Annotated in this window: 103 protein-coding genes and 2 tRNA genes; 20 read left to right on the top strand and 85 right to left on the bottom strand. The window is 37.1% G+C overall.

The features are described 5' to 3' along the window. Window positions 1-25: 25 nt before the first annotated feature. The 6 genes from pstA to thrS form a co-directional block, all read right to left on the bottom strand. Window positions 26-1,687, bottom strand: coding sequence for a phosphate ABC transporter permease PstA (gene pstA, locus OW492_RS06995; protein WP_290039377.1), 1,662 nt, complete (start codon window positions 1,685-1,687; stop codon window positions 26-28). A gap of 13 nt (window positions 1,688-1,700) precedes the next feature. Then, on the bottom strand, window positions 1,701-3,926 hold the full coding sequence (locus tag OW492_RS06990) for an ABC transporter permease subunit (RefSeq protein WP_290039213.1): 2,226 nt from the start codon (window positions 3,924-3,926) through the stop codon (window positions 1,701-1,703). Between the two features lie 362 nt (window positions 3,927-4,288). After that, entirely contained in the window at window positions 4,289-4,645 is a 357-nt protein-coding gene (rplT, locus tag OW492_RS06985; protein ID WP_028862951.1) for a 50S ribosomal protein L20, read from the bottom strand. Window positions 4,646-4,661: 16 nt separating this feature from the next. Continuing rightward, a complete protein-coding gene (gene rpmI / locus OW492_RS06980; protein ID WP_025564055.1) occupies window positions 4,662-4,859 on the bottom strand; it encodes a 50S ribosomal protein L35 in 198 nt (65 codons plus the stop codon). Between the two features lie 97 nt (window positions 4,860-4,956). Further along, entirely contained in the window at window positions 4,957-5,514 is a 558-nt protein-coding gene (gene infC / locus OW492_RS06975; protein WP_290039212.1) for a translation initiation factor IF-3, read from the bottom strand. A 10-nt stretch (window positions 5,515-5,524) separates the two neighbouring features. Next, entirely contained in the window at window positions 5,525-7,432 is a 1,908-nt protein-coding gene (gene thrS / locus OW492_RS06970; RefSeq protein ID WP_290039211.1) for a threonine--tRNA ligase, read from the bottom strand. 241 nt (window positions 7,433-7,673) lie between these two features. Between thrS and OW492_RS06965 the strand changes: the two genes are divergently transcribed. Then, the gene (locus tag OW492_RS06965; protein WP_290039210.1) at window positions 7,674-8,561 is read left to right on the top strand and encodes a glycosyltransferase family 2 protein; all 888 of its coding nucleotides are present in this window, start codon (window positions 7,674-7,676) and stop codon (window positions 8,559-8,561) included. A gap of 37 nt (window positions 8,562-8,598) precedes the next feature. Here OW492_RS06965 and OW492_RS06960 read toward each other — a convergent pair whose 3' ends face one another. Then, window positions 8,599-8,862 carry a YebG family protein gene (locus OW492_RS06960; protein WP_290039209.1) on the bottom strand — a complete coding sequence of 88 codons (264 nt, stop codon included), beginning with the start codon at window positions 8,860-8,862 and terminating at the stop codon, window positions 8,599-8,601. A 190-nt stretch (window positions 8,863-9,052) separates the two neighbouring features. On the opposite strand from OW492_RS06960, the gene OW492_RS06955 reads away from it, so the two are divergent. From OW492_RS06955 to rsmF, 4 genes are read left to right on the top strand one after another with little or no spacing between them, the layout of a single operon-like run. Continuing rightward, window positions 9,053-9,646, top strand: a complete 594-nt coding sequence (locus tag OW492_RS06955; protein ID WP_290039208.1) for a paraquat-inducible protein A — start codon at window positions 9,053-9,055, stop codon at window positions 9,644-9,646. Continuing rightward, window positions 9,639-10,271, top strand: coding sequence for a paraquat-inducible protein A (locus OW492_RS06950; RefSeq protein ID WP_290039207.1), 633 nt, complete (start codon window positions 9,639-9,641; stop codon window positions 10,269-10,271). The genes OW492_RS06955 and OW492_RS06950 overlap by 8 nt, the downstream gene beginning before the upstream one ends. After that, window positions 10,261-12,936, top strand: coding sequence for an MlaD family protein (locus OW492_RS06945; protein WP_290039206.1), 2,676 nt, complete (start codon window positions 10,261-10,263; stop codon window positions 12,934-12,936). Before OW492_RS06950 ends, OW492_RS06945 begins: the two co-directional genes overlap by 11 nt. A 55-nt stretch (window positions 12,937-12,991) precedes the next feature. Continuing rightward, complete coding sequence (gene rsmF / locus OW492_RS06940; protein ID WP_290039205.1) at window positions 12,992-14,437, top strand: 16S rRNA (cytosine(1407)-C(5))-methyltransferase RsmF; 1,446 nt, start codon at window positions 12,992-12,994, stop codon at window positions 14,435-14,437. A gap of 289 nt (window positions 14,438-14,726) precedes the next feature. Here the strand turns inward: rsmF and OW492_RS06935 are convergent, their stop codons facing one another. The 6 genes from OW492_RS06935 to OW492_RS06910 all read right to left on the bottom strand — a co-directional run bounded on the left by OW492_RS06935 (window position 14,727) and on the right by OW492_RS06910 (window position 21,174). After that, window positions 14,727-15,527 carry a hypothetical protein gene (locus tag OW492_RS06935; RefSeq protein ID WP_290039204.1) on the bottom strand — a complete coding sequence of 267 codons (801 nt, stop codon included), beginning with the start codon at window positions 15,525-15,527 and terminating at the stop codon, window positions 14,727-14,729. Between the two features lie 560 nt (window positions 15,528-16,087). Next, window positions 16,088-17,488 carry an undecaprenyl-phosphate glucose phosphotransferase gene (locus OW492_RS06930; RefSeq protein WP_290039203.1) on the bottom strand — a complete coding sequence of 467 codons (1,401 nt, stop codon included), beginning with the start codon at window positions 17,486-17,488 and terminating at the stop codon, window positions 16,088-16,090. Window positions 17,489-17,533: 45 nt separating this feature from the next. Then, entirely contained in the window at window positions 17,534-18,784 is a 1,251-nt protein-coding gene (gene wecC, locus OW492_RS06925; protein ID WP_290039202.1) for a UDP-N-acetyl-D-mannosamine dehydrogenase, read from the bottom strand. Window positions 18,785-18,786: 2 nt separating this feature from the next. After that, window positions 18,787-19,908: a UDP-N-acetylglucosamine 2-epimerase (non-hydrolyzing) gene (wecB, locus tag OW492_RS06920; RefSeq protein ID WP_290039201.1), complete on the bottom strand. Its 1,122-nt coding sequence runs from the start codon at window positions 19,906-19,908 to the stop codon at window positions 18,787-18,789. A gap of 271 nt (window positions 19,909-20,179) precedes the next feature. Next, a complete protein-coding gene (locus OW492_RS06915; protein ID WP_290039200.1) occupies window positions 20,180-20,404 on the bottom strand; it encodes a DUF2835 domain-containing protein in 225 nt (74 codons plus the stop codon). Beyond that, the gene (locus tag OW492_RS06910) at window positions 20,404-21,174 is read right to left on the bottom strand and encodes a methyltransferase domain-containing protein (RefSeq protein ID WP_290039199.1); all 771 of its coding nucleotides are present in this window, start codon (window positions 21,172-21,174) and stop codon (window positions 20,404-20,406) included. Before OW492_RS06910 ends, OW492_RS06915 begins: the two co-directional genes overlap by 1 nt. Window positions 21,175-21,451: 277 nt before the next feature. On the opposite strand from OW492_RS06910, the gene OW492_RS06905 reads away from it, so the two are divergent. Further along, window positions 21,452-22,255: an ElyC/SanA/YdcF family protein gene (locus tag OW492_RS06905; RefSeq protein ID WP_290039198.1), complete on the top strand. Its 804-nt coding sequence runs from the start codon at window positions 21,452-21,454 to the stop codon at window positions 22,253-22,255. Window positions 22,256-22,302: 47 nt separating this feature from the next. Here OW492_RS06905 and OW492_RS06900 read toward each other — a convergent pair whose 3' ends face one another. The 20 genes from OW492_RS06900 to OW492_RS06805 all read right to left on the bottom strand — a co-directional run bounded on the left by OW492_RS06900 (window position 22,303) and on the right by OW492_RS06805 (window position 45,998). After that, window positions 22,303-22,485, bottom strand: a complete 183-nt coding sequence (locus OW492_RS06900; RefSeq protein WP_220149623.1) for a DUF1737 domain-containing protein — start codon at window positions 22,483-22,485, stop codon at window positions 22,303-22,305. A 167-nt stretch (window positions 22,486-22,652) separates the two neighbouring features. Then, window positions 22,653-24,107 carry a tRNA uracil 4-sulfurtransferase ThiI gene (gene thiI / locus OW492_RS06895; RefSeq protein WP_290039197.1) on the bottom strand — a complete coding sequence of 485 codons (1,455 nt, stop codon included), beginning with the start codon at window positions 24,105-24,107 and terminating at the stop codon, window positions 22,653-22,655. Between the two features lie 91 nt (window positions 24,108-24,198). Then, a complete protein-coding gene (locus tag OW492_RS06890) occupies window positions 24,199-24,732 on the bottom strand; it encodes a YaeQ family protein (RefSeq protein WP_290039196.1) in 534 nt (177 codons plus the stop codon). Window positions 24,733-24,803: 71 nt separating this feature from the next. Next, on the bottom strand, window positions 24,804-25,907 hold the full coding sequence (leuB, locus tag OW492_RS06885; protein ID WP_290039195.1) for a 3-isopropylmalate dehydrogenase: 1,104 nt from the start codon (window positions 25,905-25,907) through the stop codon (window positions 24,804-24,806). 213 nt (window positions 25,908-26,120) lie between these two features. Beyond that, entirely contained in the window at window positions 26,121-27,110 is a 990-nt protein-coding gene (gene oppF, locus OW492_RS06880) for a murein tripeptide/oligopeptide ABC transporter ATP binding protein OppF (RefSeq protein ID WP_290039194.1), read from the bottom strand. Further along, window positions 27,110-28,075, bottom strand: coding sequence for an ABC transporter ATP-binding protein (locus OW492_RS06875; RefSeq protein ID WP_290039193.1), 966 nt, complete (start codon window positions 28,073-28,075; stop codon window positions 27,110-27,112). Before OW492_RS06875 ends, oppF begins: the two co-directional genes overlap by 1 nt. 19 nt (window positions 28,076-28,094) lie before the next feature. Continuing rightward, window positions 28,095-28,997, bottom strand: coding sequence for an oligopeptide ABC transporter permease OppC (gene oppC, locus OW492_RS06870; RefSeq protein ID WP_290039192.1), 903 nt, complete (start codon window positions 28,995-28,997; stop codon window positions 28,095-28,097). A gap of 11 nt (window positions 28,998-29,008) precedes the next feature. Further along, a complete protein-coding gene (oppB, locus tag OW492_RS06865) occupies window positions 29,009-29,929 on the bottom strand; it encodes an oligopeptide ABC transporter permease OppB (protein ID WP_113817703.1) in 921 nt (306 codons plus the stop codon). Window positions 29,930-30,054: 125 nt separating this feature from the next. Next, the gene (locus tag OW492_RS06860; protein WP_290039191.1) at window positions 30,055-31,686 is read right to left on the bottom strand and encodes an ABC transporter substrate-binding protein; all 1,632 of its coding nucleotides are present in this window, start codon (window positions 31,684-31,686) and stop codon (window positions 30,055-30,057) included. Between the two features lie 776 nt (window positions 31,687-32,462). Beyond that, a complete protein-coding gene (locus OW492_RS06855; RefSeq protein ID WP_290039190.1) occupies window positions 32,463-33,218 on the bottom strand; it encodes a Nif3-like dinuclear metal center hexameric protein in 756 nt (251 codons plus the stop codon). A gap of 58 nt (window positions 33,219-33,276) precedes the next feature. Then, on the bottom strand, window positions 33,277-35,034 hold the full coding sequence (locus OW492_RS06850; protein ID WP_290039189.1) for a NosD domain-containing protein: 1,758 nt from the start codon (window positions 35,032-35,034) through the stop codon (window positions 33,277-33,279). 4 nt (window positions 35,035-35,038) lie between these two features. Further along, the gene (locus OW492_RS06845; protein WP_290039188.1) at window positions 35,039-37,027 is read right to left on the bottom strand and encodes a DUF3488 and transglutaminase-like domain-containing protein; all 1,989 of its coding nucleotides are present in this window, start codon (window positions 37,025-37,027) and stop codon (window positions 35,039-35,041) included. A 1-nt stretch (window position 37,028) separates the two neighbouring features. Then, window positions 37,029-38,021, bottom strand: coding sequence for a DUF58 domain-containing protein (locus OW492_RS06840; protein WP_290039187.1), 993 nt, complete (start codon window positions 38,019-38,021; stop codon window positions 37,029-37,031). Further along, on the bottom strand, window positions 38,022-38,339 hold the full coding sequence (locus tag OW492_RS06835; protein ID WP_290039186.1) for a hypothetical protein: 318 nt from the start codon (window positions 38,337-38,339) through the stop codon (window positions 38,022-38,024). It abuts the gene before it with no gap. Then, window positions 38,290-38,934 carry an AAA family ATPase gene (locus OW492_RS06830; protein ID WP_290039185.1) on the bottom strand — a complete coding sequence of 215 codons (645 nt, stop codon included), beginning with the start codon at window positions 38,932-38,934 and terminating at the stop codon, window positions 38,290-38,292. Before OW492_RS06830 ends, OW492_RS06835 begins: the two co-directional genes overlap by 50 nt. Before the next feature lie 266 nt (window positions 38,935-39,200). Then, the gene (gene phoR / locus OW492_RS06825; RefSeq protein ID WP_290039184.1) at window positions 39,201-40,490 is read right to left on the bottom strand and encodes a phosphate regulon sensor histidine kinase PhoR; all 1,290 of its coding nucleotides are present in this window, start codon (window positions 40,488-40,490) and stop codon (window positions 39,201-39,203) included. A gap of 72 nt (window positions 40,491-40,562) precedes the next feature. Continuing rightward, entirely contained in the window at window positions 40,563-41,246 is a 684-nt protein-coding gene (gene phoB / locus OW492_RS06820; RefSeq protein ID WP_290039183.1) for a phosphate regulon transcriptional regulator PhoB, read from the bottom strand. Between the two features lie 129 nt (window positions 41,247-41,375). Further along, window positions 41,376-43,430 carry an EAL domain-containing protein gene (locus OW492_RS06815; protein ID WP_290039182.1) on the bottom strand — a complete coding sequence of 685 codons (2,055 nt, stop codon included), beginning with the start codon at window positions 43,428-43,430 and terminating at the stop codon, window positions 41,376-41,378. Continuing rightward, complete coding sequence (locus tag OW492_RS06810; protein WP_290039181.1) at window positions 43,427-43,903, bottom strand: YfiR family protein; 477 nt, start codon at window positions 43,901-43,903, stop codon at window positions 43,427-43,429. Before OW492_RS06810 ends, OW492_RS06815 begins: the two co-directional genes overlap by 4 nt. Before the next feature lie 79 nt (window positions 43,904-43,982). Next, window positions 43,983-45,998: a TonB-dependent receptor gene (locus tag OW492_RS06805; protein WP_290039180.1), complete on the bottom strand. Its 2,016-nt coding sequence runs from the start codon at window positions 45,996-45,998 to the stop codon at window positions 43,983-43,985. A gap of 365 nt (window positions 45,999-46,363) precedes the next feature. Here OW492_RS06805 and rdgC point away from each other — a divergent pair, with 365 nt between their 5' ends. The 3 genes from rdgC to OW492_RS06790 all read left to right on the top strand — a co-directional run bounded on the left by rdgC (window position 46,364) and on the right by OW492_RS06790 (window position 48,487). Further along, window positions 46,364-47,272, top strand: a complete 909-nt coding sequence (gene rdgC, locus OW492_RS06800; RefSeq protein WP_290039179.1) for a recombination-associated protein RdgC — start codon at window positions 46,364-46,366, stop codon at window positions 47,270-47,272. A gap of 323 nt (window positions 47,273-47,595) precedes the next feature. Continuing rightward, window positions 47,596-48,012, top strand: coding sequence for a SulA-like leucine-rich domain-containing protein (locus OW492_RS06795; RefSeq protein WP_290039178.1), 417 nt, complete (start codon window positions 47,596-47,598; stop codon window positions 48,010-48,012). Window positions 48,013-48,283: 271 nt separating this feature from the next. Next, window positions 48,284-48,487: a YaeP family protein gene (locus tag OW492_RS06790; RefSeq protein WP_290039177.1), complete on the top strand. Its 204-nt coding sequence runs from the start codon at window positions 48,284-48,286 to the stop codon at window positions 48,485-48,487. Window positions 48,488-48,591: 104 nt separating this feature from the next. Here the strand turns inward: OW492_RS06790 and serS are convergent, their stop codons facing one another. Genes serS through fadR form a run of 6 tightly spaced genes read right to left on the bottom strand, consistent with a single transcriptional unit; the run spans window position 48,592 to window position 55,562 of the window. Further along, window positions 48,592-49,878: a serine--tRNA ligase gene (gene serS / locus OW492_RS06785; RefSeq protein WP_290039176.1), complete on the bottom strand. Its 1,287-nt coding sequence runs from the start codon at window positions 49,876-49,878 to the stop codon at window positions 48,592-48,594. Between the two features lie 8 nt (window positions 49,879-49,886). Further along, window positions 49,887-50,273: a fluoride efflux transporter CrcB gene (crcB, locus tag OW492_RS06780; protein WP_113819150.1), complete on the bottom strand. Its 387-nt coding sequence runs from the start codon at window positions 50,271-50,273 to the stop codon at window positions 49,887-49,889. A gap of 41 nt (window positions 50,274-50,314) precedes the next feature. Continuing rightward, window positions 50,315-51,643: a replication-associated recombination protein A gene (locus OW492_RS06775; protein ID WP_290039175.1), complete on the bottom strand. Its 1,329-nt coding sequence runs from the start codon at window positions 51,641-51,643 to the stop codon at window positions 50,315-50,317. Continuing rightward, window positions 51,643-52,257 carry an outer membrane lipoprotein chaperone LolA gene (lolA, locus tag OW492_RS06770; RefSeq protein WP_290039174.1) on the bottom strand — a complete coding sequence of 205 codons (615 nt, stop codon included), beginning with the start codon at window positions 52,255-52,257 and terminating at the stop codon, window positions 51,643-51,645. Before lolA ends, OW492_RS06775 begins: the two co-directional genes overlap by 1 nt. A gap of 5 nt (window positions 52,258-52,262) precedes the next feature. Continuing rightward, the gene (locus tag OW492_RS06765; RefSeq protein ID WP_290039173.1) at window positions 52,263-54,794 is read right to left on the bottom strand and encodes a DNA translocase FtsK 4TM domain-containing protein; all 2,532 of its coding nucleotides are present in this window, start codon (window positions 54,792-54,794) and stop codon (window positions 52,263-52,265) included. Window positions 54,795-54,851: 57 nt separating this feature from the next. Further along, complete coding sequence (gene fadR, locus OW492_RS06760; protein ID WP_290039172.1) at window positions 54,852-55,562, bottom strand: fatty acid metabolism transcriptional regulator FadR; 711 nt, start codon at window positions 55,560-55,562, stop codon at window positions 54,852-54,854. Window positions 55,563-55,919: 357 nt separating this feature from the next. Between fadR and dsbB the strand changes: the two genes are divergently transcribed. Next, window positions 55,920-56,456: a disulfide bond formation protein DsbB gene (dsbB, locus tag OW492_RS06755; protein WP_290039171.1), complete on the top strand. Its 537-nt coding sequence runs from the start codon at window positions 55,920-55,922 to the stop codon at window positions 56,454-56,456. Between the two features lie 54 nt (window positions 56,457-56,510). Here dsbB and OW492_RS06750 read toward each other — a convergent pair whose 3' ends face one another. The 3 genes from OW492_RS06750 to zipA form a co-directional block, all read right to left on the bottom strand. Further along, window positions 56,511-56,771 carry a DUF5062 family protein gene (locus OW492_RS06750; RefSeq protein WP_290039170.1) on the bottom strand — a complete coding sequence of 87 codons (261 nt, stop codon included), beginning with the start codon at window positions 56,769-56,771 and terminating at the stop codon, window positions 56,511-56,513. 237 nt (window positions 56,772-57,008) lie between these two features. Further along, window positions 57,009-59,027 carry an NAD-dependent DNA ligase LigA gene (gene ligA, locus OW492_RS06745; RefSeq protein ID WP_290039169.1) on the bottom strand — a complete coding sequence of 673 codons (2,019 nt, stop codon included), beginning with the start codon at window positions 59,025-59,027 and terminating at the stop codon, window positions 57,009-57,011. A gap of 87 nt (window positions 59,028-59,114) precedes the next feature. Then, window positions 59,115-59,993, bottom strand: a complete 879-nt coding sequence (gene zipA, locus OW492_RS06740; RefSeq protein WP_290039168.1) for a cell division protein ZipA — start codon at window positions 59,991-59,993, stop codon at window positions 59,115-59,117. 190 nt (window positions 59,994-60,183) lie between these two features. Between zipA and cysZ the strand changes: the two genes are divergently transcribed. Further along, window positions 60,184-60,963: a sulfate transporter CysZ gene (gene cysZ / locus OW492_RS06735; RefSeq protein WP_290039167.1), complete on the top strand. Its 780-nt coding sequence runs from the start codon at window positions 60,184-60,186 to the stop codon at window positions 60,961-60,963. Between the two features lie 154 nt (window positions 60,964-61,117). On the opposite strand, the gene sodB is transcribed toward cysZ, so the two are convergent. Then, complete coding sequence (gene sodB, locus OW492_RS06730; protein ID WP_113819160.1) at window positions 61,118-61,702, bottom strand: superoxide dismutase [Fe]; 585 nt, start codon at window positions 61,700-61,702, stop codon at window positions 61,118-61,120. A gap of 205 nt (window positions 61,703-61,907) precedes the next feature. On the opposite strand from sodB, the gene grxD reads away from it, so the two are divergent. Continuing rightward, window positions 61,908-62,240, top strand: coding sequence for a Grx4 family monothiol glutaredoxin (grxD, locus tag OW492_RS06725; protein WP_290039166.1), 333 nt, complete (start codon window positions 61,908-61,910; stop codon window positions 62,238-62,240). Between the two features lie 74 nt (window positions 62,241-62,314). Here grxD and OW492_RS06720 read toward each other — a convergent pair whose 3' ends face one another. After that, window positions 62,315-62,683 carry a fibronectin type III domain-containing protein gene (locus tag OW492_RS06720; RefSeq protein ID WP_290039165.1) on the bottom strand — a complete coding sequence of 123 codons (369 nt, stop codon included), beginning with the start codon at window positions 62,681-62,683 and terminating at the stop codon, window positions 62,315-62,317. Window positions 62,684-63,171: 488 nt separating this feature from the next. After that, the gene (rnt, locus tag OW492_RS06715) at window positions 63,172-63,783 is read right to left on the bottom strand and encodes a ribonuclease T (protein ID WP_290039164.1); all 612 of its coding nucleotides are present in this window, start codon (window positions 63,781-63,783) and stop codon (window positions 63,172-63,174) included. 125 nt (window positions 63,784-63,908) lie between these two features. Between rnt and OW492_RS06710 the strand changes: the two genes are divergently transcribed. Then, on the top strand, window positions 63,909-64,784 hold the full coding sequence (locus OW492_RS06710; RefSeq protein WP_290039163.1) for an OmpA family protein: 876 nt from the start codon (window positions 63,909-63,911) through the stop codon (window positions 64,782-64,784). A gap of 79 nt (window positions 64,785-64,863) precedes the next feature. Here OW492_RS06710 and OW492_RS06705 read toward each other — a convergent pair whose 3' ends face one another. The 9 genes from OW492_RS06705 to OW492_RS06665 form a co-directional block, all read right to left on the bottom strand. Continuing rightward, window positions 64,864-65,634 (bottom strand): hypothetical protein, encoded by a 771-nt coding sequence (locus tag OW492_RS06705; RefSeq protein WP_290039162.1) that lies wholly within the window; start codon window positions 65,632-65,634, stop codon window positions 64,864-64,866. 38 nt (window positions 65,635-65,672) lie between these two features. Next, a complete protein-coding gene (locus OW492_RS06700) occupies window positions 65,673-65,918 on the bottom strand; it encodes a Rho-binding antiterminator (protein WP_290039161.1) in 246 nt (81 codons plus the stop codon). A gap of 10 nt (window positions 65,919-65,928) precedes the next feature. Further along, window positions 65,929-66,126, bottom strand: coding sequence for a hypothetical protein (locus tag OW492_RS06695; RefSeq protein ID WP_290039160.1), 198 nt, complete (start codon window positions 66,124-66,126; stop codon window positions 65,929-65,931). Window positions 66,127-66,210: 84 nt separating this feature from the next. Next, window positions 66,211-66,504 carry a hypothetical protein gene (locus OW492_RS06690; protein WP_290039159.1) on the bottom strand — a complete coding sequence of 98 codons (294 nt, stop codon included), beginning with the start codon at window positions 66,502-66,504 and terminating at the stop codon, window positions 66,211-66,213. Window positions 66,505-66,526: 22 nt separating this feature from the next. Continuing rightward, window positions 66,527-67,021, bottom strand: coding sequence for a GNAT family N-acetyltransferase (locus OW492_RS06685; protein WP_290039158.1), 495 nt, complete (start codon window positions 67,019-67,021; stop codon window positions 66,527-66,529). A gap of 18 nt (window positions 67,022-67,039) precedes the next feature. Then, window positions 67,040-67,441 (bottom strand): phosphate-starvation-inducible PsiE family protein, encoded by a 402-nt coding sequence (locus tag OW492_RS06680; RefSeq protein WP_290039157.1) that lies wholly within the window; start codon window positions 67,439-67,441, stop codon window positions 67,040-67,042. 182 nt (window positions 67,442-67,623) lie between these two features. Continuing rightward, window positions 67,624-68,118: a GNAT family N-acetyltransferase gene (locus OW492_RS06675; protein WP_290039156.1), complete on the bottom strand. Its 495-nt coding sequence runs from the start codon at window positions 68,116-68,118 to the stop codon at window positions 67,624-67,626. 63 nt (window positions 68,119-68,181) lie between these two features. Further along, window positions 68,182-68,721, bottom strand: a complete 540-nt coding sequence (locus OW492_RS06670; RefSeq protein ID WP_290039155.1) for a DUF924 family protein — start codon at window positions 68,719-68,721, stop codon at window positions 68,182-68,184. A 42-nt stretch (window positions 68,722-68,763) separates the two neighbouring features. After that, entirely contained in the window at window positions 68,764-69,183 is a 420-nt protein-coding gene (locus OW492_RS06665; protein ID WP_290039154.1) for a MarR family transcriptional regulator, read from the bottom strand. Between the two features lie 184 nt (window positions 69,184-69,367). Here OW492_RS06665 and OW492_RS06660 point away from each other — a divergent pair, with 184 nt between their 5' ends. After that, window positions 69,368-70,114 carry a siderophore-interacting protein gene (locus OW492_RS06660; protein ID WP_290039153.1) on the top strand — a complete coding sequence of 249 codons (747 nt, stop codon included), beginning with the start codon at window positions 69,368-69,370 and terminating at the stop codon, window positions 70,112-70,114. A 151-nt stretch (window positions 70,115-70,265) separates the two neighbouring features. Next, complete coding sequence (locus tag OW492_RS06655) at window positions 70,266-71,258, top strand: LLM class flavin-dependent oxidoreductase (RefSeq protein ID WP_290039152.1); 993 nt, start codon at window positions 70,266-70,268, stop codon at window positions 71,256-71,258. Between the two features lie 37 nt (window positions 71,259-71,295). Here OW492_RS06655 and OW492_RS06650 read toward each other — a convergent pair whose 3' ends face one another. The 6 genes from OW492_RS06650 to OW492_RS06625 form a co-directional block, all read right to left on the bottom strand. Next, window positions 71,296-71,880, bottom strand: a complete 585-nt coding sequence (locus OW492_RS06650) for a LysE family translocator (protein WP_290039376.1) — start codon at window positions 71,878-71,880, stop codon at window positions 71,296-71,298. 80 nt (window positions 71,881-71,960) lie between these two features. Next, window positions 71,961-72,626, bottom strand: a complete 666-nt coding sequence (locus OW492_RS06645; RefSeq protein WP_290039151.1) for a YoaK family protein — start codon at window positions 72,624-72,626, stop codon at window positions 71,961-71,963. 78 nt (window positions 72,627-72,704) lie between these two features. Next, a complete protein-coding gene (locus OW492_RS06640; RefSeq protein WP_290039150.1) occupies window positions 72,705-73,178 on the bottom strand; it encodes a Dps family protein in 474 nt (157 codons plus the stop codon). Window positions 73,179-73,385: 207 nt separating this feature from the next. Then, window positions 73,386-75,038: a bifunctional diguanylate cyclase/phosphodiesterase gene (locus OW492_RS06635; RefSeq protein WP_290039149.1), complete on the bottom strand. Its 1,653-nt coding sequence runs from the start codon at window positions 75,036-75,038 to the stop codon at window positions 73,386-73,388. Window positions 75,039-75,497: 459 nt separating this feature from the next. Next, complete coding sequence (serC, locus tag OW492_RS06630; RefSeq protein ID WP_290039148.1) at window positions 75,498-76,673, bottom strand: 3-phosphoserine/phosphohydroxythreonine transaminase; 1,176 nt, start codon at window positions 76,671-76,673, stop codon at window positions 75,498-75,500. A gap of 259 nt (window positions 76,674-76,932) precedes the next feature. Then, window positions 76,933-77,067, bottom strand: a complete 135-nt coding sequence (locus OW492_RS06625; RefSeq protein WP_290039147.1) for a hypothetical protein — start codon at window positions 77,065-77,067, stop codon at window positions 76,933-76,935. Between the two features lie 307 nt (window positions 77,068-77,374). Between OW492_RS06625 and OW492_RS06620 the strand changes: the two genes are divergently transcribed. Then, window positions 77,375-78,124: a DNA/RNA non-specific endonuclease gene (locus OW492_RS06620; protein ID WP_290039375.1), complete on the top strand. Its 750-nt coding sequence runs from the start codon at window positions 77,375-77,377 to the stop codon at window positions 78,122-78,124. 233 nt (window positions 78,125-78,357) lie between these two features. Here the strand turns inward: OW492_RS06620 and OW492_RS06615 are convergent, their stop codons facing one another. The 5 genes from OW492_RS06615 to OW492_RS06595 form a co-directional block, all read right to left on the bottom strand. Continuing rightward, window positions 78,358-79,878 (bottom strand): hypothetical protein, encoded by a 1,521-nt coding sequence (locus tag OW492_RS06615; protein ID WP_290039146.1) that lies wholly within the window; start codon window positions 79,876-79,878, stop codon window positions 78,358-78,360. Between the two features lie 691 nt (window positions 79,879-80,569). Beyond that, window positions 80,570-80,920, bottom strand: coding sequence for a hypothetical protein (locus OW492_RS06610; protein WP_290039145.1), 351 nt, complete (start codon window positions 80,918-80,920; stop codon window positions 80,570-80,572). 563 nt (window positions 80,921-81,483) lie between these two features. Then, window positions 81,484-81,574 (bottom strand) — tRNA-Ser (locus OW492_RS06605). Between the two features lie 288 nt (window positions 81,575-81,862). After that, window positions 81,863-83,446 carry a diguanylate cyclase gene (locus OW492_RS06600; RefSeq protein ID WP_290039144.1) on the bottom strand — a complete coding sequence of 528 codons (1,584 nt, stop codon included), beginning with the start codon at window positions 83,444-83,446 and terminating at the stop codon, window positions 81,863-81,865. A gap of 329 nt (window positions 83,447-83,775) precedes the next feature. Beyond that, window positions 83,776-83,866, bottom strand: a tRNA-Ser gene (locus OW492_RS06595). A 237-nt stretch (window positions 83,867-84,103) separates the two neighbouring features. On the opposite strand from OW492_RS06595, the gene OW492_RS06590 reads away from it, so the two are divergent. Together OW492_RS06590 and OW492_RS06585 are read left to right on the top strand one after the other, a co-directional pair. Continuing rightward, complete coding sequence (locus OW492_RS06590) at window positions 84,104-86,065, top strand: exoribonuclease II (protein WP_290039143.1); 1,962 nt, start codon at window positions 84,104-84,106, stop codon at window positions 86,063-86,065. Between the two features lie 249 nt (window positions 86,066-86,314). Continuing rightward, on the top strand, window positions 86,315-88,516 hold the full coding sequence (locus OW492_RS06585) for a YgiQ family radical SAM protein (RefSeq protein ID WP_290039374.1): 2,202 nt from the start codon (window positions 86,315-86,317) through the stop codon (window positions 88,514-88,516). Window positions 88,517-88,632: 116 nt separating this feature from the next. On the opposite strand, the gene OW492_RS06580 is transcribed toward OW492_RS06585, so the two are convergent. The 4 genes from OW492_RS06580 to apbC form a co-directional block, all read right to left on the bottom strand. Beyond that, a complete protein-coding gene (locus OW492_RS06580) occupies window positions 88,633-89,319 on the bottom strand; it encodes a hypothetical protein (RefSeq protein ID WP_290039142.1) in 687 nt (228 codons plus the stop codon). A gap of 34 nt (window positions 89,320-89,353) precedes the next feature. Continuing rightward, window positions 89,354-89,953, bottom strand: coding sequence for a recombination mediator RecR (gene recR / locus OW492_RS06575; protein WP_290039141.1), 600 nt, complete (start codon window positions 89,951-89,953; stop codon window positions 89,354-89,356). Between the two features lie 74 nt (window positions 89,954-90,027). Continuing rightward, on the bottom strand, window positions 90,028-90,129 hold the full coding sequence (locus OW492_RS17020; protein WP_354669226.1) for a DUF2164 family protein: 102 nt from the start codon (window positions 90,127-90,129) through the stop codon (window positions 90,028-90,030). Between the two features lie 158 nt (window positions 90,130-90,287). Further along, complete coding sequence (apbC, locus tag OW492_RS06570; protein WP_290039140.1) at window positions 90,288-91,373, bottom strand: iron-sulfur cluster carrier protein ApbC; 1,086 nt, start codon at window positions 91,371-91,373, stop codon at window positions 90,288-90,290. Window positions 91,374-91,642: 269 nt separating this feature from the next. Here apbC and metG point away from each other — a divergent pair, with 269 nt between their 5' ends. Beyond that, window positions 91,643-93,703, top strand: coding sequence for a methionine--tRNA ligase (gene metG / locus OW492_RS06565; RefSeq protein WP_290039139.1), 2,061 nt, complete (start codon window positions 91,643-91,645; stop codon window positions 93,701-93,703). A gap of 113 nt (window positions 93,704-93,816) precedes the next feature. Here the strand turns inward: metG and OW492_RS06560 are convergent, their stop codons facing one another. The 9 genes from OW492_RS06560 to nrdR all read right to left on the bottom strand — a co-directional run bounded on the left by OW492_RS06560 (window position 93,817) and on the right by nrdR (window position 102,446). Then, a complete protein-coding gene (locus OW492_RS06560; protein ID WP_290039138.1) occupies window positions 93,817-95,649 on the bottom strand; it encodes a chondroitinase-B domain-containing protein in 1,833 nt (610 codons plus the stop codon). Between the two features lie 407 nt (window positions 95,650-96,056). Further along, entirely contained in the window at window positions 96,057-96,971 is a 915-nt protein-coding gene (locus tag OW492_RS06555; protein ID WP_290039137.1) for a DMT family transporter, read from the bottom strand. A gap of 220 nt (window positions 96,972-97,191) precedes the next feature. After that, a complete protein-coding gene (locus OW492_RS06550; RefSeq protein ID WP_290039136.1) occupies window positions 97,192-97,911 on the bottom strand; it encodes a DUF445 family protein in 720 nt (239 codons plus the stop codon). 125 nt (window positions 97,912-98,036) lie between these two features. Further along, entirely contained in the window at window positions 98,037-98,465 is a 429-nt protein-coding gene (gene nusB / locus OW492_RS06545; RefSeq protein WP_290039135.1) for a transcription antitermination factor NusB, read from the bottom strand. A gap of 5 nt (window positions 98,466-98,470) precedes the next feature. Continuing rightward, on the bottom strand, window positions 98,471-98,938 hold the full coding sequence (gene ribE / locus OW492_RS06540; protein WP_290039134.1) for a 6,7-dimethyl-8-ribityllumazine synthase: 468 nt from the start codon (window positions 98,936-98,938) through the stop codon (window positions 98,471-98,473). Between the two features lie 62 nt (window positions 98,939-99,000). Beyond that, window positions 99,001-100,107 (bottom strand): bifunctional 3,4-dihydroxy-2-butanone-4-phosphate synthase/GTP cyclohydrolase II, encoded by a 1,107-nt coding sequence (gene ribBA / locus OW492_RS06535; RefSeq protein WP_290039133.1) that lies wholly within the window; start codon window positions 100,105-100,107, stop codon window positions 99,001-99,003. 46 nt (window positions 100,108-100,153) lie between these two features. Beyond that, a complete protein-coding gene (locus OW492_RS06530) occupies window positions 100,154-100,816 on the bottom strand; it encodes a riboflavin synthase (protein ID WP_290039132.1) in 663 nt (220 codons plus the stop codon). 1 nt (window position 100,817) lies between these two features. Continuing rightward, complete coding sequence (ribD, locus tag OW492_RS06525) at window positions 100,818-101,957, bottom strand: bifunctional diaminohydroxyphosphoribosylaminopyrimidine deaminase/5-amino-6-(5-phosphoribosylamino)uracil reductase RibD (RefSeq protein WP_290039131.1); 1,140 nt, start codon at window positions 101,955-101,957, stop codon at window positions 100,818-100,820. A gap of 30 nt (window positions 101,958-101,987) precedes the next feature. Continuing rightward, entirely contained in the window at window positions 101,988-102,446 is a 459-nt protein-coding gene (nrdR, locus tag OW492_RS06520) for a transcriptional regulator NrdR (RefSeq protein WP_290039130.1), read from the bottom strand. A 313-nt stretch (window positions 102,447-102,759) separates the two neighbouring features. Between nrdR and msrA the strand changes: the two genes are divergently transcribed. Then, on the top strand, window positions 102,760-103,296 hold the full coding sequence (gene msrA, locus OW492_RS06515) for a peptide-methionine (S)-S-oxide reductase MsrA (RefSeq protein WP_290039129.1): 537 nt from the start codon (window positions 102,760-102,762) through the stop codon (window positions 103,294-103,296). A 68-nt stretch (window positions 103,297-103,364) separates the two neighbouring features. On the opposite strand, the gene OW492_RS06510 is transcribed toward msrA, so the two are convergent. From OW492_RS06510 to OW492_RS06480, 7 genes are all read right to left on the bottom strand, one after another. Continuing rightward, window positions 103,365-105,305, bottom strand: coding sequence for an EAL domain-containing protein (locus OW492_RS06510; RefSeq protein WP_290039128.1), 1,941 nt, complete (start codon window positions 105,303-105,305; stop codon window positions 103,365-103,367). 7 nt (window positions 105,306-105,312) lie between these two features. Next, window positions 105,313-105,972 (bottom strand): transglutaminase-like cysteine peptidase, encoded by a 660-nt coding sequence (locus OW492_RS06505; RefSeq protein ID WP_354669227.1) that lies wholly within the window; start codon window positions 105,970-105,972, stop codon window positions 105,313-105,315. A 44-nt stretch (window positions 105,973-106,016) separates the two neighbouring features. Next, complete coding sequence (locus OW492_RS06500; RefSeq protein WP_290039126.1) at window positions 106,017-106,619, bottom strand: OmpA family protein; 603 nt, start codon at window positions 106,617-106,619, stop codon at window positions 106,017-106,019. Continuing rightward, window positions 106,606-108,012, bottom strand: coding sequence for a TolC family outer membrane protein (locus tag OW492_RS06495; RefSeq protein WP_290039125.1), 1,407 nt, complete (start codon window positions 108,010-108,012; stop codon window positions 106,606-106,608). The genes OW492_RS06500 and OW492_RS06495 overlap by 14 nt, the downstream gene beginning before the upstream one ends. A 25-nt stretch (window positions 108,013-108,037) precedes the next feature. After that, window positions 108,038-109,411 (bottom strand): HlyD family type I secretion periplasmic adaptor subunit, encoded by a 1,374-nt coding sequence (locus OW492_RS06490; protein WP_290039124.1) that lies wholly within the window; start codon window positions 109,409-109,411, stop codon window positions 108,038-108,040. Beyond that, the gene (locus tag OW492_RS06485) at window positions 109,411-111,591 is read right to left on the bottom strand and encodes a type I secretion system permease/ATPase (RefSeq protein ID WP_290039123.1); all 2,181 of its coding nucleotides are present in this window, start codon (window positions 111,589-111,591) and stop codon (window positions 109,411-109,413) included. The genes OW492_RS06490 and OW492_RS06485 overlap by 1 nt, the downstream gene beginning before the upstream one ends. Before the next feature lie 110 nt (window positions 111,592-111,701). Then, window positions 111,702-115,343: VCBS domain-containing protein (locus tag OW492_RS06480; protein WP_290039122.1), on the bottom strand; the 3,642-nt coding region annotated here is incomplete at its 5' end.

The raw sequence follows: 115,343 nt of genomic DNA, 5'->3' as shown, positions 1-115,343 counted from the left end.
TTAACTGTTTAATCACTTTTACCTATTAATGTTCTAATGCTCTGTATTTTTCACGTAAATTATTACGAATTGCGATAGCTGCTAAGTTTAGGCCGATAATCACTGTCACTAGTAAGAATGACGTTGCATAAACTAATGGACGTGCCGCTTCTACATTCGGGCTTTGGAAACCAACATCATAGATATGGAAACCAAGGTGCATGAATTTTCTTTCTAAGTGCAAGTATGGGAAGTTGCCATCAACGGGTAATGTCGGTGCAATTTTTACCACCCCTACCAGCATCAATGGTGCAACTTCACCGGCAGCACGTGCTACCGCTAAAATAAGACCTGTCATAATCGCAGGACTAGCCATTGGAATAACAATTCTCCATAGGGTTTCTGATTTTGTAGCACCTAGTGCTAATGAACCTTCACGTAATGTACTTGGAATGCGGCTTAAACCCTCTTCTGTTGATACAATCACAACAGGTAAAGTAAGTATAGCCAATGTTAACGCTGCCCATAACACACCCGGTGAACCAAAAGTCGGTGATGGTAACGCTTCTGGGTAAAGTAGCTGATCGATACTGCCACCCAAGATATAAACAAAGAAGCCTAAACCAAATACACCGTATACAATTGAAGGTACACCCGATAAATTAATTACCGCGATACGAATGAATTTAGTGATACTGTTTTTACCTGCATACTCATGTAAGTAGATAGCGGCAACTACACCAAATGGTGTCACAATGACCGCCATTAGCATCACCATGAATACCGTACCAAAGATAGCAGGAAAAACACCACCTTCTGTATTCGCTTCACGTGGGTCATCATGTACAAATTTGTAAACCTGGTGTAACCAATGGCCTATCTTTTGTAAGAAGCTCATATCGTTTGGTTGATAAAAATCTAATATATAAGATAACGGCATGCTCACCGAGCGCCCTGTCATGTCTTTTACAACGACAGTATCGCGTTTAGCTTGGTCACGGTAACCAAATAACTCATTCTCTAGGCCTAAGTATTCAGCACGTAATGCATCACTTTGTGCTTTAAACTCAGCAATTTTAGCCTCGGTTAATTCACCATCTAATTCAACTTTACGTTGCTCTAAACGAATATTCGCTAGGTCATTATTGATTCGGCCAATATCACCGGTTAATAAATCGTGCTCTTTATCACGAAACTCAAGTGCTCGGTCTAATCGAACATGTAGCTCATCAATTAACTGATCTTTAGTAAGTGGTAAGGTTTGTTCACCCTCTTTCAACGCCTCTAGATATCCGTAGAAATTACCATTTTTAGTACGTTCAAAGACCACAATATCATGTGCTACTTTTTTATCTTTAATATAAGTTTCTAGAATCCATTGGAAATCTAAATCAACATATTCACGATTACCAATTTTAAGTAAGAAGCGATCTAATGAATCAGCTTCATCTTCTAACCCAGTCACACCACCATCAATCAGTTGTTGCTTCAATACATGTTCAGTATCGTAAATTTCACCGATTAATACCGACTTTTCTGCCTGCTGATTTTCAATTGAAAACTCATACACAGTGGCAGGCCAGAAGAAACTTAACCCTCTCCAACCTATTAATAAAATTAACCCAATTACTGCGATTAAACTCAAACTTACAGCACCACCCGTCATCCAAATCCACGGTGTGCCTGATTTAAACCATTTACCCATAATAACTAACTCCTATTTATAGGCTTGAATATTTTTCACGCAGACGCTGACGAACAAACTCAGCGACCGTGTTGAAGAAGAAGGTGAAGATAAACAGCACAAATGCAGCGAGGAACAATACGCGGTAATGTGAACTACCTACTTCTGACTCTGGCATTTCTACGGCAATGTTAGCCGATAACGTACGCATACCTTCGAATATATTCCAATCCATAATAGGTGTGTTACCTGTTGCCATTAATACAATCATTGTTTCACCCACAGCACGTCCCATACCCATCATAACGGCAGAGAAAATACCTGGACTAGCAGTTAAAATAACCACTTTAGCCAATGTCTGCCAGCGCGTCGCACCTAATGCCAGTGAACCCATGGTTAAACTTTTAGGCACACTGAAAATGGCATCTTCAGCAATTGAGAATATAGTTGGAATAACCGCAAAGCCCATCGCAATACCTACGATTAATGAGTTACGTTGGTCAAAGTTGATGCCTAGGTCATTGGTTAAGAAGACACGTGTATCTCCGTTAAATAACCATAACTCCAAGGTTTCACTAAAGGCCATTGAGAAGTAACCAGTCGCCACTAAGATAGGAAGTAGTACCAGTGGTAAGACACCTTCACTTACTTTATCGCTCATTGATTTAGGTAAATTCGTCCAAATTATCGCAGCCACTAAAATACTGGCTGGTAAAGTAATTAATAGAAGAATAATACCCGGTAACTGATTTTCAACGATTGGTGCTAACCATAGCCCTGCTAAGAAACCTAGGATAACCGTTGGTAATGCTTCCATGATTTCAACGGTTGGTTTGATGTAAGAACGAATCCCCGGAGACATGAAGTATGCCGTGTAAATCGCCGCTGATATAGCAATAGGTACCGCAAATAACATGGCATAAAAAGCAGCTTTGATAGTACCGAATGAAATAGGCACTAAACTCATTTTTGCTTCAAAATCATCACTTGCAGAGGTTGACTGCCAGATATATTGTGGCTCTGGATAACCCTCATACCAAACTTCCTGCCATAGTGCTGACCATGTAATTTCAGGATGTTCATTATCAACAGAGTACAGTTTGATAACGTCTTTATCTGATACTAAAATTGCATTAGCACGTGGAGAGATAGCAATATTCAACGCACCCGCTTTAGAGATAGACTCAGTTAATAATTCAGTCTCACCTGTTGTATGGAAAATCGACAACTCACCTGCTTCAGTGGTTGTTAAGAATCCTTTACGGTAAAACTCAGGAACAATATGAGTCACTTTAGCTGGCGCTTTAAAATCACGAATAAAAGTAAATTCACGTTTATTTTCACCTAACACTTCGAACCACTGGCTAATCACACCATTTTCATTCGCTACTAATAATGAGCTTGCACCAGTAAGTAACTGAACATTATTAACGTTACTGCCTTTAGCATTCACTTTAAACGCCGACTCAATATGGATATCATCGGTATCACTAATGTCGTAGACCATTAGGTCATTAGCGCTACGTACAAATAATTTACGTAGATTAGGCGTTAACAATAACTGGTCAACCTTGTTTGGAAAACCGGGTAATGTAAATAACTCTTGAGACCATTCAACGTCACCCGTCATGAAGTTTTCTTCACCTGAGATGAGCATGTAGACACCTTCACCATCAGTATTTACCGCAGCAATACCCGCGTTCTCTTCGTTCATTTCAAAGGCTAAATGATGTAAAGGTTGTTGATTTTCTGAAACAACAAAAACATCTTCTCCCAATGGAAAATCCAATTCAGGTGTAATTAAACGTTTATCATTTGGGTAGGTAGTTCCGAAACTAGGTTTAACTATTTTCACTTCACCTTTCATATTAGTTAACGCAAAAATGCCTTTTGCAGGCATTGTTTTAGTTATCTCGTTAGTATCTTCAAAGGCTTGATATTGGAGTAAAGTCTGACCTAAATCATCATCTCTCAAGGAATAAAACCGCAATAAACCTTGCTCATCCATTTGGTAAGCAACTTCGTTTTGTTCATCTATACCCTGAGCATAAATAGGTGTCGCGTCTTTACGTTGAAAGGATTGGGTTTCTTCAATACTTACCGGCGCAAAAATAGGTAAAACCACGTATAAAAGGTACCCGAAAATTAGCAACAACGTGACCAGCACTAACGAGCCGCCTGTTGTTACCCCATATTTGACTAATTTATCCTTAACCACTCGCTTTTTATTCGCTTGTAGCGTGGTCGCTAAATCACGTTCCATTTACTATCTCCAACATAATTGATGGCGAAGATTATATTTCTCTTTTGTGACAGTTATATTACAGCTGTCATATTCCTGCTATTTAAAAGAGACAAACGAATAAGATAGGTTAAATTATATATAGGAGTGTTAAATTAAGAGGTTTGTTATTGTAATTATATTAAATCAGTGCGCTAGATTTTGCTCAGAAAAAATGGCTTACTTTAAAACATTTCGAAGATTGATTTTCTTCATCGCCTGTTGAACAATCGACGAAAAGATATTAGTTGCTGGGGTTGGTATTAATGAAGTGTAAAGGCAAATTTTAGACAAAAAAAAGGAGACATAAATGCCTCCCCTTCAATACAGTTAATCAATAATGATTAAGCTAGCGCTTTTTTAGCAACTTCTACTAAATGTGCAAATGTTGCTTTATCAAATACAGCAATATCAGCTAAGATCTTACGATCGATTTCAACAGAAGCCTTTTTAAGACCATTGATGAAACGGCTGTAAGATAATCCGCTTAAACGAGATGCAGCGTTAATACGTGCAATCCATAGTTGACGGAACTGACGTTTACGTTGACGACGGTCACGGTAAGCGTATTGACCAGCTTTAGTTACTGCTTGAACTGCTACGCGATAAACACGTGAGCGAGCTCCGTAATAACCTTTAGCTTGTTTTAAGACTTTTTTATGGCGTGCACGAGCTTGTACACCGCGTTTTACTCTTGGCATTTTATATATTCCTTACTTAAGCGAATGGTAACATTCTGTTAATACTAGGTACGTCTACTTTTGCTACCATGCTTTGAGCACGTAGGTGGCGTTTACGTTTAGTAGATTTCTTAGTAAGGATATGACGTAAGTGAGATTGCTTACGTTTAAAACCACCAGAAGCAGTCTTTTTAAAGCGCTTTGCAGCACCTTTGTTAGATTTCATTTTAGGCATTGCGAACTCCGCATTGTTAAAATATTTAAATTAAACCAGTAAGGCGAGTAAATAATGCGAATACTTTCATATTCGCACTTCAATACTTCTTTATGCCTTAGCTAGCACGTTTAGGGCCAAGTACCATCACCATTTGACGACCTTCCAACTTAGGGAAAGATTCGACAGTAGAGATTTCTACTAAATCGTTTTTAACGCGATTTAATAATTCCATCCCAAGTGATTGATGCGCCATTTCACGACCACGAAAACGTAGCGTTACTTTGGCTTTGTTACCCTCTTCAAGAAAGCGAACCAGGCTGCGTAGTTTTACCTGATAGTCGCCATCATCAGTCCCAGGACGGAATTTTATTTCCTTCAACTGAACCTGTTTCTGATTCTTCCGTTGTTCTTTAACGGATTTACTCTTTTCAAAGAGAAATTTGCCATAGTTCATGATGCGACAAACTGGCGGCTCAGCGTTTGGACTGATTTCAACTAAATCCAGATCTGCTTCAAATGCCATATCTTTAGCTTCTTCTAAAGAAACAATACCAACAGGTTTGCCTTCTGCGTCAGAAAGACGTACTTCAGTACCAGTTATTTCATCGTTTAAACGATGTTTGTTGCCCGTTTGCGGGGCTTTTTTTGCACCTTTTATAACAAATTCCTCCAAGTAATTAATGTTATGAGCGGGAGATGATTTCTTGTTTCACATGGTCGATGAAATTATCAACCTGCATTTTACCAAGGTCATCACCCTTACGTGTTCTTACTGCTACTTCGTTCGCTTCAACCTCTTGGTCGCCGATTACGAGTAAGTATGGAACACGCTTTAATGTATGCTCGCGGATTTTAAAGCCTATCTTCTCATTTCTCAAGTCCGAAATGGCTCTAATACCCATTTTTTTCATTTTATTGACTACTTCTGTAACAAAATCAGACTGTTTATCAGTAATATTCATTACAACCACCTGTTGAGGTGATAACCAAGTTGGATAAATACCCGCATACTCTTCTGTTAAAATACCGATGAAACGTTCTAAAGAACCTAAAATCGCTCGGTGAATCATAACAGGTGTATGACGTTCGTTATCTTCGCCCACATAAGTGGCGTCTAAACGACCTGGCATTGAGAAGTCTAACTGTATTGTACCACATTGCCACGCACGACCTAAACAATCATATAAAGTAAATTCGATTTTTGGACCATAGAAAGCACCCTCTCCTGGTAAATACTCGAATTTAACACCATTTTCATCTAGTGCATGTGCTAATGCTGCTTCAGATTTATCCCATGTTGCATCATCACCAACACGTTTTTCTGGGCGAGTAGATAACTTAACCACAATATCTTCAAATCCGAATGTTTTATAACATTCAAATACCATATTGATACAAGCAGATACTTCTTCAAGAATTTGTTCTTCTGTACAGAAGATATGTGCATCATCCTGTGTAAAACCACGAACACGCATTAATCCGTGTAAAGAACCCGACGGCTCGTTACGATGACATGAACCAAATTCAGATAAACGCAATGGTAAGTCACGGTATGACTTTAGACCTTGATTAAAGATTTGAACATGGCCAGGACAGTTCATAGGCTTGATTGCGTAATCACGGTTTTCACTACAAGTACAGAACATACCGTCTTTGTATTTATCCCAGTGACCAGACTTTTCCCATAATGAACGGTCTAAAATTTGTGGTGCTTTTACTTCTTGGTAACCAAAGGCAACGGTTTGTTCACGAATATAGCTTTCTAGCTCACGGAAAATAGTCCAACCGTTTGGATGCCAGAACACCATACCCGGTGCTTCTTCTTGCATATGGTAAAGGTCTAACTGCTTACCAATTTTGCGGTGATCACGTTTTGCAGCTTCTTCAAGACGTTTTAAGTAAGCATTTAGCTGTTTTTTATCCGCCCAAGCCGTTCCGTAAATACGCTGTAGCATTTTGTTGTCTGCATCGGCACGCCAGTATGCGCCTGACACTTTCATCAATTTAAACCATTGACTAAATTTCATCATTGGAACGTGTGGTCCACGACACATATCGATATATTCTTCGTGGTGGTATAAACCAGGACGATCATCTTTATCAATACCTTCAAGAATCTCTAATTTGTATGGTTCATTACGTTCTTTAAATACAGCGATAGCTTCATCAACGCTTACTTTCTTTTTCACAACGTTATAATTAGTTTTCACTAACTGTTGCATGCGTTTTTCAATTTTTGCTAACTCTTCATCATTAATGGTTACGTCTAGATCAACATCGTAGTAGAAACCGTTATCAATGGTAGGACCGATTGCCATTTTTGCTTCAGGGTACAATTGTTTAATTGCATGCCCCAATAAATGAGCACATGAATGACGTAATATTTCTAAACCTTCATCATCTTTACTGGTGATGATCGCCACTTCAGCATCGGTTTCAATAGGATCACAAGCGTCAACAAGTTGACCATTAACGCGACCAGCGATACAAGCTTTTGCTAAGCCTGGGCCGATATCTGCAGCGATTTCCATTATAGAAGTAGTGTTGTCGAATTGACGTTGATTTCCATCGGGAAGAGTAATAATTGGCATGCTAATTTCCTCACAGTGATGCTTCCAACCAAAAAGCATATGTATTTTAGTAATTTAAAACGAGCAGGCATTCTAGACAAATAATAAGCATATTAAAAGCCTGAATTAGCCTTATCGCAAAAGTTTAACCGCAGAAATAGTAAATAAATTAAGTCTTCGCTCTTATCTTATATTTTTGGTAGTATTGAGACTGATACATACTAATAATGTTTAATGTCCGAATAGTTTTTTATGGAAGGTCATGCACATGATAAATGTTTCTGTTTCTGCCGTTATTCCTGCGTACAACCGCCCAGACTATTTAGAAAGCGCGATTAAAAGCGTATTGAGCCAAACCTACCCTATTACAGAAATTATCATTGTTGATGATTGTTCAACCACTGATCTACTACCTGTTATTTCAGCTTTTGAAGACAAGCGAATTCATTATCATAAATCGACTAAAAACATGGGTAATGGTTATTCTAGGAACCAAGGTACTAAATTAGCCAAAGGTGAATGGATAGCTTATTTAGATGACGACGATATTTGGTTTAACAATAAAATAGAATTACAAATAAAAGCGATTGAAAAATATAAGTGTATCGCATGTTTATCTTCACTAGAGCATTTAGAGACAGGAAAAATACATCAACCGAATGTCGGTGAATTTGTAGAAGATAAACAGCTCCGACTAGGTAATCTATATTGTGGCACGTCAGGGCTGATTGTTTCTAAAGCAGCAATACTTCCTTTGCTCTTTGATGAAACGCTAAAGTGTGGAGTAGATTGGGATATCTATATACGACTTAATCAGGTCGGTAAAATTCACTATTTACATCAACCTTTATTTTATTATCGACAAGGTAACCACAGTGGAATAATAAGTAGCTTAACTAAACTTAATATTGAAAACTATGAGTCTAGACTAACAGCGATTAAGAAACATCGTCATTGGTTGGGTGAGCATAAATATAAAAAAAGACTCGCAAAGCAAATTTTATATTACGCATTTTCAAAACCTAAGCCTCAAGATTGGATTTATTACTCTATTAGAGAAGCGGGTCTATCTGCTACTTTAAATGTCATAGTCAAAAAGTGTTATGAAAAAATAAAAACAAAATTGGGCTTTACAAGTAAGCTTGTTTGATAAATCAGAGGTTGATATTTAACTCATCAAATACCGATTAATCTTCTGCTTCAGAAGCCTTTTCAGTACCAAAGTTATTGCCTTTGAATAGGCTTTGTACTATGTCTTTATTACTCGCTATGTATAGACCTAGCTCTTCCAGTTGCTGATCATCCAATGAGACTGGACTATCACTTAGAAATAATGCGATTTGATCAGCGCTATCTAGCATCTTATCGTATGCATCGGCTTCTTTCTTACTGGTAAAGGTCATTTTTTCAACACCCTTTCTTTCTACAATGTATTTAATGATGACTGCCACGGTGGCCTCTTTGTTATAACAATTAAAGATGGTTTATGCCCATACTCACTTTAATTCTGTAGTCAATATGGACACAGCAAAATAACATGGGTATACATACAGTACTACTTGTACTTTAAGAATGCAAATTTTGTCATCTTATATTTAGTTTGCTATCTTATTCAGTATCTCAAATTACTGATAAGTAAGTATGAATACAATTATTTGTAGGCACTGCGACCTAGTTTCAGAACGCCCTGTTTTAACAAAGGGTTATGTTGCCAAATGTGCTCGTTGTCAACACACTTTGTATAAAGCGAAAGCCGCTAATGCCAAGAAAATATTAGCCTTAGCACTCACGGCATTATTACTTGCTCCTCCCGCTTTTTCATTCTCTTTAGTTTCCGTGCATTTACTCGGAGTGACTGAACAAACTAACTTATTACAAGGGGCATTATTATTAATAGATTTTGCGCCTATTGTCGCTTTTGTAGTTATTTTTTGTGCCGTAGTCGCCCCTGTGCTACTTGCGGCTTGTATGTGTTTTAGCAGCGCTTGTATTGTATTAAATAAGCGCCCTCACTTATTAAGTCCAGTGCTTAAAATGACCAGTCTACTCATTCACTGGTCTATGTTAGAAGTCTACATCGTCAGCTTCATGGTCGCCCTGTTCAAACTAAATAGTTATGCAGATCTCTACTACGATAATGGACTATTCTTTTTAGTCGCTTTGTTAATTCTTAACATGAGTATGATATGTGAATACAGCAATGCTTATTATTGGGACTTCTTTACCAATGAATAAACCATTAAAAAGTGGCTTAAGTGCGATTCAGCAAGACACACAGCTATGTAAAGTGTGTGATCGAGCGTCATCCATTAGCCTAAATAAAACACACTGTCCGCATTGTGGCACCCCTATTTCAGTGAGAACGAAGCACAGTATCCAAAAAACCTGGGCATTATTATGCATTGCGTTTATTTTTATCTTTCCCGCTAACATTTATCCAATAACGTATTTACTCAAAAACAATGAAGCTTATCCAGACACCATTTTTTCTGGCATCATGACCTTAGTATCTACAGGAATGACTGGTATCGCGATTATAGTATTCGTCGCTTCAATGCTAGTGCCCGTACTAAAAATCATTGCTTTAGCTGTGATATCTTTAGCCGCTCATTTCAAATGGAAGATAAACCCTAAAACGCAACTTCTTGCCTATACTATTGTCGATTGGATAGGACGCTGGTCAATTCTCGATCTGTTTGTTATTTCAATTATGATGGCCGTATTTGATAAAGGTAACTTTTTATCTGTATACCCTGGAATTGCCGCAACCTCTTTTACTGTGGTAGTGATCACTACCTTATTCGCAGCACAAAGTTTCGATACTCGCTTAATATGGGACGCTAACCTCGATGCCAACTAATATAAACTCCAGCACTGACTCAACTTCACAGCCAGACATTGCTCCTTCAAGATCAATTTCACCGATTTGGTTTTTGCCGTTTATCGCAGCAGTATTAGCAATTTGGATCCTAATTCAAAACATTACCCATCGGAATGTTCAAATTAGTATTCATTTTACTAATGCTGGCGGGATCATTGTTGATAAAACCAAAGTTCGTTACAAAGGAGTTATTGTAGGTACCGTCAAAAAAGTCGAATTAGATGAAGTTGATGGGGTAAACGTGATCGCTGAAATTGAATCGCATGCGACCTTCCTTCTAAAAGAGAAAAGTAAATTATGGTTAGTATCACCTAAAGCCTCTTTAACCTCTATCACGGGGTTAGATACCTTATTCTCAGGTAGTTATATCAATATATTGCCCGGAGAAGGTGATGATGCCACAGAGTTTATGGCAACAGCAGAACAGCCAATCACTATTCCTGATAATGCATTATTATTAAATTTAAGTAGCACGAATGCGGATTCCATCACTATTGGCACACCTATATTTTTCAAGAAGATCCAAGTGGGTGAAATAGCACGTGTCAGATTGGATAAATCAGGCAAACGCGTCAATATCCAGGCATTTATAGAGAAAAAATACAGCAATTTAGTAAAACAAAAGAGTAAATTTTGGAATATTAGTGGTTTGAATGCCAATTTATCGCGTTCAGGAGTTGAGTTTAAACTAGATAGTTTAACCACCTTAATTGCCGGTGGTATTACGTTTAATAGCCCCGATGACTCGGAGCCTGCTGAAAAGAATCAAATATATCAATTGTTTGATAATATTGCAGACAGCAAACAAGGGCTGAGTATTACCTTACAGCTTAATAATACCAATAATTTACCTAAGAGAGCAGGCATTCTATTCAAAGGCCACGGCATTGGACGTATTGATAATATTCGTTACGACACCACCAGCCAGTTGTTTGTTGCAGAAGCGACCATCAATCCTGCCTTCAGTGAACTAGTCACTGAAAGTGCCGAGTTTTGGGTCGAGCAAGCCTCTCTGTCTTTTGCTAACATAAAGAACTTAAGCAATTTGATTACCGGTGATTACATCAGCTTTTCACATGGTGAGCATTATCTTGATGAAGCACAAAAAACACAATTTATGGTGCAATCACATCAACCTCAGTCACAAGATAACCTAAGCCTTACCTTAATAGCAGATAGTGCTGACGGGTTAAGTGAAAATGCCCCAGTAACATACAAAGGCTTAACCATTGGCCAGATTAATGCTTTAACCTTAACTAACGACAGTGAGCATGTACAAGTCACAATACAAATTAACCAAGCATTTAATTACCTTGTTAACTCACAAAGTAAGTTTCATTTATTAAGTGGCGTTAATGTTAAAGCGTCTTTGCAAGGTGTTGAAGTTAATAGCAAACCAATCCAAAATATCATTCAAGGCGGTGTTGCCTTATACAATGAAAAGCCAGTAGATAAACAAACAACAAGCACTATTGAACAAGGTCATAGCTTCTATTTGTATACTTCTAAAGAGATGGCGAAATTAGGAAAAGACGCATTTACCACACCACTACAAGTCAAATTATTAAGTAAAGAGTTACCTTCTGTCAGTATCGGTTCCCCTGTTTATTATCATAAACTCGCTATCGGTGAAGTCAGTGAGTTAACGTTGCATGATACGAGTTTGATGCAAACCACTATCAATATTAATCCTAAATTTAAACACTTAATCACTGATCAAACGATCTTTTGGAATGTCAGTGGCTTTGCCGTTGATGCCGGTTTATCAGGCATTAAAGTTAACGCTCAATCACTTTTATCCATCGCAACGGGCGGCATTGCGCTTGAATTACTACCAGATGCGGTAAATAATAAAACCCAAGATGGCACATACCGCCTTTATGATAATTACCAACATGCAACACAGCCCACAAAACAAGTCACCTTGTTCTATGACGATGCTTCTGACTTAAAAGTTGGCAATAAAGTTAAGTTAAAAGGCTTAGAAGTAGGCGAAATTAGCGCATTGACGCTAAATAAAAATAACCGAGTAGTCGTTACCTTAGATATTATGGATAATTATTTTGATAAGGTTGCAAAGCAAGGCAGTCGCTTCTGGGTTGTGCGTAGTGATATCTCATTATCCGGAGCCAAACACCTTTCAACACTGATCAGTGGCGTATTCATTAACGTAGCACCAGGGCAAGGCGCAGCAAAAAATCAATTTGAAGGCGAAACAACCGCCCCTCTACTAAATGCAGATAAAGTGGGACTATCACTCATTTTATATGCAGATAATGCTGGCTCTACTAACATTAGTAGCCCGATCTATCATCGCCAAATACAAATCGGAGAGGTCACAGATAAACGCTTAAATAGCAATGCATCAGGAGTAGAGATCATGATTAACATCTACCCTGAATTTGCACACCTTATTCGTGAAAATAGCATTTTTTGGCCTGCCTCTGGCTTTAACCTCGATATCGGCATAACCGGTGCCGCGCTCAAAGCCGCTTCATTAACTTCGCTATTAAAAGGTGGAATAAGCATGAGTACTACCGATGAAAAACCATTACAACCAGCAGCAACAAACTACTCAACCTTTAAACTAAAGTCTGGATTAGATGAAGATTGGTTAGATTGGAAACTTAACATTCCTAATTAAAATCAGATTATGGTATCTTGCGCGCATTAATCGTGCGCGTTTTGTAAGGATCCCAATGGATAACAATACTTTTATACCTCAAGCTTTTATCGATAAAATGATCGGTATTTTACCTGAACAGTTAAATATCGATGATTTGCTTAACGCATGTCGACGCCCTTTGCGTCGTGCTATTAGAGTTAACACACTTAAAATAAGTATTGAAGACTTCCAACTTATCGCAGACAAACACCATTGGTCATTAACACCAGTACCATGGTGTAAAGAAGGGTTTTGGATTGAGATAGAAGATGAATCAATTCCACTGGGCAATAGTGCAGAGCACTTAGCTGGTTTATTTTATATTCAAGAAGCCAGCTCCATGATGCCAGTATCTGCATTGCTTAGTCACTTCCAACCAAACCATCAGTCTACTTTGTTAGATGCCGCCGCTGCACCCGGCTCAAAAACAACGCAACTTGCTTCAGCGACTAATCACCAAGGTTTAGTGATTGCCAATGAATACTCATCAAGTCGTATCAAAATGTTACATGCCAATATACAACGATGTGGGATCCAAAACGTCGCGTTAACACACTTTGATGCGGCAGTGTTTGGTCAATGGTTACCTAATACATTCGATGCCATTTTATTAGATGCACCCTGCTCTGGTGAAGGAACCGTGCGTAAAGATAAACATGCAATGAAGAACTGGGAACAAAGTGCAATTGAATCAATTGCAGTGACCCAGAAATCACTAATACAAAGCGCTTTTCAAGCACTTAAAGCAGGCGGTGTGATGGTTTACTCAACTTGTACATTAAGCCTGGAAGAAAACCAAGAAGTCTGTCATTTACTTCAACAAACCTACCCTGAACAAGTTAAGTTTTTATCGCTTGAAAACTTATTCGAAGGCGCAGAGCAATCCTTGACCCAAGAAGGATTTCTACATATTTGGCCTCAAATATACGACACCGAAGGATTTTTTGTTGCAGCCATTCAAAAAACAGGATTAGTTGAAAGTGAACCAGCCAATAAACGCTTAGGAAAGTTTCCTTTTCAAGCTGCACCAACAAGCATTAAGAAAAATCTATTAGATTACTTTAATACTCAATTTGGAATTAATCAGTTCAGTGGTGTTCTCTACCAACGTGATGATGAATTTTGGATCTTCCCTGAGAATATAATCCCATTAATTACTGAATTACGCTTTTCTCGTTTAGGCATAAAAGTAGCTGAGCAGTTTGGTAAAGGCCGTAAATCAGGTTTCAGAGCAACCCATGAGTTTGCGACTTGTTATGGCCAACAAGCTTCAAATAACAAGGTATCTTTAACAGCTGAACAAGCAAAGCTTTATTATCAAGGTCGTGATATTCATGACATTGAAACAAAAAATAATAAAGGTGAAGTGTTATTAACCTATCAAGAGCATGTCATTGGTTTAGGTAAATCATTAGATAATCGTATTAAAAATAGCCGACCTAGAGACCTGATTATCGACCAAAACTTATTTGATTTTTAGCTGCTGAAAATACCTATCTCAAATCAGACCTAAAGTTTTCCGGCTACTAATAGCCGGCAAACTTTAAAATAACTAGCATCAAGCAGCCAAGTATTGTTTATTAACATTATTTAGATTGAGCTTTATTGAAGGCTTATAGGATGGTTTGTCTCACCTGAAAAGTGAGTTAGCAAACAATCTACTTTTGACCAACACTGCTTAGCAGAACCTGTAATATTTCTAATGTATAACACCGTCCTAATGGGGTTAACATGTGGAGTAAAAAACTAATCCTCTGTCTAAGTTTCATTTAAATACCTTTCTCAGGCTTTTTACTATGATTTAGTTCACTAATATAATTGAGAAATTCAAGCCCTAAACCATTCAAACTAGACTTAAACACAAATTTTTTATCAGGTAAGGTTGAAACTGGAATTTCTAACCCTATTGTCCCTGCATCTGTATTCGTAATAATGCCAGATCTAACTACATCACCAACATTAGGAAGAAGTAACTTAAATTCAAAATACAAATTGTGCTGTGAAAGATCCTGAACAATTTTTTTAACAAACAAACTTTCTCCCACTAAATCAGGCTTTAGTTTAAATAACTCCCTAGATAAATAGTAAGTATAACGAGACTCTGTTGTTTCCTTATCAACCCCCCAAATAATTCCATTCCGTAACATTTCAAGAATTTTAATATGCGATACAGTTAGTTCATCAATAAGGTTCATAAAGATAATTTTTTTGTCATAACTCAAAGTTGGTGTTGTAAGACTATTAACTACAGCATTACTAAAAAATTTAATTTTTTCGATCTGATGATGCTTTAAAACTAGCTGGTTAGCGGTTATTAACAAACTTTGAAATTCTTCATCAATTATCAGGTTTTCTATGTTGTCTACCTTTTCTGAGAGTATATTTAGAGAATCAATAACATCTGCAATCCACTTTTCTGCTCTTGCTTCAGCGGGAGGTTGCCATAACATGTTAAAAATTTCTAACAATGTTCCGCTACCTGCCGGACATAACCCTATTGCTGCACGAATAGCTCTATGTGTTTTGTCTTTTGTACCCTCTATGCTAGGCACGTATTCTTCGATATCCAAAACTACTCCTAGAAACCCAACGAGGCTGTGGAATTTCTCATTCTCAGCACGAATTTTAATTATAAAAACACAATATTTTATATTTACTTGAGATTCAAATAGATTATTAACTTTACAATAAATGATTGATTAAATTGAGCTGTAAGAGTGTTTACGAGGTTAATTACGTTGGATTATTGCGGTTTAAGGGCTTAGCACTTGGATTAATGTAAACTATTCCTTAACTTCTCAATATTATGAACAAGACAATGCATTAGCCATTGCGTACTCACTATAATATTACCGTTTTTTACTGTTGATAAGGTTAAAGCAGACTGTACGAGCTTAGGCATTAATCAGTACTTAATGCTATGTAGCGCTTTAGATAGAGATGCATTACCACGAAGGACCATGGGGACGAGGAAAAGTCAAAACAAGCAGGCTGAAGCCAGCGCCCCGAAAACCAAACATCAGGGGCTAAATACTAAGTTAAGATGTTGGTATAACGGCTTAACTGTTTAACTGCCTGAAAATAGTTCACTGCTTTAAGTGAGGTGTTTTATCTATCACCAATAATGTCTTTAATAAGCATTCTTATCCGTAAAGCCTCTAATGATAGTGAGAAAGATAATCTTAAGATCAAAACTAATTGACCAATTTCGAATATATTCTAAATCAAACTCAACACGTTTTTGCATTTTAACTAAGGTGTCGGTTTCTCCGCGCCAACCATTAATCTGCGCCCAACCTGTAATGCCTGGTTTAACTTTGTGGCGTAGCATGTAGTAATCAACTAACTTACGATATTGCTCATTATGCGCAACAGCATGCGGCCTAGGGCCCACTAGAGACATGCTACCAAACAGCACATTAATAAATTGTGGTAATTCATCGAGAGAGGTTTTACGTAAAATAGCCCCTAACTTGGTGACGCGCGCATCCCCCTGGACTGCTTGATTAACCACTTTTCCGTTATCCATGGAGCTCATAGAGCGGAACTTCCAGACTTTAATAGCACGACCATCTAAGCCATAACGTAATTGCTTAAATAGTATAGGCCCTGGCGAGTCTATTTTTATCAGGAGAGCTATTAACAGCATAGGCAATGAAATGAGGAATAAAATAAGCATTGATCCTAGAATATCTTCGAGGCGTTTTAATAATCTTGAGGGACCGGTCATTGGTGACTCATAAACACTAATGGTTTGAATAGCACCGAGGTGTGATAAACGCGCATTAAGCAGATTAAAGGTGAAAAAGTCAGGAACGATAAACACATCAATCGTAGTATCGCCTAATGATCTCAATACGCCTTCTATGCGTTTTTGAGCCGCTAATGGTAGAGCAATATAGATAACATCAATACCGCCTGCTTTAGCTAATTCGACTCCTTGATTGATACCACCGATAAGGTGCTCTTTATATTTATTGGGTGAACGTGGATCGGCTCTATCATCATAAAATCCAGCTAAAATATAGCCTGTTTCAGGCTTGTTAATAAACTGTTCCGCCAATAACTCGCCCGATCGTGTTAATCCAAAAACCGCGACTTTGCGAGTATAAAAGCCGGCTTTGCGACGTTTATAGATAAAGAGATAGAGCAATAATCTCCAGCCACCTAATGCAATGCAATTAAATAGGATCCATAAGCCAACAATAAGCCGGGAGATATCTAAGCTAGTTTTACTAAAGAACAAAAAGACAACAACACAAAATACACCAGCAAACCAACATATAAAGGTCGAACTGGAAAGGCGAGAAAATTCACCGAGACGCCAACAACGGTATAATTGATAACTTTCAGCGGCGAAAAAGAAACCTATTGAAGCAATCAAGCCAACCACTAAATAAGTGTTAGTAAACGCCTCTTCTCTTATAGATAAGATTAAAAACAAACTTAATTGGATAGTTAAAAAATCAATGACTCGGTATAAGGCCGAGTAAACATTTTCACTGTCTTTTACATGCTGTTGTCCTGACATTTACTTCCCTTTAAATACTTTACAGGGAAGTAATAGCCTATGAAGCTAAATAATACCCCGAGTATCAATGACGACTTTTGTTGCAAATTTAGTACGATCCGTCGCTTTAAATTGTTTATGGTCAACTAGCACCACAATTACATTGGCTTTGTCTAATGCCTCTTCAAGTGAAGTTAATTGTAGCCCTGATTTTGATAGTGACTCAGGTAGTTTTTTAATATTAGGCTCAACAGCAATAATATCAGCGAACCCTTTTGCTACGAGATCTTCAACAATATTTAATGCAGGGCTTTCACGTAAATCATCAATATCCGCCTTAAACGCTAAGCCTAAACAAGCAATAACCGGACGTTTAAACTCATCTGCTGCACGTAATATTTGTTCAACAACATAATGTGGCTTGTCATCATTGATTAAACGCGCTTGCTTAATTATTTTGGCCTCTTCAGGACAACTATCGACAATGAACCAAGGATCAACCGCAATACAGTGTCCACCGACACCAGGCCCTGGGTTTAAGATGTTCACTCGAGGATGGCGATTCGCTAACCTGATTAACTCCCAAACATTGATTTTCAATTTATCACAAATTACTGATAATTCATTGGCAAAAGCAATGTTGACATCACGAAATGAGTTTTCTGTTAATTTAGCCATTTCCGCCGTACGCGCATTAGTGACGATACATTCACCACGTACGAATTTCTGATAAAGCTGAGTCGCTAATTGACTACAAGCACTGGACATACCACCTATCACTCGGTCATTAGAGACTAACTCTTGCAAGACATGCCCGGGTAACACGCGTTCAGGACAATGCGCAATTTTGATATCAGCTAGGTCACCTTTATCCTGTGGGAAAGACAAGTCTGGACGGGCTAATTTTAACCATCCCGCTAATTTTTCAGTGGTGCCTACAGGGGATGTTGATTCTAAAATGACGAGATTACCTTTGGTTAATACTGGGGCAATCATTTTTGCAGCAGACTCAATATAAGATAAGTCAGGAGAGTGTATTGCGTCTGCAGTTTGTTTAAAAGGAGTTGGTACTGCCACCATAAATACATCTGCCGGTTCAGCTTGCGTTGTTGCACGCAATTTACCCGTGGTCACAACACTGCGAACAACGATATCTAAATCGGGTTCAACAATATGGATTTTCCCTGCATTAATTGTTTCTACTGCTTCTTTAATAACATCAACACCGATTACATCAATACCGCGTGAAGCAATCACTGCAGCGGTAGGTAATCCAATGTATCCTAAGCCAATAACTGAAACCGTTTGAAATGGCATAATCAATCCTTTAATAATTCATTTACTATTCGAGCGCTGGCTAAACCATCTCCGTAAGGGTTATGGGCTTTGGCCATAGTTTGATAACTGTTAACTTCTGTTAATAGTGCAAGTGTCTGTTCTGTGATGCATTGTACATCAGTCCCAACCAATTTAACTGTGCCAGCTACAATGGCTTCAGGTCTTTCCGTAGTGTCACGCATGACTAATACAGGCTTTCCTAATGAAGGGGCTTCTTCTTGAATTCCGCCTGAATCAGTAATGATCAAATAGCAACGATTCATTAAATATACGAAAGGTAAATAATCTTGAGGTTCAATTAAGTAAATATTATCAAACTGACTCAATAAACGATTAACCGGCTCTCGAACATTAGGATTAAGGTGCATTGGATAGACAATTTGTATATCCGGTTGGGCTTGGGCAATATTTGATAACGCTTCACAAATACGTTCAAATCCACCTCCAAAACTTTCACGTCTATGACCTGTTACTAAAACCATTTTTCTATTGGCATCTAAAAAGGGAAACTGAACATCTAAACTGCGTAGCAAAGCCCTATCTGATTCTAACTTATCTTTCACCCATAACAGTGCGTCAATCACTGTATTTCCTGTCACACTAATGTGTGCTTCATCAACCTGTTCCTTCAATAGGTTCTGTTTAGATAACTCCGTAGGAGCGAAATGATATCGTGTTAACACACCAGTTAATCGACGATTCGCCTCTTCTGGCCATGGTGAAGAAAGGTCGCCAGTTCTCAAACCTGCTTCTATATGCCCTATGTTGACCTGTTTATAAAAAGCCGCTAATGAAGCAGAAAAAGAGGTAGTAGTATCGCCGTGTACCAACACCACATCAGGTTGAAAATCATCCAATACCTGCTTTAAACCATGTAGAATATTTTCAGTGACATCAAAAAGATCTTGCCCGGCTTTCATGATATTCAAATCATAGTCAGGTTTGATAGAAAAAAGTTGTAACACTTGATCTAACATCTCACGATGTTGTGCTGTGACGCAGACTTTACTCTCTATGGTTGGCTCCGCCGCTAGTTTATGTACTAATGGCGCCATTTTAATCGCTTCTGGACGAGTTCCAAAAACGGTTAATACTTTTTTCATGAAAAATCCTATAAAACGATATTGGCGGTACTAATAAAGCAAATAATTTGGGAAAAATTGATAATGCTTCCCAACCAAAAACAACTGAAAACCAATATGAGGGGAAACTTAATTTACTTTAGTAACAGAAAACTCCTTGTATTATATATAAAAAAAGTCAAATTCAAAGTAAAGACGCATGATAATTATACTAACCAGAGCAACTACTCAGTTAAGGGTACAACAATTACCCAGACAGAAAATAGCAAATAAAAGTCAAATGAAGAAAACGCTAAGCATGGAGAAAAATTAACTGTTGAAATTTATTTTCATCAGTTAGTTGTAACTCAAAGTACCCTCTTACGCCTAGTTGTGTAAAAAATGGTACAAAACGCATCGCAGGTAACTGAATGGTTTTTCCTTGCTCACTGCGGACTTTAACCACCGTATTAGGCACTCTATATAGTTTTTCAAACTCTTGATAATTAATATTAATTCTGAAATGGTAGGACTGCATTATCCTTCCCTCTTTAAGGTTAAATGCGTATACCTGCCCAATGAAGCATATGGCTCCTGATGGCAATAATTCATTTCCATCTTTAATAGTTGTTCAAAACTATTTTCAGCAACGTCAGGTGACTTCATGTAATCATGAATAACCCGAACACCTGTTTTCTGCACAGTCATCATACGGGCTTGCTTAAGCCAATTTAACACATCTCTTTCGTATAACGGATTAGTTGGTGATAAACGTACTACTTTTTTGCGAGGCATACCCAATTCTACAAAATTTAAATTACCTGAGACTAAATTAAAAAAGCGTTGGGCTTCTTTGTTATAAAACATTAATGACATTAATCCATCATCTTTAAGCCACTGTAATAAACTAGTTAAAGTCGCTTGCGGATCGGCTAACCATTCTAAAACAGCATGATTTAAAATCAGATCAAATTGCCCAGTAACATGCTCAGATAATGATTGAATAGGACAGTGTAATAAGGTGACATTCTGTTGGTAAGGTTGACCATCAAGTTGTGTTTTAGCGACTTTTAATAATTCACCAGAAATATCACATAATACTACTTGATGACCTAATGCCGCCATTTTTTGGCTAAAAAAACCAAAGCCACCACCAGCATCTAAGATCCTTAGACACGGTTTATTTAAACGTTTAATACAATCTTGTAACTCCCGCCAAACCACTTCTTTACGGATCTTACCTTTGTCGCTGCCATAAATATTTTTTACAAATTTTTCTGCAATTGGGTCGAAGTTATGGTCATTCACTGCAATGTCTCTTTTCTCTAATTCAATAGTCCATTATACGTGATTTTAACCAAAAATAATCTATCTTGATAAGAGCAATACTCACGGAGTCAGCAAATAATTTCAGTTCACTTCACACAATAAATAATGATATTGTAACGCAAACATTCAACTAAATAGGTAGAAGTGAGTGAGCTAAATTGGTACATGAACCGTATCAATATAATTACAAGTGTATTTACGCTAGGTTATTGATAAATATCATTTCACAACACAATAAATAACAAAAGGAATCTCGATGGAATTTATAATAAAAAAATGGGTTGGTGGATTATTAATGCCTCTCCCCTTCGCTTTATTATTACTATTTGTCAGCCTTTTAATGTTGTTTTTTAGTGACCGTCAGGTGGTCGCAAAAATACTCACACTTTGTAGCTTTCTGATCTTACTTTCATTCAGTTTACTGCCTGCTGCATACCATTTAACTAAACCTTTAGAGCGTCAATATCCACCTTTGCTAGCAGCTGACCAATCCTTTGATTATATCTTAGTGCTAGGATCTTCTGGCATAGATGACCCGAACTTACCCGTTACTGGACAACTTTCAGCGACTGCTTTAAGCCGTTTTAGTGAAGTGCTTCGTTTACACTATGCAAACCCTGATGCGATGATTATTGTTTCTGGATCTGGTTTTGGAGATACGAAAAGCCATGCACAACTATTAGAGCAATTGGCTACCGAGTTAAACATACCAAAACAGAAGATTATTAGATTAGATTACACTCAAGATACAGCACAAGAAGCGAAAGTAATGTCATTAATTATCGATGGTAAGAAAGCAGCGTTAGTAACTTCCGCAACACATATGCCACGAGCAATGCAGTTATTTAAACGTTTCCATCAGTCTCCAACCCCGGCTCCGGCGATGTACCTTGCCAAAGACGATACGAATGGTTTACCTTGGTATACTTACATTCCATCAGCTTATCAGCTTTATAAATCAGAGCTCTCGATGCATGAATATTTGGGACAGTTACAGCAATGGATACTTAAGAAATTGCGCGAAGAAGAGATATTACCAGTACAAAGCAGTGTAGAATAAAACAAGCCTAGTTTAACTAGGCCTGCTTACTTGGGGTAGTTAGCTATTTATACCAGTTGAGAAGGTCTTTTAATGACAGCTTGGCCTACGACTACATGTTGCCCATTAAATGTCATTGTTGGAGACCCATAAAGCTCATAACCTTCACTTAACGCTTTAGTAATACGTTTACAAAACTCTGAATCATCTTTACCAGTAATTAATCTATAGTTATCAATTGAATGTGGCATATTTGGATATCCTTTTAATGATTTATGGAAGTAGCTTCAGGATACGACTTTTTATATTAAATCACCTATTAATTTTTAAAAAACTTTGAATTAAAAAGCTGATTGAATAAAAAAACGGCATATTTAATGCCGTTTTATCTCATAAACTGATTTAATCTTATGACTGACTAAGGTCTATATACCTTCACATTCTCATAACCCGCTTCTTTTAGGTACAAAGCTTGTAACTGACTCATCACGCCTCGTTCACAATAAAGCAAGTAAGTTTTACTTTGATCTAACTTTTCAAACTGATTCGCGAGTTTAAAGAAAGGGATATGTTTAATTTGAACACCGTCAATCTCTAATGGTTTTTCATCTTCCTCTTCTGCAGAGCGAATATCGAGTAAGATTTCATTTTCTGCGAATGCAGAAACAGACTCAACTTCAGGCACTTGCTGTTTAGCAGCTGCAGCAATCTCTTTAATATCCAATGTCACTGCATCAGCAACTACTTGATCAATTAAATCCATATTGAAGTTTGATTCTTCTTTCTGAATTTTACTCATCACAGCTTTAACTGTTGGACGCTGTGAAATAACACCACAATATTCAGGGATCGTTTCAGATATTTCAGCAGTGCCAATATCACGAGCACAATCGATAATCTCTTGTTTATCAGTGGCCACTAATGGGCGCAGAATTAAGGTATCCGTTACTTGGTCAATCACTGAAAGGTTACGAAGTGTTTGACTTGACACTTGCCCTAATGCTTCACCGGTTACTAGACCTTCAATCGCTAAATTTTCAGCCACTTTACTCGCGGCACGCATCATCATACGTTTTAACACAACGCCCATTTGACCGTTATCTACTTTTTCAAGAATTTCTGCGACAACCGGTTCAAAAGGCACAGAAACAAATTTAACACGATGTGAAGCACCAAAACGCTCCCACAGATGATAAGCCACTTGTTTCACGCCAATTTCATGTGCAGCCCCACCAAGGTTAAAGAAACAGTAATGTACACGTGAACCACGTTTCAATAACTTGTAACTGGATACGCCAGAATCAAAACCACCTGAAATAAGCGATAATACTGACTCTTGTGTCCCTAGTGGAAATCCACCTAAACCTTGGTGACGTTGGTCAATCATAAACAATTTATCTTCGTTTATTTCAATATTAACGGTCACATCTGGATTTTTTAATTTAACCGAAAGCGCTTCAGTATGTTGATTTAAACCACCACCAACATAACGTTCAACTTCATTTGAACCAAAGTCATGTGTCCCTATTCGTTTAGCACGAACACAGAATGTTTTACCTGCTAAGCTATCGCCAAAACAGTTTTTTGTTTGCTCATAAATATCATGAATATCAGTAAAAGTGGATTCAGTAACTTCTAAAAAGTGTGCAATACCTGGCGTGCTTTTCAGATAATGGATCACCTTCGCTTTATTATCTGGATCATTGTTTTCACTACGAACAATGATTTTATCCCACTCTAGAATTACCTTAATATCTTGATCATGGCGAGTTAGTACATTACGAATGTTTCCCTGTAGCATCTTGCTAAAGCGCTTACGCACAGGTTTACTTTTCATCATGATTTCAGGAAAAAGCTTAACGATAAATTTCATGGGGGTACCACTCTTGGATTCAGGACTGTGTTAATTTTAAGAAGTGCGGATTATACGCTGTGAATTGTAGTGTGCAATGTTTTACCTATGACTAACTTTTTAATGTCACTAGGTTAACTTCACAACTGCCTTTATCAGTGGCAATATAGAACACATTATCAGTCATGGTAATACTAAAATCCATCGTTCTCTCTACTAATGCAGCAAAGGCTTGAATTTGCTCAAACTCAAATTGATATACCTGCGCTTTAGTTGTGTTGAACTCTTTCTCTGACTGTTTCCACCACACATTCGACTTAGTATTAAAAGTATACACTTTCACACTTTTGGCTTGATGGCAGGCTTTTCTAATTCGCTCAAATGCAGGCTCCCCTACATCAATCCAACACAAAAATTCATCACTGTAGTTTTTTGCCCAAATATCAGGGTCATCGGCTTCACTTAATCCCTTAGTAAAGCTAAGAAACTCTTGATTATTCAATACAAAAGCAAGCGTACGAGTAACCATACGCTCAGTGGTTTCCGATGGATGTTGAGCAATCGTCAATGGGATCGTTTCATAAACATCATCATCTAAATTAGACACATTGATGTTCATTTTAATAATAGTCGGCTTTAATGCCATTTTACTTTCTCCAAAAAAAAACCACGTTATATAACGTGGTTTAACATTATCTAATCATTTATTAAAAATGATTATACAGGCATTTTAGCTAATTCTTCACAAACCATATCACCGAATTCAGCAGTACTTACTAAGTTCGCTTCACCTTCTTTAGATAGGTCTGATGTTGAGTAACCATTTGCAAATACACTTTGCATTGCAGCCCACAGGTTTTTCGCTTCTTTTTCCATACCAAAGCTCATTTCTAGCATTAGTGCAACAGAACCAATCATTGAGTATGGGTTAGCAATACCTTTACCAGCGATATCTGGTGCAGAGCCGTGTGATGGTTCGTAGTAAGATTTCTCAGGACCTTTACAAGCAGAAGGCATAAGGCCTAGAGAACCTAAGATACCGCCACCTTGGTCACTTAAAATGTCACCAAACATATTTTCCATTACCATTACGTCAAACATAGTTGGTTTTAGACATAGGTAAGTTGCAGCAGCATCAACAAGAATGTTGATTACTTCAACTTCAGGGAAGTTTTTGCTTTCTTCTTCAACAATTTCATTCCATAAAACACTTGATTTCAATACGTTTGATTTATGGATGTTGTGCATTACTTTTTTACGTTTCATTGAAACTTCAAAACCAACGCGGATAATTTGGCGAATTTGATCTTCATCGTATTCTAAAACTTCACGTACGAAACGCTTGCCTTGGGCATCAACACCTGTTTCTTTCTCACCAAAGTATAAACCACCTACTAATTCACGGATTAGCATGATGTCGATACCTTCACCCACTACCGACTCTTTTAATGGAGAAAAGTGTGCTAGGCCTTTTGGTAAGTAAACAGGACGGAAGTTAGCATAAGTATTGTAACGACGACGTAATGGTAATAATGCACCACGTTCAGGTTGTTCATCAACAGGGATTTTTTGAGAGTCTTCGTGATTTAAACCAATCGTACCTTTTAAGATAGCATCTGCTTTATCACAAGCCACTTTTGTTTCTTCAGGGAAAGATTTGCCAGTTGCAAAGTAAGCAGCAGCACCAAATAATACGTCGTTTAATTCAAAGTTAACGTCAGCGTTACGCTCTTCAACTAATTTTAAAACCTTTACCGCTTCCTTCATAACTTCAGGACCGATGCCGTCACCAGCTAATAAAGCAATGTTATATGTAGTCATTATAATTCCCTAAATGATATTCGATTGTATTTCTTGGGGCACATAATAAGGTATAAATGGCGAGCATTTCAATGCATGAAGACATTTTTTACAATTTAATGAAAATAATAAGAAGATTTGATGTTTGAAATAGGGAAGTAACACCAATCACAAAATACTTTGATTGGTGTTTATCATCTTGCTTTAGATCACGTGGTAATACCGGTTAGTAAATTACACTTCTAAAATACAAGCAGTTGCGTGAGTTTCGCTACCTTTAAGCAGTGTTTCACAATGACTGCAGTTATCAACGGCAATAGGGCAACGTGTTCTAAATACACAACCCGATGGTGGATTCATCGGTGATGGTAAATCCCCCTCTAACATTTGTACTTTTTTATTTCGTTCAATATTAGGATCAGGAATTGGCACTGCAGACATCAGTGCTTTAGTGTAAGGATGTTTCGGATCGGCAAATAACTCATCACAAGTACCAAACTCGACAGCATTACCGAGATACATCACTAGCACACGGTCAGAGATATGTTTCACGACAGATAAATCATGAGCAATAAAGATCAGGCTTAACCCTAACTCTTTCTGTAATGATTTCAGTAAATTCACCACCTGTGCTTGAATTGATACATCTAAAGCAGACACCGGCTCATCACAGATAATCATTTTTGGTTTTAGAATCAGGGCACGTGCTATCCCAATCCGCTGACACTGACCACCAGAGAATTCATGTGGGTAGCGATTGATCACATTAGGTAATAAACCGACCTTATCCATGATCTCTTTCACCTGTGTTTTCACTTCCTGTTTACTTAACTTAGGATAAAAAGTCCGTAATGGCTCAGCAATAATATCTCCCACGTTCATGCGCGGATTTAACGACGCGAGTGGATCTTGGAAAATCATCTGAATCTGTTTACGTTTATCACGCATTGCTTGTTCACTTAAGGTAGCTAGGTCTTCTCCTAACCACACCACTTGCCCTGAGCTTACTGGCACTAGCCCAATAATGGCTCGAGCGAGTGTTGATTTACCACAACCAGACTCCCCTACTACACCTAATGTTTCACCTTCATAGAGTTTAAGGTCAATACCATCCACTGCTTTTAAAGGGATCGGTTTTGCCCAAGGTAACAGTGATTTAGAAGGGATATTAAACTGTACTTTTAATGATTTAATATCGAGTATTAATTTTTTATCTGTTTCCATTACCATGACTCCCAATTAGAAAAACAAGCACGTGAACGCCCTTCAGCAAACGCCGTTAACTGTGGAGTTTGATCGCATTCCCCCTGTACCACTCGATGACATCTATCTTGGTAAGGGCAGCCTTGTGGTAAGTTTAGTAAGTTAGGTGGATTACCAGGAATGGTGGGTAATTCATCTGCTTGACTATCTAAACGAGGAATCGCTTTTAATAACCCTTCCGTGTAGGGATGGCTTGGTTGGTAAAATATCTCGTTAACCGATCCATATTCCATCGTACGTCCGGCATACATGACTAACACTTTATCGCAGCTCCCTGCCACTACGCCTAAATCATGGGTGATCATAATAATCGCCGTATTAAATTTATGCTTTAATTCATTTAAGAGATCCATAATTTGCGCTTGAATGGTCACATCGAGTGCTGTTGTTGGTTCATCTGCAATGAGTAATTTAGGGCGGCACAGTAGTGCCATTGCAATCATTACACGTTGACGCATCCCCCCAGAGAACTCATGAGGGTACATATTAATACGACTGCGTGCCTCTGGTATTTTAACCGCTTCTAGCATTTCAACAGATTCTTCAAAAGCGGCTTTTTTACTTAACCCTTTATGCAAAATAAGCACTTCCATCATTTGCGCACTGACTTTCATATAAGGGTTCAATGATGTCATTGGATCTTGAAAAATCATCGCAATTTGCTCAGCACGCACTTTATTTAATTGTTTCTCCGGTAGATTAAGAATTTCATTACCTTCAAATTTTGCACTACCAGAAATAATGCCATTTTTTGCCAATAATCCCATTAAGGCAAACACTGTCTGTGATTTACCTGAACCTGATTCACCAACAATCCCCAGTGTCTCGCCTGGTTGCAGTGAAAACGTTAAATCGTTAACGGCTGTAACATTACCGTCTTGGGTAGTGAACTCCACATGGAGATCTTGTACATCTAATAAACTCATTTTTGTTTCCTTAATGCAACTATCGGTCTTTTGGATCTAACGCATCACGTAGACCATCACCAATATAGTTAAAACAAAATAACGTGATCACCATAAAAGCAGCCGGAAAACCTAATTGCCAAATTGCCACTTCCATACTTTGTGCTCCCTCTTGCAATAACGCTCCCCAACTGGTCATTGGCTCTTGCACACCAAGCCCTAAAAAGCTTAAGAAGGATTCAGTCAAGATCATACTAGGTACTAGTAGCGTGGAGTAAACGGCAACAATCCCCAACACATTAGGAATAATGTGGCGGCGAATAATATTCCATTTACTCACACCCGATACATGTGCCGCTTCAATAAACTCTTTGCTACGTAAGCTCAGTGTTTGTCCACGCACGATACGCGCCATGTCTAACCAAGCAATCGCACCAATAGCAACAAAAATAAGTACAATATTGCGCCCAAAAAAGGTGACTAATACAATCACTAAGAACATAAAAGGAATAGCATAGAGGATTTCTAAAACACGCATCATAATTCGGTCAACTTTACCGCCAATGAAGCCAGACGTTGCACCGTAGACAGTACCAATAATCACAGCAACAACCGCTCCAAGTACACCTACCATCATGGAGATGCGTCCGCCAATAAAGGTACGAACAAAGAGATCCCGGCCTAAGCTATCGGTACCAAATAAATGCGTTGCAGATGGTCCTTCATGTAACGCGTACCAATCGGTATCATCATAGGCAAACTCAGCCATCATCGGCACAAAAATAACGGCTAATACAATCGCGGCTAAGATAACTAAACTGACCATCGCCGCTTTGTTACGCATAAAACGAATTCGTGCATCTTGCCAAAGGCTACGACCTTGTATTTCTAGGTTGCTAGAAAAGGCTTCCACCGCCTCCACATTTTGTTTTTTTGTAAACATCTACTCAGTCCTTAATAGCGAATTTTTGGATCAACATACGCCAATAAAATATCTACAATGGCGTTAAATACGATAAACAATAATCCAATTAAAATGGTGATCCCCATTACTAACGAGTAATCTCGATTAAATGCAGCGTTAACAAATAGTTTGCCAATACCAGGTAAACCAAAGATAGTTTCAATAACAACGGAACCAGTAATAATCCCCACAAAGGCAGGCCCCATATAAGAAACAACAGGTAACATGGCAGGTTTTAAGGCGTGGCGCAGTACGATATAAGAGAAGCTTAAGCCTTTTGCACGTGCAGTTCTGATAAAGTTACTATTAAGTGTTTCAATCATGCTACCGCGTGTAATACGCGCAAAGGTTGCCACATACATCATCGCCATCCCTAACACTGGCAACACCATATACTTCAACGATCCATCAAACCATCCACCAGCTGGGAACCAACCTAAGCCAATGGAAAAGATATAAATAAGTACAGGTGCTAATACAAAGGATGGCATGACAATGCCGAGCATCGACGTTGACATTAAGCCATAATCAAGCCACGTATTTTGCTTTAGTGCCGCGATGGTGCCAATTGCAACACCACACACGAGGGCAAAGATAAAAGCAAAAGCTCCAATTTTTGCTGAAACGGGTAAAGCAGCAACCACCAGCTCATTAACGGTAAAGTCTTGGTATTTAAATGATGGCCCTAAATCACCCTGTAGTACATTGGTTAAATAGGTGGTGTATTGTTCAAAAACAGGTTTATCCAAACCATATTTTGCATTGATGTTTTGCATTACCTGCGGGGGTAGTTCACGTTCACTGGAAAAAGGACTTCCTGGTGCAAAGCGCATCAAAAAGAAAGAAACAGTAATTAAAACTAACAGTGTAGGAATAGCCTCAATCACTCTCTTTAAGATAAATTTAAACATAACATTCTCAATTTAATAGATCACAACAGGCACACTAATCATGTTGATCAGCGTGCTTGATATGATACAAAATAGATAATGGGAGGCGTTAACCTCTCACCTTAAATGGTATAAAACCTCAGCGATTAATCTGCGATGATATACATATTTTTAGAATAGTTTTTATCTTCGGCATTATGATGGGCATAACCGCCGACATGCGGGTTGAGTAGACGAGCTTTAACATATTGGTAGATTGGAATAATCGGCATATCTTTAGCAAGTAATGCTTCTTGTGCATAATATAGCTTCTGGCGCTCTTCCTCTGAAGTACTGAGAATCGCTTGTTCCGTTAGCTTATCGTACTCTGCACTTTTATAATGTACACCACCAGTGGTGTTGTTACCTTCCATTAACGAAGTGAAAGTAGAAGCTTCATTGTAGTCACCACACCATGAAGCACGTGCAGCTTGGAAGTTACCTTGGTTTTTAGTTTCTAGGTAAGTTTTCCACTCTTGATTTTCTAAAGTCACTTCAACACCTAGGGTTTTCTTCCACATTGAGCCGATTGCAACGGCTAACTTTTTGTGGTTTTCACTGGTATTGTAAAGTAGCGAAAACTTAAGTGGATTAGCTGCGTTATAACCGGCTTCTTCTAATAATTTCTTAGCTTCTGCATTACGCTCTTTTTGAGTTAGTTTTGCATAAGGGGGTAATACCGGATCAAAATGCGCCACAATTTCAGGCGTTAATCCATAAGCAGGCTTTTCGCCTTTACCTAGTAAAAACTTAGCGATTACATCACGATCAATGGCATAAGAAACTGCTTTACGGACACGTAGATCATCAAAAGGCGCTTTATGCGTGTTTAAACTGTAATAATAAGTACACAGGTCGCCTTTGATCGCGAGTGACTCTGCATGCTCTTTCTTCAAACGTTTAAAATGCTCATTTGGCACGTCGTAAGTCATATCTATTTCACCGGCAAGAAAACGATTCATTTCAGCGACATAGTTTTCTAATGGCAGATAAGTCACTTTAGTCAAAACCGTTTTATCATTATCCCAATAGTTTTTATTCGGTGTCATTTCAATGCGCTCATTCACCACCCATTTACTCATCACAAAAGCGCCATTACCTACAAAGTTTTCAGGCTTAGTCCACTGCTCACCATACTTTTCAACCGTCGCTTTATGTACTGGCATCATGGTGGTATGTCCCATCATCATGACAAAATAAGGAACAGGTGTCGCGAGCTTAACTTCGAAGGTGTAGTCATCTATTGCTTTAACACCTAATGTGCTTTTATCTTTTTTACCGGCAATGATATCTGCAGCGTTTAACATGGTGGTCATATCCAAGTACCATGAGTAAGGAGACGCTGTTGCGGGATCGACTGCACGTTGAAAGCTGTATACAAAATCATGCGCTGTGACGGGATCACCATTAGACCATTTAGCATTTTTACGGAGATGGAAAATAAAGGTTTTATTGTCCGTAGTTTCCCAACTTTCGGCTACGCCAGGGATAGTATTTCCCTCAGCATCCTGTGTCACCAATCCTTCTAACAAATCTAAAATAACATTAGATTCAGGTACACCTTGTGTTTTATGTGGGTCAATTGACGCCACCTCTGAACCATTTCCTTTTACTAGTTCTTGTTTCTCAGCGAGCTTAGTACCAGCCGGTACGTCAGCAGCAATCGCTGTAAATGAAGAAGCTGCAAAAGAAAGGCTTAAACCGGCGAGTAACGCTTTTGTTATATTATTTTTATTCACGCTTAATTCCTTTAATTGTATTCGGTTTGTGCATTTTGAAGATATATTTCAGTTTACATTTAATTAACTCCAGTAAGGTAAGCAAGATAAGAGCCAAAGAGAAAACACATATAAATCATAAAGATAAAAACAAAACACATAATAGAAAAGATAAGTTGCACCAAAATAGGGAGGCATATTAATTTATAGTAATGAGAATCGCCTGTATTTCAACCAATAGATGGATAAGCCATATTCAGTTGATGACACTGCTTATAAATTAACTGCTATACGATAATGGTTAATATCATTCCATGATGTAAAAAATGTTAAGGGATTGTATTATCCTGATATTTACAATCACCCAGTTCGATTAGCATAGAGATAAATTCCCTACAATAAGGTTGAATAGCACCTTACTGAATAAAACCAATCACACTAATTAACTGATCTATTTTGCTTGTTAAAATGGCTTATTTCTTCGTTGTACATTTCATAAAGGAAATAGCCATTGAAGAATGAACTAAGACATTTTCCCACGCAAAATTTAGATCACTTATTTAATATAATTGGTGTAAGAACTTACACTGGGCAAACTAGCATTTATAATAATAAGTTATTATAGGAATCATAATATTTTGTTATGTTTATCTCACTTCAGCTATAAAACAAGAATAAAACACCTATAAAAAGGTTAACTATCTCTATGAATTATAAGGGGGGATAAAAGAAAACATGAGTGAATAATGCATAATTAAAAATGCATTATCCATTATAAAATAAAAGTATTTTGAATCTTAGACAGGATTATCAATATCAATAAATGTGACTTCAAACCCCATTTCATTGGCTAACCACTCACCTAATGCTTTAGCACCATAACGTTCTGTTGCATGATGGCCTGCAGCAAAATAATGAATCCCCATCTCTTTAGCGATATGTACTGTGCGTTCCGATATTTCACCGCTAATAAAGGCATCAATCCCTTGTTCAGCAGCAATCGTAATATAATCTTGTCCACCACCCGTACACCAAGCAATAGTTTTAATCTCAGGTTTGCCACCGTCGATCCATAAAGGTTCACGATCGAGTTGCTGAGTAATGGTCTCTGATAAAGCCTGTGGCGTAATCGCTTGTTCAAACTTACCCACTCGACCAACACTACGTTTGTCCCATGGCTCTAATGGGCGTCTATCTGTGATACCTAATAATTTAGCTAATTGTTTATTATTGCCCAGTTCAGGATGCACATCCAAAGGGAGATGGTAAGCATACAGATTAATATCATTTTTGATTAATGCCTTGATACGATTATATTTCATCCCAACAATCTGTTGCGCTTCACCTTTCCAAAAATATCCATGATGAACTAAAATGGCATCGGCGTTTAATTCGATGGCAGCATCAATTAAAGCTTGATTGGCCGTTACTCCGGTTACTATTTTTTTTACTTGCTCTTTTCCTTCAATTTGCAAACCATTAGGGCAATAATCTTTAAATTGATGGATTTCTAAAAATTGATCTAGCTTGTTAGCAAGTTTACGATTGTTCATAGGCTTCACTTTTAAATTAGAGGACTGTTGTTATAACCTATCATGATAAAGGTAAAGATTACTTTTGAACATATTCAAAGGCACCAATATCAGGATTTTCTCCGTGATAAACTAATGAAACCTGATCGCCTTTTTGCCATGTGACTGCTTTATCGAGATGAATTAGACGCTGTTCAGGGGTAATGTTAACAATCGTCGCATATTGTAATCTACCCGTGGATCTTGATCGAACTACGATCTTATCACCGTGTACGCCTGCGATCCCCTGTCCGTCAAAAAAGAACTGACTATCACTAACTTCGATGACTTTACCCGCCCCACTGGCACTACGGATTGCGGTTAATAAGACACCTGCATCGATCATCGGACTGTGCGTGGAGAGGTGATAATTAGATTCAACCGGATCTACAAATAGAGGGTCAATCGCTAAAGTACCTTTAAACTGTACAGGGATAAAACTACCTTCAAAATCATACACACTCATTTGTTTGTTGCTACCCCATAACCCAATCACTTTATTACTTTGCTCACTACCGATATTATTATTTAAAAACCATTGGTCTCCTTCACCAGCAATAAATAAAACCTGCTTCGCACTGATGTCTTTGCATTGATTTGCACTTAACCCTTGGTTGTTCCAGAGAATATTATTAACAAATTGGTTATCTTCAAAGCGTTTTTGCCAACGACCCACGGCGATACCAACACACCAATTATCATGGAAGGTGTTGTTATAAATACGATTACCATAATTATAGGCAGCTTCTGTTTGATAACTCGCTAAACTAAGACCAACGTTGGTGTGGTAAAAAACATTAAAGCGAATAATTCCATTTTGCCCCGCGTATTGAATACCGTTACCGCCGCTGGCTGAATAGTAGCGTACGGCGTCTTTGAAAATATTGTGCTCAATAACATTATATTGACTTGTATCTAAAACAGGCTGAACTTGTTTAAAGCGGCCATTGCCATGCCAATTCATGGTTGCTGATTCACAATCAAATACAGAGCCAATTTTCTGTTTTTTATTGCTAAATATATTACCTCTAATGACATTAAAACTGCCACATTTTATATTCCATAGATCATGGCCAGCTAATGACATCTCGTTACCTTCTACTAAATTGTAGTTGGAGTGCACTAAGGCTAATAGGTCCGTGCCCTTCTGAAAGTGGTTATTAAGAATGCTATTGTGATGGCTAAAAGCAATGTATAAACCGCCACGTTTACTTGCCCCTTTACCGTTATTATAAAGACTAGAACCACTGAAGTGGTTATCAGAAAAAATATTGTGATGGGCATTAATAAAGCGCCCAAATCCAATGCTCTTTTCTACTGTTAATCCATTAACTAAATTATAAGACACTTCATCTAACCATATAGCACCGTATTGTTCGCCTTGATCTTGAGAGTTAACACCAGTGATAATGACAGGTTCATGTTGAAATGCGCTAAAACCAATATAAGCCAAGGCAGTCCCGTTTTGGACCAAGTGTAAAACTTGCTGATAACGACCAGCACGAATCAAGAATAGATCTCCCGGCTTAGCCATTGCCGTCGCTTCAGTAAGACTCGGTACAGCTAAGGGCAAACTTTTATCAGTGGCACATTGACGACGATTCAGATCATAATGTTGGCAAGCCTGCTGAAGCTGTTGATCGACAAATATATTACGTGTGAATGCGGGTACAGCGAAACGTTCAATTACTTTGTTCAAAGATGTTGAAATTAATGAATTAGCATTCACAGGAGAACTCATCAACGCCATATACAAAAATAGATGACCTAAGAGCAAAAAATGAAATTTATTGAGCATATCATCACTCCTTGGGAAACCGTTTTAACGCTGTCATTAACTGTTGCTGATTATCTTCCTTAGGGTCATACAAAGCAGCTTGAGATAAAGCCCCAAGGCGTTGACAAGCCTCTAATAATTGCGGCTGTTTCGTCCCTAACCGTAAACAAAACTGTGCTAAGGTTTCATGATCTGCACGTTGTAATTTCCATTGCTGGCAGGTTTTATCAAATTGAGACAAGCTTTTTTGTAACGGGCTACGAGCTTGCCATTTGGGGCGAATAACCAAAGCAATATAACAGCCCATTAACGATGAAATAATGGCTAAAAATATTAAACCAACCCGCCAAGGCTCTTTGCCACCAAATAATTGTTTAAGTAATTGGTTTTGTTGTTGCGCATCGTAACTAAGTACCCAACGACTCCATAAGTAGTTTGCAGCATCAAAACGATAACGTAAATGAGTTAACCATTGTGGCGCGCTAAATTGCCCTGCTGCTATACGACTTCTATCTGCTGCTTGTAATGCATTATCAATTCCTTGCTCCACACGTTGTGGGGCAACGGCACTCGTTGGGTCGACACGTTGCCAACCAATCCCAGTTAACCACACTTCTGTCCATGCATGTGCATCGGCTTGTCGGATACTCCAATAATTCTCAGAAGCATCATAACGACCTCCTTGGTAACCCACCACAACTCTTGCTGGAATATCAGCTGCACGCATTAGCACCGTAAAGCTACTAGCGAAGTGCTCACAAAACCCCTGCTTTGAAGAAAATAAAAAGTCATCAACGCTATTCTCCCCCAGTAACGGTGGACTTAACGTATAGTAGAAATCTTGATGATAAAAAGCTAAAGCTTTGGCAATAATTGCATCAGGTGAGCCTAAGGTATTACGCCACGTTTTTGCCAGAGCCACCGCTTTAGGGTTAAACCCTTCTGGCAAAGTAGTTAATTGCTCGCGTTGTTGTGAAGATAATTCATGAATTAAAGTATCTCGAGGGTTCACACTCGCCACTTGGTATTGTAAACGAGTGTTTAACGGCTCTCGTGCAACCAATAAACCATTGCTGGTTATTCGAGAACGGACTGCACCGGTATTCGCTTTGATAGGGTTTGCTAAACTAAACAACCAAGGGTAACGATGCGCTTCCATCAGTACTTCATAATTAACCGTTTCTACATCACCTTGTTTAGCAATAGGGGCTATATCTGTAAAGTGAGGGTGTCTTGGTCGTGTCCAAGTTCGCCCATCGAAGTTTTCAAGTATTAACCCTCGCCAATACAATTCACTTTGTCTTGGCGTTGAATCATCAAGGAAAGTTACTCTAAAAGCAGTGCCAGTAGATTGCACTAAACTACCAATATCACCTGGTGATAAAGTTTCACTAAAACCTGTTTGTGCTTGTTGATTTAATAAAGGCGTATGCCATAAAGGGCCAAGCCGAGGCATCACTACAAACATTACCAACATTAACGGTATCGCTTGTAACAATAAAATACTACCGCTTGTTAATTTATGCTTTACAGCTAATTCACGCGTGGCATAAATAGTTTTCCAAGCGGTGATCAATACCATGCAAGAAACAGCCGCATATAAAGTAGCCCAGATAGACTGAATAAAAAGAAACTGTGCCGCTACTGCAATAAAACCAATAAAAATGATTAATAAGCCGTCTTTTCTACTGCGTAGCTCTAATAACTTAATAATAAAAGTAAAGACCAAAAAGCCGACCATAGCCTCCACACCAAAAGCACCTTGATAAGTTAGAAGCAACCCAGCAATTGCTGCAATACTAATAGCCAATTTACTTATACTGCCAGGAAACTGACGTTGCCCTGCATAAATTTTCCATCTCCAATATAAGGATCCGCCCCATATCACCCATAACCACATTGGGAGTTGCATTAATAAAGGTAAAATAACCACACCTTGCGCAACTAATAACCATAGCAAGTTATCATGTCGGATCAATTTCTGTTGTTGGAAAATATCCTGTGGATTTTGCATATTACAGAGTACCTCCATCAATATTCAAACGAGCCAATGAAGTTAGTACATTTAAACGGTGCTGTTCACCTATGTTCGGTTTAATCTGTTTATTAGGCAGGGATAAACCATAGGGTTGTTGAATACTTTCAAAATGTAGAGCCCAATAGCAAAGAGCACTTAACCTTTGTTCTCCCTGATACAGACTAAATTCATCCCAATTGAGCCAACAATCACGCTGTAATTGCGCAGTATATTGCTTAGAATATAAACCTTGTTCGCGCGCATAATGTTTCCAAGCAATATGTTTTATAGGATCACCTGCCCGATAAACTCTCAAACCATCAAAATCATCAGTCCCCTGCCCTCCACTTCCTTGCTCACCAGTTTCACCGCGACTTAATTGTGTCGGAAAAGGCCCTTTGATTGGTTGAGGAAAAACAACAGCTGAGGTTTGTAAATTTACCCATGTCCAACAACGGATCACCCCTAAAGGAAAGGCACTTTCTATAAGCAACTTTCCAGGTCGTAATATGCCTCGCTTATTGGCGAGTAAAGGTATTTGTACCGACAGTATTTGACCACCTTGCAGATCAAAACAAGCAGGCTCTCCTTGCCTCCAGCGAACCATTAGGTTTTCATAGTTTCTATGACGGTGGCCACTGAGCTGTAAACTAAAATGAGCTATGTCATTAACAAATACAGGCTTAACCCCAAGTATTTTAATGGTTAATCCAGCTAAGTTGGCATAGGTATGGAAGATCGCCACTATCATTAAACTTAATAATAAATAACTTAACGCCAGCACCAAGTTATTTTGATAACTAGTGCCAAGTAACCAAAGAATAAAACTTAATGCAAATAGACATAATCCAGTTAGGCTTGGAAATATATATAAATTTTTTCTGTTAAGAAGCACTTCTTTTGCCATCGGGTTACGTTTATCTACCCATTTAAAAAAGCGCTTTTGTAAAGCGGATATTGGGGCGGGAAAATCTTCTTTTTGTTTACTCATTTAAACGATTACCGCTACCGATGTTAATAAGTAATCAATAAGATCATGTTCATGCTCAACGTCACCACCTCGAACTCTATGTCCTAATACAGCAGCAGCAACTTCTTGTATATCTTCTGGAATGACATAATCACGTCCTGCTAATAAGGCCCATGCCTTTGCAGCACTTAACCATGCAAGTGCCCCTCGTGGAGATAAACCATAGGTAAAGTGTCCATCTTCACGAGTAAAGGTAACTAATTTTTGTAAATAGTCGAGTAACGCATCGCTACAACGTACCCCCGCTGACCTCTTGTTGTAATTTATGTAACTGTTCATGGGTTATAACAGGCTGCATATCAGTAATGCGTTGGCGAGGGTCAATACCTTGCAACAATAAACGCTCTGATTGATGATCAGGATAACCTAAGCTGAGGCGCATCAAAAAGCGATCTAATTGCGATTCAGGCAACATAAAAGTACCAGATTGAGAGCTAGGGTTTTGTGTAGCAATCACAAAAAACGGTGAAGGTAATAAACGCGTTTCACCTTCAATACTTACTTGACCTTCCTCCATTGCTTCTAATAAAGCACTTTGCGTTTTGGGGGTGCTGCGATTTATCTCATCTGCTAATAGTAACTGTGTGAAGATAGGGCCAGGGTGAAATGTAAATTGTGATTGATGCTTATCAAACACCGCTGCACCTAAAATATCAGCGGGTAATAGGTCACTGGTAAATTGTACGCGTTGATAATCTAAGCCTAGTACTTTACCTAAACAATGAGCGAGTGTGGTTTTCCCCATTCCTGGCAAATCTTCTAGTAAGAGGTGGCCTCGACCAATCAAGCAGGCAACGGCTAATTTTACCTGTTTTTCTTTTCCCAATAAAACGTGACTAACAGCTGTGACGATATTATTCAGCAATGGTTGCATTGATTATCCCTATCATGATGATACCGATCTACGCATTTAATGAACGGTATTAAAGTTATATTAAACGTAAATAATGCTAATCATAATAGAGTAGTTGTTATCGTTAATGAAGTGATTTAAATAATTGAAAATTAATAAGAGATCTATTTATGAGGATATTTATTAATGCTTAATGTATGTCAGAGTTAGTTGAATAATGATTATTTACCATACAAAAAATAGTAGATAAGCCTATTCAACTAATTGTGATCAATCCTTACTCTAGTCTAATGAACGTAACTATTAGGGATGATGAATGAAAACTGACTGCCCTCACCCACATTACTTTCAATTTGCAGTTGTGTGTCATAATGCGATAAAGCATGCTTAACAATCGATAAGCCTAAACCCGAACCACCTGTGTCTCGTGAACGAGATGCATCAACACGATAAAAACGCTCAGTTAAATGTAGTATGTGTTCAGGGGCAATGCCATCACCCGTATCCATTACACAGAAATAAGCACCCTCGGGTAACTTCTTCCATAATACCTTAATACTACCGCCTTCCGGTGTATAGTTAATGGCGTTATAAACTAGATTCGACATGGCGCTACGTAATTGCATTTCATCCCCCACCACAGACAATTTAGGATCAACCTTAAATTGAACTGATTGGGATTTTTTACGTCCTAAAGTCACAGCTTCATTCTCTATTTGAGTTAATAAAGCTGGGATATTAATACTCTCATAAAAATCTAAGGTTGCTGCCCCTTCAATTTTCGATAATGTCATCAATTGCTCAACCAATGAACACATTCTTGCCGTTTGTTGATCTAATACGTTGATAGTCTTTAACTGCATTTTATTATCTTGAGCACTCATCTCTAAAATCTCAATATAACCCTGTAATACAGTTAATGGCGTGCGTAACTCATGGGAAACATTAGCAACAAAATTACGCCTAGTTTCATCCATTTGACGATAACTTGTAACGTCACGCACAATCAACAAGCGCTGATTTTTTGCATAAGGCATGACCCTAAACTCAAGAATTTTATCGATATTAATAGGCGAAATGAGATCCAACGGTTCGTTATAAGCTTCGCTGCGAAGGTATTCAACAAAATCCGGATGTCGAATTAAGTTGGTAATATTATCCCCAGCATCATCGGGCCATTTAAAGCCTAACTGATACTGTGCAAGTCGATTACACCAAACAATTTCACCATCACTTTTAAATACCACAACAGCATCTGGTAATGCTTCAGAGCCTTCACGAAAACGACTAATAACATTCGCTAAACGGTTACGTCGTTTACGGTTTCTTTGTTGCATATTATGAATACCAATATAAGCATGCTCCCAAACGGACTTACCTTGTGGTAACACTGTACTTCTACTGACCCATAACCAGTCATTTAATTTTTTTAAGAAATAATAATGCCAGCCAATATGCACTATTGTAGAGACTAATAATAATTCAACTAACACACCGGTTAATAAACCTAGAATAATAACAGGCACATAAATTAAGAAAATTGCCCAGGATAATTGTTTCCATGTATATACTTTCAAATGCACTACTCTACATTGGGACGATTGTTATTCGTCATTTATTCCTATCATGAACCACTGCAAATAAGCAGGTTATGAGCGAGTTGAAAAACGATAGCCCGCACCACGCACAGTTTGCACTAAATGGTCATGATCAACTAGTGCTTTTCGCAAGCGACGAATATGCACATCAACAGTGCGATCTTCGACATAAACATTCGTCCCCCATACGTTATTTAATAACTGCTCTCGGCTATAAACTCGCTCTGGATGGGTCATAAAGAAGTGTAGTAATTTAAATTCAGTTGGGCCCATTTCTAGCGCTGAATTATTTAATGTAGCACGGTGAGAAACGGGGTCTAACTTTAGTTTTCCCACTTTCAATGTGTCATCTAATGATGTTGGGTTAACGCGGCGCATAACGGTTTTAAGACGTGCCATTAATTCTTTTGGTGAAAAAGGCTTAGTCACATAATCATCGGCACCATTTTCTAAACCGCGTACTTTATCTTCCTCTTCACCACGAGCAGTTAACATTACTACTGGGATTTGACGTAAAATTTCATCTTGTTTTAGAAATTTTAATAATTGAATACCGCTACCACCAGGAAACATCCAATCTAATAGAATAAGGTCTGGGTAAGGTTCATGTAAATGAGTCAATGCAGCTTGGTAGTTATCAGCTTCTAACGTTTCATAGCCATGTTGCTCTAAAACAAAACTTAACATATCTCTAATTGCTACTTCATCTTCAACTACTAAAATTCGACTCGCCATTCAATTCACCTACTCATTATGTATATTAAATAAGGGTATTATTACCACTGACTATTACATTTATATTACAACTGTATGCTAACTGTCATAAAAGTGTTGTTTCTGTAGTTAAAGCAGATAATTACAATGTTATATCAAACTTAAATCTATAGGTGAACTATGGATAAAATACTGTCTTTTAAAGGTTTCAATGGGTAGTGGTTTGGCAAATAGATAACCCTGTCCAAACTCGCAACCCGCATTGGTTAAAATTTGCTTTTGGGCTGCATTCTCTATTCCTTCAGCAACCACTTGAATATCTAAATGGTGTGCCATCATAATAATCACTTGGCAAAGTTCACGACTATTTTTTTCATTTTCTAATTCATCAACAAATGATTTATCTATTTTTAATACATCGACATCCATTTTCTGTAAATAAGATAATGAAGAGTAACCGACACCAAAATCATCAATCGCAATCGCAATACCACGTTTTTTTAACTTAGTAAGCTGAGCTCGGACTGAGTCTTCGCTTTCCATTAATAAGTTCTCAGTAATTTCTATGATAATCGCATCACGTGGTAAACCTAATGTTTCTGTGTATTTAAACCAATCCAAAATCCACTGACCATCGCCTTTAAACTGTACTGGAGAAACATTAATACTAATTTGAAAATCGTCTGCAGCCCCTAACTTTTTAAACTGAGCGAGATCACGAGCAGCCGTACGAGCAACCCATTCACCCATCTCTAATATTAACCCCACCTCTTCAGCTATCGCAATAAACTCATTAGGTGGAATCAAGCCTCGCTCAGGGTGATTCCAGCGAATCAAGGCCTCCGCTTTGCACATTTTATTAGTTAAAAGGTTAACAATAGGTTGGTAATATAACTCAAAATGTTCATTGGCTAAGCTATGACGAAGATCCTCAACTAGTTGATGTTTTTGAATAACAGCATTAAGCATATTTTGCTCAAAAAAATGATGGCTATTACGTCCAGCTTCTTTAGATTTGTACATAGCAAGATCAGCATATTTGATTAAGTTCTCGACACTTTGACCGTCTACAGGAAATAGCGCAATACCAATACTTGTGGTTACAAATACATGCTTACCTTCAATCAAAAATCCTTTTGCAAGTTCCTGGTTAATGGTATTTGCTAAAGAGCTTAAACCTGCTTCACTTACATTTCCTTCTACTAGAATCAGGAATTCATCCCCACCTAAACGGGCTAATGTGGATCCATTATCAAGAATCTGTGTAATACAACGACTAACTTCAATGAGCAGTAAATCACCATAATCGTGCCCCATAGTGTCATTAATCTCTTTGAAGCCATCTAAATCTAAACCTAATAATGCAAATTCATGCTGTTCGGAACAGCTCACTAAGTTGGCTAATTTATCTAAAATATAACGTCGATTCGGTAAACCGGATAAGGGGTCACTAAAAGCCTGAGTGGTTAACTTATTATTAGCAACTTCTAATGCACTTGTCCTTTGCTGTACTGTTTCTTCCAATGAGTTATCACGCTGTTTTATAGTTTCTAGCATAGAGTTAAAGCAGTTAGCGAGATTACCCACTTCATCACTGGATAACACTTTAGATCGTAAATTATAGTTATTAGTGTTAGTGACACGCTCTGCAACACTGGCTAAATGAGTTAATGGATAAATAAGAATTTTTCTTAAGAAAAGAGAAAGTAAAAAACTGAGCAGTAAAATTAAGGCTAAAATTGCCAGTAAAAAGAAACTGAAAAACAGTAAGCTACGTTCGATCACTGAATAATCAGCACTAATTGTCAATAAGCCGTACTCAACACCTTTCATCATTAAAGGAGTCGAACTTACCATCAATTTGTTAAAAATCGTTATCTGATTATTTTTTTCTGTAGACACACCTACAAATTGCTCGCCATCTTTATCAATTATTGCGGCACTGACAATATTACTTTGCCCTAATAATGACTCTAATTGTTCAGCAGCACTTGTTTCATCTTGGAATATAAGGGTAGCGGTAAGATTAGGGGCAAGTATTTTGGCAATGGAATTTAACTTTGACTCTTCTGCTTTAGTGACTGAATTTAACTCATAAACAGTAAACATTGCAGCAATAGTCATACTACTAAATAATGCGACCATCATTAAAATCATTAATAATTTAGCATTCAAAGATCCTGTCAAAGTGCGAGGAAAAATCATTGTTCTCCTCCTTGATAAATCCTACCTAAACGCAGCACTTTAGAACTCATTTTTATACCGGATTTCCTTAATCGACTTGGTGATACTTCAAACCTGACTTTGCCACTAATTATAAAAAAATTAATATGACCTCCAGAAGATAAAAATCCATCAAATTCTCCTACTAGCATTAAGGAAGATATCACTTCATTTTTCGATATAGCATGCCAAACATCAGCATCTGCTTTTGATATGAATAGAGTATTACAGTTAGTCAGACTTGGATTATCATTTGTTAACAGGACTAACTCAACAGGCCGATTTTCTATAGAAAGCGCCTTCAATGTTTTAGCTGCAGAAACAATAAAGTCAGGATTAAAGCTACAAATGTTGTAACTGTTTTGTTGACTGGCGTTAAACCAGCTTCCTTGCGAATAGCGCGCAAAATTGTATATAAAACCAGATTTTATAGCATCTTCTCTTGAGTTCGCCATAGTATTTCCTGATATAAGGAAAAGTAATAGCGATATCAATATAAGACTAGTCTTACGTAAAATAAACATGGGTATATACCTAGAATTTTGCCGTTATTTGAGCTAAATAACTAGGCTCAATAAAAGTGACAACCGTATAAGCTTCACTACTATTACCATATTCAATATGTTTCCCATATAACAAGTTGTTACCCGTTAATGAAAAAGTAACGGTATCATTAATTTGCCATCGCCAGCTAGCATCTAATACTGCGTAATCTTTTGTATCATAGGCCTCGCCATCTTCAATCCTATAAGTTAAAGACAAATGATGGTTATCGGTTAAAGTAATATTGGCTTTTGCAATAAGTTGACGCATATAAGCATCATGACCGATCGCTTCTGTTGTACCTGCTGGCAGATCATATTGATAAGAAGTTAAACTATAGCCAATTTCAGTATTAAGTTTACGGTTAGGACTCCAATTTAACGTTGCTTCTCCACCATAGGTTGTTAGCTCACCATCGGAGACAAAATTATAGGTAATGTAAGTAAAGGTATCGTTAACGTCTGGGTCAATCACCAACACATTACGTGCTTTCGTATGGAATAGAGATATATCAACTCCCCAGTTATCTTCACTGTATCGATACCCCAATTCTTTAGAGAATGACTTTTCTGCATCAATATCATTATTACCTATTATGTCACTTCTAATACCTAAAGATGAATTAACACGAGCAATATTATTGTATTCAAGAAATGAAGGTACACGTACTCCCTGAGAAACAGCTCCCCAAATAGTATGACGAGATTCAGGAGTCCATAAAAAACGAACCATAGGTTGATGCTCCCACCCGGTGAAACTATTTTTTTCTGAACGGTTACCAATAATCAGTTTAAATTTGTCAGGAACCAGATTAAATTGAAATTGGATGAATCCACCAAAGTGATCATAATGATTGAGATTACTGAGATTGCTAAAAAAATCGTTCTCCTCAATAAACACATCGCTGTAACGATAGTTTACCCCCCAATCAAACTGAGTATGTTTGATTAACGTATTCATTTGGTAATCAATGTCTGTGGTTAAAAATTTATCTCTATAATAAGCTTGTTCGCCGCGTTGAGAGCTAAAGGAAACCTGTAGCATTTGATTTGAAACAGGGGATATACGGTGATCTAACCGTGTCATTAATTGTAAATAATCGAGGGTATATTGGTCATAAACATAACTTGATAGATTCGTATTAACATCAGCTAACCTTAAGTTTTGCCCCATATCAATATTGTTATACCAAACTTGCGCTAATAAACTTAAATCATCATTAATATTAAAATCAACTCGCCCATTTAGATTTTGTTTTTTGCCATCATCATGTGCAGACAAGTCCTTTTCGCTTTTACTCGACTCATCAGTTTGCTCAACACCACCAGAAATTCTAAAGGAACTGTAATTGACTAAATCGCCACCGACTCTAAAATCGACCTTATAATCTTGCTTTGTGCCAGTAGCCAATTGCACTATATTATCGCGCGTATCCGCGGTATGTTTAGTAATGATATTAACCACACCATTGGTCGCATTGCTTCCCCATAGTAGTCCTCCCTGACCACGTATAACCTCTATACGTTCTATATCATACAGAGGAACATTAATAGCTTCCCAATACACACCTGCAAAACCAGGGTTATAAATGCTTTGACCATCAATCATCACCAATAATTTACTAGAATGTCTTCCCGCAGTACTTCTAGTGGTAATAGCCCATTGGTTATTATCTAATTTTCGCACTTGCATACCGGGTACTAAAGTCAATGCTTGAGCAACGGAAGTAACACCTGATTGGATTATTTCTCGATTAGTAAGTACATAAATAGAAGCGGCAGTGTCAGATTTATTTTGTAAACGCTTCATGGCAGACGTCACTTGAATATCCGCTGCCATTAGACTATCAAAATCTAAACTCGGTAAATCATCGGCTTCATTATATTCCTCTGACTTCCCGTAAGCGGGATGAGTAATGAATGCAGTACTAGATAGTGCGAATAAAACAGTATAAAAATATTGATAACGTTTCACACTCGACATGATAGTTGCTTTAGTAATTTCCATATAAAAAATCCGTATCTTGATAAAATAACAACTCTGATAATAACTAAATAAAATCATGCAGTTAAGATAGCACTATTTTATTTAAGTTTATAATGCATTTAATTGTTCTATGACATATTAATAACCACTTACTTTCTAAACTGGCGCGAAGAGAAGCTAAGAGTAAGGTTTAATCATTTACCAAATAAAAAAGAACTTGTTGCACTAGTATAGGCATAAATAATATATAAAAACCAAATTAATATATCAAAATAGGTAATCAATAATGAAATATTTGTTACCTCATGAAAGCAAGTTTTGATGCTTGTTATAAAATCATTTACACTCGAGGGCTATTTAACCTCTTACATATTAAGGTGCATTTCATGTTTTTTAAAAACCTTCAAGTTTATCGTTTTACTCGTCCTATGGAACAAGACGACAGCGCACTAGAAAGAAACCTAGAGGAATTTAAATTTAAACCTTGTGGTAGCCAAGATATTTCAAAACTAGGCTGGGTTTTTCCAATGGGGAAAAATGGCAGCATGTTCACACACATTCACCAAAAACAAATTTTGATATGCCTTAAAAAAGAAGAAAAGATGTTGCCAGCCGGCGTCATTAAAGATCAATTGAATGAACGTGTTGAAGCTATTGAGTTAGAGCAAGGTCGAGCATTAAAGAAAAAAGAAAAAGATAGTTTGAAAGAAGACATTATTATGCAACTGCTGCCTCGCGCATTTAGTCGTACCTCTCAAACTTTCGCATGGATAGATAATGAAACCAACATGTTATATGTTGACTGTTCGAGTGCTCGTAAAGCAGAAGAACTTATTTCGCTACTACGTAAAACCTTAGGTAGTTTGCCAGTGGTTCCTGTTCAATTACAAAACCAAACGGATGTTGTAATGACCGATTGGTTAGTTGAAGGCAATATTCCTGCAAACTTCCAACTAGAAGATGAAGCAGAACTATGCTCAGCCTTGGAAGGCGGCGGTATTATTCGTTGTAAGCAACAGGATCTTCTGTCGGATGAGATTAAAAAACATTTAGACTCAGATAAGTTTGTTACTAAACTAGCATTAAATTGGGCTGATAGTATCTCCTTTGTGATTGGAGAAGAGTTTGCACTAAAACGCCTAAAATTCTCTGACGTATTGCAAGAACAAAATGAACACATCGAAGCAGATGATTATGCAGCACGTTTTGATGCAGACTTTATATTGATGACCGGAGAGATAAAACAACTTGTCCCTTCATTAGTGGAAATTTTCGGTGGCGAACAAAGCTTGTAAACAGTAAAAGCATTAATTTAATCCAATTAAACCTGCTCCTGAGCAGGTTTTTTTATATCTAATAACCCCACTAATTTGCGTGATTAATATACATACTTAAACGTAAATACTCTTCTAAAATACTAAAACCATCCAACCGTTTATTATTTTTAAACCAATTACTGACTATTCTGATCACTAAACACCTCGCCACCACAGTAAATTAGTCGAACATTTAATCAAAAAACACAAAAAATGAGCAATATAGACAAAATTTACTTGATCAATGCAAAAAATAAGAATACTGTTGTTACATACAGTGTTTATTTATACAGGTGAATCATATGCTATCTAGATTAATGACAACAACACAAGTTAACCCATTTTTATTACAGGATTATGAGCCAGCAACGGCAGTAAATACTGAGTTAGTGAATGTGCATTATCAAGAAAACAACTATCAAAAATTGTTGTCGCATATACAAGCAGGTGAAGATCAAGGCTGGATACTGTTTCTAGCTCCACCGGGGAAGCCAAACACACAATTCTTTCAAGCAGCAGGCATCGATAAAAGTCGTGTGTTGATGATTGATTCAAGTAAAGTAAATGATCAATTAACGCTGTTATCGGCGCTATTAAAAAGTAACAATTATTGCACTGTAGTAACTTGGGTTAATGAGTTGTCTACACAAGCTCGTTCGATCATCGAAACAGATGCACAACAAACCAACACAAGTTGCTTTATCTACTGTAATCAATAAACAATGTTATAAATTAAAAACTTTATTACTAACAGACATTGCAAAGTTATGTGCATACTTAGTCGACATGAAGTATTAACAACAAGTTAACAATGGTAAAAAGTCATTTAATGTAGCTAAACTTGACCCAGGTCATTTGCTACTAAGTTGCCTTGTTTATACTCGCTTTATAGGCTGTTTTATTCGTGTAAGTTTTGTAAAAAACAGCAAATTAATTACACTAGAAGACTGAATCAAAATTTAGCTAAATGTGTTGTAATAAGGATCTACTATGTTCAAATATAGCGAAAAAACTAAAAATCTCATTAACCTTATTGGTAGTGGCGATACAGCTTATGTGCCTAAAGCAATTTCTTGTGCGGTTAATACATTGGATGAAATTGCGCAGGATACAAATTTACCAGAAAAAGTAAGAGAATCGGCTGCATTTGCAGCAGCAAACTTAGTATTGAGTGATTATAACGATGATGATTAGCGAGTAACTGAGAAAAGCTGATCTTTATAAATAAAAAAACACTGAAAAAAAAGGAGCATTACGCTCCTTTTTTCATGAATTAATACCTTTAGCTTTAGACTAATTTAACCAATATGTGTTAAACCGCCCATATAGCTTTGCAGTACAGCAGGGACTTCGATACGACCATCTGCACATTGATAGTTTTCTAAAATAGCCACTAATGTACGACCTACAGCTAAACCAGATCCGTTTAATGTATGTAACAATTCAGGCTTTTTCGCACCAGAACGACGAAATCTTGCTTGTAAACGACGTGCTTGGAAATCACCCACGTTAGAACATGAAGAAATTTCTCGGTAAGTATCTTGAGCAGGTAACCAGACTTCTAAATCGTAAGTCTTAGTCGCACTGAACCCCATATCACCAGTACACAATACTACTTTACGGTAAGGTAACTCTAAGTTTTTCAACACTTGCTCTGCGTGACCTGTTAACTCTTCTAATGCTTCAAAGCTTTTGTCAGGGTGAACAAGTTGCACCATTTCAACTTTATCAAATTGATGCTGACGGATCAGGCCGCGCGTATCACGTCCATAAGATCCAGCTTCGCTTCGAAAACAAGGAGTATGTGCGGTCATTTTAATTGGTAGATCTGATTCATCGTAAATCACATCTCGGCTCATATTTGTTAATGGCACTTCAGCCGTTGGAATCAACGACATACCAATACCCTCTTCCGTTGCTGGATTAGTATTAAATAGATCATCACCAAATTTTGGTAACTGGCCAGTACCGTATAAGCTATCTGCATTGACTAAATAAGGAACATACATTTCAGTATAACCATGATCATTAGTGTGCAGATTAAGCATGTATTGTGCTAGTGAACGATGTAATTTTGCAATTTGTCCTTGCATCACAATAAAGCGAGAGCCAGAAATTTTAACTGCTGATTTAAAGTCTAAACCGCCCAAAGCTTCACCTAGCTCAACATGATCCTTCACTGCAAAGTCATATTGCTTAGGTGTTCCCCACGTTAATACTTCAACATTCTCACTTTCATCTTTACCGATAGGTGCCGATTCATGTGGCAAGTTAGGGACACGGTCAGAAATCGTTTTGATTTGCTCACTAACCACAGCAAACTCTTCTTTTGCTTTTTCTAACGCATCACTTAATTCATTCATTGCTTCACGTAATGGCTTGATATCTTCACCACGTTTTGCCGCTTGACCAATATCTTTAGAGCGAGTGTTACGCTCAGATTGCAAGTTTTCAGTGCTGATTTGTAACGACTTTCTCTTTTCTTCTAACTCACTGAGTAAATTAACATCTAAATCAAAACCGCGTTTTTTTAATAACTCTGCAGTTTGCTCAATATCATTACGTAGAAACTTTGCGTCTAACATCTTATTCCCTAACTTTTCAAAACTAATAAAGTACCTAGGTATGCTGCCAATAAACATACCATCACATTTAACACCACATTCAACATCGCCTTCAATAACTCACCCTGCTGGATTAACAACAGGCTATCCATGGAAAATGAAGAAAATGTGGTTAATGCACCTAAAAAACCTACACCAATTAATGGCCACCAAGGTGAAGAGGAGATTGTTTCTTGTTGAACTAACTGATAAATACAGCCCATTATCAGCGAGCCAATCACATTGACTGTAAGTGTAGCAAAAGGAAAACCTTTTCCAAAGAGACTAACCATACCAATACCAATTAAATAACGGAAAGTTGCCCCAAATGCCCCGCCAAAAGCAACAAAAGCAATATTCACCATAAGATTGTTCATTTTACATCCTTAAACACAAACCATTGATAACTGAGTATGGATTAATAGCGTTTTTTATCACTTTGTTGATCACTATTCTTTAAATAGCGTAGTTTTTCTGCAATTTTACTTTCTAAGCCACGCTCTACTGGATGATAAAACTCCATTCCAGCTAATGCTTCAGGTAAATACACTTCTCCAGCAGCAAAAGCACCAGGTTCATCGTGCGCATAACGATAACCTTCACCATAGTTTAATGATTTCATTAACTCTGTTGGTGCGTTACGTAAATGGACTGGCACGTCTAAATCAGGATAAGCCTCTACTGCTTGCTTAGCCTGTGCGAAGGCCGTATAAACTGCATTACTTTTAGCTGCACAGGCACAATAAACCGCAGCTTGTGCAATTGCTCGTTCACCTTCTTTAGGCCCAATTCGAGTGAAACAGTCCCAAGCAGACATAGCTACTTGCATCGCTCTTGGATCCGCATTACCAATATCTTCAGAAGCAATGGCCAATAAACGTCTCGCCACATATAAAGGGTCACAACCACCAGCAAGCATTCGTGCATACCAATATAAAGCTGCATTTGGATCTGAACCACGAACAGACTTATGAAAAGCAGAAATCAAATCATAAAAAAGATCGCCTTGTTTATCAAAGCTAACACCTTCTCGCCCTGCTATTTCCATTAATAAAGATACATCAATAACTAGTTTGTTATTATGTTGTTCGCCCATGTCACTTAATAATTCTAGATAATTTAATGCCTTTCGTGCATCCCCTTGTACTAGCTGAGCTAGCTTATCTAATACGCCTTCAGCAAATTCAATATTCTGTTCTGCTAAACCAATTGATGATTGACATGCTTGCATAATCACTTCGACTATTTCAGCTTCTGTTAGCTTTTTTAATAGATAAACACGAGCACGAGAAAGTAATGCGTTATTCAGTTCAAATGAAGGGTTTTCAGTAGTAGCACCAATAAATAAAAAGGTACCATCTTCAATATAAGGGAGGAAAGCATCTTGCTGGCTTTTATTAAAACGATGTACTTCATCGACAAATAATAAAGTACGGCGGCCTGCAACTTGGTTTTGTTTGGCAATATCAATAGCTGCACGAATCTCTTTAATACCCGAAGTAACCGCAGATAATCTTTCCACATGTGCATCGCAATATTCTGCAATCAGTTCTGCAAGTGTTGTTTTACCTGTTCCTGGTGGCCCCCATAAAATCATAGAATGCGCGTAACCCGCTTCTAATGCTTTACGTAGTGGTTTATCTTTTGCAACAAGGTGAGATTGACCAATATATTGGTCAAAGTTTTTAGGCCGCATGCGGGCGGCCAAGGGCTGAAATTGATTTTCGAAGGAGAACAGATCTTGCATTAGCGTTGGTCGTCTATCTCAATACCTGCAGGGATATCGAACTCAAAAAAATCATCAGCAAGGTTAGTTGCAGTTTTATTATTGCTTAATGTAAAAGTACTGGTTTGGCCCTGCGTTTCTTTTACGCTAAATTGGCTAATATTATCTGCTTTATCAAATATAAACGTAAACTGATTCGCATTTACTTTATTCTGATTATTAGTCACAACAAATGTGTTATTTACTTTTTTAACATCGAAGTTTTGCCATTCAGATGTATCTGCACCTGATAATAAAGCAAACGGCGTACCTGCAATCGCATCAGAAAAGTTCATAATAGTCACTTGTTCAATAAATGGACTGTATAACCACATATCAATGCCATTAGAGACTATCAACTCTTCATCTGGTGATGTTACCTGCCAATGAAAATTACCTGGGCGCGCAATGGTTAATTTACCTACACTCTGTTGAATTAAATCACCTTGAGCACTAATCACCTGCTGTGAAAAGTCGGCTTGCATGGTGCTCACTTTAGCTAATTTTTGTTGTAATAATTCACTGTCAGTGTCCGCATGTGCAGCAGACAAGGTACAAAACAATAGAGTCAATGCGATAATTAATTTGTTTTTCATTTTTTTTAATCCTTAACAGGTGGTGGAGCTAATACATCACGATTACTATTAGCACCAGAAGGTGCACTAATCACACCTTGAGCTTGTAATTGGTCAACTAAACGCGCAGAACGGTTGTAACCGATGCGGAATTTACGTTGAATACTAGAGATAGAAACTTTTCTGGTTTCAGTAATAAAAGCAACCACTTCATCAAACAATGGATCGATTTCCTCTTCACCTTCAGCTTGTTCTCCAGGCAACAGCATATCAAGGTCTGCATCGCCAGCTAAAATCTCTTGAATATAATTTGGTTGGCCACGTTTTTTCCAATCCGCAACCACTTTATGTACTTCATGATCATCGACAAATGCACCATGTACACGAGTCGGCATACCTGAACCTGGTGGCATGTACAACATATCACCATGGCCTAATAGTGTTTCCGCACCTTGTTGACCAAGAATAGTACGGGAGTCAATTTTACTCGATACCTGGAAAGCAATACGTGTTGGAATATTTGCTTTAATCAAACCAGTAATAACATCGACAGATGGTCGTTGTGTAGCAAGGATAAGGTGAATACCTGCAGCACGTGCTTTTTGTGCGATACGTGTAATTAACTCCTCACACTTTTTACCTACAATCATCATCATGTCAGCAAACTCATCGACCACAACTACGATCGTCGGTAGCTTTTCTAACTCCGGTGCACTTTCAGCCATGCTATCGCCTGGCTTCCACAACGGATCATAGATAGGCTCGCCAGCCGCTTTGGCTTTTTTAATCGCTGAGTTGTAACCCGCTAAGTTTCGGACACCGATTTCAGCTAATAGTTTATAACGACGTTCCATCTCACCAACACACCAGCGTAAAGCGTTGGCTGCATCTTTCATGTCGGTTACGACTTCGGTAAGTAGATGAGGGATGCCTTCGTAAACATTTAACTCCAACATTTTAGGGTCGATTAAGATCATGCGTAAATCTTCAGGAGAAGATTTATACAATAAACTCACTAGCATACAGTTCACACCAACAGATTTACCTGAACCGGTTGTACCCGCCACTAATAAATGTGGCATTTTTGCTAAATCAACGACCACAGGAGAACCTGAAATATCAGCCCCCAGGACCATGGTTAACGCAGATTTATTTTCATGGAATTTTGTACAGTCCAGTACTTCCGAGATATACACTATCTCACGATGTCGGTTTGGTAGCTCCAATGCAATTACTGATTTGCCTGGGATTTGGTCAACAACACGTACGCTCATTGCAGATAAAGCACGTGCTAAATCCTTTTCTAAGCTGCTAACTGTACTTACTTTCATCCCCGGCGCTAAATCTAATTCGAAACGAGTAATAACAGGCCCAGGTAAAACGTTAACCACATCAGCTTTTATTTTAAATTCAAGTAGTTTTGATTCAACTAAACGAGCAGCATTGTCCAACTCTTGTTGAGACACTGGATTTTCTTTTTTGTCAGGTCTATCCAACAGGTCAATGCTAGGGAGAGGTGCGATATTTGTTTCAGCGACAAACCTTTCTGCAGGTCGAGCATGCTCTGGTAAGTGTGAAAAGTCCGTTTTCGCCTGTTTCTTTGCAACCACAGGCACTTCTTCAACTTCAACCTTTTTCTCATTAGGTTCAGCTTGCCATTCGATATTATCAATATTCAATTCAGGTAATTGATCTTCTTGTTGATCAATGAAGTTTGTACCAAGGAATGCATCATCAGCTTGACTCTCTTGATCAAATGAATGGCTGAAATCGATCACCTCATCTTGCTCATCAAGTTCAGTTTCTGATTCTTTCTCAGCTATTTTAGCCAACCTTTTGTTTTCTTTTTCTGCTTGTTTTTGCTGTTTCTTCTCTAACTTATCTTGTAAAGTTTGCTGTTTTTCAAATAATCGTTGGTCTTCACCTTCCGCACGCTTTTCTTTCATTTCATTCAACATAGCAGGTAAGTTACCTAACCAAGCAATAAAATTAAGTGTGTACTCACCTATGCCGTCGATTAAACGTATCCAAGAAAACCCAAATAAAAGAGTGGTACCAGAGATTAAAAAAGTTAATAAAATGAGGTTAACGGCCACTAAGCTAAAAAAGCCCAACATGCTCTGAGCTAAAATATCTCCAACTAAACCACCCGATGGATAGTAAAAATAGTCACTCACATTCAATGCTATTAATGCGCTTAAACTAAAGAAAGTAAAAATAAAACCAACAATTCGCAGACTTAAGTTTAAAAAATCAACGTCTAATGTAAAAGAAGGCTTCCATAAAATAGCCCAAGTAAAGGAAACAATAATGACGGGGATTAAATAGGCCATGAAACCAAACCCAAAAAACAGAATATCGGCAATCCAAGCGCCTACTCGGCCGCCTGAGTTTTGAATTTCTGCCACCCACTGTTGTTGAGACCAGCTTGGATCGACAGGCGAAAACGTGAATAGGGATAAAGTGATAAAAATGGCAACGAAGGCACTAATGATAATGCCCACTTCCAGTAGTTTTTGCACCCCAGACAGGTGATTTAATAATTTGCTATTTGACAAGAAAATAACCCTAAATATAAAAATTGCCCTGAGGCATGATAAAAAATAATAATACGATTAATCTAAAAAATCATCCGGAAGTTGATCGCGTAAACGTAGCCATATTTTGCCACTTGCAAAAGCTGTTTCTCGCACTATTTGCATGATTTGTTGGCCGTTCCCTTCTTCAAAAACTCTTTTAATATCGGCATAAAATGATAATGCAATTAGCTTCGCTTCAGTGTTCGAAAAATAGAACATACCAACCTTACGGTAAAGATCCTGTAAACCATTAAGAATCAGTACATAAATCATATTATTCGATGATACTGCTACGTGATGATAAAAACGGTAATCGAATTCAGTGAATGCTTCGCTGCTAGCATCAACCGCTGGCACGTCTTTTAAAAATTCGATAATACTTTTACTATTATGTTTTGCAGCCATGCGTAAGATGATAGTACTGATATTGGTTCGTACTGACATTAGTTGGTCAATAAAATCGCCGCGACGTTCCTTATCTAAACGAGTAATTGTACTTAATACGTTTAAACCAGAGGTTTCCCAGAAATCATTTACCTTGGTCGCCTTGCCGTGACGAATGGTTATCCACCCTTCTTTGGATAATCGTTGTAACACTTCACGTAAAGTGGTTCTAGTTACGCCAATTTTATCTGCCAACAACCGTTCAGCCGGTAACTCAGAATGGATCGGTATACTGCCATTCCAAATGGATTCTATTAGATATTGCTCTGCTACGTCGGCAGGCCCTTTAACTTTCATTATCATTGTTATTTTTATTTTCCAATATAATATGACGGCATCTTAACATATTCATTTGACTCTATGATGACTGTTTGAAAAAACAGTAGCATTAACTGACTTTAATTCGAGAAAAATATGAGGGTACACCATGGTTAGTACCATTTACATGCATATTAGTTCATCTATTATAGAGATATAATAGATTGATTTTAAATGAAATTAACTTTGCATTAAACCGACTTCAGATAACGAATTAAATGCTGTTTAAGATAAGAGCTGAATTACATTATCTAAATTTAACCTCAACGTCTTCTGTTTATGTTGAATTTTTATGAAATACAAGGTTATATACGTCCTGAAATATTCTATTAGGAGAATCCCTTGATTTCAAACCCTTCTCAAAGCAAGCTTAAATACCTTTCTCAGCAACGATGGCCTTGGCTATTATTAGCTGCAAGCGCACTAATAATGGAGCTAACCGCTTTATTTTTTCAACATGTGATGCACCTAGAGCCCTGTGTAATGTGTATTTATGAGCGCCTCACTATGTTGGCCATTGTCGCAGCCGGTTTATTAGGTGCAGTCGCACCACACAATGTCATTATCCGATTGAGTGCGTTTGCCGTATGGGCATTGGGTTCTGTATGGGGATTATTACTCGCAATAGAGCATACCGATTACCAAATGAATCCATCGCCTTTTGCAACCTGTGATTTTTATCCGAACTTTCCAGAGTGGTTGCCATTACATGAAATGTTCCCATGGTTATTCAACCCAACGGGTTACTGTTCTGATATCGTGTGGACTTTCCTAGACTATTCAATGCCACAATGGTTGATTGTTAGCTTTGCAATTTACTTAATAATATTTGTGGTGGTTGCGGTAACAGCTATGCTACCAAGTAAAAAAGCTGCATAAAATAGTCAGTAATAACTGAATAGATGCTTTGTCTATTCAGTTATTTATTGAAAATTATTTAAGTAAGGAATGGTCTGCTGGTAAGTTCTTCATGATCCAAGTAACTAACTTATGGCGGATATTTGCGGTATTTTCATCATCCACATTAAGTGGGTTGATCAACTTATCTTGTACTAATAAACGATAGATACATTCTTGTTTATCTTTTGCTGAAGTTGTACTGTCAATTCCAACATAACCTCGTTTTAAAGCATAGGCTGTCCCCAACTTTGTTGCATGCTGTAGTAATTGAGATTCATTTTTAATTTTTTTCATTAACTCACCTTATCTATCTTCACCAACATTGATATGTCGATCATTTTAAACTCAATCCTAGTTAATGGAAGCGATACGTACCCTAAAATCAGATAGTTAAATGATTTATTAGGCAATACAGCTAATTATACGTAGTTCAACGAAAATTATTGAAGCAATAATTGGTTATTGAAATAATTTAACGCATTAATCCGTGTAAATAGCTGTGTTGGCTCGCTTTTTTATCCGGTATTGAGGTTATTTACCTAATAAATCTAATACTGCTTGTTCATCTAAAATTTCAATGCCCAATTCAGTAGCCTTACTTAATTTTGACCCTGCAGCTTCACCTGCAACTAATGTATTCGTTTTTTTAGATACACTGCCTGCGACTTTAGCCCCTAAAGCCTGCAGAGCAGCTTTAATATCATTGCGAGACATTGCTGTAAAACTCCCTGTTATAACAAAGGTTTTATCTAATAACGGAAGATCGCTTTCATCTTTTACCTCGATTGCCGGCCAATGTATACCAGCATCAATAAGTTGCGTGATCACTTCCAAATTGTGATCTTGGCGTAAAAAGTAATAGAGATGTTTAGCAACAATTTCACCGACATCGCTGACACTTTTAAATGATTCAATACCCGCTGCTTTAATTGCTTCTAATGTTTTAAAGTGTTGAGCTAGGTTGGCTGCGGTTGCTTCACCGACTTCACGTATACCTAAAGAATATAAGAAGCGTGCTAAGGTAGTTTTTTTACTTACTTGCAAGCTATTCACTAACTTTTTAGCTGACGTTTCCCCCATTCTTGGCAAACTCGCGACTTGTTGTACTGTTAATGAGAACAATTGTGCCGGATCTTTGATCATCTTATGATCAACTAATAAATCTACCAACTTATCACCTAAGCCATCAATATCTAATGCCTTACGTGAAGCAAAATGTTTAATTGCTTGCTTACGCTGCGCTTCACAATACAAGCCACCAGTACAACGTGTGACAGCTTCCCCTTCGATACGCTCGACATCACTATCACATACAGGACAAGTCTCAGGGAAAACAATAGTACGTGTTTTTTCTGTATCACGTTGCTCTATAACAACCCGTGCAACCTGCGGAATAACATCGCCTGCACGGCGCACAACAACCACATCACCAATCAAGATACCTAAACGTTCAATTTCATCTTTATTGTGTAAGGTTGCATTAGACACCGTCACACCACCGACAAAAACTGGTTTTAGCTTAGCAACAGGCGTGATAGCTCCCGTTCTGCCAACTTGAAATTCAACGTTATCAACGACTGTTACCGCTTCTTCCGCCGGGAATTTATAAGCTGTTGCCCAACGTGGCGCACGTGCAACAAAGCCCATTTTTTGTTGTAATTTAATGTCATCAACTTTATATACAACACCATCGATTTCATAGCCTAATGACGGCCTTTTTTCGGCAATATTATCGTAAAATTGATGACAAGCTTGTTCGCCGACAACACGTTTCACTTCACTGGAAACAGGTAAGCCCCACTGTTTTAGCTGCTGGATACGATCATATTGACTATCCGGTAAATCACCTTCAAAAATCCCTACTGAATAACAATAAAATGCTAATGGTCGCGCTGCTGCAATTTTTGAATCTAGTTGACGTAAACTGCCAGCGGCAGCATTACGAGGGTTAACAAAAGCTTTTTCACCTGCATCGATTAATCTTTTATTAAGCTTTTCAAAGCCTGCTTTTAGCATGAACACTTCACCACGTACTTCTAAACGAGCAGGGACATTCTCTCCACGTAATCTGAGGGGCAAATTGCCAATCGTTTTAACATTTTCAGTTACATTCTCACCTGTTAAACCATCACCTCGTGTTGCAGCTTGAACGAGTACACCGTTTTCATAAATGATACTGGCAGCTAATCCATCTAACTTAGGCTCAATACAAAAGGCGGTCTCAGTTAAACTGGACTTATCCATAACACGTTGCATGAAGTCATTGAGTGAATCACTATCAAATACATTATCTAAGCTCAGCATAGGTAATTGATGTGTTACTTGCTCGAACTTAGACAGTGCAGTCCCCCCTACTTTTTGAGTGGGTGAATTAGCAGATAACAAGTTGGGATATTCTGTCTCTAGTTGCTTTAGCTCATGAAACACACGATCATACTCAGCATCTGGAACAGATGGCGCATCTTGCACATAATATTGATAGTTGTACTCTTCTAGTAAGGCACTTAATTCTTTTACTTTTTGTTCTGCAACTTGCATCTTATTACTCATGGATCTTTGCTCTTTTCTAATTTTACTAATAAAAAAACCTCGTAAAACGAGGCTTTCTTAGGAGAGGTGTCCCGCTAATATCAGCGCTTACGCGTATTTCTCTAACCGTGTACGATACTCAATAAACTGCTCAGCAGTGAACTTCTCACGTTTCTCATTTAATACTTCACAATCAAACTCTTCTGCGACTTGCTCTACCGCTCTCAGCATCATATCAAAAGATTTGTTAACGCTGATATTTTTGTTAGGCGCAGTGAAAAAGAATGAAATACCTGGAGAGTTAAACTGCTCCATACAATCAACATCAAAAGTACCCGGTGCCATCATATTAGCAATGCTAAACAAAATTTCGCCAGTACCATCAGAGTGTTCATGTCGATGGAATATATTCATTTCTCCGTAACGAAAACCTGATGTTAAGAAAAATTGTAATAACTCATGTCCACCTAAGCGTTCGCCATTTTTCGCGGCAACATTAAAAATAAACAAGTCAGTTTCATCAGCAACTGGTTCAACTTTTTTAGTTTCAACATTGACAGTTTGCGGATCATCTAGTGAATCGATCATATCGATGTGTTCTTGGATAGGTAAGTCATCCAAAGTTGAAAGTACAACACGTTCACTTTCGGCTTCTATCGGTGTAGGCTTAACTGAACTAATCGACTCATCTTGTTGTTCAACATTAAAATGATAAGCATCAGACTCATCACCATGATGATTACCATGGCTACTAAAAGCTACGGAATCAAAATCTCTATTTAACTTGCTGGTTGCTGACGTTTTGACCTGAATAGGCTCTTCTTCACCAGCTTCTTCACGCGCTAATGCTTCTAACTCATCTAATTGAGCTTGTTGTTCTGCTTTTAACGCTTGTTTATTTTTTCTATTTAATAAAAAACCGTGAATTAATACGCCGGCAATAGCCAAAATACCAATAACGATAAGAATAGATTGAAAGTGCTGCATTATTGATTCTCTTGATTCATTATAGATAACTTTATGACTGTTAAATTACCCTGTATCGTACTGCACGTCTATCGTTTGCCCCTAATTTTTTACAAAACTTAGGTACAATTGATAAAAGAATCGATTTATTAGCTGATATTTACTCACTACAAGGTAATATTATCAGAAATATCAATGACAAGGCTTCACTATGAACAACAATACTATAATTGCTCAACCCCTGACAGGTTTAGGATATTTATTTAAAGGAGTGCAACTTCTTAGACACCCTCAACTAAGAGTTTTTGTATTAGTCCCCTTGCTGATCAATGTACTGATCTTTGCTAGCGCATTCTGGTTTTTATTCACCAGTATTACTGACTGGATAGAAACTTATATGCAAGAATTACCCACCTTTTTGAGTTGGTTATCTTATGTACTATGGCCAATAATTATTTTTTCTATTTTATTCTCGTTTTCTTTTATTTTTTCAACCATCGCCAATTTAATTGCAGCACCTTTTAATGGTTTACTGGCTGAGAAAACAGAAATTTTACTGACTAAATCAGCAATTAATGATGATGGTTGGCAAGATCTTTTAAAAGACTTACCAAGAATACTAAAGCGTGAATGTCAGAAATGGGTGTACTTTTTACCAAGAATGTTAGGTTGTTTTATTTTATTTTTTATACCAGTGATAGGACAAACTATTGCACCAATCGTGTGGTTAGTTTTTGCAGGATGGATGATGGCAATTCAATATGCCGATTACCCCTTTGATAATCACAAAGTACCCTTTGCAGTTATGCGTAAAACGTTAGGAGAGCGCTTCGGCAAAAATATTACCTTTGGCATGATCATTAGTTTTTGTACCACTATTCCGCTATTAAACTTTATTATTATGCCCATTGCAGTTTGTGGAGCGACTGCAGCTTGGGTGGATATATACAAACATCAGGTGCTCTCTAACCCATTAAATCGTATTGAATAAGTAATTATCCGGTCTCAGCAGCAACCTAACTAGCCTCGTTAGTTTAGTAGTAATGTCTTGTTTCTAGGCTTTTAAAACTAAAAAAACCTAGCTTGAATAACAAGCTAGGTTTTAATATCAATATCATCGCACTAATGATATTTTATTACATAGATTATGCAGCGAAGTTTTTCGCAACAAATTCCCAGTTAACTAGAGCCCAGAAACCGTTTAGGTAGTTAGGGCGCACGTTACGGTAATCGATGTAGTATGCATGTTCCCATAAATCAACAGTTAGAAGCGGTGTTGTGCCTTCTTCAGTTAGTGGCGTTGCTGCATTTGAAGTGTTAACGATTTCTAAAGAACCGTCAGCTTTTTTAACTAACCAAGTCCATGAAGAACCAAAGTTGTTAACAGCTTTGTCGTTTAATTGAGCTTGGAACTCAGCAAAAGAACCGAATTTAGCATCGATTGCAGCAGCTAATTCACCAGTAGGTTCGCCACCAGCATTAGGTGCTAAACAGTTCCAGTAGAAAGTGTGGTTCCAGATTTGTGCAGCATTGTTGAAAACACCACCTTCAGAAGTTTTAATGATTTCTTCTAAAGATTTTTCAGCAAGATCAGTACCTTCAACTAAACCATTTAGTTTAGCTACGTAAGTTGCATGGTGTTTACCATGGTGAAATTCTAAAGTTTCAGCTGAAATATGTGGTTCTAATGCATCTTTTGCGTAAGGTAATGCTGGTAATTCAAAAGCCATTTTAAATTCTCCTAATAAAGGCTGAGGGGGGATTAATTTAGTTGACCTAGTTATACTTTCTTTAGTAATAAAAAGCCACCACAAAAATTGACCTAGATCATTTTATATCTATGATAGAATGATCGCAAATTCATGGATAGATTGCACGTATACACCTGTTATAATGTGCAATTAATGACAATATTCTATCGTTAGAGGAAAAATAATGGAAACATTAGATAAAATCAAAGAACAATTAAGCGAAAACACTATCCTATTATACATGAAAGGTTCGCCTAAATTACCAAGCTGTGGTTTTTCATCACAAGCATCTCAAGCATTAATGCAATGTGGTCAACCTTTTGCGTATGTTGATATCCTACAAAATCCAGATATCCGTGCTGAATTACCAAAATATGCTAACTGGCCAACGTTCCCACAATTATGGGTGGAAGGTGAGCTAGTAGGTGGTTGTGACATCATTTTGGAAATGTTCCAACAAGGTGAGTTACAAGAATTAATTACTGCTGCAGCTGCAAAAGCACAACCAGCAGAATAAAGTTACTTGTATAATAAAAAGGCGCCCACTTTCACAAGTGTGCGCCTTTTTTCATTTTAAATGAAATAATTAAGTTATATGTCTTCGATACAACTAACATCTGAGTATGCAATACCATTTTCATTATAAGCACCAATGCGATAACAATAAGTACTATCAGCTTCGACATTATTATCAACGTAACTGGTTTCATTGACATCCACCGATGTCACGACAATAAAATCATCTTCACCATCCAAACTACGTTCGATCAAAAAGCCATCTTCATTATCAGCCAAATCATCCCAGCTAATTTCCAATGATGCGGTTTCAACTGCTTCCTGCTCTTCATCAATAGTAGTACTAACTAATTCTTCAAATGACTCTTCAACAGTTACGTCTATTTCCTCTGCTATTTCAGAGCTTCCTTCCCCACCACATGCTGTGAGTGAAAGAAAAGCCATTAAAACAATCAGCTTATTGTATTTACCTTTTATCATCTTTTACACAATCCCCTTTCTAACCCATTTTGCTATTTATAATAAATAGACTATTTAACAATATGTTATATAGCAGACATGATTTCACACTGATTAATACAATAATTAAAAAATGTGTTAGTCAAATTGATTTACTCAACATCTACCAATGCGTTATTCCAATAAAAACATGGCAACCCAGTTTTTATACCTACCCCACAAACTACCCAATAAAGAGTAGACACTAAAAATAAAAAAGCCATTAATATTTTCCAATATTAATGGCTTTTTTATGACAGAAAGGGTCATGAGTAGTTCAGACAACAACTATCAAATTATATATTTTTTATACAACCAGAGCTTAAAAAACAATCTAAACTAAGCTTAAAATGAATATAAAGATCTGTTCTATTTAACAATATGTATTATTTAAAACATTAAATAAAAACTAATTAAATAAACATTTATTTTATTTAATTCCAACCGCCTAATGCTTTGTAACGATTAACCATGTAATAAAATAGTTCAGCAGTCACTTCTGTATCATATAAAGCAGAATGTGCTTCATTATTGTCATAATCAACTCCCGCTTTTTCACAGGCTTTAGCCAATACAGTTTGTCCTAAAGTCAATCCGGCCATACTCGCTGTATCAAAAGCAGCAAAAGGATGAAAAGGAACACGCTTTAATTTGCAACGCTCCGTTGCTTTGTTAATAAAGCCTTGATCAAAAGAGGCATTGTGAGCCACTAAAATAGCTCTATTACATTCATTCTGTTTTTGATATTTACGTACTTTTTTAAAAATTTCAGTCAGTGCTTCACGTTCATCAACAGCGCCGCGTAAAGGGTTAAAAGGATCAATACCAGTGAAGCTCAATGCTTTAGGGTCTAACTCAGCACCTTCAAATGGCATCACATGAAAATGCATTTTATCAACACTGGTTAAATAACCTTGTTCATCCATTTCAGGGAAAATAGCTGCAATTTCGAGCATCGCATGCACATTGGAATCTAAACCTGATGTTTCAATATCAATAATAACTGGGTAAAACCCTCGGAACCGTTCTGCTAATTTATTATCCATTTCATCTCACTGTTAAAATAAAGTCCAAATATTATGCCAGAAAGTAAAAAAAACCGCATAAATTTACTAAAGATATTCTGTCATCTGTCGATATAAACAACAGAGATCAAATACATCGAGCGATTATGAAAAAAATAATACCTTTAATATTCATTATGACCACTATGCCAGTGTACTCTGCAAGTAAGCAGTATCATGCAGGACTAGATAACTCTAATTGGTATTTAAGTAGCTCATCACCAATACAATGTACACTTGAGCACCCAATTCCTAGATATGGTCAAGCCAATTTTGTTGCTAAAGCTAGTAAGAAAATTAATTTAGATTTTCGCCTAGAAAGTAAAAGAGCAATGCCAAGTACTGAGGTTGTACAGTTGAAGTCTGTACCGCCAGAATGGCACCCTGGCGCGGCACCAGAATTAATCGATACAGTCACCTTCCATCAACAATTTGATGGCTATGTTACTAAGCAAAGTGCATGGCGCATGCTAAGTGAATTAGAGCGAGGTCAAGTGCCTACTTTTTACTTTCATGACTGGTACAACAATCAACAATTAATTAGCGTAGGGTTATCATCAATCAATTTTAATAAAACCTATGATGCCTTTAATGACTGTATATCACAGTTACTGCCTTATAACTTTGATGATATTTCTTATAGTATCCTACGTTACAAAAAAGACGGTTCGTTATTAACGCAATTTTCTAAAAAGCGTCTAAAAATGATTGGAGACTATATAAAACATGATAAATCGATCAACGTCATTCTTGTCTCTGGTTATACCGATGGATATGGCGCAATTAACAATAACCAAGTTTTATCTGAAAAAAGAGCAAATTCAGTGAAAAGTTACTTAGCAAAACTTGGCTTTAATAATGACAATATAAAAGTATCTGGTTACGGTGAAAGGCATCATGTTGCTGATAATAGAGATATTTTAGGACGCCAAGAAAACAGACGTGTCATTATCTCTATCGAGAAGGAAGAAGAAGAAATTTAATTTAGTTATCAGAATTAGCTGTTATTTAAATATATGATTTTATATAAGCACTGATTTGCATTAATCTTAACGCTTACAATTAACACGCAGGAATATAGGTTATATGATCAATAATCTCATCAATTCCTTGCCAATCCAGCTGTGTTAGCAATATTTTATTTTGTTTAAGTTGTTGCTGCTCATTTATGTCAACACAACTAGCAATCACCATAATATTGCTAAAGTCCTTAAAATCAACCAATGCTATATGCGGAAAATATTTCTTTATTGTTAACAAAGCAGTCGTAAATGATTTTTCATCTTGCACATGTAGATTAATTAAAATCAACCTTTGATCACTAGTGATATTAATAAGATTCTGATAGAACTGTTCTTCAAATAAACAAGTTGCACTCTGCTCGCCTATAAAAAGATCAGAGAGCACCACATCATATTTTTCATCACAATCAGCAACAAATTGCTCTGCTGTTGTGTAAACCACATTAGACTGGTCTGTTAATAAAAAATGCTCTTTTGCCATCGTAATAATAGTTTGTGAAGCTTCAACAGAAGTAATAGATAGCTGAGTACATTTTGCTAAACAACGTTCTAAGGATGCTCCTCCTAACCCTAAATTTAAGATATTTAATGCCTTAGGATTAATTAATAAAAACAATAAAAAAGATTGTGTAACCGGCATGATGATTTGAGTTGGATGAGTTAAAGACATAATCGATTGTATAGAAGAACCAGCGTACTCGAACCACCTAAAACTCTCGGACTCTTTCACAAATAACTTTTCGCCCTTGATATTCTGCTGATGAATAATGCGGTGAGGAAATAGCTTATTAGCAACGAATTTATCTATCACCCTCCACTCCTTTAATACTCTGTATGAGCTTCTCAAGACTAAACAAAAGAGAGCTCTTTTAGATGCGGGTTCTTAACCATTACCGTGAGAGAAGTCATGTTATCTAAAGCAATAATCAGCTCTTGGCCATTATTCTCCAGTTTAATACACTCTTGTTTTTGTTCATCTTTTAATGTGTCAATTGCAACGCCTTCAACTATTAGACCTGATTTTAAAGTTATTTGAAGAGGATAGTGATACATACAAACTATTTCAACATAATCATATTGATGACAAGTTAACATCTTAATTACCTTAAATGTATTGACCTACTAAGTTAATGCAGTGATTAACATATTGCTCTTTTTCAGACACTGGTGAAACATAATGTATGGCAGCTTCTGCTTGTTGCTTACCTGCTAATTTATAAATAACCCAAGCAGCTAAATATTGAGAAGCTAAACATCCACCCGCAGTAGCAATATTATCCTTCGCATTAAAAGGTTTATTCAATACCTTAACTCCCGATTCGATAACCCAAGGCTTAGTTGTTAAATCAGTACAAGCTGAAACACCCTTTAATAACGTACCTGAACACTAACCGCCAATAAGTTGCTTATTCGGATCTAAATTCAAACGAGATAGTAAATGGCTATCTTTAGCAATATCTCGAATTAATAGACCACTTCCAAATAGAACTACATCTGCAGTGTTAGCAAACTCTAAGGGTTGTTGGGACATAACCGTAACACCGTTCATTGATACAACCGAAGGCGAAGGACTGGTGATTTGTACATCCCAGCCTTGTTCTTTCATTCGATTCAATATACCCATAGCAATAAAAGAATCTAATTCATTAAAGCCATCAAATGTTAATATTGCTATTTTCATATAGTTTCCTAATATTTCACGATTAGACTAATTGTTTTTGCATTAAGTATTGTATCAAGGCTTCATTGTTCCTGTTTACTGTTTGTGACTTAATAACCTTAAAACCTAATTTTTGAAATAAAGGCTTAGCGATTATGGAAGCTTCAACATATAAGGCTGGTATTTTTGATTGCTTTGCACACATTACAAGGTGCAATAATAGATGAGTAGCTACACCTTGTTGCTGATAGTCAGGATGCACATACGCACAATCGATATGTCCATCACTTTCAAGTTCCATAAAACCTGCGACTTTATCATTTATCAATAATAGAAACGGTCTTTTATTAGACAATCGATCAAACCATTTCTGGTAATTTATAGGTGTAGGAGCCCAAGCATATTGTTGGGCTACTGAATAAATATTAGGATCTATGGAATGAACGGCTAAATAAAATAGGTCTATAATTTCTTTAGCTCGCGCACTACAGTAAGTAACGATTTGATAATTTTTCGCGCTGTTAGTATCTCTATCCATAAAATCAATGACAGCAGGCTAAATATCTTTATCGGATTTACCATAAGGATATTTAATATGGCCGTAACGAATAACTAAAATGGCTAACACAATAATTAAAATAGAGGCAGACAGCCCTAACATTCTCCACGTATCCAAATTTTTCATATCCAAAATCATATAACGGGCCAAAGCAACTACTGCAATATATAACGGCATTCTTACTGGTAATCGGCCTGACTTTAAATACAGACTCACCATGGCAAAGACTTCTAAATAGATAAACAGCAATAGTAAATCAGCTAAAGTCACTTCCCAGTTTTTAAAGACGATCCAAACTTCTGCTGCCATCGCAATAACCGTTAATACGGCAATGGTAAATAAACCAATATGCTCAACTAACGATAAGGCTTTATAGCCTGCATTTTTCACATTTGACATGCGATTCCCTTACTAAGTGAACTGATTTGTATAAGGACAAATCAGGAGATCTAAAATTAACATCACAATATCAAATTTAACAGTATAATCAATAGCTTAATAGCTTATTTAAGAAAGCCCTTTATTTATTTTATATGTCGACTTACCGCCCAAATTAAACTTAAGATATAAGCAATTGATAGTTATAAAGAAAGTGACATCTCATGCCAGCTTAAACCACCGTGTAAAGAGTCTGATTCACCTAAATGTATAAAGCCATGTTTAGCATAAAAATGAATCAATTCAGTTTGACAGATTAAATAGATATTTGACTTGTTTATCCCCTTCATCTTTTGAATAAAAGCACCTAATAAAGTATCTGCATACCCTTTACCTTGATAGTTAGGGTGAACCACAACAGACATAACTACAATATGTTTTCCAGTGGCATCATGACCAACTAATTCTTTAAAAGCTTCATCGGATAACTGCACATGATGAGTTGCACCTGAATTAACAAAACCAATGATTTCTCGATCATTTTCTAAAACAAGGAAGCCTTGAGGATACTGTTGAATACGACACAATATTTTCTCTTTGGTAGCAGCTTCATCACCGGCATAAGCAGCTCTTTCAATCTCATAGCATCTATCTAAATCACTTGTCTTTGCTTCACGTATAGTGAATTCATTATTCATCTTATTAGTTCCCACTGACCATTGTCATTTGTTGAAGTTAATTTGTACGATTGATATGAGTGCCTAAAAACTAGAATTTGGTTGCCTTAAGAAAGCTAACTCTTCGGGTGTTGAAGTACGTTGTAATATTGCATTACGGTGAGGATAACGTCCAAATTTAGCTATAATATTTCTGTGCATCACTTCAAAATCAAGAGTAGATTGTAGTCCATTTTCTGTAAATAACTGCAATGCCTGATCGTGAATGAACAGAGACTCACTGTGCATGAATGGCATATACATGAAGCTGCGCTCAATAGCACTTAATTCCTGATCTACGCCTTTTGCAATTGCTTCTTGTGCTAGTACCAATGCAAGTGAATCCGATGCAAATGCACGATCAGAGTCTCTAAACATATTGCGTGAGAATTGATCTAACAGGATGATTTCAGCTAACCGTCCCTTTGCTGATTCTCGCCACTGAAACAGTTCACCACGGTTTGCTTGTTGATGTAATGTTTGAAAATTAGCAGTGATATAACTATCGACTGCAGCATCTTTTTTCCACCATTGTTCAGGTTGTAATCGAGTAAACCAAAAATCATGAATATCCTGAAAATTCATACTAGCCTCTTTGTTAATATGTGCTTTGTTTAAGAATATAAATTATTCTAAATTACTATTCATCTTATCAACCACTGTTGAGAATGTTTTAACTTGCTCTTCGGAAAGGCCTTTACACATTGTTTCATTAATCTCTTTCTGTGCTTGTAATAGTTTGGTTAATAATTTTTTTCCTTGCTCCGTAAAAGAAAGTATAAAACGCCTTTTATCTTCAGCAGATGCTTTCTTTTCTATCAAGTCTAACGTAATCAATTCTTTCACTAAACGTGCTACTTGCGCCTTATCTCTCTGCATTTTTTGCACAATGTCATTTGCAGTACAATTTTCTGTTTCATTAATGATATATAAGCAACGTACATGCATTGCGTTTAAACCCAATTCATTGGCATCAATCACCTCTCGTATCGTTACTCGATAGTGTTGCATCAGTGAAAAAAGTGAATTGATCAGGGGGGTATCCATATGCACCTCAAAGTAGTTGACAAAATCAATTAAAATGTTATCGTTGATATTATCAACTATAACATAGATATTACCTTAAATATAGTTATTGAGTTTTACACTAAAAATTATCTGTGTTTAAGATAACAAGCTATGTCTCATAAAAATTGAAATAGCAGTTACTATAAATCCAGTAAGGAATAATATGCGCAAACAAATTCGACAAGCAAATGTATTAAGTTCGCAACAAATCACTCCTCATTTACAACGAATTGTCATTGGTTCTGAGGAATTTAAAGGCTTTACTTCTTCTTTAATAGGTAACTATGTCAAGGTGCTACTTGCTAAAGAGGCCGACTCTACCTGTGATATAGAGATGAAAAGTGCCTGGATGCGCTCTTACACCATTCAAGATGTAGAAGAAGAAACTGGTGCTTTAACTTTGGATTTTGTTATTAATATGCATCAAGGACCAGCTACCGATTGGGCGAAAACAGCTAAGGTAGGAGATAAGTTAGCCATTGCAGGTCCAGGTCCTAAAAAGCTCGATGAATTGAGTCAGCCACATTATGTGTTAATCGGAGACTTAACCTCAGTTAACGCAATTAAAGGATACCTTCACCTACTACCGAAGTCAGCACGTATTGATGCTATTATTCATGTGCCAAATGAACAAGATATCATCAACTTAGACACGAAACGGTCAGTAAATTGGGTAGTGACAACGACACCTAATCAAAGTCTACCAAGTGCATTGGATAAGCTTAATATATCAGAAGACAGCATTATATTTATGGCTATTGAAGCTGGATTAATGACTGAACTAAAAGGATTTTTTGCACAGAAATACCAAGTCTCTCGCACACAAATAGTGGCTTCAGGTTACTGGAAACAAGGTGTTGATTCTGAAAACTATAAGCTGCAACGTCAACAGTTAACCAACACAAAGTAAACTGGAAATACTTTAATAAATCGCTCCCCCGCCTATTTATTAAGTTGCTGTTAACAATGTATTGAAAAGCTGTCAGACTGGCAGAGTCAATTTCTATCTGTGCCATAGTTTATTAACAAAGGCATACATCACTCTCTGTAGAGGTATTATTTTGTTATCAACAATCCCTTTCTCCCTATTAGAGCTTGTGCCAATGCAACAAAATGCAAGCGTTACGCAAACATTATCAAACAGCACACAATACGCTCAAAAAGCAGACCAGCTTGGCTTCAACCGATTTTGGCTTGCTGAGCACCATAATATGCCAGGTATTGTCTGTGCTGCCACCAGTATTTTAATCGGTCATATCGCTGGTCAAACTGAACGTATTCGCGTTGGATCTGGTGGTATAATGTTGCCGAATCATTCTACGTTAGTGGTTGCTGAGCAATTTGGCACCTTAGACAGCCTATATCCTGGACGGATAGATCTTGGATTAGGTCGAGCGCCAGGTAGTGATAATATTACTAGCCAAGCTTTGAATAGTGACCCTCAACGAGCACAGCGTTTCCCGGAAGAAGTAAGTGAGTTACAAAGATTATTAGGTCCTTATAACGGTAATTCTGCTGTACGCGCGATCCCAGGAGAAGATACAAACGTACCGATTTGGTTATTAGGCTCAAGTTTATTCAGTGCCCAACTAGCAGCTCAAAAAGGTTTACCTTATGTGTTTGCAGGTCACTTTGCCCCTCGATTTTTAAAAGAGGCGGCCTCTCTTTATCGCCGAGAATTTAAGCCCTCTGCAACCTTAGATAAACCTTATTTTATGTTAGCTTTACCCGTAGTTGCCGCTGAAACAGATCAACAAGCAGAATATTTATCAACTACCTCAAAACAAAGAGTACTTGCATTAATGCGAGGGCAACCACTTTGGTTAAAACCACCTGTCGACTCTATGTCAGGATTATGGACAGCTCAAGAAAAAGCGCAGGTTGAAAACTTTCTAAGTTTAAGTGTGATTGGTGGACCAACGAGTATTAAACATAAACTTGATATTATCGCTAAACAACTAGCCGTTGATGAGTTTATCTTTACCAATGATTTGTATGATAACCAAGACCGTCAACGAGCTTTGGAAATACTCATTTCAGTCAAAGAGCAATAAATTTTTCTACTGTTTCCTAGCAAAAAATAATTTTTTATTAACTCTTGGTCAACGCTATTTTTGCGCTTAATCCAATTAAAATACTGCCGGATACCCCTTCCAAAATCCGGCTATAACTTTTTGCTTTTGAACTGTTAAATAGCACACTACCTAAACTGGCATATAATAAATTACAGGTGGTTGCTAATGCACTAAACAACAAGCCTAAAATCAGTAGTTCATGACTTGCATTATTACTAACAGGATCAATAAATTGAGGTAAAAAAGCCAGAAAAAACATAGCCACTTTAGGATTTAATACACTAACGATAACACCTTGTTTAAATACCTGTTTAGGTTGTTGACTATGATTCGTTCTGATGGGAAAAGCCCCCTGTTGTCGATAACAGTTCATTAATGAGCAAACACCTAAATACAACAAATAAGCAGCCCCTAAATATTTTATTAGAGTAAATAACAAAGCTGAACTGACAATCAATGCAGATAACCCAATAACTGCAGCAAAAGTATGGATTAAATAACCCGTCCCTAATCCCAATGAAGCTTGGATACCAGATTTTATATTTCCTTTCATGGTGTTGCTAACGATATAAACAACATCAGGGCCAGGAATTAAGTTAATCGATAATGCTTAGATAACAAATAAAATTAATGAGTGAAGCTCCATCGTTTCATTGTCCTTTTAATAAGTTAAAAATTCCTTTATCGATTCATTTTTAAACTATACATTGAATACAATAATGCTAATAAAATACATATAAAAACAGGGATATATAATGCTTGAAAGTAAAAGAGATGGAAAAAGTAAGCTCCCAACACTCCCCCACTAATAAACCCAGTAATAATTAACAAAAAAAGAAGTAACTTTCTTTTATCGAAAGCTTCACCTCGTAATTTAGCGCCTATCATAATACCAATATCAGTAAAAATTCCTGTCAAATGGGTTGTTCTAATCACAGCACCGCTATAAGTTGTCGCTAAAGCATTTTGTAAACCACAGGCGGCAGATGCAAAGTAATGCCCAATTAATCCATCCTGTTTTGATAAATAGAAAATGGCAGCGAGTAATAATAGCGCCTCTAAATATAATAACCCACTATAACGCCGCCCTAATTTTAACGAACCACCTTTTAGGTAAAATCCAGAAATAATAGAGCCAATAACAAAACTAATTAAAATAAACAAAAGATGTAAGCTGCTTGAAAAAGAGGCTGTGATCAGCCCTGTACCGAATTGTGTAGCAGTACCAGACAGGTGTGAAATAGCTTGATGTTGGAAGCCTAATAGGCCAATTGAATTGATAAATCCTGCAATCAACGCAAGTATAAATGCACCAGATTCAACCCAACGTGGCAGTCTTGATATCATAGGCATACTTTTTATAAAGCTAAAAAAAGCGTGTGATCATTACGACCACACGCTTATTATTTATCTAAACAGACTAAATTACAGCGCTTTAGTCGCTCTTAACATCCAAGCCGTTTTTTCATGGATACGCATGCGGTCAGATACTAAAGATGCAGTCGACTCATCGTCGGCTTCTTGTGCAACTTTCAATACTTTACGAGACGTTTTAACAACTTGTTCGTGTGCTTTAGTCAATAAAGAAACCATATCAGAAGCACTTGGTACACCTTCAACTTCTTCAATTGAGCTAAGTCTTGCAAACTCTTTGTAAGTACCTGGTGCAGCATCACCTAAAGTTCTAATACGCTCTGCAATATCATCAACTGCAACTGCAAGTTCTGTATAATGCTCTTCAAACATTAAATGTAATTCACGAAACTGTGGGCCTGTTACATTCCAATGGAAGTTGTGCGTTTGTAAGTATAAAGTATAAGAATCAGCTAAAAGACGCTTTAAACCCTCAGATATTTCTGCACGGTTTTCTTTACTAATACCGATATCAATCTCTGTCATTTTATTTCCTTACAGTAAACACTGTCATTCGAGATAACAGTCTAGTGAAACAAAAAGTAACTAGTAACAATCTCTTGCTTGGATTATCACTAAAACTAGTTAACACATTTAGATTACTGTATTCGCAGCCAATGAGCAACACAACTCGAGTGTTCTTTTACTATTTAGAAACAATTAATTACCTAATAAAGCACAGTTGTTTAATAGTTAAACGACTTCAGCATCATGTTTAATTAAGTCAATAACCTCGGTCAAGGGTAAAGCTTTGGAGAAGTAGTATCCCTGTGCATAATCACAGTTCAACTCAACTAATAGTTCAAGTTGTTGTACTGTTTCTACCCCTTCAGCTAGAACCCTAACATCTAATATTCGCCCCAATTCAATAATATGTTTAATAAAATTTTTATCTAACTCTGTATGGCAAACTTTATCAACTAAACTTCTATCTAACTTTAATTTATCAATGGAATTATGGAAAGTCCGTATTAAGCTTAAAGATGAATAGCCAGTACCAAAATCATCGACGGCAATATGCATGCCTAATGCTTTTACTTGTAACATATTATCTGACAGCATTTTAGTATTATTAATAGAAGCCGTTTCTGTCACCTCTAATTCAAGAAAGTGCGTTGGGCAACCTGTAGCAACTAAAATTTGTTTTATTCGTTCAATAAAAGTACTCATTTCCATCGTTTTAAATGATACGTTGATAGCAACTCTGGGAGCATGGATATTTTGTCGCTGCCAAAGTGTTAACTGTTTACATACTTTCTCAAACACCCATAAGTCAAATTCAAAATGCAATCCAATTTCTTCAATAATATTGATAAATATGTCTGGACGAATAACCCCTAAACTCTGGTCAGTCCAACGGGAAAGTGCTTCCAAGCCAACCAGTGTTTGGGTTTTCATATCATATTGAGGCTGATAATGAATATCAATAACTCCCCTGGACATTGCTTTAGGTAATGCTTCTATAATTAACTTATGTCGTAAATAATCTTCTGTTGGTTCAGGTGTCGCAATAAAATAATTATTAATACTATATTTTTTGGCTTTTTGTTTTACTGTTTCTGCTGCGATTTGCATCGCATGATAGCTGTGGTATTCATAACCGGGAGCGCTCACACCTATACTGAATGACTTATTAATGGCCAATTCATCAGAAATTACAATAGGTTTCGCCAACTCAAAACATAAATTTTGACAGATAAGTTCGATACGTCTTTTTAAAATTAATTCAGGCAAGTTCTCATGGTCTTCAATCAAAATTGCATATTTAGCATTTGAAAAACGAATAACAAAACCAAAACTTTTTACTAAAGACTGTAAACGCTGACCTAATAGAGACAGGAACTGGTCACCAACAACATAGTCGTAGCGAAAATTAATAGCAGAAAAATTGTCAGCTTCTAAGATCAACAAAACCATATTTTTTAAGGCTATTCGACTGTTTTCCAGTAGATAATTAATCCGAGAAATCAATGCCCAACCATTTGGTAATCGAGTGATGGGGTCGACCGACTTATTTTCAGAAGCACTGAAATACAAGCTAAAAATATCACAACCTTCGTAGACGCAATGTAATTTGGCGCCTACTGTATAATGAAACTGGTTAAATATCTTAGCATTAGTAACAATCCCTTCTTCACTGTGCATTGCATCATCAAATAAGGTATCTAAATTGCCATTGTGATCATTTTTATCCAAAATCAATTTGTCTGCTAAATTCGAGTTACGTATTACTGATGAAGTCAGGCCTGATAACTCTGTAAAAGCATCATTGCAAGCCGTCACCAGATTAATACTGCCTCTATATACTGTGAGAGCCGCGAGTAGCGTTTTACTATTATCAATCATAACAAGTAATATCTACCATTGATGGTGAAACACTGAGGTGTGTGGAATTAGTAATAAGATTAAAAATAAAGCATCCTTAATAAGTAGTAAAATAGTTTACAGTAAGATGAGTATAGACCAATTAAAATGACATTAATAAACAGACTTACATTTACTTTTGAAAATAGCAAAATGACTTAATTAAATGGAGTAGTTATTCCTTTAAAAAATAACAACGAGCAAATAAGTTATTTAACCAAATGATGAATTTAATCGCATTAAAACAAAAAAACTATTTATTAAGCTTTAACATAAATAAATGGAGAACAACCACTATATTCGCTATTTTTGATAGTAACATTGCTTTATGACAGGACAAATATGCAGTATATAAGATTAATTTATTCATTAGAGTGAAATAAAAAATGCCAATCATATTGATTTATATTATTGGCATAAGGCTAATTAAAATAGTGAAATTTAACTATTTTCTTTTTGAAAATCACGCATAAAAGTAGCTAGTATGTTTGCTTCACCAATAGTGACACCATTATATAAGCTTGCACGTAAATAATCTCCTACACCAAAAGGAGTTAATGTCCGTAAACCTACCATGCCTTTATCCCAACTTTCTATTAAGAATTTGTTAGTTAAAGCGTCATCACCACCGGCAATATTAAAAGGTACGTTCATGCGGCTGCGTAATGTTTTATTATCAATAGGAGTAGCATAAAACCCATTAGAGTTATCAATCACATCATATAGTACATCAGATTTAGCAATAGAACGGCGTTCACATGCATCTACACCACCCTCTTTAACTAACCAATCCATCACCATCCCTACTACTTCAATATTAAAAGTAGCAGGCGTATTCCAAAGGTTACCTGCTTCACTATTCGTTGTGTAATTAAATACACCAGGACACAGCGGCGATGCTTTACCTAATAAATCTTTACGTACTACCGTCATTGTTAAACCTGGATGACCGATATTTTTTGAAGCACAAGCAAATAAGACTCCTACATTACAACCACGCCAATCAATTGGTTTTGTACTGAAATCAGAGCTAGCATCCACCACTAACGGAATATGTTGTAATGCCTCAGGCAACTTCGGTAAACGATGTAACTCTATACCATTAACTGTTTCATTAGAGCATAGATATAGGTATTTACTATCAACATTAACATTCGCCTCAGTTAATTCAGGGAAAGTAATAAACTTACCTGTATCAGGGTCGCTAGCATCGATAGTATGCACATCACAATATCTATTTGCTTCATCACGACCACGAGCAGACCATGTACCATTAACAACATAAGTTGCAATATCAGACGGTTCTGTACATAAATTTAGAGGTAAAGCTGCAAATTGACCATGGCCACCACCATGAGTAAACAACACTTCATATTCATCTGGAATTGCCATGACTTCACGCGCAGTTGCAATAGTGTGCTCTAAAATAGCTAAAAACTCAGGAGCGCGATGCGATAAGGATAACGAAGTAAATCCTGGTTTATTAAAACTAGCTACAATTTGAGCTTCAACTGCTTTTGGAAGAGAAGTTGGACCAGGACTGAAGTTGATCACTTCTTCAGAAGGTGCGGTAGAACTAAGTGAGCCAACAAGGGCTGGGTGAGTCTCTGTATTCATGTTGTATTACCTTACATAATCAAGTCCATATTAACCCTTAAAAAAGAGTTAATTTTTTAGTGGATTCATTATGCAAGCAAATTTCCAGGCTGCTTAGGGCCAGAATTAGCTTTTCTTGATCCCAAGGTAGGAAAGTTATAGTTAAAATAAAAAGCATCATAGAAGTGCTACTTTTCAAGATAACGAATGTGAGTTTTCTATTTACAGCTAATAAAAAGCCGGTGAGTAATACATGACTCACCGGCTTTTTAACTTTTAATTAATGACGGTCATTTTGTTGACTATGACCATTTCCACCACCTTGATGCCCCCCGTTACCATGATGATGAAAGAAACCACAACCAGATAGAGACAATGATAAGGCAATAATGCCCACTAATGTTAAAAATCGCATAAATGCTCCCAATATAAATAATATCAATTAACTCGATAACCTTATAGACAGCTTAATAATCAATAGGTTCCAAAATGGAATATTGACCTCTCATATATGGCACGCCCATTGGCCAATAAATGTTGCTTCTCATGACTAATCATTCTAACGAATGTAATTTCATCCATCTGCACAAAGATTTAAATAACATTTTTTTAATTAAAAAATTAGATAGATGTAACGTAATCAGCACCTTTCTCTTGTACAAATACCTTTCTATTCAAACTATTTATAGGGATATACCATGAAAATAAAAACAACTGCATTAATGATTGCTTCGTTCTGGAGTAGTGTAAGTTTAGGCGCTAATTGCGTTTATGAATGTCCTACTGGGGCTTCAGGTGAACAGATAGAGCGCTCTATCTATACATTAAGTAACAATGCTACAACGAAATTTGCTGACTGGGTAGCTTATCATGTGACCAGTGAAACCATTGATGGCCCATCACGTTCACGATACTGGAAAGCGGATCCTGATTTAGATGCATCCGCGACACTAGAGCCAGATGATTACACAGATGCCAATGCTATTTTAGCAACCGACAGAGGTCATCAAGTTCCCCTTGCTTCATTCAGTAATACTGATGATTGGGCAATGCTTAATTACCTATCAAATATCACACCACAATCTTCATCTTTAAATCAAGGCCCTTGGGTTGATTTAGAAAGCGCAGTAAGAAGCATGGTATCTGCAGGACAAAATGCTTATGTCGTCAGTGGTCCATTGTATGAATGGAGTTTTGGTGAATTACCAGAAGCAGATGAATCACATATTATCCCAAGCGGTTACTTCAAAGTAGTGATCACCGATGTGAATGGTTGGGTTGAAGCTTCTGCCTTTATCATGGAACAAAATGCACAACGAGCTGATGATTTTTGTACAACAGAGGTTACTGTTGATGAAGTGGAGTCTCGCAGTGGATTAGATATTATGCCATCTTTAGCAGCCTATAAAGAAAGCTCAGTTGAAGCTCAACTAGGCGGATTAACGACTAGTTTAGGCTGTAATACTAATTAACGGATCTATTTTACTTGTTAAAAAACTTATTGATTCGTTGTAATTTTCGCAAATAGAACAATTATTTGATTCAAATTACGCCTTAAACCAAGTCATTTTTTCTAGGTAAAGTTTAGACTACTTATTTAATATAATTGGTATAACTAAATTTATTCAGTTAATAAGTGATATAAATATTAGGTAAAAAAAAGCCCTGTTAAACGACAGGGCTAAAGGACTTAAACTAACATATATTAAAAATCGTAAGCATTACTTAATGTGGTGGTATTACTCTCTAACATTGCTTGATATAGCTCTTCTGTTTCAGAGGTAGTTGTGATTAAACCATTTAAGTCGCTATAAAACTCTGTCGCAGCAGCATCATCCACGAAATCAGAAGCACTATATTCCCCTAAATCTACCAAGTCGACATTTGTTGTCATCAAATATTGGATCGCATCACCACTGTCAGCACTTGAAGTAACTAAATTAATCTCAACACGTGATAGAGTTGGATCGGTAAAATCAAATAGGCTACTAACTAATATTACTGGCTCGTCATTAGCAAGCGAGTAGATTGATTGATAAGTGATGTTACTCGAAGAGCTTGAACGATCTTCATCTAAACGGAAATGCACACGTTGATAATCGAACTCATCGCTACTATAGCTGCCATTGGTATCGATACAAAACGCATCAGCCACATCACAAACACTACTCACACTCACTCCATCTATAACATCTACCGATGGAAATGCATCCAGATCAAGGAAAGTATCCTCATCTAATTCAGTGAAGCTAGTAAATAACCAATCATTATCACTGATCGTTCCAGAAAAGTAACCGCTCCAAACATCAACCTCTGAAGTATCATAGGCTACATTTAACTGATCAATATCATCATAGATAGGCTGCCAAAAGTAACTTTGATCATCATGTACAGCAATTATGCCACTATCACTATCTAACTCTACTTCATCAATAGTTGTCCAATAAACATTGGTTAAACCTGAACTTGAAAGACTTGCAGTAAGTGTACTTGCACTATCATTAGAGTCTTCATACAAGTTAGTAGAGCTGATAAATGCCCACTCTGAAAGTTCAGCGTACTGTGTTGAACTTGAATCATAAGAAGCAAAAGCAGTGATCAATACATCACGAGAAGCAGGATAAGGAGAGTCAACCGGAATCGCTGTTGCCGTCGCCTTCCCATTAACAGAATCAACATCATAACTACTTTGATAATAGTCAGGATCAGAATCAGGCTGCTGGACATTTACTAAAGCAGTATCCGAAGCTGTTTCTCGATAATCACTGCCTGTGTAACAAGTACTTCCTTGTTCTTGAGTAATATTCAGTACCATATCTTCAAGTAGGTCTTTCTGTACACTAAACATATAGCTACCACGATCACCACCCGTTAAGCTTTCAATCTCTTCCAGTGTCACATAACCGTCATCAGGCACATCAGTACTGGTAATAGTAAATAAGCCATTAGTGATATCATCTCCAGAGAAAGTCTCTGCTATAGTGCCATCGGCATTATGATAAAGAATATTATAATCATCTTCAGCCACATAGGCAGTAATGACTTCCCCATCATTTAACTCTGAATCAGCATAAATAATACACTTACTATTCAACGAGCTTTCGCTGACAGACTTTAATTGCACCACTTGCCACTTATAAGTTGGGGCACTAGAGCCTGAAGAGCCTGAACCACACCCAACAACTAATGCAGGTACAATAAGAGACGCTAAAATGGACTTTTTCATTATTTTAATCCTTAAAATAAAATATTGTTTAGTATGAATACAGCCAAAATTTGCAAAGTATCTGGTGATGCCGATAACTTCATAAAGCTTGTGTCGAACTTTTGATATTTGACGCCATTTTTATGACATTTATTGAGTTAATAACGTAAATAAACAAACTTAAAGTAATAATCACTGTGAATATACTTAGATAAAGCAGAATCCATGCCATAAAAATCATCACTATTAATTAACTTTATTCATGTTAAAAATATGCCTTCAGCATCGCCTAGGAAAAGACTTTTTATAGATGTAAATTCAGACTCTTTAAAAAACATGAAGATTAAAAATTGAAGTTGGGAAGTAAGTAATAAAAAGTAATAGCTTAAGAGCCATTGCCATTCAATTTGCAACATAAACCTGAAACGTAACGATCTATGTTAAGTTATAGGGTCTTAAGAGAAGATTAAATATGATTAATTGAAGGTCAAATAAAGGATAATGTAGATAGTATTATATTGCCAGCAGGATAGGAGAGTTGAATTCGAATAATTAAAAGCAAAGATGGACTACACAAACCTGAATGAAATAAAATTGAAGAATAGCTAAATCAGCCTACTTATTAACACGTCGATATCTACATAAAGTACAGTGTATACAACTTGGTTAACTAAGTAGACCATATTCAACATCGGCATCATTTATTATTGCATTAAACCACTGCAAGTAATAAAGCACCTACAGATAACGCCCCTTTCAAGAATTGTCCAGCAGAATAGCTATCATCCTCTTCTTTTCCTTTTTCAGGGTGATCCATACCTAACATACCATGCGCGAAAGACTCAACTTTACTTGTGCCCTCCTCTTCAGGTTTAACCGTCTGTGCAATTTCTGCCGCTGACAGCTCCTTAGCTTTAGCTGATAACTCAACATGCTTATTTTCAGCTGGTGTAACTGTAACAGCTGTAACCTCTTTGGTTGCTTCCGCCTCTTTAGATTGTATATTCTGAGGTTGGGCCACTTTTAGACTAGTGTTGTAATGATTAATGCCAATGTTTGTCATAAATCCCTCTAATTAGTTCAATGTCCACGTCATTTTATCGACAGGAAAATAAATAACTTAAGCTTTTTCTGATTTATTTTTAAAAAAACTTACCCTTTACAAAATAAACAAAAGCATTTTTTATGCCATTATAAAAAATCCGACGAACAAACGATAAATATCACTTAAATAATAGAACAATATTCAAAAAGCGGTAGAAACAAACATGATTTTGTGAAAAAAGAAAGATCAGTTAGCGATAAAGCCTGAACATAAAAAAAGGTAAAACATAAAATAGCGGGATTAAATTGCCACATGGGCAGTGATTGCCGCTATTTTCGGCAAACTTTTATTTGCACATCATAAAATATATTTCTAGACAATAAACTGAGCAGTTTTATTATAAGAATTAAAATAGATAAAAATAACATAAGGTATTGTATTAGCTAGGGTAGAAACGAACAACAAAGCGATATTTTTACTGAGTCACCTGCATTACAAATGAAATGATAGTGCTATAAATTGAGTTTTCAGTGCTAGGAACGAAAAAAGGCTTCTCTATTGAGAAGCCTTTTTTCTTAATGTGGCGGAGGAGGAGAGATTTGAACTCTCGGAGAGCTATTAACCCTCGCTGGTTTTCAAGACCAGTGCATTCAGCCGCTCTGCCACCCCTCCGCAGAACGAGGCGTATATTATAGAAACTGAGATAAAAGCCAAGCTCTTTTTTTAAAAAATAGGTTGAATGCTCATTTTTCAAACTAATTATATTTAATCTTATTTGAAATGCGGAATAAATAAACACAATTATATTAAAATCAGCTTGTTATATCGCTTTATTTGATCTGAGTTTAACGAAAGAAGAATAAAATTTTAGTAACTAATACTGTTCTTATGCTGTAAATCAACCAAAGCGCTAGTTCGTGATAATAAAAAGACGACTTAAAATGTCGTGAGCATCCTGTTTTATTGGTTATCCGGTAATATAAAATCATTAATAACAAATTGATTTCTACCTAACGACTTGGCCTGGTATAAAGCTTGGTCGGCAAACCTTAACACTTCCCATTCCGGTAGTTCAGTGTTTGACATATTTTCAGCGTGGATAATGGTGGCACCACAGCTTATGGTAATGTGCTCACTTCCTCCTTCCATTGGGTGTACTATATTTAATTTATTAATCTCAGCTTTGATATCCTGCAACTTTAGTATCAGAGAATGCTTATTCATGCCACTAAACAATAGAGTAAACTCCTCTCCACCATAACGTGCGCAGTGATCAGTTGAACGCTTACATAATTTATTCAAGGTTTGTGCAACGCGATACAATGCATTATCCCCTTCGAGGTGACCCAAGTAGTCATTATATTCTTTAAAATAATCAATATCGCACATTACCACCACGAAACTGATCTTCTGGCGTATGCACAAATTTTTATGGACAGTTAAAGCTGATGATAAACCATGTCGATTAAGTACTTGTGTTAATTGGTCAGTACTTGCTTGCTCTTTTAATTGGATATTTTGTTGTTGCACCCTATTAAGTAACTTATTTATATTTTGTGAAACAACAATTAACTCTTTTACTGAAAATGCTTCACTGACAATCTTGCAATCACCGTCTTTATCTATCAATTGAATACTCTTTGCTAAGCTTCTTACTGGCTTAATAATGGTATGAGTAATTAAATGGTAAAAAAGATAAGTAAACAGGCTTAATATAAAAATAAACAGCAAGCTATGCAGGTTAATGAGAGGAGGTGATTCACTCATACGATGTTGCACACTTAACAATGCCACGGGTTGATTATTCATATCTTTAAACAACATTTGGTGGCTTGATTTGATCGTTTCTACTTTTACTTTTTTATCCCATTCTACTACCCCCTTTAACGGCGGATTAATATCAGTGATCAATGCAATATCAGTTAAAGTAGACTCACGAAGCGTCGTTAGAAACTCTTTTTCAATTAATTGGATAAAAATTAAATAACCTCGATTGTTTCCTTTCTGGTTAGAGTCTCTTACTTGAAATGCACTATACAAAGCAGGGCCATGAAGGGTGTTAATAAACCCTTCTTGATGAGGTGTGCCTTGTGATGTTATTGGATCTGGTAATAAAGAGGCATTCAGGGGATGAACATTAATATCATAGAATGAAAAGTGTAATGGTTTAGAAGTTAAGTGATCAACTCCCTTCGCCATTATCGGAACCAATGCTTGATCAAGGTAAAAAATGCCATCAATCTTTAAGCTTTGAAAAGTATCTTCAATAACATTTTCATCAATGTAACGTTGATTGACATCTTGCATAAACTCATAAGTTGCAGTCCAAACTGAATAATCATAAGTTACCCGTGATAAGGCTCTTAACGCATTTTTAATACCAATGGTTAACAGCTTTAACTCTTTCTCAGCAGCCAAGGTGATTTTTTGTTCGAGTTTAGGTAACTCGACAAAATATCGATAACCAATCAAGGTACTTGAAAACAAAATAAACAGTACAGTCAAAACTCGTATTTGGAATTGTTTAAAAGTGATGGGCTTCATAGGTTCATTACCATTCGTTTAATGTCGACACATCAAGTATCAGACCAAAGCAAAATGAAAGATTAATTTAGGGAGATCACCATCATAAAGAAATAAGCATTTCACCAATCCATCAAAATATAGTACAAATCTATAAAAACCTAAAACTGGTAACATCCATTTATAGGTATATATGGATGTTTTTAGATTTAGGTCAATTAGCTAACTAAAAGAGCAGTTAAAAGTGACTAAGAGAAACTATTCAGTTTAGTGAAATATTAAAAGAATGGGGAACTTGATGTTTTAAAACGAAAAAAGGCTTCTCTATTGAGAAGCCTTTTTTCTTAATGTGGCGGAGGAGGAGAGATTTGAACTCTCGGAGAGCTATTAACCCTCGCTGGTTTTCAAGACCAGTGCATTCAGCCGCTCTGCCACCCCTCCGCAGAACGAGGCGTATAATATACAAGTTGAGATAAAAGCCAAGTCTTTTCTGCATTTTTTTATAAATCTATTTAAATTTCACGAATTCAGCAGTTCAACCTTTAATTAAAAGCCAATCACCTTTACTATCGCAGCATAAGTTTATAGATATTAACGCTTTTATTATTTCAGTTTTATTATTGATAAAACTTTCTCTCTAAACACCTTATTTATTGTAATTCATTAAAGGTTTCAAGCATGTTTCAAGACAATCCATTACTTAATCAACTTAAACAAACAATGCAAGACAATACGCCCAAGCGCACAGGGATTGTCAAAGCATCAGAGCGTGGATTTGGCTTTTTAGAAACCGATAAAGGTAAACGTTTTTTTATCGCGCCAAGCGAAATGAAAAAAGTCTTACACGGAGACCGTATCAGCGCAACCATCCAAGAAAATGGTGAAAAATCAACAGCAACTCCCGTTGAGTTAAAACAAACAGAGATTACTGAGTTTGTTGCGCAGTTATCAATAAGTGCAAAACGCGTTTCGATTAAAGCAAATAACCCACTAATTAATGGCTTCTTTAAAATTAAAGGAGCAATGCAATTAGCTAACCAAGGCTACCATGATGGTGATTGGGTTAAGGTAAAATTGTTAAGTCATGCATTAAAGGATAATGGCTTCTTAGTGGAAGTGATAGAAAAAATAGCAGAACATAATGACCCTTTTGCTTACCGAATGATAGCAGTGGCGACACATAAGTTACCTAATAAAGCTCCTGAATTTGACCACCCTTGGCAAGTCATCGACCCTGAGTTAGAACGTCAAGATCTCACTAAAACGCCCTTCTTTACTATTGATGGTGTTAATACCCAAGATATGGACGATGCCTTATACATTGAAGAAAATGATCAAGGTTGGGAGCTTACAGTGGCGATTTCAGATCCCTCGGCGTATGTACCAGAACAAACAGAGATGGATAAAGAAGCATGGCAACGTGCATTTACATTGTACTTACCTAACTTTAATGTACCTATGTTACCAAGAGACCTCAGTGATAGTTTATGCTCTTTAAAAGAGTGTGAAAAACGCGCGACCATCTGTTGTACCATGCGCATTGATAAAGCAGGTGAAATTACGCAAGAGCCTGTCTTTTTTGCTGCGTGGATAAAATCTCATTACCGTCTTAACTACCATGATGTATCAACTTATTTAGAAAGTGATGAGTTAAACGAAGAACAATGGAAACCGAATAGAGAATTAAGTCAGTTATTAAAAATATTAGATACCGCAACCACTGCTCGCCATCAATGGCGTTGTGAAAATACCATCGTCATGAAAAACCAGCCAGATTACACATTGAAACTGAACAATAAAGGTGAAGTGTATGAAATATTATGCGAACCTCGCCGTAGTGCTAATCGTTTAGTGGAAGAATCAATGATCGCAGCAAATGTTTGTGCTGGTGACTTTTTAGCAAAACACAAACAAGCAGGTGTATTTAATGTTCACTCAGGTATAGCGAGCGATCGCATTAATAAAGCCGTTAGTTTACTCGCCGAATATGGTATTGAAGTGGCACCGGAATCACTATCAACCTTGGACGGTTATGTTGAAATGCGACAACAAGTGGCTAAATTAAATAATAGCTACCTGGATCACCGTCTCCGCCGTCTATTATCTTATGCTGATACCAGCGCAACGCCTGCACCTCATTTCACAATGGGTGTGGCTCACTATGCAACCTGGACATCGCCTATTCGTAAATATGGTGATTTAATTAACCATCGTTTAATTAAATCTGTACTTACACAGCAAGCATCTAGTCCTGTTGCTACTGATATCGGTATTCACCTAAATGAAGCGCGTAAATCCCAGCGTATGGCCGAGCGAGATGTCAATAATCTGCTGTACTGTAATTACTTAAAAGACCAAGAGAATTCTGATTGGCGTTATAAAGCTGAAATTTTTGATATCGTTAAAGCAGGATGTCGTGTAAAAGTCCAAGAAAACGGCGCAACATTCTTTATTCCAAATAGTTTGTTAGGCAAAGCTAATAATGATGCTAAAAAAATAGAATGCATGCGTGAACAAGGCGTTGTTAAAGTAGGCGAGCAAGTAGAATTACAACTGGGTGATGTTATTGATGTAATGCTTACCTCGGTAAAGCCTGAATCACGCCAATTAATCGCAAAACTTGCCGACCCATTGGGTTAAAAAAAACTACAACAACAGTTAAGCAGTTGATTTTAAGGTGCAACTGCTTAATGCATTTATTTGGCTACTTTATTTAACAAGGACAGCAACCAACTTTGTTAAACTCTATGTTATAATGGACTCAATTTAACATTCCAATACTAGAGATTATTTTTCTTGAAGCCAATAACTACTCCCAAAGACCGCAATTTGTTTTCATATCCTAAATACCGAGGAGAGCCTTCTTCTAAGGCAGCTCCTTTTTTGCCTATGTCTCGTAAAGAGATGAAGCAGCTTGGCTGGGATAGTTGCGATATTATTTTAGTAACAGGTGATGCTTATGTGGATCACCCTAGTTTCGGCATGGCTGTGATTGGCCGAATGCTTGAAGTGCAAGGCTTCAGAGTTGGTATTATCGCGCAACCTGATTGGCATTCTAAAGATGCATTTATGCAATTAGGAAAACCTAATTTATATTTTGGTGTGACTGCCGGTAACATGGATTCAATGATCAACCGCTACACGGCTGAAAGAAGGCTTAGACACGATGATGCCTACACACCAAATGATGAAGGTGGTAAACGTCCTGACCGTGCAGTTACTGCTTATACACAACGATGTAAAGAAGCCTATAAAGGTGTCCCAATCATTATTGGTGGTATTGAAGCAAGTTTACGCCGTATCGCCCACTACGATTATTGGTCAGACAAAGTGCGTCAATCTGTTTTGTTCGATTCAAAAGCAGACCTATTAATTTATGGCAATGCTGAGCGCCCATTAATTGAAATTTCCCATCGTATTGCACAAGGTGAAGATGTCAAAACCATTACCGATGTGCGCGGCAGTGCATTTTTAACCAATAGCGCATTGCCAGGTTGGACTGGTATAGACTCACGTAGCGTTGATAAACCTGGGAAGATAGATCCAATCCCAAGCCCTTATCAAGACCTCACTGAAAAATGTGATACTGCAAAAGATGAAAATGTGGTTGATGAAGCATCTGATGTGACTAAAACAGCACAAGTTATCCAGATGATTCCACATAAAAGTACGCCACAAGAAGAGCGTGAAAAAAGATGGATAGAGAAAGCAAAAGCGTGGTCAACTACCTATATTAATTTACCAACTTTCGAGCAAGTAAGAGATAATAAAATATTATATGCACATGCATCTCGTATTTTTCACCAAGAAGTAAACCCAACGTCAGCAAAAGCATTAATGCAAAAACACGGTAATCGGGCTATCTGGTTAAATCCACCAGCAACACCATTAGAAGAAAGTGAAATGGATGGTGTATTTGGTTTACCTTATGCTCGTGTCCCACACCCAAGTTATGGTAATGCCAAAATCCCTGCCTACGATATGATAAAAACATCTATTAATATCATGAGAGGATGTTTTGGCGGCTGTACTTTCTGTAGTATCACAGAACATGAAGGACGCATCATACAAAGCCGTTCACAGGAATCTATTATCAATGAAATTGAAGATATTAAACTCAAAGTCCCTGGGTTTACTGGTGTCATTTCTGATTTAGGTGGTCCAACAGCTAATATGTATAAATTACGCTGTAAGAGTGAAAAAGCAGAAGCAACTTGTCGTAAGCCATCTTGTGTATGGCCAACTATTTGTGGTCACCTTGATACAGACCACACACCAACGATTGAGTTATACCGAGCTGCTCGTCAAGTACCGGGTATTAAGAAAGTATTGATTGCCTCGGGCGTACGTTATGACTTAGCCATTGAAGATCCTGAATATATTAAAGAACTGGCGACTCACCATGTTGGCGGGTATTTAAAAATAGCGCCAGAGCATACTGAGGAAGGCCCATTAAATAAAATGATGAAGCCAGGCATGGGTAGCTATGACAAATTTAAAGAGCTATTTGATCACTACTCTAAAGTTGCAGGTAAAAAACAGTACCTGATCCCATACTTTATCTCTGCTCACCCTGGCACAACAGATATGGACATGATCAATCTGGCAATGTGGTTAAAAGAGAATGATTTTAAATTGGATCAAGTGCAAAATTTTTACCCTTCTCCTTTAGCTAACGCAACAACCTTGTATCACACTGAAATTAACTCGTTGCGTAATGTTAAAAGAAACAGTGAATCAGTATCCATTCCAAAAGGGACGATTCAGCGTCGATTACATAAAGCTATATTGCGTTATCATGATCCAGCTAACTGGCCAATTATTCGTGAAGCGTTAACAAAAATGGGATTAGACAAAACCTTGATTGGTAGTAAGGCAACCTGCTTAGTACCAAAAGAAACACGTGCTGAAATCCTTAATAGAAACGCTAAAAAAGCAAAAGTACCTTTAAAAGGCAGTAAAAGTACGCCAAGAAATCAAGGTAAACTAGCTGTAAATAATAAACGTAAACCTAAAGCAAAATTCGGTACTAAACCGACCAATGGTAAACAAGGCTTAACACGCTTTAGTACGAATCAGTTTCAAAAATAATTGATTCTCACATGAAGTGGTAATAGATAATTAGGTTATCAATACTAAAAAGGGCTAGCTTTATCATGAAGCTAGCCCTTTTTTACATGCCTGATTATCTTGTTATGAGGCTGGTATTACATACTCAATCCTATTCGACCTGTCTGCTTTAATTTACAGACCTGATTTAAGAAAGAGTTAATTCTATAAGGTTGAAAATGCGTAGGGATCCTATTCTCTAATGCAGGAATGGGTTTCTTATCTTCTTTTAAATGAGTTAAAATTAATTTAAGGAGGCCTGATAAATACCCTTTAAATGCTTCACTTTGATACAAACTATCCCAATCAATCACACCTGCTTTATTGTATTGTTGGGTCAATGGCTCTATTTTAGCCGTATACCCTTGTATCTCAATATCACCCATACAATATTCTTTCACTAATTGTAAAAACAGGTCTAAACACTCTCCACGTGGTACTAAATTAAAAAATTCAGCAGAAGGTTCTTTATCTTCAGCAGGCGCATTAATTAAGCGAAATAAAATCTCAAACATGTGCACTATGGTTCTATCTAAAATACGTTGTTTTGGTTGGTGTTGAGATTGAATATCTTGTGCAACCACATTATAAAGCGTGACCATATCTACACGTGTAGCTGCTTGATGAGATAGTTTGTCAGCAATGGAAATAGGAATTCGATTAGCAATTAACGTATTAAAAATAGATCGGGCTAACGAATCCTGTATTACTGAATGTGCTTTATCAGAGCCTTTATAAGGCCCTTTTTGATTGCTAGGCATCTCTTTCCCTTGAAATGTTAACATTATGATTCATGACGATAGTAATGACCTATTCAGCTTATAACATCGAGCGACCAGTAAAGGAGTGTGACAAAGTAGTGCTGTCAACAAACTCAAGCTCTCCACCCACTGGCACACCATGTGCGATTCGGCTCACTTGAATCTTTTGTTTTCTTGCCATTTCTGCAATGTAATAAGCTGTCGCTTCACCTTCCACTGTTGGGTTAGTTGCTAGGATCACCTCAGTAATATTTCCCTTTTTCATCTGCTGCTCTAATAAATGTAAACCAAGTTGTTCAGGCCCCACTCCATCTAATGGAGATAAATGCCCCATTAATACAAAATAAGTACCAGAAAACAGTGCGGTTTGCTCAATGGCGACCACATCAACAGGCATTTCAACAATACAAATAACACCATTATCATTACGTTTTTGATTACTGCAGATAGAGCAGAAATCTTCTTCTGTAAAAGTGCGACATTGTTGACAATGGCCTATTTCAGTCACAGCTCTTGCTAACACATCACTCAATTTAAGTGCACCATTGCGGTTTTTATCTAACAAATGGTAAACCATACGTTGTGCTGATTTAGGGCCAACACTTGGTAAACATTGTAAAGCCTGTGTTAACTCTTCGATTAATGGTCTATTTGACATTATTTTTTCTTCTTAACATTAAATTAGGTCGATTAAGCAATTTAAATTGGCTTAATATTTCCCAATGAACTCAGTTACTTTTTCAAGTTCATAAAGGATTCAGTAATAGTATCAAGTTTATCATCTAATAGGCTTCTCGCATCATTTAAACCTTGATTATAGTAATAACGTCCCATCTTTTTGGCTAAAAGTTATAACAAAAATTCCGTATCAAATTGCCCAAGCTCTTGGCCTAATTTTTTTAAAAATAGGTTTGTATTTGTTCGAACATTGCTGCTTTTTGCGTACTTGAAAAAGTAATCTCTGCCATATTAAATCGCCGCTCATATCAGTACTATTTAAGCTCTGTAATTTTAATTTGCTCTATCGTTGGTTGTAGATCTTTAAACAAATTAATAGCAACTGATTCAGCTAATGCTAAATAAGGAGCAACTAATTCAACTTGTTCATTTTTAGCAACAGTTGGGTAGCCTTGGTCGGTGTTCTCTCGGTATTGAATATGTAAGGGTAACTCTCCTAGGAAAGCCAAATTAAATTGTTTAGCTAATTTTTTACCTCCACCCGTTCCAAAAATAGCTTCTTGATGGCCACATTTAACACATGAATAAAGGCTCATATTTTCAATCAAGCCCGTTACATGCACATCCACTTTGTTAAACATAGTCACGCCCTTTTTCGCGTCAATTAATGCAACATCTTGCGGGGTAGTGACAATCACAGCACTAGTTAGTGCGACGTTTTGCGACATAGTAAGTTGAATATCACCAGTACCAGGCGGCATATCAACAATGAGATAATCCAATTCAGGCCAGTCTGTTTCGTTTAATACTTGCTGTAAGGCTTTGCTCGCCATAGGACCGCGCCATACCATCGCATCTTTATCTTCAATTAAGAAACCAATGCTATTACACACAATGCCATGAGCTGAAATAGGCTGTAATAATTTACCATCAATAGACGTTGACTTTGTTGCTTTTTCACCCAGCATCATGGGTACTGATGGACCATAAATATCAGCATCAAGTAAACCAACTTTGGCACCATTTTTGGCTAAAGCTAATGCTAAATTAACGCTTACAGTGGATTTTCCGACACCACCTTTACCCGAGGAAATCGCGATAATATTTTTAATATTTGCATTCTGTTTAGGCGCTTTTTTATGTTCAAAACTTGGTACTTTATAAGTGACTTGCCATACAGGGTTTTGTTTAAATAGCTCAGCTAAAGGTTGCTCAGCCTGCGCTTTTATATTAATTAGCCATTCAGGCGCATGGAAAGGCAAACAGATTATAATTTCAGCCGTATCAACATTAATCTTCAGGAGAGATTGTTGCTGTAATTTATTAAATAGTTCAGGCTCGATAATTTGTGCTAAGCAATCTAACACTTGTTGTTGATTGGTTTTATTTGTGAACAGCATATGCACCTCTTATCTACATTGATAGATGAGTTTATCAAAATAAACAGATAAATCATCCTCATTAATAAAGCGGTAATAGCCTTATTCATTTGATATTGACGGATAAATGATGATGCAATCATTACTCACTTTAAAACACCTTAAATCAGTGGTTGAATATTTCAGTATCATCACTCTAACTGAAAGAGATAAGAGTGGGATTATTAGCATTTTTTCGGTAGAATTATAGGCTTAAAAAAATTCGCCTAGACTTAAGGAATATCAAATAAATGGCTAATCAAGACCGTAATATACTTGTTACCTGCGCCCTTCCCTATGCAAATGGTCCAATCCATTTAGGGCATATGCTTGAGCATGTACAAGCTGACATCTGGGTGCGTTTCCAACGCTTACGTGGCAATAATATTCATTTTGTTTGTGCTGATGACGCTCATGGCACCGCTATCATGTTAAAAGCGCAAGAAATGGGTATTACACCAGAGCAACTTATTGCCGACGTGCAAGCGGATCACGAAAAAGATTTTGCAGGATTCAATATCAGCTTTGATAATTATCATTCTACACACTCAGAAGAAAACAAAGCCTTATCATCGCAAGTTTATCTAGCGCTTCGAGATAATGGATACATTACTAAAAAAGTTGTTTCACAATTGTACGATCCAGAAAAAGAGATGTTTTTGCCAGATCGTTTTGTAAAAGGTACTTGTCCTAAATGTAAAGCTGAAGATCAATACGGCGATAACTGTGATGTTTGTGGTGCCACTTATAGTCCAGCTGAAATGATTAATCCAAAATCAGTGGTTTCTGATGCAACTCCGGTAATGAAAGATACTGAAAACTTATTCTTTGATGCACCTCAATTCCAAGATATGTTAGTTGAATGGACAAAATCTGGCGCACTACAAAATGAAGTCGCGAACAAACTCGGTGAATGGTTTGAAAGTGGTTTAAAAGCTTGGGATATCACGCGTGATGCCCCTTACTTTGGCTTTGAGATCCCTGGTGCACCAGGTAAGTTTTTCTATGTATGGTTAGACGCTCCTATTGGTTATATGGGAAGTTTTAAAAACCTATGTGACCGCACAGATGACCTTAATTTTGATGATTATTGGAAAAAAGACAGCACAGCAGAGCTATATCACTTCATCGGTAAAGATATCATCAATTTCCATGGTCTATTCTGGCCAGCTATGTTGGAAGGAGCAGGTTTCCGTAAACCAACAGGTGTGAATGTTCACGGTTATGTGAGCGTTAATGGCGAAAAAATGTCTAAATCAAAAGGTACTTTCATTAAAGCAAGCACCTATTTAGAAAACCTAGACCCTGAATGCTTACGTTACTATTATGCTGCCAAATTAACTTCACGTGTAGATGATCTAGACTTCAACCTAGAAGACTTTGCACAACGTGTTAACTCTGATGTTGTCAATAAATTAGTTAACTTAGCCTCTCGTACTGCTGGTTTCATTGCTAAAAAGTACGAAGGAAAATTATCTTCAGAAGTGTCTGAGCCAGCCTTGTATCAAGAGTTTGTTGCTGCGGGTGATTCAATCGCAGAGCAATTCGAGAAGCGTGAATTTGCGCGTGCTATTCGTGAAATCATGGCATTAGCCGATATTGCGAATAAATACATTGATGAAAAAGCACCATGGGCGTTAGCAAAAGTAGAAGGCAAAGAAGCAGAGGTACAAGATATCTGTTCAATGGGTATCAATCTGTTCCGAGTATTAATGACTTACTTAAAGCCAATCATGCCTAAATTAACAGAGCGCAGTGAAGCTTTCTTAAATGAAACATTAACATGGGACAGCATCAATACACCATTGGCCGGCCATCAAATCAATAAGTTTAAAGCATTATTCCAACGTATCGATCCAAAAAATATTGAAGCAATGGTTGAATCATCTAAGGCAAGTGCAGCGGCAGATGCAGCAGCAAAAGAAAAAGCAGCTGCGGCGACACAAGCAGCAAACCAAAGCGAGTTAGATAAAGAACCAATCGCACCTGAGATTGACTTTGATACATTTGCCAAGACAGACTTGCGTGTCGCGTTAATTGCTAAAGCAGAGCATGTGCCTAAAGCGAATAAATTATTGAAACTAACCTTAGACATAGGCGGTGAAACGCGTACCGTATTTGCAGGTATTAAATCAGCTTATAAACCTGAAGATCTTGAAGGTAAACTAACAGTAATGGTAGCGAATCTAGCACCACGTCAAATGAAGTTTGGCTTATCTGAAGGCATGGTATTAGCAGCAGGTCCAGGGGGAGAAGATATCCATATCTTAAACCCTGATTCAGGTGCAAAACCAGGGCAACGCATTATGTAATCCTTAAAGTGGTTGTTAATGGAAAATAAACAACTCGATTTAGCATAATAAAAAGCCGATTAGATATTAAAATAATCGGCTTTTTTATAACATTAATTTTATTAGACTATTTATTAGCTAGACAAATCAGCTGTTGGGCCAACATCTTGCCTCGTTAAAGGGCTAGGAGGTGTGGTAGCAGGCTCAGATGAAAGCACTTCTAACTCGCTAGCACCTAGCGTACCATCTTCATTATCAACTGCAGAACCGGTTGCGTATGATTGATTACCAGACCAAGTGTTAGATTCATCATTAGCATAGTTGTTGAATAAACTACCTTCGTTTCCCGTTACTAAATTATCTGAAATAGTAATATTTTTAGGCACAATAGAATAGTTGTCTCGACCAATGAAAATACCTCCGCCTAAATTGTTTACCAACGTATTATTCACCACAGTCACATTGGTTGGTGCTTCGTGGCTATTGCCATTAGAACTATCAGATACATCACCTGAATCAATTAATATAGGACTTCTCCAACTCGACCCTGATAAGTTTTCCATATAGTTATTACTCACAGTATGGTTTGCGCCGTAAACACGAATACCGCCCGTTTCATAATTAGCATCCGTCACTAACGTGCTATCACCAGTCCCATAAAAATAATTGTTTTCTGCTTTATTATCATGCCCTAAACGGAATGATAGTGAACCCATAGAGTTTAAAAAAGTATTGTTTGAGAATGTATTATTTGACGTTTTGACCGTCATAATTTCATTTTCACCATCGGTATCTTCAAACAAGTTATATTCAATTAAATGGTTTGTTTCTACATCTTGAGACCCCGAATCCCCAAAGACAATTGCTTCACGATCTGCGTCACCTTCAGGGGTCGTATTACCCGCTTTTACGTAAGGGACAATATTTTTAAAGTAGTTATGATGAATGTGTGCATTAGTTGCCATTGTTTCAGTATCATCATCATATTGAAATTTGATATAACTGCCTGAATTGATTTGACCATCCTCATCTTCAACAACAATATTCTTATCCAGAAACTCATTATATGCAATTGAGATTTCTTCACTTGATTCAGTTAACACCACTGACGTTTGTCCGTCAGTAATATCTTTATGATCAAATGTGTTACGTAATACTTTGATGTTTTTTGAGTTTACAATTTTTAATAGTGTACTTGCATCATTTGGGCCTAATACAAATCCCTGTATAGTAATGTTTTGAGAATTAGAAATAGCAGCCGTTTCCAAAGTGGTACTGCCAATACTTTCAGCACGAATTAAAACTTGAGCATCAAAGCACGTATCCTTAATTGATATTTCTCCATCACCTGAAACAATAATTTCATCTCCACCTTGCACATCTCCACTATTTAACAACTCGTTTAAATCATCAGTAGTTGAGTTATGCGTTGCTCCAGTCACAACAGGGTTTGCGTCATCAGATCCGTCATCGTCAAAAGCATCTGAGCATGTGTAAGTAAGGGCGTCGTCGCTATTGTCTTCATCATTATCACTATCATTATCTTCAGAAAGTGCGTCGGCTGAAAGGATAGTAAAACGAATCGTAGCTTCAGTACCATCAATAGAGGTAACTGTTACACTATCTGATACACTTTCATCTTCATTTAAGTCGCCCAGCGTTTCATTTTCTGGAACTTCATAGGTCCATTCACCGTTTGAATCAAGTGAAAATATGCCGTAGGTAGTCGCTATACTGCTTTGAACAACAAAAGCTTCTTCGCCATCATCAGGATCAATAATGGTAAGTGATTCATTAACATCACCATTTTTATAATATAATTCAACCTCAGTCGCTCCACTTATTACTGCAGCTGTTGAGCTACTTAAAACATCATCATTTACATTTGCATCATTCGAACTATCACTTGAACCACCACATGCAGTTAATCCGGCCATTGCTGAAAATAATAATATTTTTTTATACATGCTCTATCCCTTGGTATAAATATAGGTAAGCAATAATGTAGTTACATATTATATTAATACAATTTATAGATCAATGAATAGAATACTATTAATGCTGTGATCAATGTCTTTGATGATAATTAAATTAAAAAGATCATAAGCTATTAAAATGACATAAAGTGATAAATATTTAATTTACCTCCTTCAATGCTTGATGACACTCATTAAAAGTCTTAATAATGAAAAAATAGGCAAGATTAGTGCAAGGAGGTTAATTAAATTTATAAATAAGTTAATTCAAATAAACTAAACTGAATTTATTTTCGATAGGAGGCTAAAGTAATCAATACGATAGTACATAGCTTAAGAATTATTATATAAGCTATCTACTATATAAACTTAATGCAAGCCGTTAACCTAAAAATGACCTACTTAGAAAACGGTAGCTTAAGTGTTGGGTTTTTAATCACTAACAAGATACCACTTAAAATAATCAAACTTGAAATAACAAAGACCACTGACACACTTTCCCCAAGGAAAATAAAACCTGCGATTGCCGCTAACACTGGCACTAATAATTGCACCACAGCAGCCACATTATGACGTAAGCTAGTTAATGCTTGATACCAAAGTAAATAACCTAAAGCTGAAGCCAATACGCCCGATAAAATAGCATAAAGAACACCATCAAAGCTTAAGTAAGTACTATCAAGATTTATTAATGCAAAAATAATAATAAGCGGCGTAGTACGGAAGAAATTAAAAATCGTATCCGATGTTGGATTCAAACTTTTTTTACCTGCTAAAGTATAAAATGCCCAACTCACACCAGATACACACATTAATACAAAAGCGATCAGAGAAGGACTAGATACCTGTGGCGCCAATAAAAAGACAAAGCCAGCCACTGCTAGAATTAAACCAATCAATTCCGCTCTACTTAATAAATGCCCTTTTAATACACGGGTTAACAGCATAGTAACTTGTACCGTCGCAAATAATACTAAGGCACCCGTCGCAGTATCTAGCTGTATATAAGCAAATGAGAAAGTTAAGGCATAAACAAATAGCCAGATTGCATTTAACCAACTACCTCGACTCTTTTGCATATTTACCTGAGCTGTTTCATGGCTACTTTTTGCATCAAAATAAAAGTGCTTAACAACAAGAAATAGGCCTAAAAACAGGCTACCTGATAACAAGCGGATCACAGTAAAACTACCCGCATCAACCTGTTCATCACCTAATGCTAAACGACAAAAAACAGAATTCGCCGCAAATGCTAACAACGCAAAGCTAGTTAAGAAAAAGGTTTTATAAGTGTTATAAGCATTATTTAGCATGACTAGGCTCTTGTTATTTAAGATAATTAAAATTAGTTATGACAGATTTAAGAGGAAGAGTCTAATCATCTTAACTATCTAAATATAAAACTTATAATAGAGAATCACTGATTAGTTATAAGTAGTATCAAAACACCAGGAAAACTTGGAATTTAAGATTGAATAGAAATGATAATTAAAAGGTTATTTCAACACGATGAAATAACCTTTTACTGATTAATTATGCAACAACCAAAGCACTAATAAAACCGATTAAACCACCAAATACACCACCCCAAACCACTAACCAGCCAAGGTGTTTACGGATCATTGCTTGAATAATCTCTTTAACGATTTGTGGTGTTAGTTCATTTAAACGTTGTTCAATGATGCTTTCTATTTTGGTTAAAATACTGTTCATCATTTCAGGCTGATCCATTTCACTCTGTAAAAGCTCATTAAATTTTTCAGATTGTGTTAAATCAATTACAGAGCTTTTCATATGTTTAATGAAAGGTTCTCGTAATGGCTGTAATGACTCTTCACCACCAAACATAGCTAACATGCTACCAAAAGAAGACTCCATAATAACTTTAATTAATCCATCGTAAGTTGGGTTTAAATCTATTTTTTCAATCACAGGTTCAAGGTTAAGTTGTGCCGATGAAAAACTACCTGCCGATAAAAAACGCTCTACATTTTGTGCCGTAAAAAACTGCTTCATCATTAAGTTTCTAATGCCAGACTTAAACTCTTCAAAGTGTGCAGGTATAACACCTGAACCATATAATAATGGGACTTTTTCAAATAGCATGAATATGGCAATCCAATTCGTCACGGCACCAGATAAAGCAAATAATCCGACCATCACTAAGATAGCAGATAATGCACTTTCACTAAGTAACAGGCCAATCACTAAGATTAACGCAGCAATTAAATTAGTCATTAAACTTTTATTCATGATTTTTCCTTATATCAATCAACTTCAGTAAGATGAGTTAATATGCTTTATATATGATATTTTTAACAAAAAAAATCCAGTTATAAATAACTGGATTCAATAACAACTTAGAGTATAACTAATGTTTATTTAGCAATATCTTCACGTAACTTTAAACTACGAAGTGCTTTATCTAATACACCATTTACAAATTTGTATGACTCGTCAGTAGCGAAGTCTTTTGCTAGTTCAATCGCTTCATTCAACACTACTTTATGCGGTACATCAGTACGGAAAGTCAATTCAAACATTGCTAAACGTAATACCGCAAGATCAACCATATCAACATCGTCAATTTTACGAGAAAGGTACGGAGCTAACTTATCATCTAAAGAATCAGTATTTTTAACAACACCCATTAACAACTCTTTAAAGTAAGGTACGTCAGCTTTAGACATATCTTGATCAACAGCAAACTGTTCGACAATTTGCGTTACACCCGTTTGAGTGATCTGCCATTGATAAACAGCTTGTACTGCAAACTGGCGAGCACGGCGACGTTCAGCTGGTTTCATTGCCATTATCCTAATTCCGCCATTACGTTAACCATTTCTAACGCACTTAAAGCAGCTTCACTACCTTTGTTACCCATTTTAGTGCCAGCACGTTCAATCGCTTGATCAATAGAGTCTGTAGACAGAACACCGAATGCAACTGGAACGCTAAAATCTAACGATACTTGTGCTAGACCTTTATTACATTCATTAATCACTAATTCGAAATGTGGTGTACCACCACGAATTACACAACCTAATGCAACAATTGCATCAAATTTTTCAGACGCTGCAACACGTTTTGCAGTGAGTGGTAATTCAACAGCACCAGGAACACGAACAACAGTGATATTATCATCTGCAATTTGACCAGTTCGCTTAAGGGTATCAACAGCACCAGCTAATAATTGCTCGTTAATAAAACTGTTAAAGCGAGAAATCACGATTGCGATTTTAGCGTGTGGAGCGGCTAAGCCACCTTCAATTATTTTCATTTTCTACCCTTATTGCAAAATTTTGTGCATTCTAACACAATTTATTTCTATATCGACACTGTTTATTCAGTGATATATTCAACCACTTCAAGACCAAAACCAGAAAGTGCGTGATACTTCTTCTGTGAGCTAAATAGTGCCATTTTTTGTACACCTAGGTCACGTAGTATTTGTGAGCCAACGCCAACACGACGACTAGCGCCCTGTGCTTTCGCTGCAACTCGCTCACCTGCATCTTCTTGCTTGATGTATTTAACTTGTTCAATTAACGATTCAGCGGTTTCTTGATGGCCAAGCATCACTAATACACCGCCATCTTTTGCTAAACGCTCTAAAGCGGTATGCATAGGCCAAGTACGTGGTGCTAAACGGTCTGAGAAGAAATTATCTGCAAATGTGTTTTGTAAATGAACTCGTACATTAGTAGTATCGCCCGCTTTCACTTCACCATTGACTAATGCAAAATGTACTTGCTTATCAATAGTGTCTTGGTAAGCAACAAGATCAAATTCACCAAACTCTGTTGGTAATTTACATTCACTAACACGCTCAATCGTTGTTTCATTATTATTGCGATATTCGATTAAATCAGCGACAGTACCTAATTTAATACCATGTTTTTCTGCAAAAATCTCTAGGTCAGCTCGGCGAGCCATGCTGCCGTCTTCTTTTAAAATTTCTACAATCACACCTGCAGGCTCACGCCCTGCTAAACGAGCTAAATCACAGCCGGCTTCTGTATGCCCAGCACGAGTTAAAACACCACCTTCTTGTGCTTTAAGTGGAAAAATATGGCCAGGCATTACGATATCGGTTGGTTTAGCGTCCTTGGCAATGGCTGCTAATACTGTTGCGGCACGGTCAGCAGCAGAAATACCAGTTGTAACACCTTCAGCAGCTTCAATAGAAACAGTAAAGTTAGTTGAAAATGCAGCGGTGTTATCTTCTACCATTAATGGTAATTTAAGTTGTTCGCAACGTTGCTCAGTCAATGTTAAGCAGATTAAACCTCGCCCATGTGTTGCCATAAAGTTAATCGCTTCTGGTGTTACCATATCCGCAGCCATGATTAAATCGCCTTCATTCTCACGATCTTCATCATCCATTAAAATAACCATCTTGCCTAAGCGAATATCTTCGATAATTTCTGCACTTGTATTCAACTTCATCTTTTTTCCTTAACGCTTTGTACTTAAATAGGCACTTAAATTTTTATTACCCCATGAAACCGCTTTTGGCTAGCAGCTCCATTGTCGATTTTTGTTTGTCATTTGGTTCTGCTGCTTGCTCACCTAACATTAAACGCTCAAGGTAACGAGCAATCACATCAACTTCTAAATTCACTTTGCTACCAACACTATATTGCTGCATGGTTGTCTGACTTATGGTGTGTGGAATAATTGTTAGTTTAAAACTGGCGCCATCAACATCATTCGTAGTTAAACTAATACCATCAACAGTAATTGAGCCTTTTTTCGCAATATATTTTGCTAAATTAGCCGGCGCTTTTATCCAATACTCTACAGCATTACCCAATGGTGAAATGGCAGTGATCTCGCCTACTCCATCTACGTGACCACTCACAATATGGCCTCCGAAACGGTCATTCATTTGCATCGCTTTTTCTAAGTTCACTAGAAAACCAGGTTGAATACCTGAAAAGGCACTTAATTTAAGGGTTTCATAGGAGAGGTCCACATTGAAGCTATCTGCGGTTAAATGCGTTACTGTTAAACACACACCATTATTGGCAATACTATCGCCTAACTTAACATCATGCATGCCTAAATCTCCAGCATGCACGGTGATGGTCATATCTTTTTCATTATTTTGAATTGCAGTGACTTTGCCCACTGCGGCAACAATACCTGTAAACATATTATTCTCGATGGTTAATAAGACGAATATCATCACCTATTTTTACAACAGAGTGTAAATTCAGGTTAACAATATCATTCATCGTGGAAAATTCCGGTAATTTTACTAAGTTTCTACCCTGATCGCCCAGTAATTTTGGCGCTTGATAAAGAATAAATTCGTCTACCAAGTCCTCTTTAAAAAACTCACCAGCTAAGGTTGCACCTGCTTCAACCCATAAATCGTTAATTTCATGAGCATTAAGCGCTATTAATAAAGCTTGTAGATCAATTTGATTGTTACTGTTTGCAGGCACAATAATTTGCTCTATTAAGGCTTTTTTCTCTGCGAATACGCTTATATTACGTTCAACCGTAGAAATAATTAGCACCTTACCAGGCAAATCAAACAATTTCTCGTTCAACGTCAACTTATTATGGGAATCTAGAATGATACGAATTGGTTGACGTAATTCAGACTCACTCATGACTGCTTGATCGAAGTCAGAACTCGTTAACAACTCTTGATAGCGCACATTCAAACTGGGATCATCTGCAAATACAGTTTGATTTCCCGTTAGAATTGCACTTTGTTGTGCTCTGTAATATTGTACATCCGCACGGGCAGCAGCGCCTGTAATCCACTTGCTTTGACCGTTCTTTAAAGCCGTTTTCCCATCTAGACTAGCAGCCATTTTAACAGTAACACGTGGCCGCTGAAGTTTCATTCGAGTGATAAAGCCTAAATTTAATGATTCTGCTTCAGCAGTTAGTAAACCAACATCTACTTGTATGCCAGCTTCCTGTAAAATACGAATACCGCCCCCAGCGACTTTGGGATTTGGATCAACCATCGCCACAATCACTCTTTTTACCCCAGCTTTAACTAATGCTAAAGCACATGGACCTGTTCGCCCAAAATGAGCACAAGGCTCTAACGTGACGTAACAAATTGCATTTTCAGCTTGCTTTCCGGCCATTGCCAATGCATGTACCTCAGCGTGTGCTGTACCTGCTTTTTGATGAAAGCCCTCCCCAATAATCATTTCATCTTTAACAATCACACAACCAACATTGGGATTTGGAGAGGTAGTAAAACGCCCTTTTGCAGCAAGGAATAAAGCGCGTTGCATAAAATGGTTGTCTGCATCAGTAAATAACATGTATCAACACTTTTAAAGTTGTAGGTAAGTTTACTTATTCGTTGTGTCTAATTTAGCGATTTCTTCACCAAACTCTTTGACATCTTCAAAGGCACGATAAACAGAAGCAAAACGAATATAAGCTATTTTGTCTAATCCCTTAAGTAAATCCATTACTAATTCACCGACCATTTTACTCGGTATCTCACGCTCTCCTGTTGCTCGTAAGGTGGATTTTAATTTATTAACCGCACTTTCAACGGCTTCAATACTTACCGGCCTTTTTTCTAAGGCGATATTGATACCAACAAGTAGTTTTTCTTCGTTAAAAGGTTCTCTACTTCCATCTGATTTAATCAAACGAGGCATAATTAACTCAGCAAGTTCAAAAGTGGTGAAACGCTCATTACATTCGTTACATAAACGACGACGACGCACCTGAGAACCTTCAGAAACAAGGCGAGAATCGATCACCTTTGTATCTTGAGTATTACAAAAAGGACAAAACATGGCGTATTTCTCTGTGTAATAAACGATTGTCGCATAAGAGTCTCTTTTACACTCAATTAAGCAACTAATATTAAAGATTAAAATTGGCTAGTAAGTTAACATAATTTCCACAATCTTTGGCATTTTTTATCAGGAAAATTTAGTAAGAAAAGCATTATCATTCCACAAAAAATTGCACATAACTGATATTATTTTAATCATTTAAGCGCGAAAGAATGGAAACTAATAACAATATACTGTAAATAAAAAGATAGATTAACTATTTGCTATTATTTCGCCCCCTTTTGAGCGATATAATTTAATGAGAGGTATTATGGCACAAGAAAAAATGGTCGTTGGCGCTGGTTGCTTTTGGTGTGTAGAAGCTGCTTTTAACCAAATTGAAGGCGTAATCAGCGCTATTTCTGGTTATTGTGGGGGAGCTGCATCACAAGCAAATTATAAGGCCGTCTGTACTGGTGAAACTGAGCATGTTGAAGTAGTTGAAGTTACCTTTGATAACCAAATTATTAATTTTTCGCAATTATTAACACTATTCTTTAGTGTACATGATGCAACACAAGTTAACCGACAAGGCAATGATATAGGTACCCAATATCGTTCTGTGATCTTTTACCAAAACATTGAACAACAACAAATCGCTCAAGAAATGATCGAGACAATTAATGATCAGCAATTATTCGATCAGGATATTGTGACTAAACTGGAGGCTGGGAGCGAGTTTTTTGTTGCTGAAGATTATCACCAGAATTACTACTTAAATAATCCAAATCAAGGTTACTGCATGGCAGTCATTGCCCCTAAATTTCAAAAATTTAAAGCGCAACACCAAGCATTATTAAAGAAATAGGTAAGCGATAGAAAAATAAGCCCCGTACACTGTACGAGGCTTATTGTATTGGTTAACAATCAAGTTAATTAGCTAATATAAGTTGGTGGCGTAATAAACCCTTGGTAACCACTAGCATGTAGACTTTTTAGCATGTTCAATTGCTCTTGATCTTCCACAGCGGTAATAATCACTTCAATTCCTAAACCACGTGCAGTATTAATTACTGCTCGACTCAAGGCTAGACGTTCAGTTAGTTCATCCACTTCCATCTCATTCTTCAAGTTACAAGATAGTGATTGATCTAATTTAACATAGTCAGGTTTTATTGATTGTAAGTAAGCAACCGAACCAATCTCTCGTCCATAGTGATCAATACCTACTTTACCGCCCTGTTGCTTCACTATATTAGTGAATTTTTGAGATTGTTTAGGGTACGTTAATACAGTACTTTCTTGAATTTCAAAATGGAAACGATGTGGGTTCTTTTGGCGACTCATGAATAATTCTAACCAATCATGGAAATGTAAATCTAAGATACTATCTTGCGTTATATTGATCGCAACTTTTTCTTGTTTAGACAAAATAGTCGAGTTCTCAGCAATTACTTTTAATAATGATTGATCAAACTCACTACCTAACTCAAGTTGTTCAATGTAAGGCATAAATTGTGCTGCACGAACAACGTTCTCTTCTATTTGTAATCCACTATAAATTTCACGTTGCATAACTGTCCCATCATCAAAAGATAATGCAGGATGCCACTGTAATAAAAAGTTTCGTTTCACAATTGCTTCTTGCAATAAGTCACGCCATTGTGAAATGGCTAACTCTTGCTCTTCATTATTTTCAAACCACTGACATACTTGGTTCTCTGATAAAGCTGCTTGCAATGCGTTATCTGCATTACCTAATAACTGAGATGCCGTCATGCCTTGTGCTCTAACAGCCACACCGATCGAGAACTGATCTTCTTCTTGATAATTAGCACTAATCATGGCTTGATTAATAAGACGAATAACATTCTGTAAATATACTTTCAGTTGTTCGTTTGATGCTTTAGTCACTAAGAATACAAACTCTCGACTAGAAATACGAGCAATCACACAAGGTGCAATCGAAGGTAATGAACGCTGCATCTCTTTTGCTAAAATTTGGATTGTGTTATCCCTTACTTGGTAACCAAATTGGTCATCAATTTCTTGTAGCCAATCTAATCTCGCAATTAAAACACCACCGTAGCCTGGATCTTTCATCCAACTACCTAATTGACCATTAAGGTATAGACGATTTGGTAATTGCGATACTTTATCAGTTAGTTTTTCATTTTTTAATGAAACAACTTCTTTATCAAGTTGAGAGAAAACCGTCTGAAGTTGACCAGACATACTATTAATCGCTAATACAACTTCTTTTAATTCAATTGTTTCAGGAATTTTAAGGTCCGGCTGAAATTCGCGTTTTGCAATCAATTTAGCTTGGTCTGCAACACGATGAAGTGGTGTTAAGATCTTCGTTAAACGAAAACGTAAAATAATCACAGAAAAAATAAATAAAATGATTAGTGTGATCAGCGTATCCGTCATTACTTTCCATAATTGACTGTAACCGATAGCAGGGTTAGCTTCTAACTTCAACGTTGCTAGTTGTATCCAGCCATTGTTGATAGTGCTTTCCGTGCTTTGCGTATCAAACAGCTCTAGGTTAGTAAACCAGTCTGGCACACTTTCAGCCTGAACAGGGTTTTCCCATACCTGAGTCTTACCGTTTTCAAGCCACGTTAAACTCACTTTTTTATAAAATCCACCTTCAAAAATAACATTGATGACCGTCTCTGCAGATGCAATATCACCCGTCTCTAGATGCGGTTTCAACATCAATGTTAATGCATTGGTTGTATTATTTAAATCAGATGAAATCTGACTGTCCATAAACGTCTTAGTTTCGGTGAACTGAAAATACATCAAACTCGATACAACTAGTAAAAACAGCCCTAGCAATAATGAGTTGATCTGATTAAACAGTGTCATAAATAAATTACTCCATAGATAATACAGGTTGTTTTAATTTGTTAAGTCCCATACGAAGGTTTAAATCATTCCATCGTTTGAGTCTACTTGGTTTGCCTGCGACACGACCTTGTCTTTTTTCATTGTTTAACCATAACTTTGTACCGTTAAAGCTATATACAGGAACTAAATCTTTCCGGTCGTTTGATTTCTTTATTCGACCATCAATATTGTCTAAAATTAACGGTTCTGATGTTGGTGTTTCGTAATAAGCAACAACCATATGGTATTGATTTAAAGTTAATGACTTAACCATGACGATACGTAACTTATCGTCATCAACGCCAATCGCTAATAATGTGAAGTACTTCGCTAAGGCAAAATCTTCACAGTCACCAGCATTCACACCTATAAACTCTACAGGCGTCGCCCAATAATTACTTTCACCCCACAACTTTTTGTCCGTTGTAAACCTTAATTGGTTAAAAAAACGATTAGTGCGTAATAACTTTTGATGTTCATTTTCATAACTTGCATTCAATAATTTTAACCACGCTTTGCCCCGTAATGCGGCTCTTTCCCCATAATTTTTAGTTAAGGTGGAAATTAATTTACTTGTGTTAAAGCTTAATGAACTACTTGCATAAGTGTAAAGATTACTTATGTATAAAAGTAAAATCGTCAGCATTAGCTTTTTTATTATTGACACGTTTTAATCTTTAATAAAAATGATTATTCACGGTCATCGACACTATAAATATTCCATTTCATATCAATGACTTCTTTTCCACCTGCAATTTCAGCAACAATGCGACGGTTTTGTGCATTAGCATAATCGCTATGGCCTTCATTCAATAATTGCTCAAAGCCGTAACCAACCGCAGCTACACGATCTCGGTTAATACCGTATTTATTCACCAAAATAGATTTCACTGCTTCAGCTCGTTTTAAGGACAACAATTTATTATATTTAGCTGTTCCAACTTGGCTTGTGTGCCCTTCGATAGACACATTAACTGATTTATATTCTTCCAATAAACCAGCTAACTTCTGAATTTCAGGGAAATATTTAGCATCTACTACTGAAGAGTTATTATCAAAATTGACTAATAAAGTTACTCTGACTTTTTCGATCACATCAACACCACAACCATTATTATCAACAGCTGCACCTAAAGGCGTATCAATACAATTATCTCGAGCATTGATCACACCATCCCCTTCAGGGTCAGATAAATCATAAAGCTGCTCTGTAGTGACATTAGCAGGATCAATGACGTTGATTGAACAACCACTTAATAGAACGACTCCGGCTAATAAACTAATCTTTTTCATTGTAAACTCCACCATCAAACTCTTGCTCCCCTTTCCACGCTTCAGGGCGTGTTACACGTAAAGAATCTAGCAATGTCCCCATTGCATGTAAAACTCTATATTGTGCTGTAATTTCATCAAATTCAGCTTCTAAAAAATCTTTTCTTGCTTCGAAAAGCTCATTTTCAGTGTCAAGTAAATCCAATAAGCTACGTTGGCCAATTTTAAATTGCTCTTTGTAATCTTCTTGAGAATCTTTCGCTGCAATAACATGCATTTTGATATATTGCTTTTGCTTATTAAGTAGTTCGTAAGCATCCCACGACAAAGTGAAACCTTCTTTTACTTCACGATGGGCTTTCATATTTAATGCTTTAGCTTCATTGATTTTATAAGCAGTTTCTTTGGCGTAGGCTTTATCTCTACCACCATTATATAAGTTATACCTAAAGCGTAACATTGCAACAACGTCGTCATTGTTACCGCCTACATCATTAGTTCCATTGTAACCATCTACACCATCAATGTTATCATTGAAATTCGCTTCAATTTCTAAATTTAACTCAGGATAAAAAGTGGACTTTGCACTTTTATATTGTGCATTTGCAGATTGAATATCGTTAGTTGATGCCCAAATAGAAGGATGATTTTTAAGCGCTAACTCTAAGCCTTCTGCCTGTGTTTTTGGCAGCTTACTATTATCAGGAAAAGGAATAACTAAGTTTTCAGGTGTTTGATCAACCACACTATAAAACATCGTTTTACTATCTAGATAATTGTTCTTCGCAGCAATTAAATTTGATTCAGCTTGAGCCAAACGACCACTTATTTGTGATAAATCAGCCTTACTACTAAAACCAGATTCAGTACGTTCTTTTATTTGGTCATAAATGTCGATATGTGACTGGAGGTTTTTTTCAGATAACGCAACTAATTTTTCAGCTTCAATTAAATCGATATAAACTTTAGTCACTTCTAGCGTAATATCTTCAGCAATAGAATGTAAGCGCCATTGCTCTGCACTTGTAGCATAGCTAGTACGATCAACTTCACTACTGGTTTTAAAGCCATTAAATATGTTTTGAGTTAAACTTAATCCAAGTTCTCTTCTAGTAAGCTCTTCTGTGTTATCTAAGCTATCAGTATAACGTCTTGTCGTCGGGCTATCAGTATATTCGTAGCCAATACCACCTGTAGCTTCAAGCGTTGGGTAATAATCAGCCTCCGCTTGATCCACTTGTTTTTCTTTCACTTTAAATTGAGTGAAGGAAGTGTGAATTTCCGGGTTTGTATCTAATGTATGCGCAACGGCCTGCTCCAAAGATTGGCTTTGAGCCTGAAAAGGCATTAATACTAAAGAGCTGAAGGCAACTAATGCCGCTTTTTTAGTCATTCCATTTTGTAATGATTTCATTCTTTCTCCATATCCTTTACTCAACTTAATACTCTCGTAAAGCCGATTCTTTGGCCCTTAAAATTGGATTAAACATATATTCAAGTACGGTTCTTTTACTTACCATGACATCAACACTGGTCAACATCCCCGGAATAATCGACATTTCGTCTTTATTATCTTTATTCATACTCGATTCAGTAGTACGAACTCTTACAATATAAAAACTATTGCCTTCTTCATCTTGAGTTGTATCCGCACTAATTAATTCAACAACTCCGTCCAGTGCACCATAGCGGGTAAAATCATAAGCTGTTATTTTTACTCGAGCAGGTAAACCAACATGAATGAATGCAATATCTTTAGGGATTATTTTAGCCTCAACTAACAATTTATCCTCTGTAGGCACTATCTCCAATAATACCTGACCAGGTTTCACAACTCCACCTAAAGTATTGATGTGTAGGGTTTTTATGGTTCCTACTACTGGAGAGGTAATTAACGCTTTACTCACTTTATCTTGCACACCCACTTGTGCCTCAGTAATACTTGATAAAGCAGCTTGCTTCTCATTAAGTTGAGCTCTCGCATCCTTACGAAATTCTAAAACAAGCTCTTGGCGCTTCAAAATTGATTCTTGTAATGCAGATTGATTTCTTGGTAATTGGGCTTGTAATGAACGTAATTCGCCGCTCAATTCATTCACTGATCTCTCTAATTTTAATAACTCTACTTCAGGTACAATATTTTTTTGAGCTAATGGACGTGTTAATTTTAACTCTCTATTGGCTAAATTTAAGCTACTTCTTAAAGTACGCATTTTCGAACCTAGCTCAGTAATTTCTTGTTGTCTTTGTTTAATTTGCTGTGCTTGGATTGCAACTTGGTTTTCTAAACTATTCAAACGTCCTATATATTCATCTTGCTGCTGATCCACCAATGCTGCAGCTGTCGTTTGCATATCCTCAGGAAATTCTAATTTCTTTTGTTTGATCTGAATTTGCAAATTCCAATCATCTACATTTGCAATCAAAATACTACTTAGTTCAGCTCGTAATCGAATAATATCAGCCCTTAATGCATCTACTTCTTGTCCCTGCTGAGCAAGATCTGAACGAAACCGTGTATCATCAATACGCGCTAAAGGTTGCCCTTTAGTTACTAGCATCCCTTCTTTAACATAAAGGTCTTGAAGAATACCGCCATCTAAGCTTTGAATAACTTGTACTTGTGATGAAGGAACAACTTTACCTTCACCTCTAACGACACGATCTAACTTCGCAAAGTAGGCCCATACAAAAAAACATATAAATAATGCAAATAAAGCCCATATTGTTAATCGTTGTGCTGTTGGTGTTTCGGTAAGCATTGCCCCGTATACATCATCAGCCATCTCTAAATCTTGCTTAGAACCTTTCATTATTCAGCCTCTTTTGTTGCAGCAGCATATTGGCCTGATGCCAGCCTTTCTAATACGCTTTCTTTCGGGCCGTCAGCAACAATTTTACCATTATCAACAATAATGATACGGTCGACTAACTGTAAAAGGTGCATTTTATGAGTAATTAATAACATACTGCGATCTTTAACTGTTTGTTTCATTGAGTTAATGAACTGTTTTTCTGCTCGAGCATCTAAACTAGCAGTGGGTTCATCTAATAATAATATTTGAGGGTCATTTAAAATAGTGCGTGCTAAAGCAACTGCTTGCCTCTGCCCCCTAGATAAAGAGGTACCTCCTTCACCTACTTGTAAGTCTAACCCTTCCGATGCTAAATCCGTAAACAAACAAACACCTGATAATTGCGCTGCACGCAGTAACTGATATTCGGTAACTTGTCTTGTGCCAAATAAAATATTGTCTTTAATTGTACCGTGAAAAAGCGTGATATCTTGCGGTAAGTAACCAATATTACTTCGTAAATCGCTCGGATGAATTTGCTCTTGATGCAAACCATCATAACGTATGGTTCCTGATGAAGGTTTATACAAGCCGAGAATTAATTTTGCTAAAGTTGTTTTACCTGAACCATTGCGTCCAATGATAGCGAGTTTTTCATTCGGTTTAATTTTTAGTGAAAATGGGTATAACGCTGTTTTTTCACTATTGGGATATTGAAAAGAAACTTGTTCACATTCAATATTACCTTCTAATTTATTACGACTTACTAGATGGCCTTTATTTTCAAATTCGCTCTCTTGTTCCATGATTCCGTCAATTTGACGTAATGAACTAACCGTTTGATTATAACGTGTCATTAAAGCAGCAATTCTTGCCATAGGGCCAATTGCACGACTTGATAACATAACAGCAGCAATGATTGCCCCCATTGATATTAACCCTTCAGAGACGCGATAAACCCCTAGAACAATAACGGCAATAACTGAAGCTTGAATAACAAAACTTGACACATTAGACACTGAGTTAGTGATCATTTTCACCTTCAATTGCCATTTAGCTGTGTGACCAACCATCTGCTGCCATGTATGTTGAATAAGCCCTTCTGCTCCATTTGCTTTAATCGACTCTAATGAAGATAAACTTTCCACTAAATGCCCATGACGTAAACCAGAAAATTTATTACTTTCTTCAATCGCAATCTTTAACTTTGATTGCACAACAAAGCTGTAACCGATAATCAAGAAAGTAGCAACAACAGGAAAGTAAACTAGATCACCGGCTACAAGCCAAATAATGAACATAAAGAGAATGGAAAAAGGAAGGTCAACTAACGCGGTAATCGTAGCAGAAGATAAAAACTCACGAACACTGTCAAATTCACCAAGTTGTCGAGCCATGCCACCAACACTTGACGATCTTTTTTCTAATGGAACTCCAATTACTTTTGAGAAGAGTTTTGAGGATATTTCAACATCGACTTTTTTCCCTGCAACATCGATTAAATAAGCTCTAATCTGCTTCAAAATAAAATCAAAAATATAAGCAATGAAAGCGCCAATAGCAAGTACCCACAGGGTTTCGAATGCTAAGTTCGGAACAACTTTATCATATACATTCATGACAAAAAGAGGAGATAATAAAGCAAATATATTAATCAGAACTGAAGCAATTATCACATCACGGTATATGGAAGCGGATTCTTTAATGCTATCCCATAACCAATTATCTGTTGATTGATGGATATGTACATCAAAATGACGATCACCATGATATTTCTGTTTAATTAAAAATAGATACCCCACATACTCAGACTCTAATACTTCAAGACTAAGTACTTCTTGACCACCAGTCTCAGGGAAAGAGACTTTTGCTTCATTATTGTGAGTATCTATTTCATGTAAAATGCATGCTTGTTTATTTTTAAGCATCAAAATACACGGTAACAACATACTAGGTAATGAGTTTAAAGTTCGTCGGTCTAGTTTCGCACTCAAACCTGCTCGGCTAGCCGCTTGAGGAACAAGTTCAGGAGATAAGTGTTGTTGTGCCAATGGTAAACCCGCAGCTAAAGCTTCTGCTGAACACGGGGTAGAAAAATACTCACTTAATAGTACTAAACAATCTAATAAAGGATCATGTCCGATGCGTGTGGATGCATTAATTTCCCATTTTGGAGGCTTATTATTATTTTTACTCAAACGTTACCCTTTCTACTAATAGGTATAATACTACTACTGTAACAGTAGAAGTATTATTGACCTATTAAATATATTTAAATGATTACTATTAACCTATTTTTTAATAAAAATTATTGAGAAAGATCATCATCTAACGAAGAAGTTGAGCTACTTGTATCTATATCTGTATTATCGCTAATAATTAACGCTCCTTCCTCATATAAAGTATTTATTACAGTTTCAACTTCTGATGAAGATAATTCACCATCATGCGTAATACCTTCTAACTGTATATCCTCCAAAATAATTGTTGCTACATTCTCTCCAGATTCAGTGCTGGATACATTTAATGTTGTATCGATACCATCGAAACTTATTTCAAAATATTCACTTAATGTGCTTTCAGTTTCACCTTGTAATAAGTCGCTTAAATCTAAAGCATCACCTTCTTCAATATCGAAATCAACAATAATATCAGTTCCAGCAGCATCCCCTTCAGACCATGTGAAAGTATCAGCTCCAATTCCACCTATCATTGTATCATTACCAACACTGTCGATTAGATTATCATCTCCGGCTCCACCAACTAAAATATCATTTCCTATCCCGCCAGATAACTCATCATCTCCAGCTAAACCTAAAATAGAATCATCATTAATAGTCCCATTTAAATCATCAGCTTCATCGCTACCAAAAATAGAATCATCACTAGCAACAATTAAATTAATGGATGTTTCGGTTGACGAAGTTTCACCATTTAAAGACTCTGTCGTTGTAGCCGTTACAAACAACTCGTAATAACTTGTACTATCAACTTCAGTACTTAAAAGAGTTAAATTATCTAAATCCCAAGAAGTTACATCAATAAGGCCATCATCACTTGAAGAAGTGTATGTATTTTCACCATCACTTAATGTAAAGCCATTAGGAATGTCGGAAATAACCAGCGCTAAGGATTCAGTATCATCCAATACAGTATCTTCAGTGCTAATATTTAGGGATATAGCCCCCCCCTCAGTAACAACAACTGCTTCGTCGGTAACCTCTTCCTCAACCACTTTGTCAAATGAAATGCTATTAATTAAGTAGTCGTCGCCACTTCCAGGTGCTGTGAACACAATCTGATCAAAACCCTCTCCATTCGCATTAATTGTAATCGGGTCATCAACATTGTTACTTCCGCCGTTTATAGTACCTGAACCGACTAAAACTCCATTGGAATAAAGACTATAAGCTGCTGTTTCATTTGGATTTAACCAAGAAAATGCAACATCGGCACTTGTTATTTCATAATCTATATCAACTACAATTGATTCTGAACCAGTATTATTTAAATAACCTAATTCAGCATTTGCTCCAGATGCCCTTCCTGAAACACCGAAACCATCATGAGTAGTACCTGTAATTGAGCTTAAAGTGGTCTGTACTCCAGTTGCTGTATATGCTGTTACGGTATAACCACTATCTGTTTCATTGTAGTTTTCTGCAGATAAACTAATTGACTCAGTGTATTCAGTGTCAATAGTAATATTAACTGTAGGAGTTGTGGCTACAGGAATAACTAAAGGTGTACTGGATACAGACTCTCCATCGACAGAGCCATCATTTGTGGTTAATGTGTATTCTGGTAAATCTTGTCCACTATTAACTAATTCAGCGCCAGCTTCAGTTAATACAATGGTATTATCTACAATTGCATAATTAACACTATCGCTAATCGATACAGTGACGTCATCTCCCTCAGCATCGAATGTAGTAAATGTAGATACAATAGTACCTTCTACCGCAGTATCTTCAGTAAGTTCATTAGTACTCGTTATCTGAATCTCAGGTGCGCTGTTTGCACCATTTACAGTGACAGAGATATCCTGAGTTTCGCCATTTAATTCTACGGTAAATGTTTCTACGATAGTTTCATCAGTATCTAGATATGCGATATCACTATTATCAACTTCATATGTCCAATTACCATCTGCATCAATAGTTAACTCACCAAGTGCACTACTGCCTGCAGTTGAAGCTGCAAAGACAACCGTTGGAGCAAAACTACTTCGATCTGAATCATCAACATCAATGAAGGTAATTTTTCCTGAATCCGTTAAGGTTGTTGTATCCGCACTATCTTCGGAGACTTCTCCTTCTGCACTATCACCGGCGCTAGTATCCACTACGATTTCAGTAGCGTCTTCTGTACCAATAATATCAATGGTAATGATTTCTTCAGTACCATTTAAAGTAACCGTATATATCTCTGTTATTTTCTCACCTTCATCTAGGTACTGAACCAATGAATTATCAACGCTATAACTCCAATTACCATCATTTTCTAAAGTAACAGAGCCCAATTGACCTAAACTTGAAGTCGAACTTGTAAAGTTAACTTCTGGCTCAAAAGAGGCACTATCTGAATCGTCTGCATCTCCAAACTCAAGCGTATCATTTGTTGTTAAGAATCCAGGTGTAATATCATCATCGTCCTCGAAAAGTCTAGCATACGCATCTCTTGTTCCTACTGGCTCGATAGTCGTAGGATCTTCTGAACCATTAATAGTGACTGTAATATCATGTGAAGTTCCGTTTAATGTGACTGTGAATACTTCTACTAATGACTCACCTTCTCCTAAGAATTGAACCGCACTATTATCAACCTCATAAGTCCAATTACCATCTGCATCAATAGATATTTCACCTAGAGCGCTATCCCCTTCATTTTCAGGAGAGAACTCGACAGTAGGCGCAAAGTTTTCACTGTCTTCAGTATCTACATCTGAGAATGTTAATGTACCTGAGTCTGTTAGAGTTTGAGTTGCACTTATTTCTTCGTCTTCAGTCACTTCGCCAATATCACTATCTGAAGTTCCAACTAGAATTTCAGTTGGATCATCTACAGGATTAACGGTGACATTAACCGTTTCTGTATTGCCATCTTCATTGGTGTACGTGAAGGTATCCGACCCGTTGAAGTCGGCATCGGGTGTGTAAGTCACTGTGCCATCATCGTTGATAGCCACTGTGCCGTTAGTGCCGTTAGTCACTGAGGCAACAGGTGATACTTCGCTATCTTCGTCTGTATCATTATCTAACACATCAATAATTACAGCTGTATCTTCATTAGTAGTAATTGAATCTGGCGCAGTAATACTTGCATCGTCAACGGTAGTAACCACTGGCGTCGCTGAATCAGTGTCACCGTCAACCATACCGTCATTAGGCGTCAGTGTGAATTCTGGTAATGCTTCACCACTGTTTACAAGCGCTGCGCCCGCTTCTGTTAGCACCACCGTGCCATCTACGATCGCGTAGTTGACTGTGTCGCTCAGGGTAACGGTAACATCATCACCGTCTTCATCTGAGGTAATAAAGGTAGAGACTTCTGCTCCAGCAACCGCACTGCCATCATCTTCCACAAAGGCATTGGTACTGGTAATTTCTACTTCTGGCGCATCATTGACTGTGCTAACCACTGGCGTCGCTGAGTCTGGCTCACCGTCCACCGTACCGTCATTAGGCGTCAGTGTGAATTCTGGTAATGCTTCACCACTATTCACAAGCGCTGCGCCCGCTTCTGTTAGCACCACCGTGCCATCTACGATCGCGTAGTTGACTGTGTCGCTCAGGGTTACCGTTACGTCATCGCCATCTTCATCTGAAGTAGTAAAGGTAGAGACTTCTGCTCCAGTAACCGCACTACCATCGTCTTCCACAAAGGCATTGGTATTGGTAATTTCTACTTCTGGCGCATCATTGACTGTGCTAACCACTGGCGTCGCTGA

This window comes from Psychromonas sp. 14N.309.X.WAT.B.A12 (assembly GCF_030397575.1).
GTDB lineage: Bacteria > Pseudomonadota > Gammaproteobacteria > Enterobacterales > Psychromonadaceae > Psychromonas.
Note: the sequence above shows the minus strand (reverse complement) of the source record. Positions and strands in the feature narration are given on the sequence as shown.

What these genes read in the sequence shown, in the direction of transcription:
- OW492_RS06990 (WP_290039213.1), bottom strand. Translation starts at nt 3,926, where the DNA reads ATGGAACGTGATTTAGCGACCACGCTACAAGCGAATAAAAAGCGAGTG.
- rplT (WP_028862951.1), bottom strand. Translation starts at nt 4,645, where the DNA reads ATGCCAAGAGTAAAACGCGGTGTACAAGCTCGTGCACGCCATAAAAAA.
- rpmI (WP_025564055.1), bottom strand. Translation starts at nt 4,859, where the DNA reads ATGCCTAAAATGAAATCTAACAAAGGTGCTGCAAAGCGCTTTAAAAAG.
- thrS (WP_290039211.1), bottom strand. Translation starts at nt 7,432, where the DNA reads ATGCCAATTATTACTCTTCCCGATGGAAATCAACGTCAATTCGACAAC.
- OW492_RS06965 (WP_290039210.1), top strand. Translation starts at nt 7,674, where the DNA reads ATGCACATGATAAATGTTTCTGTTTCTGCCGTTATTCCTGCGTACAAC.
- OW492_RS06955 (WP_290039208.1), top strand. Translation starts at nt 9,053, where the DNA reads ATGAATACAATTATTTGTAGGCACTGCGACCTAGTTTCAGAACGCCCT.
- OW492_RS06950 (WP_290039207.1), top strand. Translation starts at nt 9,639, where the DNA reads ATGAATAAACCATTAAAAAGTGGCTTAAGTGCGATTCAGCAAGACACA.
- OW492_RS06945 (WP_290039206.1), top strand. Translation starts at nt 10,261, where the DNA reads ATGCCAACTAATATAAACTCCAGCACTGACTCAACTTCACAGCCAGAC.
- rsmF (WP_290039205.1), top strand. Translation starts at nt 12,992, where the DNA reads ATGGATAACAATACTTTTATACCTCAAGCTTTTATCGATAAAATGATC.
- OW492_RS06930 (WP_290039203.1), bottom strand. Translation starts at nt 17,488, where the DNA reads ATGTCAGGACAACAGCATGTAAAAGACAGTGAAAATGTTTACTCGGCC.
- wecC (WP_290039202.1), bottom strand. Translation starts at nt 18,784, where the DNA reads ATGCCATTTCAAACGGTTTCAGTTATTGGCTTAGGATACATTGGATTA.
- wecB (WP_290039201.1), bottom strand. Translation starts at nt 19,908, where the DNA reads ATGAAAAAAGTATTAACCGTTTTTGGAACTCGTCCAGAAGCGATTAAA.
- OW492_RS06915 (WP_290039200.1), bottom strand. Translation starts at nt 20,404, where the DNA reads ATGCAGTCCTACCATTTCAGAATTAATATTAATTATCAAGAGTTTGAA.
- OW492_RS06905 (WP_290039198.1), top strand. Translation starts at nt 21,452, where the DNA reads ATGGAATTTATAATAAAAAAATGGGTTGGTGGATTATTAATGCCTCTC.
- OW492_RS06900 (WP_220149623.1), bottom strand. Translation starts at nt 22,485, where the DNA reads ATGCCACATTCAATTGATAACTATAGATTAATTACTGGTAAAGATGAT.
- thiI (WP_290039197.1), bottom strand. Translation starts at nt 24,107, where the DNA reads ATGAAATTTATCGTTAAGCTTTTTCCTGAAATCATGATGAAAAGTAAA.
- OW492_RS06890 (WP_290039196.1), bottom strand. Translation starts at nt 24,732, where the DNA reads ATGGCATTAAAGCCGACTATTATTAAAATGAACATCAATGTGTCTAAT.
- leuB (WP_290039195.1), bottom strand. Translation starts at nt 25,907, where the DNA reads ATGACTACATATAACATTGCTTTATTAGCTGGTGACGGCATCGGTCCT.
- oppF (WP_290039194.1), bottom strand. Translation starts at nt 27,110, where the DNA reads ATGGAAACAGATAAAAAATTAATACTCGATATTAAATCATTAAAAGTA.
- OW492_RS06875 (WP_290039193.1), bottom strand. Translation starts at nt 28,075, where the DNA reads ATGAGTTTATTAGATGTACAAGATCTCCATGTGGAGTTCACTACCCAA.
- oppC (WP_290039192.1), bottom strand. Translation starts at nt 28,997, where the DNA reads ATGTTTACAAAAAAACAAAATGTGGAGGCGGTGGAAGCCTTTTCTAGC.
- oppB (WP_113817703.1), bottom strand. Translation starts at nt 29,929, where the DNA reads ATGTTTAAATTTATCTTAAAGAGAGTGATTGAGGCTATTCCTACACTG.
- OW492_RS06855 (WP_290039190.1), bottom strand. Translation starts at nt 33,218, where the DNA reads ATGAACAATCGTAAACTTGCTAACAAGCTAGATCAATTTTTAGAAATC.
- OW492_RS06850 (WP_290039189.1), bottom strand. Translation starts at nt 35,034, where the DNA reads ATGCTCAATAAATTTCATTTTTTGCTCTTAGGTCATCTATTTTTGTAT.
- OW492_RS06845 (WP_290039188.1), bottom strand. Translation starts at nt 37,027, where the DNA reads ATGCAAAATCCACAGGATATTTTCCAACAACAGAAATTGATCCGACAT.
- OW492_RS06840 (WP_290039187.1), bottom strand. Translation starts at nt 38,021, where the DNA reads ATGAGTAAACAAAAAGAAGATTTTCCCGCCCCAATATCCGCTTTACAA.
- OW492_RS06835 (WP_290039186.1), bottom strand. Translation starts at nt 38,339, where the DNA reads ATGAACAGTTACATAAATTACAACAAGAGGTCAGCGGGGGTACGTTGT.
- OW492_RS06830 (WP_290039185.1), bottom strand. Translation starts at nt 38,934, where the DNA reads ATGCAACCATTGCTGAATAATATCGTCACAGCTGTTAGTCACGTTTTA.
- phoB (WP_290039183.1), bottom strand. Translation starts at nt 41,246, where the DNA reads ATGGCGAGTCGAATTTTAGTAGTTGAAGATGAAGTAGCAATTAGAGAT.
- OW492_RS06815 (WP_290039182.1), bottom strand. Translation starts at nt 43,430, where the DNA reads ATGATTTTTCCTCGCACTTTGACAGGATCTTTGAATGCTAAATTATTA.
- OW492_RS06810 (WP_290039181.1), bottom strand. Translation starts at nt 43,903, where the DNA reads ATGGCGAACTCAAGAGAAGATGCTATAAAATCTGGTTTTATATACAAT.
- OW492_RS06805 (WP_290039180.1), bottom strand. Translation starts at nt 45,998, where the DNA reads ATGGAAATTACTAAAGCAACTATCATGTCGAGTGTGAAACGTTATCAA.
- rdgC (WP_290039179.1), top strand. Translation starts at nt 46,364, where the DNA reads ATGTTTTTTAAAAACCTTCAAGTTTATCGTTTTACTCGTCCTATGGAA.
- OW492_RS06795 (WP_290039178.1), top strand. Translation starts at nt 47,596, where the DNA reads ATGCTATCTAGATTAATGACAACAACACAAGTTAACCCATTTTTATTA.
- OW492_RS06790 (WP_290039177.1), top strand. Translation starts at nt 48,284, where the DNA reads ATGTTCAAATATAGCGAAAAAACTAAAAATCTCATTAACCTTATTGGT.
- serS (WP_290039176.1), bottom strand. Translation starts at nt 49,878, where the DNA reads ATGTTAGACGCAAAGTTTCTACGTAATGATATTGAGCAAACTGCAGAG.
- crcB (WP_113819150.1), bottom strand. Translation starts at nt 50,273, where the DNA reads ATGAACAATCTTATGGTGAATATTGCTTTTGTTGCTTTTGGCGGGGCA.
- OW492_RS06775 (WP_290039175.1), bottom strand. Translation starts at nt 51,643, where the DNA reads ATGCAAGATCTGTTCTCCTTCGAAAATCAATTTCAGCCCTTGGCCGCC.
- lolA (WP_290039174.1), bottom strand. Translation starts at nt 52,257, where the DNA reads ATGAAAAACAAATTAATTATCGCATTGACTCTATTGTTTTGTACCTTG.
- fadR (WP_290039172.1), bottom strand. Translation starts at nt 55,562, where the DNA reads ATGATAATGAAAGTTAAAGGGCCTGCCGACGTAGCAGAGCAATATCTA.
- OW492_RS06750 (WP_290039170.1), bottom strand. Translation starts at nt 56,771, where the DNA reads ATGAAAAAAATTAAAAATGAATCTCAATTACTACAGCATGCAACAAAG.
- ligA (WP_290039169.1), bottom strand. Translation starts at nt 59,027, where the DNA reads ATGAGTAATAAGATGCAAGTTGCAGAACAAAAAGTAAAAGAATTAAGT.
- zipA (WP_290039168.1), bottom strand. Translation starts at nt 59,993, where the DNA reads ATGCAGCACTTTCAATCTATTCTTATCGTTATTGGTATTTTGGCTATT.
- cysZ (WP_290039167.1), top strand. Translation starts at nt 60,184, where the DNA reads ATGAACAACAATACTATAATTGCTCAACCCCTGACAGGTTTAGGATAT.
- sodB (WP_113819160.1), bottom strand. Translation starts at nt 61,702, where the DNA reads ATGGCTTTTGAATTACCAGCATTACCTTACGCAAAAGATGCATTAGAA.
- grxD (WP_290039166.1), top strand. Translation starts at nt 61,908, where the DNA reads ATGGAAACATTAGATAAAATCAAAGAACAATTAAGCGAAAACACTATC.
- OW492_RS06720 (WP_290039165.1), bottom strand. Translation starts at nt 62,683, where the DNA reads ATGGCTTTTCTTTCACTCACAGCATGTGGTGGGGAAGGAAGCTCTGAA.
- rnt (WP_290039164.1), bottom strand. Translation starts at nt 63,783, where the DNA reads ATGGATAATAAATTAGCAGAACGGTTCCGAGGGTTTTACCCAGTTATT.
- OW492_RS06710 (WP_290039163.1), top strand. Translation starts at nt 63,909, where the DNA reads ATGAAAAAAATAATACCTTTAATATTCATTATGACCACTATGCCAGTG.
- OW492_RS06700 (WP_290039161.1), bottom strand. Translation starts at nt 65,918, where the DNA reads ATGTTAACTTGTCATCAATATGATTATGTTGAAATAGTTTGTATGTAT.
- OW492_RS06690 (WP_290039159.1), bottom strand. Translation starts at nt 66,504, where the DNA reads ATGAAAATAGCAATATTAACATTTGATGGCTTTAATGAATTAGATTCT.
- OW492_RS06685 (WP_290039158.1), bottom strand. Translation starts at nt 67,021, where the DNA reads ATGGATAGAGATACTAACAGCGCGAAAAATTATCAAATCGTTACTTAC.
- OW492_RS06680 (WP_290039157.1), bottom strand. Translation starts at nt 67,441, where the DNA reads ATGTCAAATGTGAAAAATGCAGGCTATAAAGCCTTATCGTTAGTTGAG.
- OW492_RS06675 (WP_290039156.1), bottom strand. Translation starts at nt 68,118, where the DNA reads ATGAATAATGAATTCACTATACGTGAAGCAAAGACAAGTGATTTAGAT.
- OW492_RS06670 (WP_290039155.1), bottom strand. Translation starts at nt 68,721, where the DNA reads ATGAATTTTCAGGATATTCATGATTTTTGGTTTACTCGATTACAACCT.
- OW492_RS06665 (WP_290039154.1), bottom strand. Translation starts at nt 69,183, where the DNA reads ATGGATACCCCCCTGATCAATTCACTTTTTTCACTGATGCAACACTAT.
- OW492_RS06660 (WP_290039153.1), top strand. Translation starts at nt 69,368, where the DNA reads ATGCGCAAACAAATTCGACAAGCAAATGTATTAAGTTCGCAACAAATC.
- OW492_RS06645 (WP_290039151.1), bottom strand. Translation starts at nt 72,626, where the DNA reads ATGATATCAAGACTGCCACGTTGGGTTGAATCTGGTGCATTTATACTT.
- OW492_RS06640 (WP_290039150.1), bottom strand. Translation starts at nt 73,178, where the DNA reads ATGACAGAGATTGATATCGGTATTAGTAAAGAAAACCGTGCAGAAATA.
- OW492_RS06635 (WP_290039149.1), bottom strand. Translation starts at nt 75,038, where the DNA reads ATGATTGATAATAGTAAAACGCTACTCGCGGCTCTCACAGTATATAGA.
- serC (WP_290039148.1), bottom strand. Translation starts at nt 76,673, where the DNA reads ATGAATACAGAGACTCACCCAGCCCTTGTTGGCTCACTTAGTTCTACC.
- OW492_RS06625 (WP_290039147.1), bottom strand. Translation starts at nt 77,067, where the DNA reads ATGCGATTTTTAACATTAGTGGGCATTATTGCCTTATCATTGTCTCTA.
- OW492_RS06620 (WP_290039375.1), top strand. Translation starts at nt 77,375, where the DNA reads ATGATTGCTTCGTTCTGGAGTAGTGTAAGTTTAGGCGCTAATTGCGTT.
- OW492_RS06615 (WP_290039146.1), bottom strand. Translation starts at nt 79,878, where the DNA reads ATGAAAAAGTCCATTTTAGCGTCTCTTATTGTACCTGCATTAGTTGTT.
- OW492_RS06610 (WP_290039145.1), bottom strand. Translation starts at nt 80,920, where the DNA reads ATGACAAACATTGGCATTAATCATTACAACACTAGTCTAAAAGTGGCC.
- OW492_RS06600 (WP_290039144.1), bottom strand. Translation starts at nt 83,446, where the DNA reads ATGAAGCCCATCACTTTTAAACAATTCCAAATACGAGTTTTGACTGTA.
- OW492_RS06590 (WP_290039143.1), top strand. Translation starts at nt 84,104, where the DNA reads ATGTTTCAAGACAATCCATTACTTAATCAACTTAAACAAACAATGCAA.
- OW492_RS06585 (WP_290039374.1), top strand. Translation starts at nt 86,315, where the DNA reads ATGTCTCGTAAAGAGATGAAGCAGCTTGGCTGGGATAGTTGCGATATT.
- OW492_RS06580 (WP_290039142.1), bottom strand. Translation starts at nt 89,319, where the DNA reads ATGTTAACATTTCAAGGGAAAGAGATGCCTAGCAATCAAAAAGGGCCT.
- recR (WP_290039141.1), bottom strand. Translation starts at nt 89,953, where the DNA reads ATGTCAAATAGACCATTAATCGAAGAGTTAACACAGGCTTTACAATGT.
- OW492_RS17020 (WP_354669226.1), bottom strand. Translation starts at nt 90,129, where the DNA reads ATGGGACGTTATTACTATAATCAAGGTTTAAATGATGCGAGAAGCCTA.
- apbC (WP_290039140.1), bottom strand. Translation starts at nt 91,373, where the DNA reads ATGCTGTTCACAAATAAAACCAATCAACAACAAGTGTTAGATTGCTTA.
- metG (WP_290039139.1), top strand. Translation starts at nt 91,643, where the DNA reads ATGGCTAATCAAGACCGTAATATACTTGTTACCTGCGCCCTTCCCTAT.
- OW492_RS06560 (WP_290039138.1), bottom strand. Translation starts at nt 95,649, where the DNA reads ATGTATAAAAAAATATTATTATTTTCAGCAATGGCCGGATTAACTGCA.
- OW492_RS06555 (WP_290039137.1), bottom strand. Translation starts at nt 96,971, where the DNA reads ATGCTAAATAATGCTTATAACACTTATAAAACCTTTTTCTTAACTAGC.
- OW492_RS06550 (WP_290039136.1), bottom strand. Translation starts at nt 97,911, where the DNA reads ATGAATAAAAGTTTAATGACTAATTTAATTGCTGCGTTAATCTTAGTG.
- nusB (WP_290039135.1), bottom strand. Translation starts at nt 98,465, where the DNA reads ATGAAACCAGCTGAACGTCGCCGTGCTCGCCAGTTTGCAGTACAAGCT.
- ribE (WP_290039134.1), bottom strand. Translation starts at nt 98,938, where the DNA reads ATGAAAATAATTGAAGGTGGCTTAGCCGCTCCACACGCTAAAATCGCA.
- ribBA (WP_290039133.1), bottom strand. Translation starts at nt 100,107, where the DNA reads ATGAAGTTGAATACAAGTGCAGAAATTATCGAAGATATTCGCTTAGGC.
- OW492_RS06530 (WP_290039132.1), bottom strand. Translation starts at nt 100,816, where the DNA reads ATGTTTACAGGTATTGTTGCCGCAGTGGGCAAAGTCACTGCAATTCAA.
- ribD (WP_290039131.1), bottom strand. Translation starts at nt 101,957, where the DNA reads ATGTTATTTACTGATGCAGACAACCATTTTATGCAACGCGCTTTATTC.
- nrdR (WP_290039130.1), bottom strand. Translation starts at nt 102,446, where the DNA reads ATGTTTTGTCCTTTTTGTAATACTCAAGATACAAAGGTGATCGATTCT.
- msrA (WP_290039129.1), top strand. Translation starts at nt 102,760, where the DNA reads ATGGCACAAGAAAAAATGGTCGTTGGCGCTGGTTGCTTTTGGTGTGTA.
- OW492_RS06510 (WP_290039128.1), bottom strand. Translation starts at nt 105,305, where the DNA reads ATGACACTGTTTAATCAGATCAACTCATTATTGCTAGGGCTGTTTTTA.
- OW492_RS06505 (WP_354669227.1), bottom strand. Translation starts at nt 105,972, where the DNA reads ATGCTGACGATTTTACTTTTATACATAAGTAATCTTTACACTTATGCA.
- OW492_RS06500 (WP_290039126.1), bottom strand. Translation starts at nt 106,619, where the DNA reads ATGAAAAAGATTAGTTTATTAGCCGGAGTCGTTCTATTAAGTGGTTGT.
- OW492_RS06495 (WP_290039125.1), bottom strand. Translation starts at nt 108,012, where the DNA reads ATGAAATCATTACAAAATGGAATGACTAAAAAAGCGGCATTAGTTGCC.
- OW492_RS06490 (WP_290039124.1), bottom strand. Translation starts at nt 109,411, where the DNA reads ATGAAAGGTTCTAAGCAAGATTTAGAGATGGCTGATGATGTATACGGG.